General features: G+C 65.3%; 103 protein-coding genes and 2 tRNA genes (1 of these 105 only partly in view). 50 read left to right on the top strand and 55 right to left on the bottom strand.

The genetic code is table 11. The features are described 5' to 3' along the window. Both ACY3GB_RS11025 and ACY3GB_RS11020 read left to right on the top strand, forming a co-directional pair. Positions 1-82, top strand: the end of a protein-coding gene (locus ACY3GB_RS11025; protein WP_463088778.1) for an NAD-dependent epimerase/dehydratase family protein. The gene continues 890 nt to the left of window position 1, outside the view; only the last 82 of its 972 coding nucleotides appear in the window; the start codon falls outside the window, past its left edge; the stop codon is at positions 80-82. Further along, on the top strand, positions 72-1,361 hold the full coding sequence (locus tag ACY3GB_RS11020; protein ID WP_463088777.1) for an O-antigen ligase family protein: 1,290 nt from the start codon (positions 72-74) through the stop codon (positions 1,359-1,361). The genes ACY3GB_RS11025 and ACY3GB_RS11020 overlap by 11 nt, the downstream gene beginning before the upstream one ends. Before the next feature lies 1 nt (position 1,362). Here the strand turns inward: ACY3GB_RS11020 and ACY3GB_RS11015 are convergent, their stop codons facing one another. Together ACY3GB_RS11015 and rfaQ are read right to left on the bottom strand one after the other, a co-directional pair. Further along, a complete protein-coding gene (locus ACY3GB_RS11015) occupies positions 1,363-2,454 on the bottom strand; it encodes a glycosyltransferase (RefSeq protein ID WP_463088776.1) in 1,092 nt (363 codons plus the stop codon). Between the two features lie 2 nt (positions 2,455-2,456). After that, a complete protein-coding gene (rfaQ, locus tag ACY3GB_RS11010) occupies positions 2,457-3,530 on the bottom strand; it encodes a putative lipopolysaccharide heptosyltransferase III (protein ID WP_463088775.1) in 1,074 nt (357 codons plus the stop codon). Between the two features lie 242 nt (positions 3,531-3,772). Here rfaQ and ACY3GB_RS11005 point away from each other — a divergent pair, with 242 nt between their 5' ends. The 3 genes from ACY3GB_RS11005 to msbA are packed head-to-tail and all read left to right on the top strand — an operon-like array spanning position 3,773 to position 7,544. Beyond that, complete coding sequence (locus ACY3GB_RS11005; RefSeq protein ID WP_463088774.1) at positions 3,773-4,663, top strand: hypothetical protein; 891 nt, start codon at positions 3,773-3,775, stop codon at positions 4,661-4,663. Beyond that, positions 4,663-5,778 carry a glycosyltransferase family 4 protein gene (locus tag ACY3GB_RS11000; protein WP_463088773.1) on the top strand — a complete coding sequence of 372 codons (1,116 nt, stop codon included), beginning with the start codon at positions 4,663-4,665 and terminating at the stop codon, positions 5,776-5,778. Before ACY3GB_RS11005 ends, ACY3GB_RS11000 begins: the two co-directional genes overlap by 1 nt. Positions 5,779-5,789: 11 nt before the next feature. Continuing rightward, on the top strand, positions 5,790-7,544 hold the full coding sequence (msbA, locus tag ACY3GB_RS10995) for a lipid A export permease/ATP-binding protein MsbA (RefSeq protein ID WP_463088772.1): 1,755 nt from the start codon (positions 5,790-5,792) through the stop codon (positions 7,542-7,544). A 78-nt stretch (positions 7,545-7,622) separates the two neighbouring features. Here msbA and ACY3GB_RS10990 read toward each other — a convergent pair whose 3' ends face one another. The 8 genes from ACY3GB_RS10990 to ACY3GB_RS10955 all read right to left on the bottom strand — a co-directional run bounded on the left by ACY3GB_RS10990 (position 7,623) and on the right by ACY3GB_RS10955 (position 14,672). Next, positions 7,623-8,003 (bottom strand): type IV pilus assembly protein FimV, encoded by a 381-nt coding sequence (locus tag ACY3GB_RS10990; RefSeq protein ID WP_463088771.1) that lies wholly within the window; start codon positions 8,001-8,003, stop codon positions 7,623-7,625. A 115-nt stretch (positions 8,004-8,118) separates the two neighbouring features. Further along, positions 8,119-9,198, bottom strand: a complete 1,080-nt coding sequence (aroB, locus tag ACY3GB_RS10985; protein ID WP_463088770.1) for a 3-dehydroquinate synthase — start codon at positions 9,196-9,198, stop codon at positions 8,119-8,121. Further along, a complete protein-coding gene (aroK, locus tag ACY3GB_RS10980) occupies positions 9,198-9,752 on the bottom strand; it encodes a shikimate kinase AroK (protein ID WP_021478276.1) in 555 nt (184 codons plus the stop codon). The genes aroB and aroK overlap by 1 nt, the downstream gene beginning before the upstream one ends. 34 nt (positions 9,753-9,786) lie before the next feature. Then, entirely contained in the window at positions 9,787-11,883 is a 2,097-nt protein-coding gene (gene pilQ, locus ACY3GB_RS10975; RefSeq protein WP_463088769.1) for a type IV pilus secretin PilQ, read from the bottom strand. Beyond that, positions 11,880-12,401: a pilus assembly protein PilP gene (locus ACY3GB_RS10970; protein ID WP_463088768.1), complete on the bottom strand. Its 522-nt coding sequence runs from the start codon at positions 12,399-12,401 to the stop codon at positions 11,880-11,882. Before ACY3GB_RS10970 ends, pilQ begins: the two co-directional genes overlap by 4 nt. Positions 12,402-12,408: 7 nt before the next feature. Then, on the bottom strand, positions 12,409-13,020 hold the full coding sequence (locus tag ACY3GB_RS10965; protein WP_463088767.1) for a type IV pilus inner membrane component PilO: 612 nt from the start codon (positions 13,018-13,020) through the stop codon (positions 12,409-12,411). After that, positions 13,017-13,592 carry a PilN domain-containing protein gene (locus ACY3GB_RS10960; protein ID WP_463088766.1) on the bottom strand — a complete coding sequence of 192 codons (576 nt, stop codon included), beginning with the start codon at positions 13,590-13,592 and terminating at the stop codon, positions 13,017-13,019. Before ACY3GB_RS10960 ends, ACY3GB_RS10965 begins: the two co-directional genes overlap by 4 nt. Beyond that, positions 13,593-14,672 carry a pilus assembly protein PilM gene (locus ACY3GB_RS10955; protein WP_463088765.1) on the bottom strand — a complete coding sequence of 360 codons (1,080 nt, stop codon included), beginning with the start codon at positions 14,670-14,672 and terminating at the stop codon, positions 13,593-13,595. Between the two features lie 199 nt (positions 14,673-14,871). On the opposite strand from ACY3GB_RS10955, the gene ACY3GB_RS10950 reads away from it, so the two are divergent. The 3 genes from ACY3GB_RS10950 (at position 14,872) to lpxO (ending at position 19,076) form a co-directional block, all read left to right on the top strand. Beyond that, positions 14,872-17,184 (top strand): penicillin-binding protein 1A, encoded by a 2,313-nt coding sequence (locus ACY3GB_RS10950; protein WP_463088764.1) that lies wholly within the window; start codon positions 14,872-14,874, stop codon positions 17,182-17,184. 115 nt (positions 17,185-17,299) lie between these two features. Next, on the top strand, positions 17,300-18,034 hold the full coding sequence (locus ACY3GB_RS10945) for a metallophosphoesterase (protein WP_463088763.1): 735 nt from the start codon (positions 17,300-17,302) through the stop codon (positions 18,032-18,034). Between the two features lie 121 nt (positions 18,035-18,155). Beyond that, positions 18,156-19,076 carry a lipid A hydroxylase LpxO gene (gene lpxO, locus ACY3GB_RS10940; protein ID WP_070979775.1) on the top strand — a complete coding sequence of 307 codons (921 nt, stop codon included), beginning with the start codon at positions 18,156-18,158 and terminating at the stop codon, positions 19,074-19,076. 91 nt (positions 19,077-19,167) lie between these two features. On the opposite strand, the gene ACY3GB_RS10935 is transcribed toward lpxO, so the two are convergent. The 8 genes from ACY3GB_RS10935 to ispB all read right to left on the bottom strand — a co-directional run bounded on the left by ACY3GB_RS10935 (position 19,168) and on the right by ispB (position 24,744). Further along, complete coding sequence (locus ACY3GB_RS10935) at positions 19,168-19,290, bottom strand: hypothetical protein (protein WP_463088762.1); 123 nt, start codon at positions 19,288-19,290, stop codon at positions 19,168-19,170. Positions 19,291-19,357: 67 nt separating this feature from the next. Continuing rightward, positions 19,358-19,828: a hypothetical protein gene (locus ACY3GB_RS10930; protein ID WP_463088761.1), complete on the bottom strand. Its 471-nt coding sequence runs from the start codon at positions 19,826-19,828 to the stop codon at positions 19,358-19,360. A 57-nt stretch (positions 19,829-19,885) separates the two neighbouring features. Continuing rightward, on the bottom strand, positions 19,886-20,020 hold the full coding sequence (locus ACY3GB_RS10925) for a hypothetical protein (protein ID WP_463088760.1): 135 nt from the start codon (positions 20,018-20,020) through the stop codon (positions 19,886-19,888). A 29-nt stretch (positions 20,021-20,049) separates the two neighbouring features. Then, the gene (locus ACY3GB_RS10920) at positions 20,050-20,268 is read right to left on the bottom strand and encodes a helix-turn-helix transcriptional regulator (RefSeq protein ID WP_463088759.1); all 219 of its coding nucleotides are present in this window, start codon (positions 20,266-20,268) and stop codon (positions 20,050-20,052) included. 542 nt (positions 20,269-20,810) lie between these two features. After that, the gene (locus ACY3GB_RS10915; RefSeq protein ID WP_463088758.1) at positions 20,811-22,235 is read right to left on the bottom strand and encodes a DUF2971 domain-containing protein; all 1,425 of its coding nucleotides are present in this window, start codon (positions 22,233-22,235) and stop codon (positions 20,811-20,813) included. 40 nt (positions 22,236-22,275) lie between these two features. Then, positions 22,276-23,487 (bottom strand): tyrosine-type recombinase/integrase, encoded by a 1,212-nt coding sequence (locus ACY3GB_RS10910; RefSeq protein WP_463088757.1) that lies wholly within the window; start codon positions 23,485-23,487, stop codon positions 22,276-22,278. A 181-nt stretch (positions 23,488-23,668) separates the two neighbouring features. Next, a tRNA-Arg gene (locus ACY3GB_RS10905) sits at positions 23,669-23,743 on the bottom strand. A gap of 20 nt (positions 23,744-23,763) precedes the next feature. Continuing rightward, entirely contained in the window at positions 23,764-24,744 is a 981-nt protein-coding gene (gene ispB / locus ACY3GB_RS10900; protein ID WP_463090934.1) for an octaprenyl diphosphate synthase, read from the bottom strand. Positions 24,745-24,925: 181 nt separating this feature from the next. Between ispB and rplU the strand changes: the two genes are divergently transcribed. The 7 genes from rplU to ACY3GB_RS10865 all read left to right on the top strand — a co-directional run bounded on the left by rplU (position 24,926) and on the right by ACY3GB_RS10865 (position 30,476). Next, complete coding sequence (gene rplU, locus ACY3GB_RS10895; RefSeq protein WP_463088756.1) at positions 24,926-25,237, top strand: 50S ribosomal protein L21; 312 nt, start codon at positions 24,926-24,928, stop codon at positions 25,235-25,237. A 12-nt stretch (positions 25,238-25,249) separates the two neighbouring features. After that, entirely contained in the window at positions 25,250-25,525 is a 276-nt protein-coding gene (gene rpmA, locus ACY3GB_RS10890; RefSeq protein WP_021476841.1) for a 50S ribosomal protein L27, read from the top strand. A 123-nt stretch (positions 25,526-25,648) separates the two neighbouring features. Then, positions 25,649-26,809, top strand: coding sequence for a GTPase ObgE (obgE, locus tag ACY3GB_RS10885; RefSeq protein WP_463088755.1), 1,161 nt, complete (start codon positions 25,649-25,651; stop codon positions 26,807-26,809). A 562-nt stretch (positions 26,810-27,371) separates the two neighbouring features. Beyond that, entirely contained in the window at positions 27,372-28,151 is a 780-nt protein-coding gene (locus tag ACY3GB_RS10880) for an ABC transporter substrate-binding protein (RefSeq protein WP_463088754.1), read from the top strand. Positions 28,152-28,287: 136 nt separating this feature from the next. After that, positions 28,288-28,977, top strand: coding sequence for an ABC transporter permease (locus ACY3GB_RS10875; RefSeq protein ID WP_463088753.1), 690 nt, complete (start codon positions 28,288-28,290; stop codon positions 28,975-28,977). Beyond that, positions 28,974-29,687 (top strand): ABC transporter permease, encoded by a 714-nt coding sequence (locus tag ACY3GB_RS10870; RefSeq protein ID WP_463088752.1) that lies wholly within the window; start codon positions 28,974-28,976, stop codon positions 29,685-29,687. Before ACY3GB_RS10875 ends, ACY3GB_RS10870 begins: the two co-directional genes overlap by 4 nt. A gap of 21 nt (positions 29,688-29,708) precedes the next feature. Beyond that, on the top strand, positions 29,709-30,476 hold the full coding sequence (locus ACY3GB_RS10865; RefSeq protein WP_463088751.1) for an ABC transporter ATP-binding protein: 768 nt from the start codon (positions 29,709-29,711) through the stop codon (positions 30,474-30,476). A gap of 124 nt (positions 30,477-30,600) precedes the next feature. Here ACY3GB_RS10865 and ACY3GB_RS10860 read toward each other — a convergent pair whose 3' ends face one another. Genes ACY3GB_RS10860 through ACY3GB_RS10850 form a run of 3 tightly spaced genes read right to left on the bottom strand, consistent with a single transcriptional unit; the run spans position 30,601 to position 32,515 of the window. Beyond that, positions 30,601-30,858, bottom strand: coding sequence for a putative hemolysin (locus ACY3GB_RS10860; protein ID WP_463088750.1), 258 nt, complete (start codon positions 30,856-30,858; stop codon positions 30,601-30,603). Then, complete coding sequence (locus ACY3GB_RS10855) at positions 30,855-31,328, bottom strand: inhibitor of vertebrate lysozyme family protein (protein WP_463088749.1); 474 nt, start codon at positions 31,326-31,328, stop codon at positions 30,855-30,857. The genes ACY3GB_RS10860 and ACY3GB_RS10855 overlap by 4 nt, the downstream gene beginning before the upstream one ends. A 59-nt stretch (positions 31,329-31,387) precedes the next feature. Next, on the bottom strand, positions 31,388-32,515 hold the full coding sequence (locus ACY3GB_RS10850; protein WP_463088748.1) for a succinylglutamate desuccinylase/aspartoacylase family protein: 1,128 nt from the start codon (positions 32,513-32,515) through the stop codon (positions 31,388-31,390). Between the two features lie 121 nt (positions 32,516-32,636). On the opposite strand from ACY3GB_RS10850, the gene ACY3GB_RS10845 reads away from it, so the two are divergent. Genes ACY3GB_RS10845 through ACY3GB_RS10830 form a run of 4 tightly spaced genes read left to right on the top strand, consistent with a single transcriptional unit; the run spans position 32,637 to position 37,690 of the window. Further along, positions 32,637-33,911 (top strand): hypothetical protein, encoded by a 1,275-nt coding sequence (locus tag ACY3GB_RS10845; protein ID WP_463088747.1) that lies wholly within the window; start codon positions 32,637-32,639, stop codon positions 33,909-33,911. After that, on the top strand, positions 33,911-34,120 hold the full coding sequence (locus tag ACY3GB_RS10840; protein ID WP_463088746.1) for a hypothetical protein: 210 nt from the start codon (positions 33,911-33,913) through the stop codon (positions 34,118-34,120). Before ACY3GB_RS10845 ends, ACY3GB_RS10840 begins: the two co-directional genes overlap by 1 nt. A 1-nt stretch (position 34,121) precedes the next feature. Next, positions 34,122-34,880 carry a hypothetical protein gene (locus tag ACY3GB_RS10835; RefSeq protein WP_463088745.1) on the top strand — a complete coding sequence of 253 codons (759 nt, stop codon included), beginning with the start codon at positions 34,122-34,124 and terminating at the stop codon, positions 34,878-34,880. Further along, a complete protein-coding gene (locus ACY3GB_RS10830) occupies positions 34,880-37,690 on the top strand; it encodes an ATP-binding protein (RefSeq protein ID WP_463088744.1) in 2,811 nt (936 codons plus the stop codon). Before ACY3GB_RS10835 ends, ACY3GB_RS10830 begins: the two co-directional genes overlap by 1 nt. Positions 37,691-37,740: 50 nt before the next feature. Here the strand turns inward: ACY3GB_RS10830 and ACY3GB_RS10825 are convergent, their stop codons facing one another. The 4 genes from ACY3GB_RS10825 to ACY3GB_RS10810 all read right to left on the bottom strand — a co-directional run bounded on the left by ACY3GB_RS10825 (position 37,741) and on the right by ACY3GB_RS10810 (position 42,042). Next, complete coding sequence (locus ACY3GB_RS10825; protein WP_463088743.1) at positions 37,741-38,739, bottom strand: hypothetical protein; 999 nt, start codon at positions 38,737-38,739, stop codon at positions 37,741-37,743. A gap of 52 nt (positions 38,740-38,791) precedes the next feature. Continuing rightward, complete coding sequence (locus ACY3GB_RS10820) at positions 38,792-39,826, bottom strand: ankyrin repeat domain-containing protein (protein ID WP_463088742.1); 1,035 nt, start codon at positions 39,824-39,826, stop codon at positions 38,792-38,794. Between the two features lie 141 nt (positions 39,827-39,967). Continuing rightward, positions 39,968-40,687, bottom strand: a complete 720-nt coding sequence (locus ACY3GB_RS10815) for a haloacid dehalogenase type II (protein WP_463088741.1) — start codon at positions 40,685-40,687, stop codon at positions 39,968-39,970. A gap of 104 nt (positions 40,688-40,791) precedes the next feature. Beyond that, positions 40,792-42,042 carry an alpha/beta hydrolase gene (locus tag ACY3GB_RS10810; protein ID WP_463088740.1) on the bottom strand — a complete coding sequence of 417 codons (1,251 nt, stop codon included), beginning with the start codon at positions 42,040-42,042 and terminating at the stop codon, positions 40,792-40,794. 75 nt (positions 42,043-42,117) lie between these two features. Here ACY3GB_RS10810 and ACY3GB_RS10805 point away from each other — a divergent pair, with 75 nt between their 5' ends. Then, on the top strand, positions 42,118-42,600 hold the full coding sequence (locus tag ACY3GB_RS10805; protein WP_463088739.1) for a MarR family winged helix-turn-helix transcriptional regulator: 483 nt from the start codon (positions 42,118-42,120) through the stop codon (positions 42,598-42,600). A gap of 12 nt (positions 42,601-42,612) precedes the next feature. Here the strand turns inward: ACY3GB_RS10805 and ACY3GB_RS10800 are convergent, their stop codons facing one another. Next, positions 42,613-43,317 (bottom strand): superoxide dismutase, encoded by a 705-nt coding sequence (locus ACY3GB_RS10800; RefSeq protein WP_463088738.1) that lies wholly within the window; start codon positions 43,315-43,317, stop codon positions 42,613-42,615. A gap of 162 nt (positions 43,318-43,479) precedes the next feature. Then, positions 43,480-43,950, bottom strand: a complete 471-nt coding sequence (locus tag ACY3GB_RS10795) for a DUF1842 domain-containing protein (protein WP_463088737.1) — start codon at positions 43,948-43,950, stop codon at positions 43,480-43,482. Positions 43,951-44,228: 278 nt separating this feature from the next. Between ACY3GB_RS10795 and tpx the strand changes: the two genes are divergently transcribed. The 7 genes from tpx (at position 44,229) to ACY3GB_RS10760 (ending at position 52,272) form a co-directional block, all read left to right on the top strand. Next, positions 44,229-44,726, top strand: a complete 498-nt coding sequence (tpx, locus tag ACY3GB_RS10790; protein ID WP_463088736.1) for a thiol peroxidase — start codon at positions 44,229-44,231, stop codon at positions 44,724-44,726. A gap of 140 nt (positions 44,727-44,866) precedes the next feature. Beyond that, a complete protein-coding gene (locus tag ACY3GB_RS10785) occupies positions 44,867-45,709 on the top strand; it encodes a ChaN family lipoprotein (protein ID WP_463088735.1) in 843 nt (280 codons plus the stop codon). An 89-nt stretch (positions 45,710-45,798) separates the two neighbouring features. Continuing rightward, on the top strand, positions 45,799-46,572 hold the full coding sequence (gene exbB, locus ACY3GB_RS10780) for a tonB-system energizer ExbB (protein WP_463088734.1): 774 nt from the start codon (positions 45,799-45,801) through the stop codon (positions 46,570-46,572). 3 nt (positions 46,573-46,575) lie between these two features. Then, a complete protein-coding gene (gene exbD, locus ACY3GB_RS10775; RefSeq protein WP_463088733.1) occupies positions 46,576-46,992 on the top strand; it encodes a TonB system transport protein ExbD in 417 nt (138 codons plus the stop codon). Then, positions 46,992-47,741, top strand: a complete 750-nt coding sequence (locus ACY3GB_RS10770; protein ID WP_463088732.1) for an energy transducer TonB — start codon at positions 46,992-46,994, stop codon at positions 47,739-47,741. Before exbD ends, ACY3GB_RS10770 begins: the two co-directional genes overlap by 1 nt. 19 nt (positions 47,742-47,760) lie before the next feature. Further along, the gene (locus ACY3GB_RS10765) at positions 47,761-49,857 is read left to right on the top strand and encodes a S9 family peptidase (protein ID WP_463088731.1); all 2,097 of its coding nucleotides are present in this window, start codon (positions 47,761-47,763) and stop codon (positions 49,855-49,857) included. A 141-nt stretch (positions 49,858-49,998) separates the two neighbouring features. Continuing rightward, the gene (locus ACY3GB_RS10760; protein ID WP_463088730.1) at positions 49,999-52,272 is read left to right on the top strand and encodes a TonB-dependent receptor domain-containing protein; all 2,274 of its coding nucleotides are present in this window, start codon (positions 49,999-50,001) and stop codon (positions 52,270-52,272) included. A 72-nt stretch (positions 52,273-52,344) separates the two neighbouring features. Here ACY3GB_RS10760 and ACY3GB_RS10755 read toward each other — a convergent pair whose 3' ends face one another. Then, the gene (locus ACY3GB_RS10755) at positions 52,345-53,979 is read right to left on the bottom strand and encodes an APC family permease (RefSeq protein WP_463088729.1); all 1,635 of its coding nucleotides are present in this window, start codon (positions 53,977-53,979) and stop codon (positions 52,345-52,347) included. Positions 53,980-54,367: 388 nt separating this feature from the next. On the opposite strand from ACY3GB_RS10755, the gene ACY3GB_RS10750 reads away from it, so the two are divergent. Continuing rightward, entirely contained in the window at positions 54,368-56,014 is a 1,647-nt protein-coding gene (locus tag ACY3GB_RS10750) for a methyl-accepting chemotaxis protein (RefSeq protein ID WP_463088728.1), read from the top strand. On the opposite strand, the gene ACY3GB_RS10745 is transcribed toward ACY3GB_RS10750, so the two are convergent. Further along, positions 56,011-56,511 carry an RDD family protein gene (locus tag ACY3GB_RS10745; protein ID WP_463088727.1) on the bottom strand — a complete coding sequence of 167 codons (501 nt, stop codon included), beginning with the start codon at positions 56,509-56,511 and terminating at the stop codon, positions 56,011-56,013. The two genes, ACY3GB_RS10750 and ACY3GB_RS10745, sit on opposite strands and share 4 nt — an antisense overlap. A 3-nt stretch (positions 56,512-56,514) precedes the next feature. After that, a complete protein-coding gene (locus ACY3GB_RS10740; protein WP_463088726.1) occupies positions 56,515-57,060 on the bottom strand; it encodes a gamma carbonic anhydrase family protein in 546 nt (181 codons plus the stop codon). Positions 57,061-57,162: 102 nt separating this feature from the next. On the opposite strand from ACY3GB_RS10740, the gene ACY3GB_RS10735 reads away from it, so the two are divergent. The 4 genes from ACY3GB_RS10735 to ACY3GB_RS10720 all read left to right on the top strand — a co-directional run bounded on the left by ACY3GB_RS10735 (position 57,163) and on the right by ACY3GB_RS10720 (position 62,019). Then, entirely contained in the window at positions 57,163-59,202 is a 2,040-nt protein-coding gene (locus tag ACY3GB_RS10735; RefSeq protein ID WP_463088725.1) for a M3 family metallopeptidase, read from the top strand. A gap of 252 nt (positions 59,203-59,454) precedes the next feature. Continuing rightward, complete coding sequence (gene xth / locus ACY3GB_RS10730) at positions 59,455-60,228, top strand: exodeoxyribonuclease III (protein WP_463088724.1); 774 nt, start codon at positions 59,455-59,457, stop codon at positions 60,226-60,228. 207 nt (positions 60,229-60,435) lie between these two features. After that, positions 60,436-61,143 (top strand): rhodoquinone biosynthesis methyltransferase RquA, encoded by a 708-nt coding sequence (gene rquA, locus ACY3GB_RS10725; protein WP_463088723.1) that lies wholly within the window; start codon positions 60,436-60,438, stop codon positions 61,141-61,143. A gap of 282 nt (positions 61,144-61,425) precedes the next feature. Further along, positions 61,426-62,019, top strand: coding sequence for a hypothetical protein (locus ACY3GB_RS10720; RefSeq protein WP_463088722.1), 594 nt, complete (start codon positions 61,426-61,428; stop codon positions 62,017-62,019). A gap of 176 nt (positions 62,020-62,195) precedes the next feature. Here the strand turns inward: ACY3GB_RS10720 and ACY3GB_RS10715 are convergent, their stop codons facing one another. From ACY3GB_RS10715 to ACY3GB_RS10705, 3 genes are all read right to left on the bottom strand, one after another. Next, positions 62,196-62,978, bottom strand: coding sequence for a ferredoxin--NADP reductase (locus ACY3GB_RS10715; protein WP_021477531.1), 783 nt, complete (start codon positions 62,976-62,978; stop codon positions 62,196-62,198). A gap of 805 nt (positions 62,979-63,783) precedes the next feature. Next, entirely contained in the window at positions 63,784-64,818 is a 1,035-nt protein-coding gene (locus tag ACY3GB_RS10710; protein ID WP_463088721.1) for a glycosyltransferase family 4 protein, read from the bottom strand. Continuing rightward, entirely contained in the window at positions 64,806-65,633 is an 828-nt protein-coding gene (locus ACY3GB_RS10705) for a UDP-2,3-diacylglucosamine diphosphatase (protein WP_463088720.1), read from the bottom strand. Before ACY3GB_RS10705 ends, ACY3GB_RS10710 begins: the two co-directional genes overlap by 13 nt. Before the next feature lie 190 nt (positions 65,634-65,823). Here ACY3GB_RS10705 and ACY3GB_RS10700 point away from each other — a divergent pair, with 190 nt between their 5' ends. Beyond that, positions 65,824-66,486 (top strand): response regulator, encoded by a 663-nt coding sequence (locus ACY3GB_RS10700; RefSeq protein WP_463088719.1) that lies wholly within the window; start codon positions 65,824-65,826, stop codon positions 66,484-66,486. After that, on the top strand, positions 66,483-67,829 hold the full coding sequence (locus ACY3GB_RS10695) for an ATP-binding protein (protein ID WP_463088718.1): 1,347 nt from the start codon (positions 66,483-66,485) through the stop codon (positions 67,827-67,829). The genes ACY3GB_RS10700 and ACY3GB_RS10695 overlap by 4 nt, the downstream gene beginning before the upstream one ends. Before the next feature lie 149 nt (positions 67,830-67,978). On the opposite strand, the gene ACY3GB_RS10690 is transcribed toward ACY3GB_RS10695, so the two are convergent. The 3 genes from ACY3GB_RS10690 to ACY3GB_RS10680 form a co-directional block, all read right to left on the bottom strand. Further along, the gene (locus ACY3GB_RS10690) at positions 67,979-68,335 is read right to left on the bottom strand and encodes a 5-carboxymethyl-2-hydroxymuconate Delta-isomerase (RefSeq protein ID WP_463088717.1); all 357 of its coding nucleotides are present in this window, start codon (positions 68,333-68,335) and stop codon (positions 67,979-67,981) included. 10 nt (positions 68,336-68,345) lie between these two features. Continuing rightward, complete coding sequence (locus ACY3GB_RS10685; protein ID WP_463088716.1) at positions 68,346-68,753, bottom strand: hypothetical protein; 408 nt, start codon at positions 68,751-68,753, stop codon at positions 68,346-68,348. Between the two features lie 72 nt (positions 68,754-68,825). Continuing rightward, a complete protein-coding gene (locus tag ACY3GB_RS10680; protein WP_463088715.1) occupies positions 68,826-70,751 on the bottom strand; it encodes a TonB-dependent copper receptor in 1,926 nt (641 codons plus the stop codon). 119 nt (positions 70,752-70,870) lie between these two features. On the opposite strand from ACY3GB_RS10680, the gene ACY3GB_RS10675 reads away from it, so the two are divergent. From ACY3GB_RS10675 to ACY3GB_RS10655, 5 genes are all read left to right on the top strand, one after another. Further along, positions 70,871-72,127, top strand: coding sequence for an ATP-binding protein (locus ACY3GB_RS10675; protein WP_463088714.1), 1,257 nt, complete (start codon positions 70,871-70,873; stop codon positions 72,125-72,127). Beyond that, on the top strand, positions 72,124-72,648 hold the full coding sequence (locus tag ACY3GB_RS10670) for a response regulator transcription factor (protein ID WP_221663865.1): 525 nt from the start codon (positions 72,124-72,126) through the stop codon (positions 72,646-72,648). The genes ACY3GB_RS10675 and ACY3GB_RS10670 overlap by 4 nt, the downstream gene beginning before the upstream one ends. A 121-nt stretch (positions 72,649-72,769) precedes the next feature. After that, positions 72,770-74,398, top strand: coding sequence for a 3-(methylthio)propionyl-CoA ligase (locus ACY3GB_RS10665; RefSeq protein WP_463088713.1), 1,629 nt, complete (start codon positions 72,770-72,772; stop codon positions 74,396-74,398). A gap of 387 nt (positions 74,399-74,785) precedes the next feature. Further along, entirely contained in the window at positions 74,786-76,663 is a 1,878-nt protein-coding gene (locus tag ACY3GB_RS10660) for a methyl-accepting chemotaxis protein (protein ID WP_463088712.1), read from the top strand. 89 nt (positions 76,664-76,752) lie between these two features. After that, positions 76,753-78,579, top strand: a complete 1,827-nt coding sequence (locus tag ACY3GB_RS10655) for a tetratricopeptide repeat protein (RefSeq protein WP_463088711.1) — start codon at positions 76,753-76,755, stop codon at positions 78,577-78,579. A 31-nt stretch (positions 78,580-78,610) separates the two neighbouring features. On the opposite strand, the gene ACY3GB_RS10650 is transcribed toward ACY3GB_RS10655, so the two are convergent. The 7 genes from ACY3GB_RS10650 to ACY3GB_RS10620 all read right to left on the bottom strand — a co-directional run bounded on the left by ACY3GB_RS10650 (position 78,611) and on the right by ACY3GB_RS10620 (position 84,083). Continuing rightward, complete coding sequence (locus tag ACY3GB_RS10650) at positions 78,611-79,993, bottom strand: FAD-binding oxidoreductase (RefSeq protein WP_463088710.1); 1,383 nt, start codon at positions 79,991-79,993, stop codon at positions 78,611-78,613. Continuing rightward, a complete protein-coding gene (locus ACY3GB_RS10645) occupies positions 79,990-80,667 on the bottom strand; it encodes a M15 family metallopeptidase (protein ID WP_463088709.1) in 678 nt (225 codons plus the stop codon). Before ACY3GB_RS10645 ends, ACY3GB_RS10650 begins: the two co-directional genes overlap by 4 nt. A 5-nt stretch (positions 80,668-80,672) precedes the next feature. Further along, positions 80,673-81,185: a cupin domain-containing protein gene (locus tag ACY3GB_RS10640; RefSeq protein WP_463088708.1), complete on the bottom strand. Its 513-nt coding sequence runs from the start codon at positions 81,183-81,185 to the stop codon at positions 80,673-80,675. Positions 81,186-81,283: 98 nt separating this feature from the next. Then, positions 81,284-81,907, bottom strand: coding sequence for a glutathione S-transferase family protein (locus ACY3GB_RS10635; RefSeq protein WP_463088707.1), 624 nt, complete (start codon positions 81,905-81,907; stop codon positions 81,284-81,286). A 26-nt stretch (positions 81,908-81,933) separates the two neighbouring features. Then, positions 81,934-83,397 carry a sodium:solute symporter family transporter gene (locus tag ACY3GB_RS10630; protein ID WP_463088706.1) on the bottom strand — a complete coding sequence of 488 codons (1,464 nt, stop codon included), beginning with the start codon at positions 83,395-83,397 and terminating at the stop codon, positions 81,934-81,936. Beyond that, the gene (locus tag ACY3GB_RS10625; RefSeq protein ID WP_021477974.1) at positions 83,394-83,603 is read right to left on the bottom strand and encodes a DUF485 domain-containing protein; all 210 of its coding nucleotides are present in this window, start codon (positions 83,601-83,603) and stop codon (positions 83,394-83,396) included. Before ACY3GB_RS10625 ends, ACY3GB_RS10630 begins: the two co-directional genes overlap by 4 nt. A 39-nt stretch (positions 83,604-83,642) precedes the next feature. Then, positions 83,643-84,083 carry a GNAT family N-acetyltransferase gene (locus ACY3GB_RS10620; RefSeq protein ID WP_463088705.1) on the bottom strand — a complete coding sequence of 147 codons (441 nt, stop codon included), beginning with the start codon at positions 84,081-84,083 and terminating at the stop codon, positions 83,643-83,645. A 233-nt stretch (positions 84,084-84,316) separates the two neighbouring features. On the opposite strand from ACY3GB_RS10620, the gene ACY3GB_RS10615 reads away from it, so the two are divergent. After that, positions 84,317-86,287 carry a phosphocholine-specific phospholipase C gene (locus ACY3GB_RS10615; protein ID WP_463088704.1) on the top strand — a complete coding sequence of 657 codons (1,971 nt, stop codon included), beginning with the start codon at positions 84,317-84,319 and terminating at the stop codon, positions 86,285-86,287. A gap of 384 nt (positions 86,288-86,671) precedes the next feature. Here the strand turns inward: ACY3GB_RS10615 and dnaE are convergent, their stop codons facing one another. Continuing rightward, the gene (gene dnaE / locus ACY3GB_RS10610; protein ID WP_463088703.1) at positions 86,672-90,106 is read right to left on the bottom strand and encodes a DNA polymerase III subunit alpha; all 3,435 of its coding nucleotides are present in this window, start codon (positions 90,104-90,106) and stop codon (positions 86,672-86,674) included. A 138-nt stretch (positions 90,107-90,244) separates the two neighbouring features. Here dnaE and ACY3GB_RS10605 point away from each other — a divergent pair, with 138 nt between their 5' ends. Then, positions 90,245-90,838 (top strand): flavin reductase family protein, encoded by a 594-nt coding sequence (locus ACY3GB_RS10605; RefSeq protein ID WP_463088702.1) that lies wholly within the window; start codon positions 90,245-90,247, stop codon positions 90,836-90,838. Positions 90,839-90,845: 7 nt separating this feature from the next. Here ACY3GB_RS10605 and ACY3GB_RS10600 read toward each other — a convergent pair whose 3' ends face one another. The 7 genes from ACY3GB_RS10600 to ACY3GB_RS10570 all read right to left on the bottom strand — a co-directional run bounded on the left by ACY3GB_RS10600 (position 90,846) and on the right by ACY3GB_RS10570 (position 99,249). Then, on the bottom strand, positions 90,846-91,754 hold the full coding sequence (locus ACY3GB_RS10600; RefSeq protein WP_463088701.1) for a VirK/YbjX family protein: 909 nt from the start codon (positions 91,752-91,754) through the stop codon (positions 90,846-90,848). A 124-nt stretch (positions 91,755-91,878) separates the two neighbouring features. Then, on the bottom strand, positions 91,879-93,510 hold the full coding sequence (locus ACY3GB_RS10595) for an ArnT family glycosyltransferase (protein ID WP_463088700.1): 1,632 nt from the start codon (positions 93,508-93,510) through the stop codon (positions 91,879-91,881). Further along, a complete protein-coding gene (locus tag ACY3GB_RS10590) occupies positions 93,503-93,754 on the bottom strand; it encodes a PhaM family polyhydroxyalkanoate granule multifunctional regulatory protein (RefSeq protein WP_463088699.1) in 252 nt (83 codons plus the stop codon). The genes ACY3GB_RS10595 and ACY3GB_RS10590 overlap by 8 nt, the downstream gene beginning before the upstream one ends. Before the next feature lie 72 nt (positions 93,755-93,826). Continuing rightward, entirely contained in the window at positions 93,827-96,112 is a 2,286-nt protein-coding gene (locus tag ACY3GB_RS10585; RefSeq protein WP_463088698.1) for an NADP-dependent malic enzyme, read from the bottom strand. A gap of 155 nt (positions 96,113-96,267) precedes the next feature. Beyond that, positions 96,268-97,596: a TRAP transporter large permease gene (locus ACY3GB_RS10580; protein ID WP_463088697.1), complete on the bottom strand. Its 1,329-nt coding sequence runs from the start codon at positions 97,594-97,596 to the stop codon at positions 96,268-96,270. Further along, on the bottom strand, positions 97,593-98,183 hold the full coding sequence (locus tag ACY3GB_RS10575; RefSeq protein WP_463088696.1) for a TRAP transporter small permease: 591 nt from the start codon (positions 98,181-98,183) through the stop codon (positions 97,593-97,595). The genes ACY3GB_RS10580 and ACY3GB_RS10575 overlap by 4 nt, the downstream gene beginning before the upstream one ends. A gap of 61 nt (positions 98,184-98,244) precedes the next feature. Further along, positions 98,245-99,249, bottom strand: a complete 1,005-nt coding sequence (locus tag ACY3GB_RS10570) for a TRAP transporter substrate-binding protein (RefSeq protein ID WP_463088695.1) — start codon at positions 99,247-99,249, stop codon at positions 98,245-98,247. A 182-nt stretch (positions 99,250-99,431) separates the two neighbouring features. Between ACY3GB_RS10570 and ACY3GB_RS10565 the strand changes: the two genes are divergently transcribed. From ACY3GB_RS10565 to ACY3GB_RS10555, 3 genes are all read left to right on the top strand, one after another. Beyond that, on the top strand, positions 99,432-101,726 hold the full coding sequence (locus ACY3GB_RS10565) for a PAS domain S-box protein (RefSeq protein WP_463088694.1): 2,295 nt from the start codon (positions 99,432-99,434) through the stop codon (positions 101,724-101,726). 49 nt (positions 101,727-101,775) lie between these two features. After that, a tRNA-Ala gene (locus ACY3GB_RS10560) sits at positions 101,776-101,851 on the top strand. A 785-nt stretch (positions 101,852-102,636) separates the two neighbouring features. Beyond that, entirely contained in the window at positions 102,637-102,840 is a 204-nt protein-coding gene (locus ACY3GB_RS10555) for a cold-shock protein (protein ID WP_463088693.1), read from the top strand. Positions 102,841-103,081: 241 nt separating this feature from the next. On the opposite strand, the gene ACY3GB_RS10550 is transcribed toward ACY3GB_RS10555, so the two are convergent. Next, the gene (locus ACY3GB_RS10550) at positions 103,082-103,969 is read right to left on the bottom strand and encodes a LysR family transcriptional regulator (protein ID WP_463088692.1); all 888 of its coding nucleotides are present in this window, start codon (positions 103,967-103,969) and stop codon (positions 103,082-103,084) included. 144 nt (positions 103,970-104,113) lie between these two features. Here ACY3GB_RS10550 and ACY3GB_RS10545 point away from each other — a divergent pair, with 144 nt between their 5' ends. Together ACY3GB_RS10545 and ACY3GB_RS10540 are read left to right on the top strand one after the other, a co-directional pair. Further along, the gene (locus ACY3GB_RS10545; RefSeq protein WP_463088691.1) at positions 104,114-104,524 is read left to right on the top strand and encodes a (R)-mandelonitrile lyase; all 411 of its coding nucleotides are present in this window, start codon (positions 104,114-104,116) and stop codon (positions 104,522-104,524) included. Continuing rightward, positions 104,521-104,724: a hypothetical protein gene (locus ACY3GB_RS10540; RefSeq protein ID WP_463088690.1), complete on the top strand. Its 204-nt coding sequence runs from the start codon at positions 104,521-104,523 to the stop codon at positions 104,722-104,724. Before ACY3GB_RS10545 ends, ACY3GB_RS10540 begins: the two co-directional genes overlap by 4 nt. A 114-nt stretch (positions 104,725-104,838) precedes the next feature. Here ACY3GB_RS10540 and ACY3GB_RS10535 read toward each other — a convergent pair whose 3' ends face one another. After that, positions 104,839-105,771 (bottom strand): LysR family transcriptional regulator, encoded by a 933-nt coding sequence (locus ACY3GB_RS10535; RefSeq protein ID WP_463088689.1) that lies wholly within the window; start codon positions 105,769-105,771, stop codon positions 104,839-104,841. A 172-nt stretch (positions 105,772-105,943) separates the two neighbouring features. On the opposite strand from ACY3GB_RS10535, the gene ACY3GB_RS10530 reads away from it, so the two are divergent. From ACY3GB_RS10530 to ACY3GB_RS10515, 4 genes are all read left to right on the top strand, one after another. Further along, on the top strand, positions 105,944-106,858 hold the full coding sequence (locus ACY3GB_RS10530) for an alpha/beta hydrolase (protein ID WP_463088688.1): 915 nt from the start codon (positions 105,944-105,946) through the stop codon (positions 106,856-106,858). Between the two features lie 77 nt (positions 106,859-106,935). Next, positions 106,936-107,871 carry an alpha/beta hydrolase gene (locus tag ACY3GB_RS10525; RefSeq protein WP_463088687.1) on the top strand — a complete coding sequence of 312 codons (936 nt, stop codon included), beginning with the start codon at positions 106,936-106,938 and terminating at the stop codon, positions 107,869-107,871. Between the two features lie 68 nt (positions 107,872-107,939). After that, entirely contained in the window at positions 107,940-108,584 is a 645-nt protein-coding gene (locus tag ACY3GB_RS10520; protein ID WP_463088686.1) for an SDR family oxidoreductase, read from the top strand. Between the two features lie 32 nt (positions 108,585-108,616). Next, positions 108,617-109,300, top strand: a complete 684-nt coding sequence (locus ACY3GB_RS10515) for a Rossmann-fold NAD(P)-binding domain-containing protein (RefSeq protein ID WP_463088685.1) — start codon at positions 108,617-108,619, stop codon at positions 109,298-109,300. A 116-nt stretch (positions 109,301-109,416) separates the two neighbouring features. Here the strand turns inward: ACY3GB_RS10515 and ACY3GB_RS10510 are convergent, their stop codons facing one another. After that, complete coding sequence (locus ACY3GB_RS10510; RefSeq protein WP_463088684.1) at positions 109,417-110,745, bottom strand: TniQ family protein; 1,329 nt, start codon at positions 110,743-110,745, stop codon at positions 109,417-109,419. Positions 110,746-110,759: 14 nt separating this feature from the next. Beyond that, a complete protein-coding gene (locus tag ACY3GB_RS10505; protein WP_463088683.1) occupies positions 110,760-111,911 on the bottom strand; it encodes a TniB family NTP-binding protein in 1,152 nt (383 codons plus the stop codon). Between the last annotated feature and the right edge of the window lie 85 nt (positions 111,912-111,996).

Here is a 111,996-nt window from a genome sequence, read left to right as displayed (position 1 = left end):
GGTGGGTTTTACGCCGTCGACCTCGCTTGAGGTTGGCATGGCGCGGTTTGTCGAATGGTTCCGGAGCTACCATGCGGTTTAATGGCATGGCGGCGCCGGCGTGGAAGGTGCCAATGTTGGATCGAGCGAATCAAGCTGCTCCATTGGTCTTGCTGTTGGGATGTTGTCTGACCCTGGTTTTTCCCGCATCCGGGCGCACGCTGTTTTACATTCTGTGCTCGCTATCGCTGCTGGCTCTGCCGCTGGTCATATTCCAACGTCGTGATGCCGGATCGAAGGCGCTGAATCTGTTATTGTCGCTTGCGCTGCTGATTTTCATTGCGTTTCGCGCAGCCTGGCTCAGTTATTTTCCTGCGCCGTTCGACCCTAGCCTTTTTTCTGTAGCATTTGCCTATCAGCTCTCAAATCAAATCTGGCTGAGCGCCTTGCCATTGCTTTTGCTGCCATTGTGGGGGACATTCGGACGGCGTTTGTCCCCTGCATGCGCGACGCTCGCTTTGGTATCCGCGTCGGCATTGCTGTCCCTCATTACATTGAAAGCTTGGCATGATGCGCATGGAGCCAGAGTCGGTTTGGGGAGCTTGTATGCTACCGGCGCCGCCTATCTTCTTTGCGCGATCCATTTTTTCGCATTGCTGCTGTTTTACCCTTTTCGTCTTAAAAAATGGCAATGGCTGGGCTTGTGCTTGTTGATTGCATTGCAGTTCATGTCCATTGTGGCGACAGGCACGCGCGCGGCGCTTCTGGTTTACCTGTTTGTGCTGGGCTGTGCAGTTCTATCGCGCTTTGGCTTGCATCAGAGCTGGCGTACCTATGTGATCGCCATGCTGCTGGCCGGGCTTGCGCTATGGTCCAGTTGGGCGGTGCTGAGCAGCAGAATCAATGAAGCGCAAACCGATTTGATTGCCTATAGCCAAGGCAATGCCACTACCTCTTTGGGCATCCGCTTTTCTCTTTGGGATGCCGGGGCGCAGGCGGTGCGGGAGCGACCGTGGGGGCAGAGCATGCAGGCGCGGGATGCGTTGTTTCAGCAGTTGGTCAATGAGGGCGCGCTCAATAAGGCAGCCTTGATTATGCGGGATGTTCATTTGCATAATGAATGGCTTGAGATTCTGTCTCTGCAGGGGATTCCGGGCGCACTATCCTGGCTGATTTTTTTATCGGGATTTGCCATTTATGGCTGGAAGCGCGGAGGTTTCTCCAGGCGTTTCATGACGCTTTATGTCGGGTTCTGGCTGGTATTCGGACTCAGCGATGTGTTGCTGCTGAGCCCGCAGATTGCGATGTGCGGTGCGATGCTTGCGGCTCTCGGCCTGTACCTGGCACCGATATTCGATGCCAGGGACGGGGCTGCGCGCTAGCTTATTGATTGGCCAGCGTTAGATAGCGATCGACTGCGACATCGAGCGAGAAAGGCGCCAGTTGTTCTGGCCGCAGCAGCGTCGGAGAGCGCAGAACGCGCGCGATGGCATCTGCCAGCGACTGGCTATCCATCTTGCTCAGGCCGATGGCCAGATCGTCGGTCAGGATTTCCGCCGGGCCTTCAGGACAGTCGGTGCTGGCCACCGGGGTGCCGCAGGCCAGCGCTTCGACCAGCACGTTGCCGAATCCCTCGTAGTCGGAGCTGAGCACCAGCGCGCGGGCGGCGCGCATGTAGGCGTACGGGTTGTCCGTGAACCCGGCGATGACCAGCCGGTCAGCGATGCCCAGTCGCTCGGCCTGGGCCTGCACCGCGGACAGTTCGGCTTGGCCGCCTTGGCCGAGCAGTACCAGCTTGCCGGAGTAGCCGCTCAGCTTGAACGCCTCCAGCAGCCGGTCGTGCCGTTTCTGGTGGTTGAAACGGCCGACATGGAGAATGAAGTCCTCGCCGTCCATCGGGCAGGGCTGGGCCGCGCGCTGGCGGATCGCGTCGAGGTCGAAGGGATTGTAGATGGCCTCCATCCGCGCCGGCCGTATGCCGCAATCCAGCACGTCCCGCTGCAGCGCTTGGCATACCGTGATCAGTTTGCGGCCCGAATAGGTGCGGATGAGTTGGCGTTTTTTCAGCCAATGGCGGATTCCGCTTCGCTCCGCCAATTGCCCGGCCTGGATGGCGCAGTGCAGGCACAGCCAGGCTTGTTCCAGGTAGGGGCAGGCCGCCACGATCCTGTCGGTTTTCGGCAGGTTGGAGACGGCCAGGTCGACGGTGCGTCCTGCGAAGTGCCGGCGAAGCGCGTTATCTAGCTGGCGTGCCCGGCGCAGGATCTCGGTCTGGCGGCGAAACGGTCCGCGGTAGCGGTCCTCCACCAGAAGGTAGTCGACGCCGGCGGGTATCGGATAGTCGAGACAGGCTTGCAACGAGGCGATCGTGACTTGATGGCCGCGGGCGGCCATCTCGCCGGCCAGGGTGATGACCACGCGCTCGGCGCCGCCTCCGGGCAGGCCGTCGATGATGAACAGAATGGTTTGGCGCATGTTTATTCCTGGACTGGAGCGGACAGCAGTTCGCGGCTGGCGTTCAGCGCCGCCTCCAGCGGGATGTTTGCCAGATAGCGCTGGCGCGTCGAGGTGTCCACCTGGTCCGGATCGATCAGCTCGCCGTAGTCGGCGGCGTTCAGCAGGCGATGGCGGGTCATCCAGGGATGCCACTCGTGGATTTTGCTGGGGCCGAAGAGGGCGACGGTATCCTTGCCCAGCGCCGCGGCCATGTGCATGGGGACGGAGTCCACGCCGATGAACAGCCGGGCGCCGTCTATGATGGCCGCCAGCTGGTTCAGGGTCAGCCGGCCGGCGACGGAGACGACTCGGTCGGAGCGGATTTGCGCCAGTATGGCGGCGACCATGTCCATTTCGGCCGGATCGGGCGCGGCGGTGAGAACGATGGACCAGCCGTCGGACGCCAGGGTTTGCGCGAGTCCGGCGAATCTATCGTCCTCCCAGCATTTGAAGAACCAGCGGGAGGAGGGATGAATGACGATGTAAGGCCCGTCGACGCCGGTTTCTCTGAGCAGGGCCGCCACCGTTTCCCGGTCGGCGTTCTGGATCGGCAGCACGCAGCGTTGCTCGTCGGCGGTCGGCGTGATGCCGAGCGGCGTCAGCGCGAGCAGGTTCTGGCTGACGGTGTGCAGGGTATCGCTCGGCGCTAGCGGGGCGAGGGCGGTGAAGAAGCGATGCCAGGGGCTGTTGCGGCGTTTCGGGTAATCGAAGCCGATCGCGTGGCGGCGGGCCAGCAGCTTGGCGAAAAAGGCACCTTGCATCTGGTCGCTCAGGTGTATCACTGTCTGGTAGCGTTGGCGGCGCAGCGCCAGCAGCAGGCGGAGCTGAGACGCGAGTTTGCGCCAGCCGCGCAATGAGCGGTCAAGCGTCCACACGCGTGAGATATCGGGATTGTGCTGCAGCAGCGGGATGGTTTCCCGGTAGACCAGCATGTCGATCTCGCACTGCGGGTAGCGCGACTTCAGCGTCCTGGCCACCGGAGTGGTGAGCAGGATGTCGCCATGATGGCGCAGTTTGATCAGAAGGATGCGGTCGGGGGCTTCGGTCTGGGGCATAAGAGGATGCGGATGTTCGTCCCGGGCGATGCCTGGGAAGGCTCGGCGGGTGCGCTGGTGCGATTAGTAGAGGCCACGGCGGCATCATGATCGGGTGATTATATACGACATGGGAGCCTTCTTGAGGAAGCTTGCTGCCCATGGTTATTGCTGCGATGATTGCGCCTCCCCAAGCGTTTGGCCGAGGTGCGCCGGAAGCGGGGCGGATGTATGAAGAATAATATCTGGAGTGTGTGTGCGTAATGCGTGATCTGTCCGATTTTGGCTTGGCCGAGTGGTTGAGGCTGTCGCCGTGCCATGATGCGCTCAAGCAGTGGCGGAACGATGCATGGCAATCCATGTATCTGGCCAAGCGCGCCGTGGGGCAGGAGCGCTTTGTCGAGAGCCTGCGCGACCCGGATGCCAACCTGGGCCTGGTTGTGGCATTCGAGCAACCCTGGGCGCTGAACTGGCAGCTGGAGCGCGCGCGCGTGAATATTCCGGGCACCCGGATGGTGGTGTTCGATAATTCCCGGCGTCCGGAAATGAGGCGCCAGATCGAGCAGGTTTGCCGCGATAACCAAGTGCCTTATCTGGCCTTGCCCGCCAATCCGACTCGACATGTCAACCGTTCCCATGGTTTCGCGATGAGCTGGATATACCAGAACATCGTGCTTCCGGTCGAACCCCGCAGTTTCGCTTTCATCGATCACGACATGATTCCGGTGGCGCCCAGCCGGTTGCTGGTCGATCTCGACGACCAGCCGGTATACGGCCTGCCTAACCACAGCGAGTGGGGCTGGCATTTGTGGGCGGGATATTGCGCGTTTCGCTTCGACCACATGAAGCGACGCCGGCTCAATTTTCTGTATGACTTCTCCAATGGCCTGGATACCGGGGGGCGCAATTGGCGTTCCCTGTATCGGGAGTTGGACGCTTCCAGCCTGAGAATGGCGAAGCATCGCATGCGCGAGATCATCGACCCGGTCAGCGGTCATCCTTTCCGCATCCAGGTGATCGATGATTGCTGGTATCACATCGGCAGCATCAGCTATAACAATGGTTTCGAATCGCAGTTCGAGCTGTGCCAGCACCTCAAGGCCGCGTTGGCGGCCGGCCGGCCCTGGGCTGAGCTGTGTCCGCCCGAAGGTTGATGGGCATCCGCATGTCTGAGTTCATATTATTCTCCGAGTCTTCGCCCAATGTGGGAGGACAGGAGTTTCAACTGATGCAGCAGATGGCCAAGCTGAGCGAGGCGGGCTATCGGCCGGTGCTGGCGTGCCGTCCCGGCACGGCGGTGGCGGATGTCGCCCGCGACAAGGGCCTGGCTATCTTGCCCTTGCGCTTTCGAAACAGCGCGCACCTGCCCACCATCGCGGGCCTATGGCGATGGATGCGCGAGCACCGGCCAAGGCTGGCGGTCTGCCATAGCGGGCATGACAGCAACAATGTGGCCCTTGCCGCCAGAATGTTGCGGGACAGGCCGTTTCTGCTGCGATCCCGCACTTACCAGGCCGGCTACCCATCGACCTTGACTTACAACCACCTGGTTGATGCGACGATGCTGCCGAGCGAATGCTTGAGGCAAACCCTGCTGGCGAATCCTGCGATCCGGGCGGAGCGCTTGCATGTCGTGTACCCGGGGATCGACTTCGAGCGGCTGGATCAGGCCGCCGGGCAGTCTTTGCCGCCGCGGGTCGCCGATTGGCTTTCTGGCGGGACCGGCCCGGTGCTGGCGCATGCGGCGATGCTGCGCGGCGAGAAGGGGCATCTGACTTTGCTCGGCGCGCTGGCCGAATTGAAAGACGCGTGGCCCGGCTTGCGTTACGTCATCGCCGGAGACGGCGGGGAGAGGGCCCGCATCGAAGCGGAAGTCTCTCGCTTGGGATTGCAGGATCGCGTTTTGCTGGCCGGCATCGTCAACCCGGTTGCGGCTTTGCTTGCCCGCGCAGACATCGTCGTCATGCCTTCCACTTATGAGCCGCTGGGCATGTCGCAGATCGAGGCGCTGGGCTTGGGCGTTCCCGTCATCGCCAGCGATACCGGCGGCATTCCTGAGACGGTATCTCATGGCGTGACCGGCTTACTGGCGGCCCCTGGCTGCGTGTCCGGCTGGGCCCGAGCGCTGGCGGAGGCCTTGGCCGACTTGCCCAGGATGCGCGCGATGGCCGAGATGGGGCGCGAGGATGTCCGTCAGCGTTTCTCGGTCGAACGCAATTTGGAAAGCATTCTTCAATTAGCAGGGCTGCCGCGCTGGCCGCGCCGATAACAGGGTTTCGGATGAAAGATTCGTTTAGGAATAGTTGGGCTATTTACCGACGCTTGCTGGGCTATTTGCTGGGTTATTGGAAAGTGCTGCTGCTGTCGGTGTTGTCGATGTCGGTGGCGGCGCTGACCGAACCTGCCGTCGCCAAGCTGCTCAAGCCGCTGATCGACGGCGGTTTTGTCAATAAAGACCCGCAGGTGATCATGTGGGTGCCGCTGGCCATCATCGGCATTTACCTGATACGCGGCGTGGCCGGCTTCATCAATGAATACACCGCCAGCTGGCTGACCGGGCAGCTGGTGCAGGCTTTGCGGCAGCAGATGTTCGCCAAGCTGGTGCGCTTGCCGGCGCATTACTACGACGAGCACCAGTCCGGCAGGCTGATGTCGCGGATCACCAACGATGTCAACCAGGTGACCGAGGCGGGCTTCAACGTGATCACCGTCACGGTGCGCGACGGCTTGACCGCGCTCGGCATGCTGGGTCTGATGCTGATGACCGACTGGCAGCTGACGCTGATCTGCCTGGTGGTGATGCCGGGCGTTACCTATTGCATGCGGCTGGTGGGCAAGCGTCTGCGCGGTTTGGCGCGGCAGAACCAGCAGCATATGGCGCAGATGACCCAGGTGTTGGCGGAGAGCATCCAGTGCCAGCGCGCGATCAAGGTATACGGCGGCCAAGAGCGCGAGATGGCGCGATTCGACGATACGGCGACGTCGGTGCGGCGCAACCAGGTCAAGCAAAGCGCGGCCAGCGCGGCCAATACCGGTGTCACCCAGCTGATGATCGCGTGCGCGCTGGCGGCGATCTTGTATTTTGCCGGCCTGCGCGCCCAGCACGGCGCGCTGACCGCCGGCGATTTCATGGTGTTTCTGACGGCGATGCTCGGCCTGTTCGCGCCGGTCAAGCGCATTTCCAGCGTATCGCAGGCGATGCAGCGCGGCCTGGCGGCGGCGGAGTCGGTATTTGCCTTCATCGACGAGCCTGGCGAGGCCGACAGCGGCGACCGCGCCCTGCCCGCGCCGAGCGGGCAGCTGCGCTTTGACGGCGTCAGCTTCGCCTATCCCAATGTGGACAATCCCGCGCTGTCCGGCATTGACTTGACGATCCAGCCCGGCGAGACCGTGGCGCTGGTGGGCTCCTCCGGCAGCGGCAAGACGACGCTGGCCAGCCTGGTGCCGCGTTTTTACGAGCCGTCTTCGGGGCGGTTGCTGCTGGATGGCGTGGCCTTGTCCGACATTCCGTTGAGCCAGCTGCGCGAGCATATCGCGCTGGTCAGCCAGCAGGTGGAGCTGTTCAACGATACCGTGGCGGCCAATATCGCTTACGGCCGGGAGAGTGCGTCGCGCGAAGCGATCATCGAGGCCGCCCGCGCGGCCAATGCGCTGGAGTTCATCGAGGGCTTGCCTGAAGGGCTGGATACCATCATCGGCGAAAACGGTTCTCGTTTGTCGGGCGGCCAGCGGCAACGGCTGGCGATCGCGCGCGCGCTGCTGAAGAACGCGCCGCTGCTGATCCTGGACGAGGCGACGTCGGCGCTGGACACCCAGTCGGAGCGCCTGGTGCAGGCCGCGCTGGAAAACCTGATGAAGAACCGCACGACCATCGTGATCGCGCACCGGCTGTCCACCATCGAGAACGCCGACCGCATCGTGGTGATGCACCAGGGACAGGTAGTCGAACAGGGACGCCATCAGGCATTGCTGGGGCAGGGCGGCTTGTACGCCAGACTGCACAGCCTGCAGTTCAGCGAGCCGAAGGCGGACTGAGCCGCTGCTGGCGAAAACGACAAGGCTGCTCTGGGGCAGCCTTGTTTCGTTGGGCATTGCGCTTAAGCGCTCAGGAACTCAACGTTTGGAAAACAGCGGTTCCTGCGGGGCCAGCGCGCGGCCGTTTTCCCGTATCGTGTGCCAGACCGGCTGGCCTTGCACTTGAGGGTGGACGTCGCGCGCGAGCGACACGTAGGCCTTGCTGTCGCGGGCGCTGGAATACGCGCGCAGTAGGGCGACTTTGGCGTGGAGATTGTCGGGATCGTCCTTCAGGGAATCCTTCAGGACTCGGACGGCTTCGCGGGTGCGGCCATAAGCCAGGAAGACTTCGGCTTCTCCTACAGGGTCGATGCCGCGTTGAACGGGCTTGATGTAACGTAGATGGCGCCAGAACTGGCGCAGCGAATAATAGACGAGCATCAGGGCCAGACTGCTGGCCAGTGCCGTAAAGACATCCATTCTATTTCTCCCCCCTCGTGTGACAACATCTTATTTAGTCTGTTGATTATTCTGACGAGGCGGGCGACTTGGCAATTCGTATAAATCCGTAGCCAGGCCGCCCGGACAGCCGGGATCAGCTGTTTTCGCGCAGAATCCGGTCCAGCAAGGCGGTGTCCAGTCCCGACTCTATCACGGCCTGGCCCAGCGAGCGCAACAGCACGAAGCGCACGGTGCCGGCCTCGACCTTCTTGTCGTGGCTCATCAGGCTCAGCCACTGTTCGGTCGGCATGGCGGGCGCCTTGGCCGGCAGGCCGGCGGCGGCGATCAGCCGGCGCACGCGCTCCACGTCGTCCCGGCTGATCCAGCCGAGCTCGGCGGAGGCCGCGGCGGCCAAGACCATGCCGGCGGCCACCGCCTCGCCGTGCAGCCATGCGCCGTAGCCCAGGCCGGCCTCGATGGCGTGGCCGAAGGTGTGGCCCAGGTTCAACAGCGCGCGCACGCCGTTTTCCTTTTCGTCCTCGGAAACGATGGCGGCCTTCATTTCGCAGCTGCGCTTCACCGCGTATTGCAGCGCTTCGCCGTCGCGCGCGCGCAGTTTGGCCATATTGGCTTCCAGCCAGGCGAGGAAGCCGGCGTCGCCGAGCAGGCCGTACTTGATCACTTCGGCCAGGCCGGCGGACAGCTCGCGGTCGGGCAGGGTGGCCAGCAGATCCATGTCGGCGATGACGGCCTTCGGCTGGTAGAAGGCGCCGATCATGTTCTTGCCGAGCGGGTGGTTGATCGCGGTTTTGCCGCCGACCGAGGAGTCCACCTGCGCGAGCAGAGTGGTGGGAATCTGGATGAAGGGCGCGCCGCGCTGGTAGCAGGCGGCGGCGAAGCCGGTCATGTCGCCTATCACGCCGCCGCCCAGCGCGATCAGCGTGGTCTTGCGCTCGGCGTTGCCGGACAGCAGCGCGTCGAAGATCAGATTCAGCGTCTGCCAGTCCTTGTGCCGTTCGCCGTCGGGTAGCACCACGCTGGAGCAGGCCACGCCGCGGGTCTCAAGCGCTTGCTGCAGCCGGGACAGGTAGAGCGGCGCGACAGTGGCGTTGCTGACGATGGCCACCTTGGGCAGCGGCAGGTGGGGCAGCAGCAGATCGACCTGTTCCAGGAGTCCGTGGCCAATGTGTATCGGGTATCGGGTGTCGGGAAGGATCAGGTCGAGGGTGATCACTAGTCGGTTTCCTTGGGATGGTGCGGTGAAGCCAACAGCTGGTCGAACAGGCGGGCGACCAGCAGATTGACGTTCTGCTGGGTGGTGTCGATGATGATGTCGGCGATCTCGCGGTACAGCGGATCGCGCTCGTTGAACAGGCTTTCCAGCTTGGCCCGCGGATCGGCTATCTGCAGCAGGGGACGGTTCTTGTCATGCTGGGTGCGGGCGAGAAGGTCGTCTATCGCGGCGCGCAGGTAGATCACGGTGCCGTGGCTGGCCAGAACCTTGCGGTTTTCCTCGCGCATCACGGCGCCGCCGCCGGTGGCGAGCACGATGTCCCGCTGCTGGGCCAGGTCGCGTATCACGCAGGCTTCGCGATTGCGGAAGCGGAGCTCGCCTTCGATGTCGAAGATGGTGGCCACGCGCACGCCGGTGCGCGCCTCGATCTCCTGGTCGGAATCGTAGAACGTCTTGCCGGTGCGGCGCGCCAGCGCCCTGCCCACCGTGGTCTTGCCCGCGCCCATCAGACCGACCAGAAAAAAGTTGCCTGCCAGTTTCTCCATGGCAGGCATTGTAGCTGATCGTTAATGAATCTGTCTTGGCCCTTCAGCGCGACGCGGCCACCAGGTCGTTGATCACTTTCGGGGTGATGAAAATCAGCAGCTCGCTGCGCTTGTCTATCTTCTGAGAGCTGCGGAACAGCGCGCCCAGCAAGGGGATGTCGCCGAGGAAGGGCACCTTGTTGACCACGTTGTCCAGCTGCTGTTGATAGATGCCGCCCAGCACCACGGTGCCGCCGTTGTCCACCAGCACCTGGGTGGTGATCTTCTCGGTCGACAGCGACGGCGTGCCGTTCACGGTCTGCTGGAAGTTGGCCGAATCCTTGTTGACGGTGATGTCCATCATCACGTGGTTGTCGGGCGTGATCTGCGGCTTCACCTTGAGGCTGAGCACGGCCTTCTTGAACGACACCGACGTGGCGCCGCTGGAGCTGGCTTCCTGATAGGGGATTTCGGTGCCCTGCTCGATGGTGGCTTCCTGGCGGTCGGCGGTCATCACCCGCGGACTGGAAATGATGCGGCCTTTGTCCTCGGCCTGCATCGCCTGCAGCTCCAGGCCCAGGATCACCGAGTGGCCGACGTTGTACAGCGCGGACAACGTGCCGGACGGATTGGCGATCGGCAGGTTGACGCCGGCGGGCGTGGTTTGGATCACATAGGGCTGGTTGGTGTTCAGGTTGGTGACGTTGTTGACGTTGGTGCCCAGCGGGTTGCCGGAGATGATGCCCTTGGGATCGGCGCGGTCATAGGTGAGCTTGATGCCCAGGTCGCGCTCCCAGTTGTCGGTGGCTTCGACGATGCGGGCCTCGATCAGCACCTGCTTCACCGGGATGTCGGTCTTGGCGATCACGTCGCGGATCTTGTCGATCGCCGTGCCGATATCGTTGACGATCAGGGTGTTGGTCTTGGGGTCGATCAGCACGCTGCCGCGTTCCGACAGCAGGCTTTCCTTTTTGCCGGAGTTGTTGTCGCCGTCCAGCACTTTCTTGAAGTCCTCTGCCGAGCGGTAGCGCAGCACGAAGGTTTCGGAGCGCAGCGGCTCCAGCGTGGCCAGTTGTTGCCGCGCCTCCTGCACCTGCTTGTCGCGCGCCAACAGCTCGTCCCGCGGCGCGATCTGGATGATGTTGCCGTTGCGGCGCTGGTCCAGGCCTTTGCTTTGCAGGATCAGGTCCAGCGCCTGGTCCCAGGGCACGTCCTTCAGCCGGAGCGTGATGTTGCCGGTGACCGAGTCGCTGGTGACGACGTTGAGGCCGGTGAACTCGGCGATCACCTGCAGCACGGTGCGGATCTCGATGTTCTGGAAGTTGAGCGACAGCTTGTCGCCCTTGTACAGCGGTTTGCCGGCGTCGCCGCCAGCCATTGTCAGCGCGGGGCGCCGCACCTCGATCACCAGCTTGCCGTCGGTCTGGTAGGACGAGTATTCCCAGTCGCCTTGCGGCAGCACGGTGACGCGGATGTTGCGGCCCAGGTTGGCGGCGTCCACCTTGGCCACCGGGGTGCCGAAGTCGGTGACGTCGATGCGGCGCACCAACTGGGGCGGCAACGAGGCGCTGGCGATGTCGACCATCAGGTTGGCGCCGTCGCGGCGGATGTCCACCGGCGTGTTGGCGCTGGGCAGCGCCAGCTCCACCCGGCCCTCGCCGTTGCGGCCGCGGCGGAAATCCAGGCCGGCCGCGCCGCCCGCGGCGGCCTGCGCCTGGGTGTCGGCGCGGGCGGTCGGCGCGATCTCCTGCGGCGTGGCGGACGCTTGCTCGGCAGAGGTGGAGCTGTCCAGCGTCAGCAGCAGGCGGTTGCCGCTGATCTCGCTGCGGTAGCTGGCGTTGCGGGCCAGGTTGAGCACCAGCCGCGAGCGGCCGCTGGCCTCCACCGCGACGGCGGAGCGCAGCAGCGGACTGTCGACGCTGAGCGAGGGTTTGGACATCTTGACGCCGGTATTGGCGAAGTCCAGCGCGATGCGGGGCGGGTTGGACAGGGAGAAGCTGTTGGGCTTGACTGCCGGGCCGTCGAAGGTGATTTGCAGCGTCTGCCGGTTGCCGTCCACCTTGCCCGCGTCCAGCGCGGTGATGGCCGGCGCGGCGACGGCGAATCCCCCCGCCAGGCACAAGGCCAGGCCTGTCCACAATGCGATGCCGAGTCTTTTCATTTGTTCTGCCCTTGTTCTGCAAGATGCAGGCTGCTGCCGCGCTGCACCCACTCTCCATTCAGATCTTCGACGGTTTCGGCAAGCTGCACTTCCGCATCGCTGATCGAGGTGACCTTGCCAAAGTTCAGCCCCATGTAGTTGCCGGGCTGCACGCGGTAGACGGATCCCTCCGGCGTGCGGATCAGCGCGTAGATGGCGGCGCTCCGCCGTATCGTGCCCACCATTTCCAGTTTGTCCAGATCGTAATTTTCCAACGCCTCCCTCGGGCGGCTCAGGTCCGGCGCGTTGGCCGAATTCTGGCGCTTGCCCGCTTGCAGCTTCTGCGGATTGAACGGATCGGTCAGGTCATAGGCTTGATAGTTGAACGGCTTATAGGCCTGCACTTGAGGCAACGGTTCGATCTGGCCGCGCAGGCCCAGGCTGCTGTTGGCCATCCATTGCCTCAGGTCGTCGTTGCTGTTGTCGCCGCAGGCGCTCAGCAGCAGCGGGAGCAGGCAGATCGCTATTCTTCTCATCATCGCATCGTCACTTCTGCGCCAGCGCGCCAAGGCGTTCGCCGGGCTCCAGCGCCCGGTAGGTGCGGGCCGTCGCGTCCATGACCAGCCGGTTGTCTTTGTTACCGCTAGGCGTGAGGCTGATTTCGCCGATGGTGACGATACGGGACAGCTGGGCGATGTCGTTGACGAAGGCCGCCAGATCGTTATACGAGCCGGTCAGGCGGATGGTGATCGGCACTTCGGCCATTTCCGCGGTGCGGGTTTCGGCGCCGGGTTTGAACAGGTCGAATTGCAGCCCGCGGCCGATGCCCGCCTGGTTGATTTCGGTGAGCAAGGTATCCATGTCGGACTTGGTCGGCAGTTGCTTGAGCAGGGCGCCGAAGGAGGCGTCGATTTCCTTCAATTGTTGTTCCAGCGCGTCCAGGTTCACCGCTTGGCGTTTCTTGTCGATGAAGGTCTGCTTCAGCGTGGCTTCCTGCTGGCGGGACAGGCCCAGCTTGTCCAGCTGCTCGCCCAGCACGAAGAAATAGCCCAGCCCCACGACCAGCAGCAAGAGCAGGAACAACATCAGCATCTGGGCCTGCAGCGGCCAGTTGGGCATGTCCTTGGGGTCGAGCGCGCGCAGTTCGTCCAGCGTCATGGCGTGGCTCCGGCGGGTTTGTTGGAGGGCAGGCTTTGCTTCATCGTGGCATTGAGCGTAAACGCGCTGACGCGCTGATTGTTGACGATGATCGAACTGACTTCGACCAGCACCGGCGCGTCGAAGGTTTCCGACTGGCCGAGCTGGCGCATGTAGCTGGAAACCCGGGCGCCGGATTGGGCGTAGCCGGTCAGCGTCGCCTGGTTGCCGGTCTGCTTGAAGCTTTTCAGATACACGCCGTCAGGGGTCTGGCGCACCAGCTGGTCGAACAGGTGCACCGCGGAGTTCCGTCCCTCCTGCAGCCGCTCCACCAGCTGTTTGCGCGCCAGCAGGTCATCGCGCTGTTTCTTCAGCTTGCCGATGTCCTTGATCTGCCGGTCCAGCTTGCCGATCTCCGCCTGCAGGACGTGGTTGCGCGCCTCCTGCTCCGAAATCTGGTGTTGCAACACCATATAGCCTATGGTCAGCAGCATCAGCGAAACGAGGACGGCGGCGCCCAGCAGCAGCTGGAAGCGCAGCCGGTGCGCGGCTTTCTTCTGTTCGCGGTGGGGAAGGAGGTTGACCCGGATCATTCAGTCGAACCTCCTGAGCGCCAGCCCGCAGGCGATCAGCAGCGAGGGCGCGTCCATCAGCAGCTCTTTCAGCCGGATGCCGGGCGCCTGGACCAGCGTGGTGAACGGGTTGGCGATCATGGTGCTGATCTGGGTGCGGCCGGCCACCGCGTCGTCGAGCCCGGGCAGCATGCTGCAGCCGCCGGCCAGCAGGATGTAGTCGACGCGCAGATATTGCGACACGCTGACGGTGGTGTAGAAGAATTGCAGCGCGCGCTGGATTTCCTGCGCCAGCGAATCGATGAACGGATGCATCAGCTCCGATTCGTAGCCGTCGGGCAGGGCCATGCTGCGCTTGCCGCTTTCGGCTTCCTCGAAGCTGATGTTGTAGCGGCGCTGGACGTCGCGGGTCAGCTGGTGTCCGCCGAACATCTGCTCGCGATAGTAGATCTGCTGGTTGTTGCGGATGATGTTGCAGTGGATGCGGGTGGCGCCGATGTCGAACAGCGCGAAGGTCTGGTTCATGCCTTCGTCCGGCAGCTGCTGCTGGATCTGCTCGAAGGCCGTCATCATCGCGAACGATTCCACGTCCACCACTTGGGCGCGCAGGCCGGCCATCTCCACCACCGCCACGCGCTCTTCCACTTTTTCCTTGCGGGCGGCGCACAGCAGCACTTCCAGATCGTCCAGGCTGGACGGCGACGGGCCCAGCACCTGGTGGTCGAGGTTCACCTCGTCGAGCGGAAAGGGGATGATCTGGTTGGCCTCGGACTCGATCAGATCGTCCATGTCTTCGGTCTGGCTGGCCGGCACCAGCAGCTTCTTGTAGATGGCCATCGGCGTGGGGATGGCGATGGCGACGCTGCGTATCGGGCTGCCCAGGCGTTTCCAGCCATGGCGCAGCGTTTCGGAGATGCCGTCGATGTCGACCAGGTTGCCGTCGTTGACCGCGTCCTTGGGCAGCGGTTCGGTCACGTACCGCTCCACCTGGATGTTGCGGCCGTTGCGCGAGAGTTCGACCAGCTTGATCGCGGTGCTGCTGATGTCCAGCCCAAGCAGCGGCGAATTGTGGGATTTCCCCAGCCCCAGTTGTTCGAGCAAGGAGCGCCCGAGCCTGAATTTATCGATTAGCATCCGCGCCTCGATCCGGTCTCATGCAACAGAAAATCGAACTGTTGCCGCCATTGTTTGTCTTGTTGGCTTTCACAAGACGTTATAATCCGGTTTCCAGTGAAAGCCCATCGTAAATATGCTCAGACGATTTCTTGCTATTTTGGCAGGCGTATTCCTAGGTGGCGTGGTGTTGCTCGCGGGTGCCGCCGCGATTGCAATCATCATAACCTACCCGCGCCTGCAAAGCCTTGATGTAATCACGGACTACCGTCCGAAAATTCCGCTCCGCGTCTATTCCGCCGACAACCAGCTGTTGGGCGAATTCGGCGAAGAGCGGCGTTCGTTCTCCCGCATCCACGAAGTGCCGCAGCTGATGAAGCAGGCGGTGCTGGCCGCCGAGGACGAGCGTTTCTATCAGCATAGCGGCATCGACTACCTCGGCATCATGCGCGCCGCCGTCGGCAACCTGGTGTCCGGCCATGCCCGTTCAGGCGCCAGCACCATCACCATGCAGGTGGCGAAGAACTTCTTCCTGTCCAGCGAGAAAACCTTCACCCGGAAATTCAATGAAGCGCTGCTGGCGTTCAAGATCGAGCACACGCTGAGCAAGGACCAGATTCTGGAACTGTACTTCAACCAGATCTACCTTGGGCAGCGGGCTTACGGCTTCGCCGCCGCGGCGCAGACCTATTACGGCAAGTCGCTGAACGACCTGAGCCCCGCCCAGATGGCGATGCTGGCCGGCCTGCCCAAGGCGCCGTCGGCGTACAACCCCATCGTGAATCCCGATCGCGCCAAGTTGCGCCAGCAATATGTGCTGCGCCGCATGCGCGAGCTGAATTTCATCACCCAGGACCAGTACGACCAGGCGCTGGCCGAGCCGCTGCATCTGGCCGGCCAGGTGGCGGAAACCAGCCAGCCCGGCCAGTATGTTGCGGAAATGGTACGGCAGGCGATGTACGAGCGTTACAAGGAAGCGGCGTATACCGAAGGCTTCAAGGTCTACACCACCGTGGACAGCCGCCACCAGAAATGGGCGTACGACGCGCTGCGCGCCGGCCTGATCGACTACGACCGCAAGACCGGCTACCGCGGTCCGGAAAGCTTCCTCGACCTGCCGGCCGGCGACGGCGAAGACGTTACCGAGGCATTGGACGAGGCGATGGGCGATCTGCGCGACAGCGGCGACATGCTGCCGGCCATCGTGCTGTCGGCCAGCCCGTCCGAGGTGAGAGCCTACATGCGCGGCGGCAAGATCGCGTCGATCAAGGGCGCGGGCCTCGATTTCGCCCGCCGCGCGTTGAGCAGCAAGGCGTCGGCCCAGCTGCAGATCCGCCGCGGCGCGGTGATCCGCGTGCAGGCCAACGCCAAGGGCTATTGGGAGATCGTGGAGATGCCGGAAGTGGAAGGCGCCTTCGTGTCGCTCGACACTCGCACCGGCGCGATCAAGTCGCTGATCGGCGGCTTCGACTTCAACCGCCGCAGCTTCAATCACGTGACCCAGGCCTGGCGCCAGCCGGGCTCCTCGTTCAAGCCCTTCATCTACTCGTCGGGCATCGAGCGCGGCATCACGCCGTCGACGCTGATCAACGACGCGCCGTTGTCGGTGCCCGGGGTAAATGGCCAGATGTGGACGCCCAAGAACGACGACGGCAAGTTCTCTGGCATGATCACCTTGCGCCAGGGCCTGACCCGGTCCAAGAACCTGGTGTCGGTGCGCGTGCTGATGGCGGTGGGCACCGACTACGCCCAGCAATACCTGCAGCGCTTCGGCTTCTCCGCCAAGCAGCACCCGGCGTACCTGCCGATGGCGCTGGGCGCGGGCTCGGTGACGCCGCTGCAGATGGTGGAGGGCTACTCGGTGTTCGCCAACGGCGGCTACCGCACCAAGGCCTTCTTCATCGACCGCATCGAAGACCAGTCCGGCCGCGTGCTGGCCAAGACCGTTCCCACCGTGGCCGGTCAGAACGCCCAGCAGGCGATCGATCCGCGCAACGCCTTCATCATGCGTTCGATGATGGGCGACGTGGTCCGCTATGGCACCGGCTTCCGCGCGATGAGCCTGGGCCGCACCGATCTGGCGGGCAAGACCGGCACCACCTCCGACTGGAAGGACGCCTGGTTCGTCGGCTTCAATCCCAATCTGGCGGCCGCCACCTGGGTGGGCTTCGACCAGCCGCGCTCGCTGGGCCGCTACGGCTACGGCGGCACTGCCGCGCTGCCGATCTGGATCAACTACATGGGCAACGCCTTGAAGGGGCAGCCGGAAGTGGAGCTGCCGGTGCCGCAGGGCATCGTGGTGAAACCGGGCGCCGGCCAGCGCGGCGGCGACGAGTACTACTACGAAGAGTTCCAGAAGACCAATCCGGAGCTGCATATCGACAACCAGGGCTCGGTGCCGGGCGGCGAGGGCGACGCCAGCGCGCCGCAGACGGACACCGACAGCGGCAAGCCCGCCGCCCAGGACGCGGTGGAGAACGTCAAGGATCAGCTGTTCTGATCCCCTTTTCCGGGCGCAAACAACCGGCGGGACATCCCGCCGGTTTTTTTATGGCTGTGCCGGCGCGCCGCCTGGGCGATAATCGATGCCTTCGACATGAAAGCGAGGGATGGCGATGAGAATCGCGCAACTGACCGATCTGCACCTGTTCGCCGACCGGCGGGGCCGCCTGCTGGGACGCGACACCCATGCCGCGCTGGATCGGGTGCTGGCGGCGCTGCTGACGGAGGAGAGCGTTGAGGCGGTCTTGCTGACCGGGGACGTGTCGCAGGACGAATCGGAGGCGTCGTACCACTTGGCGGCGGAGGCGCTGGCCGCGCTGGGCGTGCCGGTGCACTGGATCGCCGGCAACCACGACGACCGCGCGGCGATGGCGCGGGTGTTCGCCGGCTATGCTTTCCTGCGGCCGCTGGAGACGCTGGCGCTGGGCGGCTGGACCTTCATCGGCGTCGACAGCTGCGTGGCCGGGCAGGACGGCGGCCGGATCGGCGACGCCGAGCTGGAGCGGCTGCGCCAGCGCCTCGACGCGGCGGGAGAGGGCCCGGCGGCCGTGGTGCTGCACCATCATCCGCTGGCGGTGGGCACGCCGCTGCTGGACGACTGCATGCTGGAGCAGGCCTCGCCGTTCTGGCAGGCCGCGACGGCGGCGGCGGCGCTGAAACTGGTGATCTGCGGCCATGTGCACGGCGAGCACAGCATCGCCTATCGCGGCAAGACGCTGGAAGTGGGGCCGGCAACCTGTTTCCAGTGGACGCGGGGCGCATGCGACATCGAGATCGACGACCGGCGCGGCTACCGGCTGTTCGACCTTGCCGCAGACGGCTATTCGGTACGAACGGTATTTGTCTGAAAGGGTCCAAATTGCTGAAGATGCGGCCATTTTTTGTATCTTGCGGCCAGTTTTGCCCGAATAAGCCTGCGCTGATGGTCCCGTCGTTTTACAATGTCGCTCTGATTGTCTGGAGTTGCCGATGCCTTATTTCAAGATTCTGGTGGTGGCGGTTTTCGTGCTGTCCACCCTTTACGTGCATTTCCGCGGCCGCGTGCGGCTGGGATTCTGGCGCCAGTTGAGCGACCACTCCACCATCATGGCGCCGATCAACTGCTTCATGTATCTGTTTTCCAAGGTGCCGCCCAAGCCCTATCTGCCGGTGGCGCGCTTCCCCGAGCTGCAGGCGCTGACCGCCAACTGGGAGAAGATCCGCGAAGAGGCGGTGGCGCTGTACGACCGCGGCAATATCAAGGCCTCGGACAAGTACGACGACCTGGGCTTCAATAGCTTCTTCAAAACCGGCTGGAAGCGCTTCTACCTGAAATGGTACGGCCAGGATCACGCGTCCGCCCAGGCGCTGTGCCCGTACACCACCGAATTGTTGAGGCAGTTTCCCAACATCAAGGCGGCGATGTTCGCCGCGCTGCCGCCGGGCAGCCGCCTGGTGCGCCACCGCGACCCGTTCGCCGGCTCGGTGCGCTACCACCTGGGCCTGATCACGCCCAACGACGACGGCTGCTTCATCGACGTGGACGGCGAAAAATACAGCTGGCGCGACGGCGAGGCGGTGATCTTCGACGAAACCTATCTGCACTACGCGGAAAACACCACCGACCAGAACCGCATCATCCTGTTCTGCGACGTGGAGCGGCCGATGTGGTTCTGGCCGGCGCGGGTGATCAACCGCATCGTCAGCCGGGTGCTGGTGGGCGCGGCCAATTCGCCGAACGAGGCGGGCGACCGCGTCGGCGGCCTCAACCGCGCCTTCCGCTACATCCAGCAGGTGCGCCTGCTGGGCAAGAAGATCAAGGCGCAGAGCCGCTTCACCTACTATCTGCTGAAGTGGCTGATCCTGGGCGGCCCCATCGTGCTGTGGCTGTTCTGGGGCGCGTGGCGCTAAGAGTACTCGTTGGGAAATGAAAAACCGCGCCGATGAGCGCGGTTTTTCATTGCGCGGCGCGCCCGGTGGGGGGCGTCTGTGTTGCCGGAAATCAATGGTCGATCAAGCCGCCGCCCAGCGCCTTGTACAGCGCCACCGCGTTGCCGAACTCGCCGCGCCGCAGGTCGAGCAGCGCCTGTTTGGCGGCATAGAGCTGGCGCTGGGCGTCCAGCAATTCCAGTGAAATGATCCAGCGCTTGGCGGGTAGCGTTTTGCATGTCGGGTTCTCGCTTAGCGGTTGATCAGGGCTTGGTATTGCTCGTCGCGTTGGGCCAGCGGCGGTAGTGGCTGGTTGAGCAGGGCTGCAAGTCATCCGGCTCCGCCTGAGGCGCGGTGTGCAGCGCCTGTTGCAGCTCGCCGGGCTGCTGCGCGGCATAGAACTCCTCTTGATTTCTGCGCAGCTCGGCGCGGCCGAACAGCCGCTCGATGCACGCCTTGGGCGCTTCAGCCAACAGCAGCGCCAGCACCGGCAGCTGTTGCCCCCATTGCGCGATTTGATCGTCCAGCACCGCGTCCCAATACTGGCGGCGCAGCGCGTGGCGCTCCTGCACCAGGGCTTCGCGCTGCTCGAACAGCGCTTCCTGTTGCTTTTCGGCCAGAATCTTTTCTTCTTGGGCGATCTTCAGCGTTTCTTCGGCCAATTCCAGATTGGCCATTTCCTTGCTCTTCAGCTCGCGCACCGCCTTGGTGGGAATGCCCAGGGTTGCGCGCATCGCCTGGCGGCAGTCCTTGCGCGTCTGCTCGGCTTCATTGCGCAGCGCTTCGGCCGTCTAGACGCGGCGGGCGGCATTGTCCGCCAGGGCCTGCCAGGCGTTGAGGTCTTGCTCGAAGGCGGCCAGGCGTTCGGTCAGGCCGGCGACGGCGAAAGCCACGGTTTCTTGGGTATTGGGGTTCTGGATATGCATGTTCTGAGTCCGGGTGCGTTTATTGGCGGTTAGGCGTGGCGGGCGGCGATGCGTCCAGCCATCCAGACATCGATTTCAGACGACAGCCAGGCCACGCTCTTGCCGCCCAGCGGCACCGGGGCCGGAAAGCTGCCGCGCTTGATGGCGTCGTGTACCGACGAGCGGGACAGGCCGCACGTAGAGATGACTTCCGGCAAGCGCAGAAAGCGCAGCGGCTGGGCGGTGAGCGAAGGGGCAATAGCGGTCATTTAATTTGTCCTTATCGTTTTGTCTGAATATCAGTGGATGCAATCGGATACGCCGATCAGCGAACGCAGTATTTCAGAAATTTCAAATTGAGTTTGGCGGGCTTGTTGTGTGGAATCGCCACACAACAACGAAACTTGAAAAGCCGAAAAAACACAGATTGGGCTATTGACGACAGGGCAAGAAACAGAAATAGGTGGGCTGATTTCTGAATATCAGGACCATATCGGATGAATACGGACCGTACCGGACAAACTCGGCGGAAGATTTCAGCGGGAAGAGAAAGGGAAAGGCGGAATTGTCAGTCAGCCAAAACGGCGACTGCATGCATAGAGTGCATGAAAGCGCATGAATCTTGGCAGGAGAAAAACAGCGCGCCAGGCCATACGGTGCGGGCCTGGCGCGGGTTCATGCAGGTGCATGATTAGCGGCATATGAAGCGTGGGGGCGAGGCGGGGCTTCGATGGCGCGCGCTGGGTGGAACTGGAAGTGGTCACCTTACCTTTGGGTGATCACTTTCGATGCCTATTATTATTTTGCATGTCTAAAATTGTATTTTTAATATCTCGCCGTGTTCAATTTTGCCACTTTGGGGGGCGTAAAATGCTTGATAAAAAATAAAACTCTTTCGTCCTTCAGTAATGCATTTGCTCTTTATAATTTCAATAATTTTCAATTTATCTTGGATGTTTGTTTTGATTCCAAATATTATTCCATCCAAAGAGGATAAGTCATATGTTGCTAGCCTATACTGCTTATCTGACAAATCGCTTGCCATACTGTTTAATATTAATCTCTGCTCTTTTTCGAAGCTCCAGTCCTTTGTTTTTACTGTGATTGTTTTGTAATAATTATCCCAGTATTCTAATCTTTGTTCTTCCGAAGAAAAATTAGATTCAGCGCACGAGCTTCTTTCTCCGGCTTCATCAAGGAACCAGTGCGCTTGCTCTTGATACGTAATGTTCCCAAGGGTTCTAAAGAAGTCTATCGATATATGTTTTGCATTGTAATTTATAGGGTGGAAAGTTAGTTTTTCAATCCTGGGTAATTTCTCATGCGGATGGTTAATTTTTAATTTTATGGATAGTTTTCGACCCTTTTCTTTCTCTGCTTTAAATTTTAAACAAACACCAGTATGGTTATCGCCATAACTCCCCCATACTGAAGAGTTACTGCAGTCTCGCATGAAGCAGGCAGTGTACCAATCTGGGTATATTAATTTTTCTATTTCATGTAAATACTCTTCAGGGAAGTGCGTCTTTATAAATTCTAAATTCTCCTGATATTTTTCTCTTTTGTTATTATGTATTGTTGCAATTTTCAATCCGTCATAAAACAATTTTTGAGTTAGGCTTAATTTTTCAATTAAAGCTTCAAATTTTCCATCTTTTTCAGTGGCGGAATGTATTTCTTGACATCTATTTATTTCAGCAATTATTTGCTTGTTTATACCTTCTTTTGCAACTGGGTCTATTGTGACTGGCTCTCTGAGGCCTCGAATTGAATGTTCCTCTATAATTGTTATTGCTGCTAAGTGGTGTATTGTATTTATGTGGCGTAAAACTTGCTGAGTTCTTGGTTTGAAGTTTGGCTTAGAGATTACTTTGATGTATTCTTGTACGTGTTGGTTTGAATGGAATTTGCCCCATATTGAATTTTGTAGCTCTTGTAGTTTTAATTCTTTATTTGAGAAGAATGGATTTTTAATTGAAATATATTTCCATTTTTGAAAATGGTCCTCTCCGCTTATGGCATAATGCATATATGCATTGCTTAAGCATGCAACATAATGCCGGAAAAAATTCTTCCATGCGATGGCATCCCCTTGCCAAAATATGTCTTTCAGCCCCTCCATTGGATCATTTAGTTGGTGTGGGGCTGCAAAATATATTTCTTGCTTATTTAACTCTTCATTTTCTCCGAGAAGACTTTTAATACTTCTGAATCTATATATGTGTTCCGTGCTCATTTTATATTCCATATTTTGTAAGTGTAAGTGGTTTGATTTTCTATTTGAAATTTCTCTGTAGCGATGTCAAGAAATTCGCCCACCACTGCATCATCTTCTTCCGTTCCTCCATGTATTCGGCCCGGTTATAAGCAGCCCGCACTTTGTTGGTTTCAATATGAGATAGCTGGCGCTCAATCGCATCAGGATTGAAGCCTTCTTCGTTCAGGATGGTCGATGCTGTGGAGCGGAAGCCGTGGACGTCGGCTTTTCCTCGAAAGCCCATGCTGTGAAGGGCGCGGCGCAAGGTTTCCGGCGACATCGGCCGGCGTGGACTGTTGCGGTTGGGGAAGATGTGTTCCCGGCCGCCGCTGATGGTGTGGAGCTGGTGCAGCACTTCCAAGGCTTGCCTGGATAGCGGGACCAGATGCGGCGGCGCTGTTCTCTTGGATTTCTCTGGCAGCTTGCGATGCTCCGGCGGGATGGTCCACAGCGCTTTGTCGAAGTTGATCTCTTCCCATCTTGCCATGGCCATTTCTCCGACGCGGGTGAAGGTCAGAAGCATTAGCTTCATCATTAGCTTAGTTTGCACGCTACCGTCATATTTCTCCAGCGCTTCCAGAAAGACGGGGATATCCTCGCGCATCAGGGCCTTGCGCGGGGTGGATTGCTGGCTTTTGAGGGCGTCGGTCAGCGGCGCGGCTGGGTCGCTGTCGCAACGGCCGGTCAGGATGGCCAAGCGGAAGACGGCTGAGCAGCGTTGCCTTAGGCGCTTGGTGGTGTCGATGTTGCCGGCGCTCTCCACCTTGCGCAGCACTTCCAGCAGCTCCAGCGGGCGAATCTCGTGGATTGGCCTGTCCCCGACGTAGGGGAAGATGTGGGTCTGCATGGCTGATAGGACGCGCTCGCTGTGGGCGGCGGACCATTCGTGGCTTTCCCTTGCATGCCACTCCAGTGCGATGGCTTCAAAGGTATTGGCGGCCGCTGCCAGCTTGATCACCTTGTCCATCTTGCGCATCGCGGCTGGGTCTTCACCATCGGCAATCTGCTTGCGGGCATCGTCGCGCTTTAGCCTGGCTTCCTTCAGGCTCACTTCCGGGTATACGCCCAGCGCCAGCAGTTTTTCTTTGCCATTGATCCGATACTTCAGCCGCCAATACTTCGCGCCGGTGGGCATGACCCATAGCGACAGCCCTTGTCCATCCGTGAGCTTGAGGTGTTTGCCATCCTCGCGGGGCTTGGCGCTTTTGATCGCGGCGTCGGTAAGGGGCATGGGGGTACTCCTTATCGTGGGGGTATCGAAATGTGGGGGTACACAAGATACCACCAATCATACCCCCACGTACCCCCGGCTTTGCCTGGATGGTTTTGGACGAGTTTGGACGTAAAAAAACCCGCAAAGCCTTATTTGGCGCGGGTTTTTGGACTTTCTCGGACTGCTTTGGAAGTGTGGGTGGCGCCCCCGACAGGAATCGAACCTGTAACTGCCCCTTAGGAGGGGGCCGTTATATCCATTTAACTACGGAGACGCTACGGAAAACTGGTGCGGTCAGGCGCTGCGCTCCACCGATAGGCGGGCCAATTCGATCAGGGCCTGGCGGACTTCCGAATCGGGAATGTTCTGCAAGGAGGCGATGGCCTGTTCGGCCATTTTCACGGCTTCATTCTTGGCGTATTCCAGCGCGCCGCAGGATTGTACCGCATTCAATACATCGTGGAAACGGTCGCGGTTGGCGTTTTCCAGCGCGTCGCGCACCAGCGCGGACGCTTCCGGGCTGCCGTTGCGCATGGTGTAGATCAGCGGCAGGGTCGGCTTGCCTTCGGCCAGGTCGTCGCCCAGGCTCTTGCCTATGGTGTCGGCGTCGCCGCTGTAGTCCAGCACGTCGTCGATGATCTGGAAGGCGGTGCCCAGGTACATGCCGTAGTCGGCCATCGCCTGCACCTGTTCGGCGGAGGCGTCGGCGATCAGCGCGCCGACGCGGGCGGCGGCTTCGAACAGCTTGGCGGTCTTGTACTGGATGACTTTCAGGTATTCGTCTTCGCTGACGTCGGTGTTGCCGATGTTCAACAGTTGCAGCACCTCGCCTTCGGCGATGATGTTGGTCGCCTCGGCCATCACTTCCAGGATGGTCATGTTGCGGGTGGTGACCATCATCTGGAAGGCGCGGGTGTAGAGGAAGTCGCCCACCAGCACGCTGGCGGCGTTGCCGAACAGCGCGTTGGCGGTCTTGCGGCCGCGGCGCAGGTCGGACTCGTCCACCACGTCGTCGTGCAGCAGGGTGGCGGTATGAATGAACTCTATCATGGCGGCGAGTTCGAACAGGTGCTCCCCGCGGTAGCCCAGCGCGCGGCCCGACAGCAGGGTCAGGATTGGGCGCAGGCGCTTGCCCCCGGCGGAGATGATGTATTCCGCCACCTGGCGGATCAGGACGACGTCGGAGTGCAGGCGGGCGCGGATCACGCTGTCTACCGTCTGCATGTCGTCGGCTATCAGGGTTCGGAAAAGCGGGGTGGACACGTTTTCAACCAGTTATTGTTCGAGGGCTACGCCAAAGTTCTGGATGTTACCAGAAAAGCCCCCGCAGCCGCCATGCCGCCGTGCTCGCCGCTTAAGTCGATGAAATCATTGACAAGTTGGCGATAGGCCCGTATAGTCTCGCGTTCCCTGCGCATCAGGCGTGGGGAGATTCATTTATCAGGAGCTCATGCGAATGTATGCGGTCATAAAAACCGGCGGCAAGCAGTACAAAGTTGCCATCGGTGAAAAACTCAAAGTAGAACAGATACCTGCAGACGTCGACAGCCAGATCGTACTTGAAGAAGTGCTGATGATTGCTGACGGTGAACAGGTTGTTGTAGGCGCCCCGCTGGTTTCCGGCGCCTCCGTGAAGGCCACCGTTGTTTCCCATGGTCGTGGCGACAAGATCCGCATCTTCAAGATGCGTCGTCGTAAGCACTACCAGAAACACCAGGGTCATCGTCAGAACTACACCGAAATCCGCATCGACGCGATTTCGAAGTAAGGATAAACAGTCATGGCACACAAAAAAGCAGGCGGTAGCTCCCGCAACGGTCGTGACTCCGAAGCCAAACGCCTGGGCGTTAAGGTTTACGGCAGCGAACTGATTCCGGCTGGTTCCATCATCGTGCGTCAGCGCGGCACCCGCTTCCACGCTGGTGAAAACGTTGGTCAGGGCAAGGATCACACCCTGTTCGCCAAGGTTGATGGCTACGTTGAATTCACCGTTAAGGGCGCGCAACAGCGCAAGACCGTTAACGTGATTCCGTACACCGGTGTTGACGGCGAATAATTCGCTTTCCAGCATCCGAGAAAGCCCTATCCTTCGATAGGGCTTTTTTCATACCGAGGGGCAAGGCGTGAGGGCTGGAGCCAGTCCTGACCCCTGACTCCTCGCAGAACAGAGGTTGTAGACATGAAGTTTATCGATGAAGCCCGCATTGAAGTGATGGCCGGCCGGGGCGGCAATGGCGTGGCCAGCTTCCGCCGTGAAAAATACATTCCGTTCGGCGGCCCGGACGGCGGCGATGGCGGCAAGGGTGGCAGCGTGTTCGCGGTGGCCGACGAAAACGTCAACACCCTGGTGGAGTTCCGCTTCGTCAAGAAATACCTGGCGGAGCATGGCGAACGCGGCCGCGGCGCCGATTGCTACGGCAAGGGCGGCGACGATATCGAGCTGAAAATGCCGGTGGGCACGGTGATCACCGACCACGACACCGGCGAGCTGGTGGCCGACCTGACCCACCACGGCCAGCGCGTCATGATCGCCAAGGGCGGCAAGGGCGGCCTCGGCAACATCCATTTCAAGTCGTCCACCAACCGTTCGCCGCGCCAATGCACGCCGGGCGAGCAGGGCGAGCAGCGCACCCTCAAGCTGGAGTTGAAGGTATTGGCCGACGTCGGCCTGCTCGGCATGCCCAATGCCGGCAAGTCCACCTTCATCCGTTCGGTGTCCGCCGCGCGCCCCAAGGTGGCGGATTATCCGTTCACCACGCTGCATCCCAACCTGGGCGTGGTGCGGATGGACGATACCCGCAGCTTCGTGATCGCCGACATTCCGGGCCTGATCGAAGGCGCGGCGGAAGGCGCGGGCCTGGGCCACCGCTTCCTGAAGCACCTGCAGCGCACCGGCCTGCTGCTGCACGTGGTGGACATCGCCCCGTTCGATCCGGACGTCGATCCGGTGCGCGAGGCGCGCGCCATTGTGGAAGAGCTGAAGAAGTACGATGAAGAGCTGCACGACAAGCCGCGCTGGCTGGTGCTGAACAAGGTGGACATGCTGCCGCCGGACGAGCGCGAGCTGACGGTGTCGGCCTTCCTCAACGCCTACGGCTGGCCAGCCGAGAAGCCGGACGACAGCCTGGGCTTCGACATCAAGGCGCCGCGCGTGTTCTCCATTTCCGCGCTGAACCACGAAGGCACCCGCGAGCTGACTTTCGCCATCATGGCCTACCTGGACGTGGTGCGCGCCGCGGCGCGCAAGGAAGCCGATGAGCAGAAGCAGCAGGCCGCGGCAGCCAAGCAGAAGGTGATTACCCCGGAGGCACCGGCGGTAAGCGAAGGTGACGACGCGTAACGAAATCGCAGTATTTAACTGCTATGGGAAGCGGGCTGGATGCATATCCAGCCCGCTTTTTTATTCCACCTGGGCAAAATGCGGGGTTTTGGCCGATTTTCGGCAATTTACGTCGCTTTGCTGTACACCGATCTTTTCACGCGCCGTTACTTCCCAAGTCGATTGGATGTTGTATTTTGTCCTCAGGCGATTGCGCGGGAGGCGATCGCCTCCGGATGGCCGTGGCATGAATTCTGCTTGTCGAAGCCGAAGCCGGGAAGAGCCGCCGACAAAGCCCCGGCGCCGTGCCGCGCCTTCCTGTCCAGCCGTTTTGACGGCGCGGGCGGGAGGAGCCGGTCTGGGACCAGGCGCCAGGTTTTGTCATCCGCCAGCCGGGGGCCCGGCCGGCGGAGCGGCGAAATCCGGCTTGCTAGACGAAATACTCTAACTATATAACTGGTGCAGCCGCCGCCTCGGACCGGGGCCGCACCGGGCGGCGCGGGCCAGGCGGAATCGGCCCTGAGAGAAAGTCCGGCTGGGTCCGGATACCAACAAGGCAGTAACGATTGATGAGGAGAAGGAAATGAAGAAAGCACTTGCTGCGCTGGCCGTTGGCCTGATGGCCGCGTCCCTGGGGGCTTACGCCAAAGACTGGAAGGAAATCCGCTTCGGCGTCGACGCCAGCTACGCGCCGTTCGAGTACAAGGTGCCGAACGGCCAGGTGGTGGGCTTCGACGTCGACCTGGGCAACGAAATCTGCAAACGCATGAAAGCCAAGTGCGTGTGGGTGGAAAACGATTTCGACGGCATGATTCCCGCGCTGAAGGCCAAGAAGTTCGACGGCGTGCTGTCGTCGATGTCGATGACCGAAGCCCGGATGAAGGAAATCGCCTTCTCCGCCAAGCTGTTCAACACCCCGACCCGCATGATCGCCAAGTCCGGCTCCGGCCTGATGCCGACCCCGGCCTCGCTGAAGGGCAAGCGCGTGGGCGTGGAGCAGGGCACCATCCAGGAAGCCTACGCCAAGAAGCACTGGGCGCCGGCCGGCGTGGAAGTGGTTCCCTACCAGAACCAGACCCTGGTGCTGGCCGACCTGGCCGCGGGCCGTCTGGACGCGTCCTTGCAGGACGCGGTGCAGGCCGACATCGGCTTCCTGAAGAAGCCTGAAGGCAAGGGCTTCGCCTTCGCCGGCAAGGACCTGGTCGATCCGCAGACCCTGGGCGAAGGCGCCGGCATCGGCCTGCGCAAGGAAGACAAGGACCTGAAGGCCGGCATCGACAAGGCGATCGCCGACATGCTGAAGGACGGCACCTACAAGAAGATCGAGAAGAAGTACTTCTCCTTCGACGTGTACGGCGGCTGATGCCGTTCCGGGCGCGCGGCCCGACCGCCCGCCCGCGCTGTGATGCGCCCCGCTTTGCGGGGCGTATTGATCTGGAGCGTCCGTCGCCATTCGGCAATATAAGCTGAAAGCGGCGGCCACTCGACAAGGGGAACATATGTTTCTGGATGGATTCGGTCCCATTATCTGGCAGGGGACGCTGGTGACGCTGGAGCTGTCGGTGCTGTCGCTGCTGCTGGCCTTCGCCATCGGCCTGGTCGGCGCCGGCGCCAAGCTGTCGCACAACCCGCTGCTGGGCGGCGTGTCCACGCTGTACACCACCCTGGTGCGCGGCGTGCCCGACCTGGTGCTGATGCTGCTGATCTTCTACAGCCTGCAGATCGGCATGAACAAGATCACCGAGGCGATGCACATCGACCAGATCGACCTCGATCCCTTCGTGTCCGGCATCGTCACGCTGGGCTTCATTTACGGCGCCTATTTCACCGAGACGCTGCGCGGCGCCTTCCTGTCCGTGCCCAGGGGGCAGATCGAGGCCGGCATCGCCTACGGCATGAGCGGCTGGCAGGTGTTCCACCGCGTGCAGTTCCCGCAGATGATGCGCTTCGCGCTGCCCGGCATCTCCAATAACTGGCAGGTGATGCTGAAAGCCACCGCGCTGGTCTCCATCATCGGCCTGGCCGATGTGGTCAAGGCGTCGGTGGACGCCGGCAAGAGCACCTACCGCGTGTTCTTCTTCACGCTAGTGGCGGGCGCCATCTATCTGGCGCTGACCACGCTGTCCAATTTCGTGTTGGCCAAGCTGGAGCGCCGCTATTCCACCGGTGTGCGGGAGGCCGACCTATGATAGACATCATCCAGCAATACTGGCGGGCCTTCCTGTGGAGCGACGGCTACCACCTGTCCGGCCTGGCGGTCACCATGTGGCTGTTGGCGCTGTCCATCGCCTTCGGCTTCGTCGTCTCCATTCCGCTGGCGGTGGCGCGCGTGTCCAAGGTGAAGTGGCTGGCGCGTTCGGTGTGGCTGTACACCTACGTGTTCCGCGGCACGCCGCTCTACGTGCAGCTGATCTTCTTCTACAGCGGCATGTACAGCCTGGACGTGGTGCGCGAGGTGGGTTTCCTCAACCACTTCTTCCGCGAAGGCTACAACTGCACCATCCTGGCGTTCGCGCTGAACACCTGCGCCTACACCACCGAAATCTTCGCCGGCGCGATCAAGGCCACGTCCTACGGCGAGATCGAGGCCGGGCGCGCTTACGGCATGAGCCCGTTCACGCTGTACCGCAGGGTGATCATCCCGTCGGCGCTGCGCCGGGCGCTGCCGGCGTACAGCAACGAAGTGATCCTGATGCTGCACGCCACCACCGTGGCCTTCACCGCCACCGTGCCGGATATCCTGAAGGTCGCGCGCGACGCCAACGCCGCCACGTACGATTCCTTCAACGCCTTCGGCCTGGCGGCCTTGCTGTATCTGAGCATCACCTTTATTCTGGTCGGCCTGTTCCGCAAGGCTGAAGCCCGCTGGCTCGCTTACCTGCATCCGACCAAGAGCTGAGAAATACTGGGGATTTATTAGATGGACAAGCTGAACATCAGCAACATTCACAAGAGCTACGGCGACCACGAAGTTCTGAAAGGCATCTCGCTGAAGGCCAAGGCCGGCGACGTGATCAGCATCATCGGCTCGTCGGGCTCGGGCAAGAGCACCTTCCTGCGCTGCATCAACTTCCTGGAAAAGCCGAACGATGGCTCCATCGCGCTGAACGGCGAGGAAATCCGCCTGGCGCGCAACAAGCAGGGCGAGCTGGTGCCGGCCGACCAGAAACAGCTGCAGACCATGCGCACCAAGCTGGCCATGGTGTTCCAGCACTTCAACCTGTGGGGCCACATGACGGTGCTGGAAAACGTCATCGAGGCGCCGGTGCATGTGCTGGGCCTGCCGCGCGAGGAAGCGGTCGCCCGCGCCAAGAAGTACCTGGCCAAGGTGGGGCTGGACGAGCGCGCCCAGGCCAAATACCCGGCCCACCTGTCCGGCGGCCAGCAGCAACGCGTGGCCATCGCCCGCGCGCTGACGATGGAGCCGGAAGTGATGTTGTTCGACGAGCCGACCTCGGCGCTGGACCCGGAGCTGGTGGGCGAGGTGCTGAAGGTGATGCAGGCGCTGGCCGAAGAGGGCCGCACCATGATCGTCGTCACCCATGAAATGGGCTTCGCCCGCAACGTGTCCAACCACGTGATGTTCCTGCACCAGGGCCGCGTGGAGGAAGAGGGCCATCCCGACGAAGTGTTCGGCAACACCAAGAGCGAAAGGCTGAAGGCTTTCCTGTCCGGTAGTCTAAAGTAAGACTATCCCTGCCAAAGGGGGTAGGAAACCCGCCGGAGCGGTCAGCCGGCGGGTTTGTTTTTTGGCGCGCCATCCCATCCTGTGGATAAATCAGGATTCGAACGATGGCTGTGGATAACTTGGTTTACGGCGCCGGCGCGGCCGGCTGCTGCGAGCGGAACAGCGTCCATTCCTCCACCGCCCGCCCGTCGGGCAGCTGGCACAGCGCGTATTCGTTGCCGGCGGCATCCTTTTGCGGCAGCAGCTTGCCACCCTGTTTCACGCAATGGACCGAGGCCGGGTTGGCCATGCCGACAGCTTGCGGCTGCGGCGCCGGGTTTTGCGCGCAGGCGGCCAGGAGCAGCGCCGGCAGCGCGGCGAGAGCGGGTTTCAGCGTTTTCATTTCCAGTTCGGGTCCTGTTTCAGTTGTTGCATCAGATAGGCGCGCTGGTTCTTGTCCGGCTTGCCCAGCCAGCGGTAGCTGGCGTGCTTGGCCGGATGGTCCACCGCCTCGGGCACGTCGGCCACGGTCACCAGCAGGCCCATCGCGCGGCGCTTGTCGGCGCTGAGCAGGCCAAAGAAGCGGTTGCCGGCGCAGTCGTGCGGCTTGCACATCTCGCCGGCCAGGTAGCGTTTGCCGGCGATGGTGGCCGCATGGTAGGGCGCGCTGGTGGCGCGGGCTTCGCGCAGCCACTCCGGCGCGTCTTTGGCGCCCGCCGTCATGCTCATCCAGGCCGCCTGGTAGGCGGGCTGGCGCGCCAGTTCGGCGAACACCGCCTCGGCGGCCGGCGCGGAAGACGCGGGCGCGGCGACGGCCGCCGCGGCCGACAGCAGGATGGACAGGGACAATAGCAGGGGAGAGAGCGTTTTCATGGGCGGAATCCGGCGGCGAGGCAAAACAGCTTGGATCGCCGCCGGCGGCGAAAATTCCGTCAGGCGGTCAACAGCTTGCCGCTCTTGAACGCGGTGTCGCCGGCCACGCGGGCGAGGCCGAGGCCGGTGGTGGCGTAGGGCCGGTCGCTGGTGGCGTACAGCACGCCGCCGCGCTGGGTGCACACCTGGGTGACGGTATCGGTCAGCGGATCGATGACGTCGGCCACTAGGTCGCCGGGCGCGAGCTTGCTGCCGGGCTCGGCGCGGTAGGTCACGACGCCTGCGTGCGGCGCCAGCAAGTCCTCAGAGCCGGCCAGCGGGGTCGCCGGATGGCGCAGCGGCGGCAGCGGCGGCGCGTCGCCGGCGATCACGCCGCGGCGCTGCAGGAAATGGATGATGGCCTCGGCATCCTTGGCCGCGTATTCGTGGTTGACGTCGCACTCGCCGCGCAGCTCTATCGTCACCGCCAGGCAGGCCATTTCGATCGGCGCGGACAGCCCGGCCCGGACGGCCAGGTCGCGCAGCTGCCACCACGGCTGGCTGCAGGACTCGTCGAACGGATAATCGCCGGAGTCCTCGGCCAGCAGGCTGGCGCAGACGCCCAGGTAGCGGGCCAGCGGCTCGCATTGGTCCCACAGCGGCGTGCCGGTGTACAGGTGGATGTCGGCGCGGCTGTCGCAGTGCAGGTCCAGCATGATGTCGGCGTCGAAGGCCATCGATTGCAGCGCGTGGCGCAGCGATTGCAGCTCGGTCTGCGGTTGCTGGCGAGCCAGCTCGGCCCGCATCGCGGCGCGGATCAGCCGGGTGTTGGCCTTGGCGTCCGCGCCCAGCTGCTGGCGCACGGCGGCGAATACCGGTTCGGCCAGCGGCAGATAATGGCGATTGAAGTTCTGGCCGCTCATCAGCTCGAAGCGGCCCAGCAGGCGGTTGCTATGGTTCTGGTTCAGGCCGATGGGGTTGGCCATCGGCAGCACCGTGATCTCGCCCAGGATGGCGCCTTCGTCTTCCAGCTGGCGCAGCCGCTGCTTCAGGTGCCAGGCCGCCAGCATGCCGGGCAGTTCGTCGGCGTGCAGGCTGGCCTGGATGTGGACCTTCTCGCCGCGGCCTTCCTGGCCGAAGTGGAAGCTGGTCAGCGCGCGCTGGCAGCCCAGGCTGGGCGACAGCAGCGGATGGTGGCGGGTGAGCATGATATCTCCTCTGATGATTTGTTATGGCTCGCGGCCAGGATAAAACGCATCGCCGCGTTGACGAAGCGGCGGGCCGCCGGGACAATCTCCGCTTTGATTCACCCCAGCTTGTGGAGCGCGCTTGGATTCATTGTCCGATTTCTTCCAGCCCGGCATCGAGCCCGGCTCGCTGCAGGCCGTGTCGCGCCTGCAGGGCGCATGGGGCTATCTGTCCGTTTTCGTCACGCTGTTCCGCGGCGGCGACGAGGAAGTGCTGATGCGCCTCCTGGTGCTGCGAGAGCTGGGCGGCCGCGCCGAGGCGCCGCTGTGGACGCCGCAGGAAATCGCCCAGCGCTTCTCCTACCTTAACGATACCAAACTGGCCACCATTCTGGGGCGGCTGCGCGAAGGCGATCTGCTGGTCTACGACAGCGACGGCGGCGTCTACCAGCTGTCCGAGGGCGCGCGCGTCGCGCTGGCGGCCCTGGCGACGCTGGTCGATTTCTCCGGCGACGACGTCGAGCTGGGCTATCTGGCCAGCCAGGTGGCGGCCGGCCAGGCGGTCGGCCAGGTGTCGGACGAAGCGCTGAAGCACCTGTTGGCGCGGCTGAACGAGCTGTACGCCGAATTCGAGGAAGCGCTGGAGTCGCAGTCCGAATTCCGCATCCGCGCCGCCCAGCATCGGCTGGAGGCGGTATGGCGCTGGGTGGCCAAGTCTACCGAGGTGGTGCGTAGCCTGACCCGGGACGACACGCTGAGCCTGACCGTGCTGAACCAGGCCCAGGCCATCGCGCTGGCGCAGAGCCGAATGCTGGCGCTGGCCGGCACCTTCGAGCGCCGGCTGGCGCAGCTGGCCGCGCAGCGCGTGCACCTGGGCAATTCCGGCCTCACCTCCACCGACATCGCCGACTGGCTGCGCCGCCAGGGCGCGGCCATGCTGGCCGGCAAGCTGGCGGGCGGCTGGTCCATCAGTCCGGAGCCGGCTTTCCTGTCCACGCCGGAGCTGGCCGACGTGGCCGAGTTCGAGCTGTTGGCGCGCGAGCGCGCCAAGGCCGGCGCGCACGTGCTGCCGGGCGGCGAGGCCGCGCCGCTGGCCGACGCGCCCGAGATGGAGCGGCTGCTGGAGGCCGAAGAAATGTACGACCTGCTGCTGGAACTGGGCATGAGCGGCAAGGCCGACGCCCACATCAGCCAGGCGGTGCTGGCCGACAGCTACAACGAAACCGCCTACCGGCTGTCGCTGCTGTCCCTGATCGGCGACCCGGAAACCAGCAACGACCAGAGCATCGTCGCCGCGCTGGCCAAGCTGCCGTTCAGCCTGCAGGGCGGAGACGGCGTGATCGCGCCGGACCACCCGGAGGTGGCGACCTTGTCCGATGCCAGGCTGGTGGCCAATGGCGGCCAGGACGCGCGCTGATGGTTACGTTCGAAGAGTTGAGCGCCGTCATTGCCCGGATGGAAGCCCGCCTTGACGCGCATGGCGACGAGGAAGTGCGGGCCTTGCTTGCCCACTATCGGCAGTTATTGCCCCGGTTCAACCAGGATCTGGCCGACCCGCGCGATGCCGCGCTGGCGGCCTCCGCCGCGCTGATGCTGATCCAGAGCGTCGCGCAAGCCAAGAAATAATATGGAACACGAAATCAAAACCCTCACCGCCCGCCTGCTGGCGCACCGGGTGGTGCCGCGAGCCGACGCGCTGGCGCGCAAGGCGCTGCTGGACGACATCTTCCGCGCTGAGCTGGACAAGAGCCTGGCCGCCGTCGGCCTGCGCCTGGTGGAGAACCCGTACGCCGAGCACATCGCGGCGGCCTTGCTGCCGGAGATGACCGAGCCGGTATTCGGCTCCGGCGACGCCTGGCTCAACAACAATCTGGGCCTGCCGCGCGACGGCGTGGCGCTGTTGGTCATCCTGTGGGCGCTGATCATCCTGCCCAAGCGCGAGCGCCAGATCGCTCGCGTCGAGGCCGGCAAGGAGAGCCAGAGCGACATGTTCGGCGCGCAGAAGCCGCTGGAAACCGGCGAGGCCGTGTCCACCGGCATTTCCGAGGACGCGCTGTACGCCGACTTCGGCAAGGCGCTGGGCGGCCGCACCCGCTTTGCCGCCAATCTGGGCCGCCTGGTCAACCTGGGCTTCATCGTCCGCCGCAACCGCTGGCTGGACGAAGGACCGATGCTGGACCTGATGATCGACTACGCGCAGCTGGCGCCGCGCATCATCGAGGGCGCGCTGGCCGACGTGCTGCTGCGCCGCGAGGGCCGCGACATGCTGGTGGACAAGCGGGTGGACGACGAGATCGAAGAAGAGGGCGCGGACGACGGCATGGCGTCGGCCGGCCCGCTGTTTGACCTGCCGCCGGACGACGCGGCCGACGGGGAGGCTCGCTGATGTTCCAGATGAAATCGGTGGAGATGGTGCACTGGGACTTCTGGCAGCGGCTGAGCGTGCCGCTGGACGCCCAGATCGTCACCATCATCGGGCCTAATGGCTCCGGGAAGACCACCTTGCTGGACGCGATGCGCACGCTGCTGGCGATCAAGTGCTCCGGCAAGCGCGACTACAAGCGCTACGTGCGCAACAACAAGGAAGCTTTCGCCTATCTGCGCGGCGTGGTCGACAATCCGCGCCGCCCGTCCGGCGGCCTGTATCCGACGCCGTTCTTCCCCATCGTGTCCGAGTCGGTGACGCTGCTGTGCCGGATCAAGAAGCAGGGCGGCGACTGGGTGCGCCACTACGCGATCCTGGACGGCGACATCGCGCTGGAGCACGCCGAGGGCCAGGCGCAGTGGCTGGGCGTGCATGAATATCGCCGCCGTCTGGAAGCCGCCGGCCTCACCCCGGCGGTGGCTGAGGTGCTGGCGCTGGAGCAGGGCGACACCGACAAGCTGACCGAATACAGCCCGCGCCAGCTGCTGGACCTTGTGTTCCAGGTGTTCGGCGACAAGGACGTGCTGGACAACTACCAGCGCGCCCGCGACGAGCAGCGCGCCACCGAGCTGGAGCTGGAGGCGCTGGGCCGCCAGGAGGAGGCGCTGCAGGTGCGGGTGGAGGCGATGAAGAACCGCGCCAACCGCTACCTGGAATGGCGGCAGCTGCAGACCGGCATCGCCCGGCTGCGCGACGAGGCGCTGCCGGTGCTGGCCTATCTGGACGCCAAAACCGCCTTCGGCAAGCAATGGGGCGACTACCGCGCCGGCTACCACGTGCTGAACCAGGCGCGCGCCGAGCATGCCGACACGCTGGATCTGGTGGCCAAGCTGAAAGCCGCCGAAGTGAGCGCCGCCGAGGCGCGCGCCGCGGCCGAGACGGTGCGGCTGGCGGCGCAGGACGCCTTCATGAAGGCCAAGGGCGAGCACGCCGGCGTGGCCGGCCAACTGAAGGAGCGCGACCGGCTGCAAGCGCTGGCCGGCAAGGAGTACGGCGCCGACGCCGCCCAGCTGGCCGACAAGCTGACCGCGCTGCGCGCCGAGGCGGATCAACTGAAGGACGGCCTGCGCGAGCTGAAAAAGCAGCGCCAGGACAGCTCGGAGCACCTGCAGGCGCTGGAAATCGGCCGCGGCCGCTCGCCGGAGGACGTGCGCCAGTTCAAGGCGGCGCTGGACGAGGCCGGCATCCCGCACGCGATGCTGTCCGACATCGTCGAGGTGATGGATTCCAACTGGCAGGGCGCGGTGGAGGCCTTGTTGCGCGGCTACCGCCACGTGGTGCTGCTGGACCGGGAGTCCGACCGCCGCGAGGCCTGGAAGATAGGCGAGAAGCTGCGCTACCGCCATTTCGTGGTGCCGGAGCGCGCCGCGCCGCCGCGCGCCAACAAGGGCAGCCTGCTGGAAGTGGTGCGCTTCTCCGCCGACGCGCCGGAATGGCTGTACCGGCAGATGAACAGCGTGGCGCGGGTGGAGAACGCACTGGAAGGCGCTAGCGCTGAAGGAGACTGGATCACCCGCGACGGCTATTTCCGCGAGCGCCGCGGCGCGCGCCACATCGGCGTGCCGGCGCACGAGTACGCATTCGGCGAAGCGGCGCGGCAGTCGCGGCTGCTGGCGGTGCGCGACGAGCTGAAACAGCTCAATGTGCGCATCCTGGCCGGCGAGGAGCGGCTGGTGGCCGCCACCCGCGAGGCGGCGGGCCTGGCCGAGTACCTGGGCGGCATGGACGCGATACGCCAGCTGGACAGCCGCGCCGACGAATTCGCGGCGCTGGAATCGCGCAAGGCCGAGCTGGAGGCCGAGATCGCCCGCCAGGGCGCGGCGCTGGCCGCCGCCGGAGCGGAGAAGGACGCCGCCGACCAGCGCCACGGCGACGCGCGGCTGGCGCACGACCGCGTCTGCCAGCGCGAGATGGAGAGCCTGTCCAAGTACAATCAGAAGCTGCAGGAAGTGGAGCTGGCGCGCCGCCAGCTGCGCCGGCTCAGCGGCGAGCTGCGCGAATGGGCGGAGCGCCTGTCGGCCGACGCGCTGGCGCCCGAGCATGTGGCGGCGCTGGAGGACGAGTTCGACACCGCAGCCGACGCCAAGCACCAGCTGAACTACCTGGAAGAGAAGCTGCAGAGCGGCGACTGGGAGCAGGACGACTCGGTGCTGGCCCTGAAGGACAAGCTGGTGGAGGATTTGACCCAGCTCGACCGCGAGCGCCAGCGCCGCCAGGGCGAGGTGGACCGCTCGCGCGAGCTGACCGACGAGGCGCGCGCCGCCTACATCGGCAAGCTGCGCGCCACCGTGCGCGCCTACGGCCAGAACGTCAAGCGGCTGGGCGAGCTGGCCGGCATCCAGGTGGAAGTGGAGCTGCCGCAGTTGTCCAACGACGACGCGGTGCTGGCCCAGGCCGGCCTGGTGCTGAAGTTCAACTTCGACCAGAAGGGCATGATGGGCATGAACGACGGCGAGGCCTCCGGCGGCCAGCAGGTGATGAAGTCGCTGATCCTGCTGATCGGCCTGATGATGGACGAGTCCAATCCGTCCGGCTTCGTCTTCATCGACGAGCCGTTCGCCCACCTCGACATCTTCAACATCGACCGCGTCGCCGGCTTCCTCAAGGCCACCGAGGCGCAGTACCTGATCACCACGCCCAACACCCACAACATCAATATCTTCGCCCCGTCGGAGCTGACGCTGGCCACCCGCAAGAAGCGGCCCGGCGAAACCTGGGCGCCGCCGATTCTGCAGACGCGGCGCCGGGTGGACGGCGGCGAGCAGGCGTAAACCAAAACGGGACGGCATCGCCGTCCCGTTTGTCTTCGCGGATGCCGGGCCTAGCGGCGGAACAGCGCCGCCATCCCGCCATCCAGTTCTTCGGCGCGGTTCTGCACGTATTGGCGGATGCTGGGGTTGTCCAGGCTTTCCGCCTCGGCTTTCTCCGCCGTCAGATGGGCGAATACCGGCAGCTCGGCATCGGCGCCTTCGGCCAGCATCGCCTTGACGCAGTCGCGGTTGCCGCTTTCCACCGCGGCGGCCAGCGGCATCACGATGTAGTCGCCGTTGGCGGCCGGCGGCTGCTGGTTCAGGCTCAGGCCGGCGGCCTTGAACAGGCGGATGCGTTCGCCGGCTTGGGGGTCGGCTTGCTCCTGCTCGGCCTCGGGCCGCGCGCAGACCTGATGCAGCGCGGTTTCGCCGCTGTCGCTGCGGTTGTCCAGCTTTGCGCCGGCCGTTTGCAGCAGACGGATGGCGTCCAGATTGCCCGCGGCCATGGTGTTGATCGCGCTGGCGTTGTCCATATTGGGACGGTTGGCATCGGCGCCGGCTTGCAGCAAGCGTTGCAGCAGCAGCGGCCTTAGATCGCCGCCGTAGCCGGCCGCCAGCATCACCGGCGTGACCAGCCGGTTGGGACCGGGATTGTTGATGTCGGCGCCGGCGGCCAGCAACAGCGAGATGACTTGCAGCATGTCTTCCGACTCGGCTTCGTCGTCGGCCACCGCCAATTGCAGCGGCGTCAGCGGATTCTCGCGGATGACCGGAATTTCCAGGTCCGGCTTGCGGGCCAGGAACAGTTTGACCAGTTCCGGGCTGGGCGCGGCGATGGCGAAGGGCAGAGCGGCGAGGCCTGCGTCACCGGTGCCGGTCTGGGCGTGGTGCGGGCGCGCGCCCTTGCCCAGCAGGGTCTGGATGCGCTGCATTTTCTTGGCGGAAGGCTTCTCCAGGTAAGCAGAGGTGGCCTGGGTCAGCTGGTCATCCAGCGAGGCGGGCTTGGCGGCGGCTTGGCCGGCCAGCGCCAGCGCGCAAGCCAGGGCGGCGGTTTTGACGATGCGATGCATATTGTTTTCCTGAGCGGGGAGGCGCGGCCCCGAAAGGCCGCGAAAGGCGGGGTTAGCGGCGCAGCAATTTGACGAGTTCGGCCGGGTACATGCCTATCGTGTCGGACAGCACTTCCTCACGCACGGTCAGCGGCGCTTTGTCGTGCTTCCATTCCACCGAGTGGGCCGGATTGGCGTAGGCCTGGCCATCCGGATCTGCGCCCAGTTTCAGCAGCGCTTTCACGCAGTCGGGGTTTTTGCTGTTCATCGCGGCCATCAGCGGCGGGCCTAGCGGGATGTCGGCATCCGGGCTCGCCATGCCGTTGATATCGGCGCCGGCCTTTTTCAGCTGGCGGATGCGGGCTTCCGCGTCAGGGTCGGGTTTGCTCGTCAGCGCGGAGTCGCGCTCGCACACATAGTGCATCGCGGTGGCGCCGTTGCGGTTTTTCAGCTTGGCGTCGACGCCGGCGTTCAGCAGCAATTGCAGGGCTTGCAAATTGCCGGCCGAGGTCGACATCAGCGCGGTGTTGCCCTCATTGTTCTGCTGGTTGGGCTGGGCGCCCGCTTTCAGCAGCGCTTCTTGCCAATCGACGCGAACCGGAAAGGGCTGCATATTGCCGGAGGCGAAGAGCAGCGGGCTGAGCGCGCCGTCGTGGTCGAAGGTGTTGACATTGGGGCCGGCGGCCAGCAGCGCGGCGACGATCTTGTTGTCATCGGCGCTGGGCTTGTCCGGGTCGGCATGCTTCATCGCATACAGCAGCGGTTGTTCCAGCACTTCGTCGTAGACCGGGATGCTCAGGTCGGGCTTTTGTTCCAGGAAGGTCTGCACCAACGCGTAGTTGCGGGCAAACAGCGCCAGGTTCAGCGGGGAGATGTTTTGCGTTTTCTTGGTGGGCGACAGCGCGAAATGGACTTTGGCGCCTTTGCCGATCAGCGCCTTCACCTTGTCGAGTTTCTGGGCGCTGGGTTTGGCGTCGTAGGCGATCGCGGCGGCAAGCAGCTGGTCTTCCAGCGTCTTGGCTTTGGCGGCGGCGGCGTGGGGCAGCAGCAGGGCGCCGCAGGCGATGACGGCGGCGGCGAGCGTTTTCAGGCGGAGTTGCGGTTTCAAGAGCGGATCCATTTTGATTTGAGCGAAGTTGCGGGCCGATGGCGAAAGCCATGGTTGGCAAGGTGGGGAATTTTAGACGCTCAAGCCCAGGGGGCGCAGGTATGAGTAACTGTCAAAAAGGACAGGTTGGGTGGTGGCGGCTCAGGCTTGGAGCAGCGCCGCCAGCTGGATCAAGTCATTAGCCACCCAATCCCAATCCTGTTCCGCCGCCAGATCCGTCCGCTGTTCCGGGCCGAATTCGCGCGGCCGCGGCACGAAGGCGGTTTTCAGCCCGCACTGGCGCGCGGCGGCCAGATCGCCGTTGTGCGCCGCCACCAGGCAGATGCGCTCTGGCGGCAGGTCCAGCAGTTCCGCGGTGCGCAGATAGGCCTGCGGCATCGGCTTGTAGGCCTGGGCCGTTTCGGCGCCGAGTATCGCGTCCCAGGGGAGGCCGGCGTATTTGGCCATATTGAGCAGCAGGCTGGTGTTGCCGTTGCTGAGCGTGGCGATGATGTAGCGCGCCTTCAGCCGGGTCAGGCCGGCCACGCTGTCCGGCCACGGGGCCAGTCGGTGCCAGGCGCGGTTCAGCCATTGCAGCTGGTCCTCCGGCGCCGAGGCCGGATCGATGCCGAAGGCCGGCAGCGTGGCCTCCAGGTTTTCGCGGTGCAGCTGGTCCAGCCGGGTGAACGGCCGGCGGCCGGCGCGCACCACCTCCATCGCCGGCGAGTAGCGGCTGCGCCAGGCGTCGGCGAAGGCGTAAGCGTCCTGTCTGGCGCCGGGATGGCATCGCAGGAAGGCGGCGGCGTCGCGGGCCACGCCCTCGCGCCAATCCACCACCGTGCCGAACACGTCGAACAGCAGGGCCTGAACAGGCTGACTCATGGCCGCCTCCATGTCTTTGGCATGATGGCAGTCTGGCGATGGAGCCGGACGGCGTCAATCGTTCAAATGCGTATCGCCGCCGGCCCGCCGCGAACGCCGCCGGGTCAGGGCTGGCGCCTGTCCACCGGGTCTGTTCCCTGCCACCAGTCCGGCGCGGCGCTGCCGTCGCCGATATGGCCGTCGCGGCGCAGGTAGTGGCGCACATCCCGGCCCGGCTCGCGCAGCGCGGGATCGCCGGACAGCGCCCGCTCCAGCCATTCCGCGCCGTAGCGGAAGACTTCCGCCGCCACGCCGCCCAGCGGGTGGAATTCGTTCTCGTAGACGCGCATCTCCTTGGGCGCGCGGATGCGCTGGTAACACGCCAGCGCTTGCTCCAGCGGCGTCAGCTCGTCGAACTCGCCGATGCCCAGCAGCACCGGGATGCGGATGTCGGCGGCCAGCGCGTCCAGCGGCATGCGGTCGCGCATTTCGCGGTCGAAAAGGGCTTCGTCGCGGTAGCCGCTCATATACATGTAGTTTTTCTTGAAGCTGGGCTGGGCGCGCTCGAAGATGGTGAGGAAGTCGCCGCAAACCGCCTCGTAAGCGGCCAGCGCGGCCAGCCGGGTATTGCCGGCGGCGGCGCGCATGCCCCAGTAGCCGCTCATGCTGATGCCGAACATGCCGATGCGGCCGGCGTCCACCTCGGGCAGACCGGCAAGATAGTCGGCGTAGGCTTCCAGCGCCCGTTCATAGTTATCCAGCGTGACCGTCAGGCCGCCGGCGCGGCTTTCGCCCTGGCCGGGGCCCTCTATCGATAGCGCCACCATGCCGCGCGAGGCGTAGTAGCGCTCGGCGGCGTACAGGTAGTCTTCCTTGATCATGTCCATGCCGGGACCGAGGATCACCGCCGGCGCCTGGCGGACGTCGCCGTCCGGCAGGTGCAGCAGCGCGTGGATGGCGCCGTCCTCGAACGGAATCTCCACCCGCCGCACCCGGCCGCCGCGCAGCTCGCCGATGCGCGCCACGCAGTGGTTGCAGCGCGCGCGCAAGGAGGCCTTGCGCGGATCGGCGGTGTCGAAGATCGAGTACTGCGCGCGGCCCCACATCACCGCGGCGCGCAGGTAGAGGTCGGCGGCGGTGCGGCGGTAGCCGTCGCGCTCGTAGTGCGCGGCGCGCCGTTCGGCCCGCGCGGCCACTTCCGCCCAGGCCTTGGGCAACATCGCGCCGCTTTTCACCTGCTCGAACACGGCGTCGAAATCGGCCGGGTCATGGCCCAGCTGCAGCAGGGTGTTTTTGCCTTCCGGGTGCAGGGCGTCGAAACCGCCCTGGGCCAGCGCGATGTCCAGCGACCAGCTTTGCGCTTCTGAACGTGACATAATTTTCACCTCGTTAGATTGATCGTACCTGAAATTAACTAAGTACTTAGTTATATTATTGTGGAGCCGGAACGCATGTCAACCAAGCCCCAGGGGGATGCCTTGTCCAGCGAGGCGGGAGAAGCGCGCCAGCAGGCGCTGGCGCGGCTCTCCCGCGCCGCCTACAGCCTGAGCGCCGCCGACGCGCGGCTGCGCGGCCGCGCCACGCGCCAGGCCGGCGCGCTGTCGCTGTCGCACGCGAGAGTGCTGCGGATACTGGCCGAGGAGGGCGCGCTGCCGGTGGCGCGGCTGGCGGAGCTGACCGAGACCACCGGCGCCGGCGTCACCCAATTGGTGAATGGCCTCAGCGAGCAGGGCTATGTGGAGAAAGCGAAGTCGCTGGCGGACAAGCGCTCGGTGCTGGTCGGACTGACCGAATTGGGCCTTGCGCGCCACCGAGAGCGCGAATGCCTGCTGGCCGAGGTGCTGGAGCGCGCGCTGCGGGGCATGGACGACCAGGCGCTCGACGCCGCCGCCGAGGTGCTGCGCGCCCTGGGCGGCGTCTACGATCAGCTTTGAGCCGGACGGATGTCAGGCCTTCAGGTTGCGCTGCGCGAATTCCCAGTCGATCAGCTTGTCCAGCACCGCGTTGACGTAGTCGGCGCGGCGGTTCTGGTAATCCAGATAATAGGCGTGTTCCCACACGTCGATATTCAGCAGCGGCGTCAAGCCTGAGGTGATCGGGTTGTCGGCGTTGCCGGTTTTCACCACCCTCAGCTTGTCGCCGTCCTGCACCAGCCAGGCCCAGCCGCTGCCGAACTGGGAGAGCGCGGCGCCGGCCAGCTGCTGCCTACAGGCGTCCACGCTGCCGAACGAGGCTTCTATCCTCTCCCTCAGCCCTTGCGGCGGGATGCCGCCGCCTTTTGGCCGCATGCTGCGCCAATAGAAGGTGTGGTTCCACAGCTGGGCGGCGTTGTTGAACACGGCGGCGTCGCCGGCGGGGCCGAAGGAGCGGGTGACGATGTCTTCCAGCGGCAGGGAGGCGTAGTCGCGGCCCGCGATCAGCTTGTTCAGATTGTCGAGATAAGCCTTGTGGTGCTTGCCGTAATGGAAGCCGATGGTGCGGGCCGAGATCACCGGCTCCAGCGCGTTGTCGGCGTAGGGCAGCGGCGGCAGCGTGTGCGCCGGCGAGGCGTGGGCAAGGCCGGGGAGCGCGGGCAGGGCGAGCGCGGCAGCGGCGCCGGCCGCGGCGAGCAGGAAGCCGCGGCGGTTCAGTTCGGCGGGCAGGTCGGACATGGCGATCTCCAGTAAAGAGGACGCAAGCGGGGCGCATGCGATTCAATCCCGCATCCAAGCACGATAGTCGCCGCTTGCGCGATCGCCATGGCCGTATGGACAGGCTGAAGACGAACAAACCGCCGGGCCTGGGGCGCCGGCGGTTTGCGCGGACGCGGGCGCTTAGCGCAGGTTCAGCGCTTTGGCGGCGTGGCGCACTTCATCGGACAGCTGGACGTCCTGGCCGATCACTTCGGTCCAGTGGCCGTGCTGCAGGAAGGCGTAGCGGGCGCGGGAACCGGTTTCAGCCTGCCAGCCGCCTTTCAGGTGGCCGTCGAAGTGGAAATCTTCGCCTAGCAGCGAGTGCGACGGTTGCTGGCCATGCTGGGCTTGCGCCTGCAGCAGGTTGTGGCCGGCCAGGAACAGCTCGATGCCGCCGCTGATCTCCTCGTAGTTGCCTTGCACCGCGGTCTTGAACACCAGCGGCTGCTGGGTGGCGTGGGTGATCACGGCTTCGCCGCTGACCCGGCGCGCCGGCGGATAGACCGACAGCCGCAGTTGCAGGTTGTAGCCGCCGGCGACGCCCGGCTTGAAGACGTTGTAGCTGACGATGAACAGTCCGGACTTCTGATCGCGATCCAATTGGTTGGCCATGTTAGGACTCCTTGATGAAATCGGATGACAGTCGACGGCGCCGGTAAGCGCGCGTCCCGAATTGCCTTCTTGCGGCGCCACGGTAGCGGCGCCACCTGCACTTTATATAACTAAATAAAATAAAAATCGCCGTCATTTAGATCAGTTTGGAATTTGGTGCGCATCGGGACGGTAGCCTGGCGGTCGATCCCGATGACAACCATGCGCGGGGCGGGGTTGCATTCCACCGGCTTTGCTCCACACTATCTCGATCTCCAACCCTGACGAGGATTCAAGACATGGCAACCGTAACCCTGCGCGGCAATCCGGTGGAAGTGGCGGGCAAGCTGCCGTCCAAAGGCGAGCAAGCTCCGGCGCTGCAACTGACCGGCGGCGATCTGGCCGAGGTGTCGCTGGCCAACTACGCCGGCAAGCGCAAGATCCTCAACATTTTCCCCAGCGTGGACACCCCGACCTGCGCGATGTCGGTGCGCAAGTTCAACGAGAAGGCCGCCGCGCTGAGCGACACTGTGGTGTTGTGCGTGTCCGCCGACCTGCCGTTCGCGCAGAAGCGTTTCTGCGGCGCCGAGGGCATCGAGAACGTGGCCACGCTGTCCACCTTCCGCAATCCGGCTTTCGCCGAAGCCTATGGCGTCAAGCTGGCCTCCGGCCCGCTGGCCGGCCTGACCGCGCGCGCCGTGGTGGTGCTGGACGCCGACGACAAGGTGCTGCACAGCCAGCTGGTGGGCGAGATCGCCGACGAGCCGGACTACGCCGCCGCCCTGGCCGCGCTGTAAGCCTTCCGCTGGTTTCGAGACCCGACCGGCTGCGTTTGCAGCCGGTTTTGTTTTGGCCGAACGAAATGGTTCATGCTTGTTATTGATAATCATTATCATTTAATATGCCGGCTTGGCAAAGAAAGCAAGGCGGGAAAGAGATGAAGCGATGGATGGCGGCGGCGGCCTTATTGGCCGGGCTGGCCGGTTGCGCGGCGCAGCCGGCGGCGAAGCTGGAAGGACCGCCGGCGGGCCGGATCGTGGAGACGGCCAGCGGCAAGACGTTGAGCCCGGATCAGCTGCTGGACAAGTTGGCGCCGGCGGAGATGCTGTTGGTGGGCGAGAAGCACGACAACCGCCATCACCACCGGATAGAAACCTGGCTGGCGCAGCGCTTGGCCGCGAGCCGGCCGCAGGGCAGCGCGCTGCTGGAAATGCTGACACCCGGCCAGCAGCCCAAGGTGGACGAGGTGAAAGCCTGGCTGCAGGGCGATCCCAGCGTGCGTCCGTCGCGGGTGCGGGAACTGGTGGCCTGGCAGAGCGGCTGGCCGTGGGAGCTTTACGGCGAACTGGCGATGACGCTGCTGCGCGCGCCGTATCCGCTGCTGGCGGCCAATCTGGACCGCGAGCAGATGCGCGCCTACTACGCCAGCAAGGAGCGGCCGCAGGGGCGGGCGTCGCGGGATCCGCGGGCGGCGAGCCGGCTGGAGGAGGTGATCCGCGGCGAGCATGGCGGCAAGATGGATGAAGGCATGATGGCCTCCATGCTGGCGGTGCAGCAGCAGCGCGACCGGCGGATGGCGGAACGGCTGCTGGCCGCGCCCAAGCCGGCGATGCTGATCGCCGGCGCCTACCATGTGCTGCGCGATGTCGGCGCGCCGCTGCATCTGGCCGATCTGGCGCCGGGGCGGACGGCGACGGTGCTGGTGCTGGCCGAGGAGGGCGTGGAGCTGGGCCGCGGGCAGGCGGACTATGTCTGGCGCACCGCCAAAGCCAGTGACTGAACGACGTGCGATTGTTTCTATTCTGCTAATTGATAATGATAATCATTAGTGATAGAGTGGGGCATCTCCACCCAAACTCTTAGTCACTGATGAAGACCAGCATTCCCATCAGGCCGTTGCCCGGCATCGCAGGCAGCGGCCTTTCGCTTTATTCCGTCCAGGCATTGGCGGCCCTGCCGGCTGCCGACGCCGGCTTGTCGCCGCTGGCGATGTTCGTCGCCGCCGATCCGGTGGTGAAGGGCGTGATGCTGGCCTTGCTGGCCGCCGCCTTCGCCTGCTGGCTGGTGTTGCTGGTCAAAGGCGCGGCGCTGTGGCTGGCCGCCGGCGAAGGCCGCCGCGGCCATGCGGCGCTGGCCGAAGCCGTGACCTTGGCCGATGCCGGCGAGCGCGTGCGGCCGCTGCCGGCCCACGGCCTGGCGCGCGGCCTGTTGCGGGAGGTGGATGCCGAGATCGCGCTGTCGGCCGCCGACGCGCCGCGCGACGCCTTGCAGGCGCGCGCCGCGTTCCGGCTGGAGCAGGCGCAGAGCGCGCACGCCCGTTCGCTGGCGCGCGGCGTCGGCTTGCTGGCCACCATCGGCGCGGTGGCGCCCTTCGTCGGCCTGTTCGGCACCGTGTGGGGCATCATGCGCAGCTTCGCCGGCATCGCCGCCAGCGGCAACACCAGCCTGGCCAGCGTCGCGCCCGGCATCGCCGAGGCGCTGCTGGCCACCGCGGTCGGCCTGGTGGCCGCGATTCCGGCGGTGGTGATCTACAACCTGTTCAGCCGCTGGCTGCAAGGCCACAAGGGCCTGCAGCAGCAGGTGGCCGGCCAGCTGCTGCTGCTGCTCAGCCGCGAGCTGGACGCGCGCGCGGCGAGGCGCTGAGCGATGGGCGGTTTTCCTTCCGGCGGCGGCGACGAACTGGCCGAGCTGTCCGAAATCAACGTCACGCCCTTCATCGACGTGATGCTGGTGCTGCTGATCATCTTCATGGTGGCCGCGCCCTTGTCCAGCGTCGATCAGCGCATCGAGCTGCCGGCCTCCCGCGCCAAGCCGGCGCCGCGGCCGGACAAGCCGTTGATCATCACCTTGCAGCCGGACCGCAGCCTGCTGCTGGGCGACAAGCCGGCGCCGCTGGGGCGTTTGGGCGAAGCTCTCGATGCCGCCACCGGCGGCCGCCGCGACACCCCGCTGTTTTTCCAGGCCGACCGCGCCGCCGCGTATGAGGACGTGATGGCGGTGATGGACGCCCTGCGCGCCGCCGGCTACCTGCAAGTGGGCCTGGTGGGCCGGGAGGCCGGCTGATGGCCGCCACCGAGCGCAGGCCGAGGCCCGTCGTCGGCTGGGGCGGCGGCGCCTTGCTGTTGGCTCTCGCGCCGCTGCTGTGGGTGTGGATCTGCTTGCCCGCCGCGGGCGAGGCCGAGCCGCCGAGCGCCCAGCCCGCGGTGGTGCAGCTGGTGGCCTTGCAGGCGCGCGCGCCGACGCCGAAGGCGGACCAGCCGGTGGCGCAACAGCGGCAGATGGCCAGCGCCGCGTCCCGGGCGCGCGCCGGCGAGCGCGCGCTGGTGAAGTTGGCGCGCAATGACGAAGCCAGGCAGAGCGTGGCCTTGCAGGCGCGGCGCGGCGGCGCGCCCGGCGAAGCCGACGCCGATGGCGCCAGCCCGCCGGCCAGGAGCGCCGAATCGGCGTCGTCGGCCAAGGCGCCGCAGCGCGCCGACGACACCGCCGCCGCGCAGAACAGCGACGGCAGCGCCCGCAACGCCGATTGGGAGGGGCGGGTGCTGGGCCACCTGGCTAGCCACAAGCGCTATCCGGAAGACGCGCTCAGCCGCCGCCGCGGCGGCATCGCCAAAGTGGAGGTGACGCTGGACGCCGGCGGGCGGGTCAAGAGCGCCAGCCTGGCGGCCGGCAGCGGCACCCTGTCGCTGGACCGCGAGGCGCTGGCGGTGCTGCGCCGCGCGCAACCGCTGCCCGCGCCGCCGCCGGAGCGCTTGGTCGACGGCCAGATCCGCATCGTACTGCCCATCCATTTTGACCTGAACCAGGCCGGATGACCGGCCGCCGCGAGCGACGATGAACCCTATTCTTTCCCTTGCCGCATTGGCGGGCCTCTGCCTGTGCGCCGCGCTGGCGCGCGCCGACGCGCCGCCCCGGGCTCCCGCCCGGCCGCAGACCTTGAGCGCCCACGGCGACGCGCGCGTCGATTCCTACGCCTGGCTGCGCGACGACAGCCGCAGCCGGCCGGAGGTGCTGGCCCATTTGCAGGCGGAGAACCGCTACGCCGAGGCGCTGCTGGCCGGCCAGCAGCCGCTGCGCGACAAGCTGCTGGCGGAGATGCAGGCACGCGGCGCCGGCGGCGAGGCTTCGCTTCCTTATACAGAAAATGGCTGGGAATACCGCGAACGCTACCCTGAGGGCGCGCAGCAGCCGGTGTACGAGCGCCGGCCGGCTGCCGGCGGCGCATGGCGGACGGTGCTGGACGCCGCCGAACGGGCCAAGGGCAAGCGCTACTACCGGCTGGGCGGCTGGCAGCTGTCGCCGGACGGGCGCTATCTGGCGGTGGCCGAGGACGTTCGGGGCGACGGCGCGCAACAGCTGGCGCTGCGCGATCTGGCCAGCGGCGAGTGGCTGCCGCTTGGCGACCGCAAGGCCGGCGCCGAGATGGTCTGGTCCGCCGACGGCCGCGCGCTGTGGTATGTCGCCGTGGCCCCGGACACCTACCGCCCCAGCCGCATCTACCGCCACACTGTCGGCGGCAAGGCAGACGCGCTGGTGTTCGAGGAGAAGGACGAGGCCTATACCGTCAGCCTGTCTTCCAGCGCCTCGCGCCGCTACGCGCTGATCGCCGTCGCCGGCAGCGACAGCAGCGAGGCCTGGCTGCTGGACGCGCAGGACGCCGGCGCCCCGGCCAAGCGGTTCGCCGCGCGCCGGCCGGGCCGCGAATACTATCTGGATCATTACCGCGGCGCGTTTTATCTGCGCGCCAATCCGGACCCGGCCGGCTTCGGCCTCTACCGCAGCGCCGCGCCCGGCGCGGCGTGGCGCGCGCTGATCGCGCCCGGCGCCGACCGCGAGGTGGAAAGCTTTCTGCTGTTGAAGCGCCATCTGATCGTCAAGGAGCGGCATGACGGCCTGAGCCGGGTGCGCGCGATCGCCTGGCGGGACGGCGCGAGCCGGACGCTGCCGCTGCCGGACCCGGCTTACCGCGTCTGGTTCGACCGCAATCCGGACCCGGACAGCGGGCGGCTGCGCTACCGCTACTCGTCGCTGACCACGCCGACCTCCACCTGGGAGTGGAACCTTGCCAACGGCAAGACCCGCGCCTTGTGGCAACCCAGGCTGGCCGGCTATCGCGCCGCCGATTATCGCAGCGAGCGGCTGTGGATACGCGCCCGCGACGGCGAGCGGGTGCCGGTGTCGCTGGTCTACCGCCGGGGCCTGCTGGCCAAGGGCGGCAATCCGCTGTTGCTGTACGGCTACGGCGCTTACGGCATGAGCATGGACGCCGCCTTCAGCGCGCCGCGCGTCAGCCTGCTGGACCGGGGCTTCGTGTTCGCCATCGCCCACGTGCGCGGCGGCGGCGAGCTGGGCCGGCGCTGGCACGAGGCCGGCCGCCTGGCCAACAAGCAGAACAGCTTCAATGATTTCGTCGACGCCGCCCGCGAACTGGCGCGGCGGGGCTACGGCCGGCCGGATCAGTTGTACGCGATGGGCGGCAGCGCCGGCGGCCTGCTGATCGGCGCGGCCTTGAACCAGGCGCCGGACCTGTTCCGCGGCGCGGTGGCCCAGGTGCCCTTCGTCGACGCGCTGTCCAGCATGCAGGACCCGTCCTTGCCGCTGACGGTGGGCGAGTACGGAGAATGGGGCAATCCGGCCGATGCCGACGCCTATCGCCGACTGCGCGACTACAGTCCGGTAGACAACGTCGGCGCGGGGCCGTACCCGCATTTGTTGGTGACCGCCGGCCTGCATGATCGCCAGGTGCCGTACTGGGAGCCGGCCAAGTGGGTGGCGCGGCTGCGCGAGCGGCAATGGCCGGGCCAGCAGTTGGCGCTGATCACCGAGATGGAGGCCGGCCACCGCGGCCAGTCCGGCCGCGTGTCCCGGCTGGCGGCCAACGCCCGCGAATACGCGTTTTTACTGACTCTGTCGGGCTGGCGCGAACCGTGAGCCTGGTTTTATTCCGCCGCCGGCGGGGCGATCAGCCCCGCGCGGCCCTGATCTCCACGTCGCTCTCCTGTTTCCTGCTGTCCGAACGTACGCGCCCCTGGCAGGGCGGTTCGGACAGCGATCACTTTGGAGAGTCAGACAGTGAACAAAAAAATGATGGCGCATTGGGTGAGCGCCGCGATGGCGGTATGCGGGCAATCGGCGCTGGCGGCCGACGCGACGCAGGCCGACGGCAAGGTGGCGTTCCGGCCGCTGGTGGTCAGCGGCAGCGCGGCGGGCGGCGCGGAGGCTGACGGCGACCGCGCCGAGAAGCGCGCGCTGGAGAAGCCGGGCGGGCTCAGCAGCCGCGGCGAGAACACCCGTTCCGAGTTTTTGGACGCCGTGCTGCGCGGCATGCCCGGCGTGTACACCCAGATCGACCCCAACCAGGGCGCAGTCAGCGTCAATATCCGCGGCATGAGCGGCCTGGGCCGGGTCAACACCATGATAGACGGCGTCAGCCAGAACTACTTCGGCAGCGCGCCGTCGGAGCTGGCCCATGGCGGGGTGCCGACCAGCTCCTTCGGCGCGCTGATCGACCCCAACTTCATCGTCGGCGTGGATGTGGAGCGCGGCGGCTCGGCCGGCGGCAACGGCATCAACGCGCTGGCCGGCAGCGCCAACTTCCGCACGTTGGGCGTGGACGACGTGCTGCGCGAGGGCAAGCGCTACGGCGCGCGCGCCAAGTACATGACCGGCAACAACGGCCTGGGCCGCAGCGGCATGGTGGCCGGCGCGACGCGCCAGCAACTGGGCGACTGGGGCGAATTCGGCCTGGTCGGCGCGATCAGCAGCAGCTCCAGCAGCGGCACCTACCGCAACGGCTCCGGCGTCGACAGCACCGAGTTCGGCTTCGGCGGCGACCAGAGCTTCAGCCAGAACCCGCAATCGCAGCTGTTCAAGGCCGAATGGCGGCCCAATGCCCGCCACTTCGCCGAGCTGTCGGCGCGGCGCTACCGCAACCACTTCACCAAGCGCGACATCCAGAGCGACGACTACGCGCTGAAGTACCGCTACACGCCGCTGTCGGAATGGGTGGACCTGACGGCGCTGGCCAGCCACGGCAAGGGCAAGCAGGGCTATATGCCGGGCGCGCTGATCAACTTCACCCATACCAGCACCGAGAACGTCAACGACAGCCTGAGCCTGGACAACGCCAGCCGCTTCGACCTGTGGGGCGGCGACGCCACGCTGCGGACCGGCGCCAAATGGCAGCGCAACCGTTTCGTGCGCAATGTGTTCAGCGACATCGACGATCCGGAAACCGCGCAACAGGCGATAGAGAACAACCCGTTCGCGCCGGCCGGCAAGCAGGAGATGCGCTCGCTGTTCGCCAGCCTGGACTACCGCTACGGCATCTTCAACGTGGTCGGCGGCTTCAACTACACCCGCTTCGAGCTGGGCGGCCACAAGCCCGCCTGCCGCGACGACCTGCGCTGCTTCCCGCAGGGCGCGGCCGGCATCAGCCTGAAGGAACGCTATTTCGATCCGTCGCTGCTGGTCTCGGCCGAGGTGGCGCCGTGGTTCCAGCCCTTCGCCAGCGCGGCGCGCACCTCGCGCGGGCCGAATCCGCAAGAGGTGTTCTTCGCCAACTCCGGCGCCGACTCGATGAACCCCTTCCTCAAGGGCGAGCGCGCCGACACCGTGCAACTGGGCTTCAACTCGATGTTCCGCGGCCTGCTGGGGCGCGACGACACGCTGCGGCTGAAGCTGCTGGGCTACCGTTCCAGGATCGACAACTACATCAGCAGCACGGCGTTCCGCATCTGCAAGGAAGGCGCGCGCTGCAGCTTCGCCGACGTCAACACCGGCAGGGCGGAGGAGGCCGAGATCAGCGACACCATGTACGTCTACACCAACACGGTGTCGCCGGTGCGCACCCGCGGCTGGGAGCTGGAGGCCAATTACGACGCCGGCTTCGTCTACGCGCGCCTGTCGTACAGCCGCGAGCGCACCAGCCAGCCGCCGTCCATCGCCGCCGCCAACTTCAACTTCGGCGACATCACCGAGCTGCCTTCCAGCTATTACTCGCTGGACGTCGGCGCGCGGCTGCTGGAGCGCAAGCTGGAGCTGGGGGCGATCTTCCGCAAGGATGGCGAGAGCTACCGCATCAACGTCGATCGCAATACGGACGCCATCACCGGCGACGTGGAGAAGGAACAGCAGAACCCGACGCCGACGCTGATCGACCTGTACGCCAACTACAAGCTGAACAAGCAGCTGACCTTGCGCGCCGGCGTCAGCAATCTGACCAACCGCAGCTACTCGGCGCCGCTGAACGTGATGAACGCGATGCCGCTGCAATCCACCGACTGGACGCCCAACGCCACCGGCCGCGGCCGCGCGTATTCGGCCACCGTGGAATGGCGCTACTGAGCGTTTTCAGATAGCCCGGACGTAAAAAAGCCGACTGCTAGGCAGTCGGCTTTGTCTTGCTCGGGCCGGGAATCAGCCGCGCTGGACGGCGGGCTTGCCGGACGGCGCGTTGTCGCGCTGCATCTCTTCGACCAGCTTCGGATCGTGCTCGTCGCGCAGGTAGCGGGTGTACCAGCCGCTGTTGACGCCCCAGAAGTAGAAGCCCAGCGCGGCGGCGGCCACCACGGCCATGTCCGCGCCGTACGGCAGGATGCCGAGGCCGCCGAAATCGGTGCTGCCGATCCAGGACAGCAGCGCCATCGTCGGCAGGTAGAGCACCATCCACATCGCGCCCTTCAGCTCGCGGGAGAATTCCGGCCAGCCAGCCTTGGCCTGGTACCAGATGTAGACCGGCAGCGCGGCCACGATCAGGAACAGGATCTGGCCGGTCAGCGGCCAGCGCGCCCAGTACAGCACCAGCGAGGCGCAGACGAAGGCGAACGGCGCGACGATGTTCAGGCCGGCCAGGCGCAGCGGGCGCGGCAGCTCCGGCGCGCAGCGGCGCAGCGCGGCGGCGCTGATCGGGCCGGTCAGGTAGGAGATCACGGTCGCCACCGAGATCACCGCCGCCAGCGTGCCCCAGCCGCGGAAGAAGAACAGGAACACGAAGGACACCGCCAGGTTGAACCACATCGCCGGACGCGGGATGCGGTACAGCGGGTGGATGCGGCCGAAGATCTCCGGCATGGTGCCGTTGCGCTGCATGCCGTAGATCATGCGCGAAGTGGACGCCATATAGGTGGCGCCGGTGCCGCTGGGGCTGACGAAGGCGTCGAAATACAGGGTCATCATCAGCCAGTTCAGGCCCAGCGCCATCGCCAGCTGGGCGAACGGCGAGCTGAAGTCCAGGCCTTTCCAGCCGTGCGCCAGCTCGGACGGCGACAGCGCGCCGAGGAAGGCCACTTGCAGCGCGACGTAGATCACCGCGGCCAGGAGGATGGAGCCGACCACGCCGAAAGGCACGCTCTTGCCCGGATTGCGGGCTTCGCCGGCCAGGTTGATCGGGCTCTGGAAGCCGTTGAAGCTGAACACGATGCCGCTGGTGGCCACCGCGGTCATCACGCTGGCCCAGCCGAACGGCGCGAAGCCGCCCAGCGCCGGGTTGTTCAGGTTTTCCGAGTGGAAGCCGCTGTAAACCAGCGCGCCCACCGTCACCGCCGGCACGATCACCTTGAAGATGGTGATGGCGCTGTTGGCCTTGGCGAACAGCTTCACGCCCCAGTAGTTGAGCAGGAAGTAGGCGATCACCAGCACGGCGGCGAAGGACAGGCCGACGGTGCTCAATTCGCCGTTGCGGTACAGGTTATGGGCCCATTCGTAGGGCCAGGTGCTCATGTATTGCACCGAGGCTTCGGCCTCGATCGGAATCACCGACACGATGGCGATCCAGTTGGCCCAGGCGGCGATGAAGCCGAGCAGCGAGCCGTGCGAGTAGCGGGCGTAGCGCACCATGCCGCCCGATTCCGGGAACATGGCGCCCAGTTCGGCGTAGCTCAGCGCGATGGAAAGAATGATCACCATGCCGACGAGCCAGGCGACGATGGCGGCCGGGCCGGCGATCTGCGCGGCGTGAGCGGCGCCGAACAGCCAGCCGGAACCAATGATGGAGCCAAGACCGGTGAGCATCAGCGCGATCGGGCCGATATGGCGGGAATGTTGTTGTTGCAAGGGCGAATCTCCTGTCATTTGAACGATGACGGGCAACAGCCGCCCCGGAAGCGGCGCGCGCGCGCCGGACGTGTCCGGGGGAGGTTGCCCACATAGCCGGGTGGGCCCGGTCTTATGTAAATCGCGCCTGCCGGGCAGGCGGACCGCGTCGGCGCGGACGGCGAAGCGGCCGGCGGATGTCGAAGCCGGCGTGACGGAGCAAATCATGATGCTGCGCCCGGATGCGGGCGCAAGGCCGAATTTTGTCCGACATGCCGACCCGAAATTTCGGGTGCGCGGATTGTAACGTAATGTGAACAATTTTTGTTACTTACTTATATGTCTTGAAATCTTTACGTCATGTTACTTGGCTAAGATGAGGGCCCCGAAGTCTCGCGCAGCACCCGCCATGTCCCTGATCAAACGCCTGTGGCTGACCATAGCCTTCACCCTGGCCAGCCTGGCGCTGGCGATGGCGCTGACCGGCCAGCAGCTGTATTCCTTCACCCGCCATGTCGACAACTACAACCGCCTGCAACAGCTGGCGGCAAATCTGCAACAGTTGAAGGCCGTGTCGCTGTCGTTTTCCCGCGCCGATCCCTTGCTGCCGGAAACCGCCGAGCGGTTGAAGCAGGCCGAGCGGCAGGTGGCCGGCCTTCGGCGCGACATCCATGACGCCTTGCTTGCGGCAGGCTCCGGCGCCTTCGACGGCGCGCTGCGCGATCGCTGGCAGGCTTACGCCGCCAATCTGGGCAGCGCGATCTGCATCGCCGAGACCGCGCCGCAGGACGCGCTGTCGATTCCGGAGCAGGCCTACCAGAACGATCTGGCGCCGCTGGTCGCGCAGATCGACGCCCAATTGAAGCTGCGCGACGGCGAGCTGGCGCAGGAAAAAGCCGGCCTGGCCGCGGCGCTGTCGCGTCTGGCGCCGCTGATCCTGGGGCCGCTGGCCTTGGCCAGCGCGCTGGTGGTGCTGATCCAGCTGACGCTGGCGCGCCGGCTGCGCCGCCAGCTGGCGGCGATGGCCCAGGCCGCCGACGCGCTGGGCGAAGGCAATCTGGCCGTGCGCCTGCCCGACAGCGGCGGCGACGAGCTGGCGCACGCGGCGTCGCGGATCAACCGATTCCTCGACCACTTGGCGGGGCTGCTGGACGAGGTGCGCCGCCACGCCGGGGCCAACCAGGACGACAGCCGCCGGCTGCAGCTGCTGACACGGCAGAGCGCCGACGCCAGCCGGCAGCAGACGCAGAAAAGCCAGCTCAGCAACGAGGCGGCGGCGGAGATCGCCGGCCACGCGGAGCGGGTGGGGCAGCATATCGAGGCGGCGCTGGACTGCTCGCGCGGGGCGGCGGTGGCCACCGCCCAGGCGCGCCGCCAGGGCGAGCACAATGCGGCGACGATGGGCCTGCTGGCCGAACGCATCGCCACCGCCAACCAGGAAATGCAGACGCTGGGCCAGGCGCTGTCGGCGATCGGACAGATCAGCGCGCTGATCCGCGACGTGGCCGAGCAGACCAATCTGCTGGCCCTGAACGCGGCGATCGAGGCGGCGCGCGCCGGCGAGGCCGGACGCGGTTTCGCGGTGGTGGCCGGAGAGGTGAGGAAGCTGTCCGAGCGCACCGCCTCCGCCACCAGCGGCATCTTCGACAGCCTGCGGCAGATGGAGCAGGCCAAGGGCGCGCTGGGCGAGGCGGTGGCCGCGGCCGGCAGGGCCGGACGGGATGGCCAGGACGCCCAGCAGGCGCTGGACGGCGCCCTGGCCACGGTGGACCGGGCCTTGGCCGGGCTGGGCGGCTTGATGGCCGACATCGGCGCGGCGGGCGAGCGGCAGACCCAGGCCGGCGGCAATATTCGCCAGCACGGCCATGAGCTGGCCAGCCTGGCGCTGCATATCGAGCAGCAGATGCGCGAGGCCGAGCCGCTGATGGAGCAACTGGCGGAATCCGCCGGCGGACTCAACCAGGCGCTGGCCTGGTTCAGGCTGGAGGCGCCGGCCGGCCGCGCGGCTGAGCGGACGATGATCCCGCGCGGGCGGGCGCGGCTGTCGCCGGCTTAGCGGCGGTCCGGGAAGACCGCGGGCCGGGGCTTGCGGCGCACCACCACAGTGCGCGCCAGCTTGTCGTGCCAGCCCTGCTTGCGGGCGTCTATGCCGACCCACACTAGGCCCAGGCCGCAGGGGATGATGGAGACGAAGTAGCCGAGGTAGCGCAGCGCGGCCTGACCCGGCGTCAGCGGCGCGCCGGTGTCGGCGTCCACCACCCGCGCGCCCAGCATCATCTTGCCCGGCGTCGCGCTCTTGTAGATCCAGAACAGGATGACGGCGACGGCCGGCAGCAGGTAGTTGACCAGAAATTCCGCCAGCGAGCCGGCACCGCTCAGTTCGGCCAGGTCCGGCAGCCCGCCGCCGGATGCCGCCTCGCGTCCGGCCAGCAGCCACAGCAGCGGCACCGACACGATCAGCAGCAGGATGGTGTCGGCCAGGCAGGCCAGCACCCTGGCCCAGAAACCGACGTATTCCAGTTCTTCTTCAGGGACTTGCGGCGAATCCGCCATCGCTCACTCCTCCAGATTGACCTTGTGCTTGTCGGCCACGCGCAAGTAATGTTCGGCCGAATACTTGAAGTAGGCCAGTTCCTTGTCGGTCAGCGGCCGCGCCTGCTTCACCGGGTTGCCCAGGTACAGGTAGCCGGATTCCAGCCGCTTGCCCGGCGGCACCAGGCTGCCGGCGCCGACCAGCACCCGGTCCTCGATCACCGCGCGGTCCAGCACGATGCTGCCGATGCCGATCAGTACCTCGTCGCCTATGGTGCAGCCGTGCAGCGTCACGTGGTGGCCGATGGTGACGCGCTTGCCGATGATCAGCGGCGCGCCCTCCGGATCGGCGGCGCTTCGGTGGCTGACGTGCAGCATCGCGAAGTCCTGCACATTGCTGTTTTCGCCGATGTGGATGCGGTTGACGTCGCCGCGGATCACCGCGCACGGCCAGACCGAGGCGCCGGCCTCCAGCGTCACCTCGCCGATGACGACGGCCGCCGGATCGATGTAACAGCCGTCGGCGATCTCAGGATGATGGCCGTCGTACTGGCGGATATTGCTTTTCATCGTTTCGTCCTTATCTCTGTGACCATGCATTGTGCCGGCCGCGGGCGCCCGCGCGCAAATTCCCTTATCATAATCAGCCCGCCCCGACAGGATGTTGAAGCCATGAGCCAGAACCCCTTACTTGATTTCTCCGACCTGCCGCGCTTCGACGCCATCAAGCCGGAGCACATCACCCCGGCCCTCGACGTATTGCTGGCCGACGCCCGCGCCGCGATAGACGCCGTGGTCGCCGCCGGCGGCGACAGCTGGGACGCGGTGGTGGAGCCGCTGACCGACGCCACCGAGAAGCTCGGCCGCGCCTGGGGCGTGGTCGGCCATCTGAACGGCGTGGTGGGCAACACCGAGGGCCTGCGCGAGGCGTACAACGCCGAAATCCCGCGCATTTCCGCCTTCTTCACCGAGCTGGGACAAAACCTGGACCTGTTCGCCCGCTTCAAGGCGGTGGCGGCCAATCCTGAATTCGCCGCCGCCAGCGCCGCGCAGAAGAAAGTGATCGAAAACGACCTGCGCGACTTCCGCCTGGCCGGCGCCGAGCTGCCGGACGCGCAGAAGGCGCGCTTCGCCGAGCTGTCCAGCCGGCTGGCCGAGCTGTCCAACCAGTTCTCGCAGCATGTGATGGACGCCACCGACGGCTTCAGCCTGTACATCGACGACGTTGCCGAGCTGGCCGGCATCCCCGAGGACACCCTGGCCATGTACGCCGCGATGGCCGAGGCCGACGGCCAGCCGGGCAAGTACAAGCTGGGCCTGCAGTTCCCGCTGCTGTTCCCGGTGCTGCAGTACGCCGACAACCGCGCCCTGCGCGAGAAGCTGTATGAGGCCAACGCCAAGCGCGCGTCGGAATTCGGCCCGGCCGAGCAGGACAACGGCCCGCTGATCCGCGAGAAGCTGAAGCTGGCCGCCGAAGAGGCGCAGCTGCTGGGCTTCGCCGACTACGCCGAGCTGTCGCTGTACACCAAGATGGCGGAAAGCCCGCAGCAGGTGATCGACTTCCTGCGCGACCTGGCCCGCCGCGCCAAGCCCTACGCCGAGCAGGACCGCGCCGAGCTAGAAGCCTTCGCCCGCGACGAGCTGGGCCTGGACGCGCTGCAGGCCTGGGACATCAGCTACGCCAGCGAGAAGCTGCGCGTCGCCCGCTACGCCTTCTCCGAGCATGAAGTGAAGCAGTATTTCCCCGAGCCCAAGGTGCTGCAAGGCCTGTTCGGCGTGGTCGGCACCCTGTACGGCGTGCGCTTCGCCGAGCGCCAGGTCGCCGCCTGGCACCCGGACGTGCGCTACTTCGAGATCTTCCAGGGCGACACCCTGCTGGGCGGTTTCTACCTCGATCTCTACGCCCGCGACGGCAAGCGCCCGGGCGCGTGGATGGACGATGTGCGCGGCCGCCGCCGCAAGGGCGGAGAGGTGCAGACCCCGGTGGCTTACCTGGTGTGCAATTTCAGCCGCCCGGTGGGCGACAAGCCGGCCTATTTCACCCACGACGAGGTGATCACCCTGTTCCACGAGTGCGGCCATGGCCTGCACCACCTGCTGACCCGCATCGAGGTGGCCGGCGTGGCCGGCATCAGCGGCGTGGAGTGGGACGCGGTCGAGCTGCCCAGCCAGTTCATGGAAAACTTCTGCTGGGAATGGGACGTGCTGCAGGGCATGACCGCGCACAGCGAAAGCGGCCAGCCGCTGCCGCGCGAGCTGTACGACAAGATGATCGCCGCCAAGAACTTCCAGTCCGGCATGCAGATGGTGCGCCAGCTGGAGTTTTCCTTGTTCGACATGCTGCTGTACACCGCCGGCAATCCGGATAGCGTGGACTGGCTGGCGCTGCTGGAGCAGGTGCGCGACGAGGTGGCGGTCAACCGCCCGCCGGCCTACAACCGCTTCCCCAACAGCTTCAGCCATATCTTCGGCGGCGGCTACGCGGCCGGCTACTACAGCTACAAGTGGGCCGAGGTGCTGTCGGCCGACGCCTACGCCGCGTTCGAGGAAGCCGGCGGCGCCAATCCGCAGGTGGGCCGCCAGTTCTGGGACGAGATCCTGGCCGTCGGCGGCAGCCGCCCGGCGCTGGAATCCTTCCGCGCCTTCCGCGGCCGCGACCCGGAAATCGACGCCTTGCTGCGTCATTCCGGCATGGCGCCGGAGGCGGCGTAAAAAAAAATCAAACTTTAGGAACTCGCCTGGAATAGTCCGGCTCTAATCTTTTGCTCAGGGTTGTCTTCCGGAGCAGCAAGCGAGCCAGACGCGTATCAGGGGTAGTGATATAGTGTCTATTGACGCCTCCGCCGACTGCGGAGGCGCTTTTTTTTGCCTTGCCGGCGGCGAGGCGCGAAAATCCCTCAACAGTCGGGCCGGCTGCTGCTATCGTGTCGGCTTTCATCCTTTCCCATTCTGGAGTTCTCGCCGATGCGTTTTGCCACCTGGAACGTCAATTCCCTGAAAGTCCGCCTGCCGCAGGTGCTGCAGTGGCTGGCCGACACCGGCGTCGAAGTGCTGTGCCTGCAGGAGCTGAAGATGGACCAGGACGCTTTCCCGCTGGCGGAGATCGAGGCGGCCGGCTACCGCGCGGTCTGGTTCGGCCAGAAGACCTACAACGGCGTCGCCATCCTGGCGCGGGCGCCGCTGGAGATGACGGACGTGGTCGCCGGCATTCCCGGCTACGGCGACGAGCAGCGCCGGGTGATCGCCGCCACCGTGGACGGCGTGCGGGTGATCTGCGGCTACTTCGTCAACGGCGAGGCGGTGGATTCGCCCAAGTACCCGTACAAGCTGGAATGGCTGTCCAAGCTGGAAGGCTACGTCGCCGCCGAGCTGGCCAGGCATCCGAACCTGCTTTTGCTGGGCGATTACAACATCGCGCCGGAAGACCGCGACGTCTACGATCCGGAAGGCTGGCACGAGCAGGTGCTGTGCAGCACGCCGGAGCGCGACGCTTTCCGCCGCCTGATCGCGCTGGGCCTGTCCGACAGCTTCCGCCTGTTCAACCAGGAGGAAAAGCAGTACAGCTGGTGGGATTACCGCCAGATGATGTTCCGCCGCAACAAGGGCGTGCGCATCGACCACATTCTGGTCAGCGACGCGCTCAAGCCCCGCGCGCAGGCCTGCGAGATCGACAAGGCGCCGCGCAAGTGGGAGCGCCCGTCCGACCACACCCCAGTGGTGTTGACGCTGGCCGATTGAGCGGCCCGTTTCGCCAGCCAGACGGCCCGGCCTTGCGCCGGGCCGTTCGCTTTGGCGCGCCGCGCGGTTGCCGCGGGACGGAATCGGCGCTTATAACGACGTTGGAATATGCCTTGCGCGTGGCCGGACCAAGGTTTGGCCTGGCTCAAGCCGAGGGGAGAAGACGCTTGTTAAGCTGGTTCCATCACTGATAACCGGTAACCCACCATGACCACACTGAACACGCGCGCGCGCGCAGGCGACCCCTACTACCAGGATGTTCCGGACTACATGACCGAGGTCTACGACTGGGCCTACGTCAACCCGCGCAAGGCCAGGCTGCTGGACCACAAGCTGGTGGTGCGCACGCTGCTGTTCGGCAACGACCAGCGGCTGATGCGCGCCTATCTCGATGAAATCCGCTCCGGAGAGCGGGTGTGGCAGGTCGCCCACGTCTACGGCGACCTGGTGCAGCGCGCGGCGGCGCGGGTGGGCGCGCGCGGCCGCTTCACGCTGACCGACGTCACCCCCATCCAGGTGGAACTGGCCGAGGGCAAGCTGGCCGGCGTGTCGCAGGCCAAAGTGGTGCGCGCCGACGCGGCCCGCTTCCAGGCGGAACAGCGGCCGGACCTGGCATGCAGCTTCTTCCTGCTGCACGAGGTGCCGGAAGGGATGAAGTCGGCCATCGTCGACAATATGCTGGCCCAGGTGGCGCCGGGCGGCCGGGCGATGTTTGTCGATTACCACCGCCCCCGCCCATGGCAGCCGATAGGCTGGCTGCTCAAATGGGTGAACCGCGCGCTGGAGCCGTTCGCCGAGGCATTGTGGAACAAGGAGATCGCCGCCTACGCGCGCGAGGCGGAGCGGTTCGACTGGCGCAAGCGCACCGTGTTCGGCGGCGTGTACCAGATCGTGGTCGCGCAACGGCGCGATTAAGCGCGGCGCGGCAAGCCGCGCCGACAGTGCGCAATGTCGAGCGGGGGCCAACGTTCGGCATAGTGGGCAAAACCGCTGAGCCAAGACGCGCCGACGCAGATAGTACGGCAAGGAGGCGGAACGCAGGATCAGCGGTTTTGTCCCTTGTACGTCGCGTTACATGGCCTTACAAGGCGCTAACAGACGGGGGGGAGGGGCAGGACTAGGATACGTCTCAAGGAAACACCAAACACGGTGCCTTGCGGAGGTGGAAGCCTCCGTTACCGACCTGGAGATGAAATCATGAAAAAGCTGACCCTTCTTGCCCTGTCCGCCGTATTCGGCCTGAGCTCCGCCGCAGGTTTCGCCGCACAGGTCGTTCCGGCTTCCGCTCCCGCCGCCAAGGCAGCCCCGGCCGCCAAAAAGGCCGAGAAAAAGACCCCGGCCAAGATCCACCACGCCAAGAAAGGCGAAAAGGTAGGCGCTTCCGCGCCGCAGAAGGCTCAAGCCGCCAAGGCCGAAGCTTCCGCTCCGGCGAAGAAGGCCGCTCACAAGCACGCCAAGAAGCACGCCGCCAAGAAGGAAGCTTCCGCGCAGAAGGCTCAGGCCGCCAAGTCCGACGCTTCGGCCCCGGCCAAGAAGGCCCACAAGACCCACGCCAAGAAGCACGCCGCCAAGAAGGAAGCTTCCGCGCAGAAGGCGCAGGCCGCGAAGTCCGACGCTTCGGCGCCGGCCAAGAAGGCTCACAAGACCCACGCCAAGAAGCACGCCGTGAAGAAGGAAGCTTCCGCGCAGAAGGCCCAGGCCGCCAAGTCCGACGCTTCGGCGCCGGCCAAGAAGGCTGGCAAGCCGCACGCCAAGAAGGCTCATAAGGCTGCCGCTTCGGCCGCCAAGTAAAAACCAGATCGCAGTCTGGCTCGCATAAAAACTGGGGAGGCTCGCGCCTCCCCTTGTTTTTTGCCGATATCCGCTCTGTTCATCGTCCGTCCGGAAGGGCCGGGACGGGCAAAAAAACGCCCCGCAAGTTTTAGTTTGCGGGGCGTTTTCGCGTCTGCGCGCGGCGGACGGACGGATTACTTCTCGACGAAGGCGCGCTCGATCGCGTAATCGGCCGGCTCGCCCATGCGCGGGGATTCCTTGAAACCCATGCCGTTCAGGATTTCGCACAGATCGTGCAGCATGCTCGGGCTGCCGCAGATCAGCACGCGGTCGTGCTCCGGATTCAGCTGCGGCAGGCCGATGTCGGCGCACAGCTTGCCGTTGGTGATCAGGTCGGTCAGGCGGCCCTGGTTGCGGAACGGCTCGCGGGTGACGGTCGGGTAGTAGATCAGCTTTTCACGCACCATCTCGCCGAAGAATTCGTTTTCCGGCAGTTCCTTGGTGATGTAGTCGTGATAGCCGAGTTCGCTGACCCAGCGCACGCCGTGGGTCAGGATCACCTTGTCGTAGCGCTCGTACACGTCCGGGTCCTTGATGATGGACATGAACGGGGCGAGGCCGGTGCCGGTGGACAGCAGGTACAGGTTCTTGCCCGGCAGCAGGTTGTCCTGCACCAGGGTGCCGGTGGGCTTCTTGCTGATCATGACGGTGTCGCCGACCTGCAGGTGCTGCAGGCGGGAAGTCAGCGGGCCGTCCTGCACCTTGATGCTGTAGAACTCCATGTGCTCTTCGTAGTTGGAGCTGACGATGGAATAAGCGCGCATCAGCGGCTTGCCGTTCACCTCCAGGCCTATCATCACGAATTGGCCGTTGATGAACCGCAGGCCCGCGTCGCGGGTGCAGGTGAAGCTGAACAGCGTGTCGTTCCAGTGATGGACGGACAGGACCTTTTCAGCGGTCAGATTAGGAGAGGACATAAGCTCGTGCGACTCACAAAATTTAAAGATCGGACAATATTGTGCTGCAAAGATTCTAACCCGTTTGCCCGCCCCCTGCTTGTTCGCGCGGCTTCGGGTGTTGTATGGCGGCATGCTTGCCTGTGCTTGGGACGGCGCCGCGCCGGCGTGGAGCCGGGGTGGACGCGATCGTGAATGGCGCCTGGCGGATTGTCCAGGCCGTGGCGCGCGGTTGCAGCATGGTAACTGACAGCGCATAGCGTGCGGAAGATTGTTTGCTGATTTTTTTATCGTTTTCCGTTATTTGGACGTGCTATAGCGGGCAGCGCTTGATCTGAAGCAAAGAGGGCGTCCCGGTGTCGGGACGCCCTCTTGAGTGAATTAAGGGGGATTTTACATCGCGGCCGCGCCGCCTGAACCGTTCATGGCGCGGGCCTGTCTGCGACAAGGCGTGCGTTGAAGCCTGCACGCCACCCTGAAGCAGGGCGCTGCGAACACACCGCTCTGGCCGGCGCATCGATGATGCGCCCGCGACGGGCGCTTGGACGGAAATATCGCTTCCGGGTACTGCCGGTACTGCCCATGCGCCGGGCCGTCAATCGCGATGAAGGCAGGCTTGCCTGGGGCCGCGGAGAGATGCATCCGTCCTGGATGCTGGTTGGGCATTGCTGACACCTCCGGTGCCGACCGCCGCTCCGTAGCGTGGGCGCGGTCGCAATGCCAATTCATGCGCGGTTCCGCCGGACAAGCTCGCCAAGACATCCGAGCTTTCCGCGTGCTTCAATTTTTGAAATATAGCGCTTACAGCTGATGAAGCAAGGCGCATTTAATCGGCGATGGGGCTCAGGCCGGCGGATGCGGCGGCATTGGGGCGCAGGTGGGATTCGAACTGGCGGCTGGCGGCCTGCCAGGAATAGCTTTCAGCCACCCGGCGCACATGGCCGCGGTCCAGTTCCAGCGCCTTCAGGCAGGCGGCGCGCAGGTCCCAGTCCAGCACGCCGGCGCCGGAGTCGCCGACCACGTCCAGCGGGCCGGCCACCGGGAAAGCGGCCACCGGCGCGCCGCAGGCCATCGCCTCCAGCAGCACCAGGCCGAAGGTGTCGGTGAGGCTGGGGAAGACGAACACGTCGGCGGCGCGGTAGAAGCGGGCCAGCTCCTGCTGCGGGAACACGCCGGCGAAGTACACGTCCGGGTACTGCTGTTTCAGCCGGGGCAGCAGCGGGCCGTCGCCGACCACCCATTTGCTGCCGGGCAGGTCCAGCTTCAGGAAGGCTTCGATATTCTTCTCCACCGCCACCCGGCCGATGTAGACGAAGCGCGGCGGGTTGGATTCGTCCAGCCTCTGGCGCTCGCCGGGGCTGAACATCGCGGTGTCCACGCCGCGGCCCCACAGCTTGACGTTGCCGAAGCCGCGCGCCTCCAGGTCGGTGGCGATGGAGCGGGTGGGCACCATCACCGCCTGCGAGGCGTTGTGGAAACGCCGCATCCAGGCGTAGCTGGCGGCGAGCGGCAGCCGGCAGCGGGCGTGGATGTATTCCGGGAAGCGGGTGTGGTAGGCGCTGGTGAAGGCCAGGCCCTCGCGCAGGCAGAAGCGGCGCGCGGCCAGGCCCAGCGGGCCCTCGGTGGCGATGTGGATCGCGTCCGGCGCGAAGCCGGCGATGCGCTGCGCCACCTGGCGGTAGGGCAGCAGCGACAGCCGAATGTCGGGATACGTGGGGCAGGGGACGGTGCGGAATTCCAGCGGCGTGATCATGTTGACCTGGTGGCCGAAGCCATCCAGCTCGCGGACGGTTTCGGTCAGCGAGCGGACCACGCCGTTGACCTGGGGCTTCCAGGCGTCGGTGACGATCATGATGCGCATGTGGACTCCTCCGAAGGGATGGGCTCTGGCGATTCCTCGATGGATGCGCCTAGGGTCAGCGCCGTCCAGTGCAGCACTTCCAGCCGGCCGTCGGGATGTTCGACCAGCGCCGACAGGCTTTCCACCCAGTCGCCGCTGTTGCCGTACAGGATGCCGTCTATCATCCGCACTTCCGGCTTGTGGATGTGGCCGCACACCACGCCGTCGAAGCCGCGCCGCCGCGCCTCGCCGGCGAGTATGGTTTCGAACTGGCTGATGAAGTTCACCGCGTTCTTCACCTTGTGCTTCAGGTATTGCGACAGCGACCAGTAGGGCAGGCCCAGCCGGTGCCGCACCCAGTTGAAGCCGCGGTTCAGCTGCAGGATCAGCGTGTACAGATTGTCGCCGACGTAGGCCAGCCACTTGGCGTACTGGATCACGCCGTCGAACTCGTCGCCGTGCAGCACCAAGAGGCGCTTGCCGTCGGCGGTGAAGTGCTCGGCCTCGTGGCGGATGGCGACGCCGCCGAAGTTCAGCCCGCAGTACTGGCGCGCCGCCTCGTCGTGGTTGCCGGGGATGTAGATCACCTGGCAGCCCTTGCGCGCTTTGCGCAGCAGCTTTTGCACCACGTCGTTGTGGCTCTGCTTCCAGTACCAGGATTTTCTCAACTGCCAGCCGTCGACGATGTCGCCGACCAGATACAGGTATTCGGATTCGTGCTCGCGCAGGAAGTCGAGCAGGTGTTCGGCGCGGCAGCCGGCGGTGCCGAGGTGGACATCGGAAATCCAGATGCTGCGCAGTCGGCGGGAGGCGTCGGAAGCGGTATCTGGCTGCATGGCAGGTCCGTGGGCCGGGATGACGTCCCATGCTGCTATGGCGAGGTGACAGGGAAATGAGGTTTTGTTGACGGGAAGGTGAATAGTCCTATGCCGTTCAATGACAATATGGGCGGATCGGGACGGCGCTTAAGCATGGTTTAAGCTGTCAGTGGGATAAAGGACGCGGCGGCGGATAGCGGGAGGACGGATGCGGATACTGGTGGTGGAAGACGACGCGCAGATCGGCGATGGCCTGCAGATGGGCCTGCGGCAGCTGGGGTTCGCGGTGGATTGGCTGCGCGACGGCCGGCAGGCGCTGGCCGCATTGCCCGCCGCGCCTTACGACGCGGTGCTGCTGGACCTGGGGCTGCCGGGCATGGACGGCATGGACATCCTCGCCGCCTGGCGTCGCGCCGGCCGCGACGAGCCGGTGCTGGTGCTGACCGCGCGCGACGCGCTGGCCGACCGCGTCGGCGGGCTGGACGCCGGCGCCGACGACTACCTGGCCAAGCCTTTCGCGCTGGCCGAGGTGGCGGCGCGGCTGCGCGCCTTGACCCGCCGCCGCCACGGCCAGTGCGGTCCGCTGCTCAGCCACGGCAGGCTCAGCCTGGATCCGGTGGCGCGGACGGCGACGCTGGACGGCGCGCCGCTGGAGCTGACCGCGCGCGAACTGGCCTTGCTGGAGTTGCTGCTCAGCAGCAAGGGCCGGGTGCTGCCGCGCGAGTTGATCGAGGAAAAACTGTATGGCTGGGGGCAGGAATTGGAGAGCAACGCGCTGGAAGTGTATGTCCACCATTTGCGCAAGAAGCTGGGCGCGGGCTTCATCCGCACCTTGCGCGGCATAGGCTACACGCTGGGAGAGCCGGCTTGAGGCGGCCGCGCAGCCTGCAGGCCCGGCTGATGCTGGTGCTGCTGCTGATCGTGCCCGCCACCTGGCTGGCGGCGTCGGCGGCCGCGGTGTGGCTGGCCCAGCGCGAGGTGGACGAGCTGTTCGACACCCAGATGGCGCAGTTCGCCCGCCAGCTGCTGGCGATAGACGTGCATGGCATGCGGCCGGACGATCCGCCCAAGCTCAAGCACCTGCTGGCCGGCGCCGACAAGGGGCGGATGGACAACGACGACATGGGGCTGGCGATCTGGGACGCGCAGGGGCGGCAGGTGCTGTGCGACGGCCGCGGCCGCCGTTTCGACTACGAGCCGGCGCGGCGCGGTTTTCACGATTTCATCGGCCATGACCATCATCACGACTGGCGCCTGCTCTATCTGCCGGCGCCGGACGGCTCGCGCATGGTGGCGGTGGGGCAGAAGCTGGGGCTGCGGCAGGAGATGGTGTGGAGCGTGGTCAAGGCCCAGCTGCTGCCCTGGATGGTAGGGCTGCCGCTGATGCTGCTGGCCATCCTGTTCGCGCTGCGCCGCGAGCTGGCGCCGTTCCGGCGGCTGGCCGACGCGATCGCCGCGCGCGCGCCGGACGACAACAGCCCGGCGCCGGACGAAGTCCCGCTGGAGGTGCGGCCGCTGGTGCGGGCGCTGAACGCGCTGTTCGTCCGCATCGGACGGATGCTGGAGCACGAGCGGCGCTTCACCGCCGACGCCGCCCACGAGCTGCGCACCCCGCTGGCGGCGCTGCGGGTGCAGGCCGAAGTGCTGGCGCTGACGCCGGACGAGGGCGGCCGCCGCCACGCGCTGTCGCAGCTGCAGCTCGGCATCGAACGCGCTGGCCGGCTGGTGGAGCAGCTGCTGGCGCTGTCGCGGCTGGACCCGCTGCAAAACCCGCGACAGCGCGAGCCGGTGGATTGGGGACGGCTGGCCAAGGGCCTGATGGCGGAGCTGGCGGCCTCGGCCGACGGCGTGGAGTGGCGGCTGGACTGGCGCTGCGCGCCGGAGAAGGCGCTGCCGCTGGCCGGCGACGCGACCCTAATGGGGCTGATGCTGCGCAATCTGCTGGAAAACGCCTGCCGCTATGGCTCGGCCGACGGCGCGGTGGAGCTGAGGCTGGAGGCGGACGCGGTCAGCGTGCTGGACCGGGGGCAGGGCATCGCGCCGGAATGGCTGGAGCGGGTGCGCGAGCGCTTTTTCCGCCCGCCCGGCCAGGAGCAGCCGGGCAGCGGCCTGGGCCTGTCCATCGTCGAGCGCATCGCGGAATTGCATGGCCTGCGGCTGGTGTTGAGGAACCGGCCCGAAGGCGGGCTGGAGGCGAGGCTGGAGCGGGCCTGACTGCGACAATCCGCCGCAGGCGGGCCGATGCGCGCCGGGGTATGCTGTGAAGGCTGGGCGCGACAAGCGTCCGGCAGACAAAGGTTGCGAGCCCGCCATGACCCGGCGGGCTTTTTTTTATCGGCGCAACAACGGAATGAGGCGCAGGTTCAGCCGCGGGCCTGCAGCTTGTCGCGCCGGCGGTAGGCCGCCGGCGCCATGTCGCGCACCTCGCAGCTGATGGACTGCACACCCGGCAGCCGCTCGCAGACCGCGCCGACCAGCCGTTCCGCCAGCTGTCCCTTCTGATCGTCGCTGCGGCCGGCCAGGATGTGGCAGGTGATGTGGACGAAGTCCTGGTCGCGGCCGCCTACCAGGAAATCGTCGTAGGATTGAAGCCTGACCTTGATGTCGGCGCTTTGGAACAGGCCGCTGGCGTCGGTCGCCTCATGGACGGCATGCAGCAGACGGTCGATATCCGGGTGGCCGGCGATTTCGGCCGAGCATTCGATCACGCAGTGGGGCATGGGATTCTCTCTATTCTCGGTTTGGCTGGGCGGGCGCATTGAAGCGCATGCGCCAGAACAGCGCGTTGCACACGCCGCCGGCCATCGCGCCCAGATACATCGTCATCCAGTCGTTGTACAGCAGGGGTTCGGCGATGCGGGCGTACAGCAGGGTGACCATGCTGCCGCTGACCGCGCCGGGGGCGAAGGCGGCGACGGCGAGCAGCCAGGCCGGCCATTGCCGCTGCCAGCGCTCCACCGCGCCGGCCATCGCGATGCGCAGCAGGCACAGCAGCAGGCCGAAGACCAGCGCCGGCACCGCGCCCATCAGGTAGGCCATCATCGGCACCACGCCGCTGGCCAGGAGCGCCACCAGCGGCCCCAGCAGGATGAACAGCGTCAGGCCGCAGGCCAGGATCTTGAAATAGGGAATCTTCATGCCGCCGCCATCGTGAAAAAGGCTTCCAGCCTAGCAGACTGGAAGCCCCGAGACGAGAGGACGGCTGGATATTTACAGCTCGACCTGCAGCTTGGTCCACAGCGTGCGGCCGGGCTCGTTGACGCGGGTGGTCTGGGCGTAGCCGGCCACCATGCCGCCGCCCTTGCTGACGCTTTCGGCGTAAGTGCGGTTGAACACATTGTCGATGCCGGCCAGCAGCTTGAAGCGCTTGCTGATCTTCCAGCCCGCGTCCAGCGACAGCGTGGCGAAGCCGGGCGCCGCGCCGATGTCCTGCCCCACGATATTGCCCTGGCCGGGCGCGACGCGGTCCTGGCGCTGCACCGCGCGCCAGGCGGCGCCGGCGCCGTAGCGGCCGTTGTCCCATTTCAGGCCCAGCTTGCCTTCCAGCGGCGGGGTTTGCGCCAGCGGCCGGCCGTCGTCCAGATTGGCCGCCCATACCCAGGCCACGCTGCCGGACAGCGTCCATTGCGGCGCGAAGCGCCAGCGCGCCTCGCTCTCCAGGCCGTAGCGGCGGGCGTCGACGTTGCGCGCCTTCTGCGGGCTGTTGTTGTCGACCAGGATGAAGTCGCCGACGCGGCTCAGGTAGGCGGACAGCGAGCCTTGCAGCTTGTCGTCCTGGTACAGCAGGCCGGCGTCCAATTGCAGATTGCTTTCCTTGCCGAGCCCGTCGTTGCGGTTCAGCTCCCAGTAGTCGGGCGCGCGCTGCGCCTGGCCCAGGCCGACGTAATGGGTCCAGCCGCCGGTCTTGAGTTCGTAGCGGACGAAGCCGGCGTCCATATGGTAGCGGTTCTCCGCGCGAATGCCGCCATTGGACGCGGCTTCCTGCACCGCCCGGGTGGCGTCGCGGCGCAGGCCGGCGATCAGCCTGCCCTGCGCGCCAAGGGGGGTGGACGCTTCGGCGTACAGGCCCTGGTTGTCGAAGCTCATATCCGGCAGGCGCGGCTGCAACTGGTAGTCGACGCCGCCGCGGCTGCGGTGGCGGTCGCGCAGCCAGTCGACGCCGGCGGTGACTTCCCAGTCGCCGAAGGCCAGGTCGGCGCTCAGGCGGCCGGTATCGGCTTCGCGGTCGGGATTGCCCAGCATTTTCATCTTGGGCGCCGGGCGCAGTGAGAAGTTGTCCATCACGTGGTCGACATAGCTGTGGTTCAGCTGCAGGCGCACCGCGTCCAACCAGTTGGTCAGCCGGCGTTGCTCCAGCTTGACGCCCCAGGCGTCGCGGTCGAACTGGCTGCCGTCCATCATCCGGTCGGCGTAGGCGGCCTGGCCGCGGCTACGGTCGGCCGAGACTTCCAGCGTGGTGTCGCGGCCCGGCGTCAGGCCGACGATGGCGGTCTGGCTGTCGCGGTCGAACGCCGAGTGGACCGGACGGCCGTCGCCGTCGTGGTAGTCGCCGCCGTGGTTGCGGCTGGCCAGGATGCGCGCGTAGCCGTATCGCGAGCCGGCGGCGAAGTCGGCGTAGGCGTCGTTGCGGTCGCCGCTGCCGCCCAGCAGGCTGCCGTTGAAGCGGACGCCCGGCTGGTCGAAGCGCGGCGTCTTGCGTTCGAAGTTGACGCCGCCGGCCACCAGGCCGGGGCCGAGCTTCACGCTCTGCGGCCCCTTGACCACGTCCACCGCGTCGTAGGCGTCAGGGAACAGGTAGGCGGTGGGCGGGTCCATGCGGCCGCCGCAGCCGCCGAACACGAAGCCGCCGTCGGCCAGGATGGCCAGCCGCGAGCCGCCCAGGCCGCGCAGCAGCGGATCGCCGGAGCTGCCGCCCTTGCGGGCGACGTTGAAGCCGGGAATGTTCTTCAGCAGCGCGGCCTCGGCGGCCGGCACCGGCTGGCGCGGCGCGCGCGGGTCCAGCGACAGTTGCAGGGGCTGGTCGAGGCGGGTGGCGGTCACCAGCACTTCTTCGCCGACGAAGGCGGGCGTTTCCGCCGCGCAGGCGTGGGCGATGGCCAGCGCGAGCGGCAGGGGGAGCAGATGGCGGATTGTCATCACGGAGCCAATTTGTGTTGGAATTATTGACCGGCGATGGTAGTGGAAGCCGCCGAGCCGACCAATGCGGCAAAGTGTCGCAGCCGCCGCGCCGCCGGCTTGATGGTAAAGTTCAGGCCATGGATAGGAATGCGATGTTCGCGCCGGCGCTGGCGGGGGATGCCCCGCAGGCCGGCGCGCGGGTGCGGCGCTTGCGCTGGCTGATGCTGTGGCTGGCGGCGGCGATGCTGGCCGGCTGCGCGCTGGAGCGGGTGGCGCTGCCGTGGCTGCTGGTCGGCCAGGCGCTGGGCACGCTGGCGCTGGTCAATCTGCTGCTGCCGCGCCTGCCGGCCTGGGGGCTGCCGGCCGAGCTGGCGCTGCGGCTGGGCCTGCTGTTCGATGTGCTGGTGCTGACCGAGCTGCTGGCCTTCAGCGGCGGCGCGGCCAATCCGCTGGCCTCGCTGTACCTGCCGCCGGTGCTGTTCGCCGCGCTGCTGTCGCCGGGCTGGTTCGCCTGGCTGCTGGCGGCGCTCAGCGTGGCGGCTTACGGCTTGCTGTTCGAGTGGCATCTGGATTGGCCGCTGAACGGCGGCAACGCCGCCTACGCCTTCAATCTGCACCTGTCCGGCATGTGGATCTCCTTCGCGCTGTCGGCGCTGCTGATCGCCGGCTTCGTGTCCTGGCTGGCCCGCCAGCTGCGCCATCAGGGCGACGCGCTGGCGCAGGCGCGCGAAACCCAGCTGCGCGACGAGCAACTGCTGGCGGTGGGCATGCAGGCGGCCGGCGCCGCCCACTCGCTGTCCACGCCGCTGAACACGATGACGCTATTGGTGGACGAGCTGCTCAGCGAGCGGGCCGGCGACGCCGCGCTGTCCCAGGACCTGCAGCTGATGCGGGCGCAACTGGCCAGCTGCCGCGCGACGCTGTCCCGGCTCAAGCACGGCTCCGAGCCCAGCGCCGGGCCGCAACCCTTGTTCGCGTCGCTGGCCGAGCGGCTGGAAGGCTGGCGCAGCCTGCGGCCGGACGTGAGGCTGGAGTGGCGGACGCCGGACGGCGACGATCCGCAGGTGAGGCTGGACGCCGCGTTCTGGCCGGCGCTGTTCAATCTGATCAACAACGCGGCCGAGGCCGGCGGCGGCGAGGTGGCGGTGTCGGCCGGCCTGAGCGGCGGCCGGCTGCGGCTGGACATCGTCAACCGCCAGGGCTGCCTGAGCGAGGCGCAGCTGGCGCGCGCCGGGCTGGCGCCGCTGGACTCGTCCAAGCCGGCCGGCCTGGGGCTGGGCATGATGCTCAGCCACGCCACGCTGGCGCGGCTGGGCGGCACGCTGCGGCTGGACAACCGCGCCGAGGGCGGCGTGCACGCCCGCATCGAACTGCCGCTGGAGGAGGGGGCGTGAGCGATTTCCTGCTGATAGACGACGACGAGGCGTTCGCCATGGTGCTGACCCGCTCGCTGGCGCGGCGCGGCCACGCTGCCGCCTGGGCGCGCGACGCGGCCGAGGCGCTGGCGCGGGCGGCCGAGCGGCCGGCGCGCATCCTGCTGGATCTGAACCTGGACGGCGACAGCGGCCTCAGGCTGCTGCCGGCGCTGCGCGCGGCCAGCCCGGACAGCGCCATCGTGGTGCTGACCGGCTATGCCAGCATCGCCACCGCGGTGGAGGCCACCAAGCTGGGCGCGGTGCAATACCTGGCCAAGCCGGCCGGCGTAGACGAGATCCTGGCCGCCTTCGCCCAGCAGACGGCCAATCCGGAATTGCCGGTGGCGCCGCAGCCGATGTCCTTGCGCCGCGTCACCTGGGAGCATTTGCAGCGCGTGCTGGCCGAGCACGACGGCAACATCTCCGCCACCGCGCGCGCGCTCAACATGCACCGCCGCACCCTGCAGCGGATGCTGGCGAAACGGCCGGTCAAGAGCTGAGTCAAAGCTGATGACGAATATATAAATCGGACAATGGCCGACCATCAGAAAAAATTATTGGAGTGAAAACTCCAACGCGGCGTAACGTGCGGATTCCATACCGATAAAGGGGAGATGCGCGATGCTGCGTGGACAGATGATGGACCAGCCTTTGCTGATTGCGGATTTGCTCGCGCATGCCGAGCGCTTCCACGGCGACACCGAGATCGTGTCGCGCACGGTGGAAGGTCCGATGCACCGCTACACCTACCGCGACGCCGCCCGCCGCGCCCGCCAGCTGGCCAACGCGCTGCCGTCGCTGGGCGTGGTGCCGGGCGACCGGGTGGGCACGCTGGCCTGGAACGGCTACCGCCATTTCGAGATCTACTTCGCGGTGTCCGGCAGCGGCGCCGTCTGCCACACCGTCAATCCTCGGCTGTTCCCGGAGCAGATCGCCTGGATCGTCAACCACGCCGAAGACAAGGTGCTGATGTTCGACGCCACCTTCCTGCCGCTGGTCGCGCAGCTGGCCGACCAGCTGAAGAGCGTCGAGCATTTCGTGCTGCTGGCGGCGCGCGCCGATCTGCCGGCCGACAGCGGCATCCCCGATCTGCTCTGTTACGAAGACCTGGTGAACAGCCACAGCGACGTCTACGACTGGCCGCGGCTGGACGAGAACGCCGCCTCCAGCCTGTGCTACACCTCCGGCACCACCGGCAATCCCAAGGGCGTGCTGTATTCGCACCGCTCCACCGTGCTGCACGCCTTCGGCAGCTCGCTGCCGGACAGTTTCGACCTCTCGGCGCGCGCGGTGGTGATGCCGGTGGTGCCGATGTTCCACGCCAACGCCTGGGGCCTGCCATACAGCTGCGCGATGAACGGCAGCAAGCTGGTGCTGCCGGGCCCGAAGCTGGACGGCGCCAGCCTGCAGCAGTTGATCGCCGGGGAGGGCGTCACCGCCACCGTCGGCGTGCCCACGGTCTGGCTGCAGCTGTTGCAATATTGCCAGCGCGAAAACCTGTCGCTCGCGCCCTTGAAGCGGGTGATCGCCGGCGGCTCGGCGGTGCCGGAAAGCATGATCGAGCAATTGGCCGACCGCGGCATCGAGCTGCGCCAGTTGTGGGGCATGACCGAGCTGTCGCCGTTCGGCACCACCAGCACGCCCAAGCTCAAGCACGAAGGCCTGCGAGGACGGGAATTGAACGCGCTGCTGACCAAGCAGGGCCGGCCGGCGTTCGGCGTGGACATCCGCATCGTCGACGACGCCGGCCTGCCGCTGCCGCACGACGGCGTGTCCTTCGGCAATCTGCAGGCGAGGGGGCCGTGGGTGCTGTCGCAGTACTTCAAGCGCGAGCTGGACGCCAACCACAGCGCCGATGGCTGGTTCCACACCGGCGACGTGGTGACCATCGACCCGGACGGCTACATGCGCATCACCGACCGCACCAAGGACGTGATCAAGTCCGGCGGCGAATGGATCAGCTCGATCGATCTGGAGAACATCCTGGTCGGCCATCCCGCGGTGGCCGAGGCGGCGGCGATCGCCGTGCCGCATCCCAAGTGGGACGAGCGGCCGCTGATGGTGGTGACGCTGAAGCCCGGCGCGCGGGCGACGCGGGAGGCGCTGCTGGCCTACTTCGACGGCAAGATCGCAAAATGGTGGACGCCGAACGACGTCGTCTTCGTCGACGAGCTGCCGCACACCGCCACCGGCAAGTTGCTGAAGATGAAGCTGCGCGAGCAGTTCCGCGATTACCGTTGGCCGGAATAATGAAGATTGGATGAATTGCTCTAAAGTGCTGGATTTTCGTAGAGCAATTACGCTAGAATTCCGGCTGCACTGAGAACCGCAAGGTTTTGAGGTGTTAGCCCCTCGAAATATCGCGCTGGCCGAGGCCGGTCCGATGTTTCTTCCTCGTGTTGACCCCTGCCGCATTGCCGCAGGGGTGTTTTTTTGCCTGCTCCTTCCCCTTATTCACATCGACTGACATCGTCATTGCACCTATCATATTGTGAAAACGGCATGAGCTTGATCAAGCGCCGGCGCGCCGGCTTGGTTTAGCGTATCCATCCGGCTTTCCAATAAATTACAACCAGTCTGCCGAGGAAATGACCGGCTTTCGCCCAGGCTATACAGCGTAGAAATGAAGGGAATGCGATGAAATCACTTCGTAGTCGATTGATAGCGTTCAATGCCCTGTTGATGGCGTTGTTCGGCCTGGTCCTGGTGACCATAGTTTTCACGCAGATGCGATCCGAAATCCTGGAGGGGCTGGACAATGAATTCGCCGCCAGCCTGAAGGGGCAAAGCTCGGTGGTGACCACCTGGCTGGGCGAGAAGAAGCAGCAGATCGTGGCCCAGACCGCGGTGGCGGGCGAGGCCGACGCGATGCGCTTCCTCAAGGTGGGCACCAAGGCCGGCGGCTTCAACGTCAACTACGCCGGCTACGCCGACGGCCGCACGCTGTTTTCCGACGACTGGGTGGCCCCCGCCGACTACAAGGTGGCCGACCGCGATTGGTACAAGCAGGCCCAGGCTTCTGGCCAGCCGGTCGTCACCGATCCCTATGTCGACGAGGCCACCAAGAAGCTGACAGTCACCATCTCCGCGCCGTTCAACCACAACGGCGCTTTCGCCGGCGTGGTCGGCGGCGACGTGATGGTGGACACGCTGGTGAAGTCGGTGCTGTCGCTGAAGGTGCGCGGCAACGGCTACGCCTTCATCATCGACAAGAAGGGCACCGTCATCGCCCACCCGCAGGCTGACCTGACGCTGAAGCCCATCACCAGCGTGGTGCCGGCGCTGACGCCCGACCGCCTCGCGCAACTGGTGCAGAACGACAAGGCGTCCGATGTCGATATCGGCGGCAGGAGCATGCTGATCGCCGCGCAGGCCATTCCCGGCACCAACTGGATTCTGGCGCTGGTGTCCGACCGCGACGAGATCCTGGCCCCGCTGCACACCTTGCTGTACACGATAGGCGGGCTGACGCTGCTGGTGTTCGCGCTGATGATCCCGTTCGCCAGCCTGGTGATCGGCAAGATGCTGGCCGGCCTCACGCGGCTGAAGGCGGCGATGGAGGACATCGCCCGCGGCCAGGGCGACCTGACGCTGCGGCTGAAGGACGACGGCCAGGACGAGATCGCCGCCACCGCGCGCGCGTTCAACACCTTCGTCGGCCAGCTGGGCCACCTGTTCCGCGGCCTGAAGGGCGATGCCGCCGGCGTGGTCGGCGGGGTGAAGGACGCCAGCCAGCTGGTGGCCGACGTCGCGCAGAGCTCGCGCCACATCTCCGACGTGTCCTCGTCCAACGCCGCCACGCTGGAGCAGATCACCGTCTCCATCTCCCATATCGCCGACAGCGCGCGCCAGGCCGACGATCTGGCCAGCGCCACCGGGCAGAACCTGGCCGCCAGCGCCGACAATATGCAGCGCCTGTCGTCGGGCATGGAAAACACCGTGCAGTCGGTGCGCGGGCTGGAGGAAATGCTGTCCTCGCTGGACAAGCGCTCGCAGGAGATTTCCGGCATCACCAACGTGATCCGCGACATCGCCGACCAGACCAATCTGCTGGCGCTGAACGCGGCGATCGAGGCTGCCCGCGCCGGCGAGCAGGGCCGCGGCTTCGCGGTGGTGGCCGACGAGGTGCGCAAGCTCGCCGAGCGCACCGCGCAGGCGACGCTGGAGATCTCCAATATGGTGGGCGCGATCCGCGAGGAAACCGGCCGCGCGGTCGGCGACGTCAACAACACGGTGCAGGCGGTGGACGAGGGCGTCGGCCTGACCCGCGAGGCGGTGGAGAATATCGCCGCCATCCGCGCGTCGATGCTGGAGGTGGTGGCCAAAATGAGCGAAATCTCCAACTCCACCCAGGAGCAGCACAAGGCCACCACGCTGATCGCGCAGAGCTCCGAGGCGATCAACGGCCACGTGCTGGAAAACGACGACGTGCTGCAGAACGTCAGCAGCACCTTGCAGGGCCTGGCCGGCAACGCCGGCAAGATGGACGCCGAGTTCAACAAGTTCCGGCTGTAACAACCGCTTCCGCCCTCCCGAACGCCGCCTTGCCAGGCGGCGTTTTTGCGTCGATGATCCGAAGCAACTTTCCGATTGGCGGACGCAAGATGACCCCGCTTTCTCCCGACACCCTGCTCGCCGCCCGGCTGCTGGCCGAAGGCGACCTGGCCGGCGCGCTACGCGCGGCGCAGGCAGGCCTGCAGGCCGAGTCCGGCAACGCGCCGTTATGGAATCTGCTGGGCGTCTGCGCGGCCCGGCTGGCGCAGCTTCCTTTGGCCGAGCAATGCTGGCGCCAGGCGCTGGCGTTGGACCCGGCCGCGCCGGACGCGCATTACAACCTGGGCTGCCTGCGGGCGGAGCAGGGCGACGCGGCGCAGGCCGAGGCCCATTACCGCGCCGAACTGGCGCGCGACCCCGGTCATCCATCCAGCCTGGGCAATCTGGGCAATCTGCTGCAGGACGCCGGCCGGCTGGCCGAGGCCGAGGTTTGCTTCCGTCTCCGGCTATCCTCGCAGCCCGGCGCGGCCGCCCATTACCAATTGGGCCGGTTGCTGGCCGAGCAGGGCCGGAACGGCGAGGCCGAAGGGCATCTGTACGCCTGCCTGGACGAGGCACCTGACGATGCCGAGGCGCTGCAACTGCTGGGACGGCTGCTGGAGGAGAGGGGCGAGGCCGGGGAGGCCGAAGCCATGCTGCGGCGCGCGCTGGAGTCGGCGCCAGGCCATGCCGCCGCCGGCAACAATCTGGGTTTGCTGCTGATGGCCCGGCGGCGCTGGGACGAGGCCGAGCAACATTTGCGCGCCGCCCACGCGACAGCGCCCGGCGCGGCGCTGCCCAATCTGGCCTCGCTGCTGCTCGCCACCGGGCGCGCGGCGGAAGCGGAGACCCTGGCGCGGCAGGCGCTGGCGGCGGAGCCCGGCCGCGCCGACTGGCTGAACCTGCTGGGGCTGGCCCTGCGGGAGCGGGGCCGGGACGAGGAGGCCGGGCAAGCCTGGGAGCAGGGCCTGGCGTCGCAGCCGGCGCACCGCCGGTTGCGGCAGAACCTGGGCTATCTGCAACTGGCGCGCGGCGACTGGGCGGCTGGCTGGGCCCATCACGAGGCCAGGCTGGAAGCGGCCGCCTATCCCGCGATGCCGTCGCCGAGCTGGCAGGGCGAGAGCCTGGCGGGACGACGGCTGCTGGTCTTGTTCGAGCAGGGCTATGGCGACGCCATTCAGTTCAGCCGCTATCTGAATCCGCTGCTCGCACAGGGCGCGGCGCGCGTCGCCGCGCTGTGCCGCGAGCCGCTGCTGCCGCTGTTACGCTGGCAATGGCCGCCGGTGGAATGGCAGGCGATGGGCGGCGGCTATCCGGCCGACTTTCCGCCGCACGATTGCCATGTGTTTTCCATGAGCCTGCCCTGGGCCTTGCGCGATTTCGAGCCGCGCGCGGAAAGCTATCTGCAGGCCGATCCGGCGCTGCGGCAGGCCTGGCGCGCGCGTTTGCCGGCCGGCCGCAACATCGGCCTGGTCTGGCGCGGCCGCGCCGAGCATCCGTTCGATCATTGCCGCTCGCTGCCGGGGCCGGAGGCCTTGCTGCCGCTATTGGCGGATCGCGGCGTCAACTGGATTTCGCTGCAGCCGGAGCCGAGCGATGTCGAACGGCAATGGTTGCTCGAACATGGCGCGGCTGAGTGGGGCTCCCAATTGGGGGATTTCGCCGACAGCGCGGCCTTGCTGGCGGAGCTGGATGGTTTGATCGCGGTGGACACTGCGATGGCGCACCTGGCTGGCGCGCTGGGCACGCCTTGCCGGCTGCTGCTGGCGGATGCGCACACCGACTGGAGATGGGGCATAGACGGCGATGCCACGCCTTGGTATGCGTCGCTGACATTGGCGCGGCGGCGGCGCGGGGAGGGATGGGGCGAGACGATTGCCCGGCTGTCTGGCGGCTAGGGCGGAATGCCAGGCGAGCCGGGGCTTCGTCCTACAGCCACTTGCCCGGATTCATCAGCCCGTCCGGGTCCAGCGCGGTCTTGATGGTCCGCATCAGCTCCAGCGCCAGCGGGTCCTTGTAGCGGACCAGCCAATCCTTTTTCAGCTGACCGACGCCGTGCTCGGCCGCCAGCGTGCCGCCCAGCCGGTAGACATGGCCGTAGACGATGGCGTTGACCGCGTCCTCGTCGTCGAACAGGTCGGCATTGCCGGGTCGGGTGTAGCTGACGTTGTAATGCAGATTGCCGTCGCCGGCGTGGCCGAAGGCGACGATGCGCACGCCGGGGAAAGCTGTCTCCAGGTCCGCCGCGCAGTCGCGGACCAGCCGCGGCAGCGCCGAGGTGGGCACCGCGATGTCGTGCTTGATGCTGGGGCCGTCCTTGCGCTGGCTTTCCGATATCTCCTCGCGCAGCGTCCATAGCTTGCGCCGCTCGGTCTCGTTCTGCGCCACTACGCCGTCGGCCATCGTCTGGGCGGACAGCCATTCCACCAGCGCGTCGTTGAGCGGCACCGGATCGCCGCCGTCGGACAGCTCGATCAAAATCAGCCACGGCGCGGTGAACGGCATCAGCGACGGGTGGTGGCGCTGCAGCACCTGCTGGCAGTTGGCGTCCATCACCTCGAAGGCGGTCAGGCGGTCGCCGAAGCGATCGCGCAGCCGGTTCAGCCAGTCTATCGCCGTCTCGATGTCGTCGACGCCGGCCATCGCGGTGGCGTGGGCGCTGGGCAGCGGGTACAGCTTCAGCGTGGCGGCGGTGATCAGGCCCAGCTGGCCTTCCGCGCCGATGAACAACTGCTTCAGGTCCAGGCCGGTGGTGTCCTTGCGCAGGCCCTGCAACTGGCTCAGCACCCGGCCGTCCGGCAGCACCGCCTCCAGCCCCAGCGTCAGCTCGCGCATGGTGCCGTAGCGCAGCACCGCCACGCCGCCGGCGTTGGTGGATAGGTTGCCGCCGATCTGGCAGCTGCCCTGCGAGGCCAGCGCCAGCGGAAACAGGCGGCCGGCGGCTTCGGCCGCCTGCTGCGCCTCCTGCAGCGTGACGCCGGCCTCGACGGTCAGCGCGTTGTTGTCGGTGTCGACATGGTGGATCGCGTTCAGCCGGCGCAGCGCCAGCACCAGCTGGCGGCCGCTGCCGTCCGGCGTCGCCGCGCCGCAGGTGGAGGTGTTGCCGCCCTGCGGCACGATGGCCACCTTGTGCGCGCGGCACAGCTTGACCACTTCGGCCACTTCGGCGGTGCAGCCCGGCCGCGCCACGGCCAGCGCCGCGCCCTGGTAGCGGCGGCGCCAGTCCAGCGTGTACGGCGCGGTGTCGATGTCGTCGGTCAGCAGGTGTGGCGGGCCGACGATGGCGGCCAGGGCGGGCAGAAAATCGTTCATGCGGATTCCAGAAAGCTTTCGTCGACGGCGGCGTACAGCGCGGCCGGCGCGCCGCTCAGCGCCGCCCAGTAGCGGTCGCCGTACGACCAGTGCCACCACTCGGACGGGTAGTTGACGAAGCCGGCGGCCTGCATCGCCAGGACCAGGATGCGCTGGTTGGCGCGGGCGGATTCGGAGAGGCCGGGACTATCGGTGTAGCAGGCGCCGGCGGACGCCTCGCTGTCGGCATTGAACGGACAGCCCATGTCCAGTTCCGCTCCTGCGGCGTCGATCAGCGTCACGTCCAGCGCCGCGCCGGTGGGATGGGGCGCGACCGCCGGCGGCGCGATGTAGAGGCTGGCTTCGCGCAGCAGCGCGGCCTCATCCCATTCCGGCCTCAGGCTACGCAGACGAGCCAGGTGCTCGTCGTAGGAGCGCTGCTGGCGCGCCAGCGGGCGGTAGGCTTCCTTGACATAAAAGCGCAGGCCGTCCGGCAGCCGGCGGGCGGCGTCGCGCAGCCGCTCGGCCACCGCGCGGCGGGCCTTCAGAAAATGCGGGCTGCGGCTGGAGATCTGGCTGCGGCTGAGATCCACCGCCCAGTCCGGATAAGCGGCGAGGTCGACGAAGGGCTCGGCATGGCCGGCCACGGGAATGTCCAGCAGGGACGGATCGGCTAGCGTCAGCATCTTGTTCATCGGCTTTAGAATGGTCCGTTGTTGTCGCGCAGCTTGTCCGGCAGGCCGTCGTGGCCGCCAAGCTCGCGCTCCGGCGCGTCGTGCCAGTGCAGCGGGCCCAGGAAGCGGTTGCGTTCGGGATGCACGGCGTAATGGATGCGGTTGTCCGCTCGGTAGGTGTCGCCGACGCAGAGCAGGCGGACGATCTGTTCGGTGTTGTTGATGAAGGTGTGGGCCAGGCCGTCTCCGGCCTTGAAGCCCACCGAGTCGCCCGGCTGCAGCCGGTAAAGGCTGCCATCCAGCCAGACGTCGGGCGTGCCTTCCAGCACGTGGACGAACTCGTCTTCGGTTTTTTCGGCATGCGGCCAACTGGTGCGGCATCCCGGCTCCAGCAGCTCATGATGGATGCCGAGCCGGGCGAAGCCGTAGTGCTTGCCCAGCGGGCTGCCGCGCGACAGCGGCTCCTGGCTGCCCGAGTAATAGCGGGGCCTGTCGCTTTGCAGCTCGTTCCAGTGCTTGATGCAGTCGGGTCGGTTCATCAGTTCCCCTCAGTCTTTTTTGCGGCGGCCCGCGCGGCGCGAACAGGGCGCGTCAGCCTTCAACCATACCACTTGCCGGCTCGCCGCGGCCGTTGGGTTTATTCCGGGATATCCGGCGACATCAGCTCGTCCGGATGCTGCCAGCCCGGCTGGGCGGCGATGCGGGCGAGCCAGGCCTGGATATTGGGCCAGTCGGCGATGGCGAGGCCCGTGTCGGCCAGCCACCACAGGTAGCCGCTGAGCGACACGTCGGCGATGCTGACTTGGTCGCCGGCCAAGTAGCGGCGCTCGGCCAGCTCGGTTTCCAGCACCGCCAGGTCGGCGCGCAGCCGCGCTTCCAGCCAGGCTTCCACCGCCGGTTCGTAGTGGGCGATCAGGCGCGAGTAGCGCAGATTGGGCAGCGACAGCCCGAGGCGGTTGGTTTCCCAGTTCAGCCATTCGCGCACGCGCTGGCGCTCGCCCAAGGCACCGCCCAGCGCGCCGTAGCTGTCGGCCAGCCATTGCAGGATGGCGTTGGATTGGCACAGCGGCACGCCGTCGGCCACCAGCACCGGCACTTCGCCGAAGCGGCTGGCGGCGCGGAAATCTTCCGGGCGCTCGCCGCGCGGCAGCGAGATGTCGATGTGCACGTAATCATGCGAGATGTCGGCCAGCATCAGCGCCAGCCTCACCTTGTAGCTGTGGCCGGAGTAGCGGTTGCCGTACAGGGTCAGCTTGTTCATTGCGTTCGCTTTCTTGAATTCATTGATTAGTTCGGCCGGCGCGATCCCAGCCAGGCCGCGGCGAAGGCCAGCGGCAGCGAGAACAGTGCCGGGTTGGTGTAGGGAAACAGCGGCTCGGCGTGGCCCAATGCGGCCACCCATACCGCCGGGCCGCAGACGATCAGCGCCAGCGACGAAGCGATGCCGGCGACGCCGCCCCACACCACGCCGCGGGCGCTTAGGCCGCGCCAGTTCAGCGCCAGCAGCAACAGCGGGAAATTGGCGGAGGCGGCGATGGCGAAGGCCAGGCCCATCATCACCGCGATGTTCAGCTGCTGGAAGGCGGTGGACAGCAGCATGGCCGCCAGGCCCAGCCCCAGCGTGGCCAGCCGCGACACCTTGAGCTCGCGGCGGGGATCGGCTTGGCCGCGTTTCAGCCAGCTGGCGTATAGATCGTGGCTGACCGCGCTGGCGCCGGCCAGCATCAGTCCGGCCACCACCGCCAGGATGGTGGCGAAGGCCACCGCGGCCACCAGCGCGCGGGCGAAGTCGCCGCCCAGCAGCTCGGCCAGGTGCAGCGCCGCCATATTGCCGCCGCCCAGCAGTTTGCCGTCGGCGCCGTGGAATCGCGGATCGGGGCCGATCAGCGTCATCGCGCCGTAGCCGATGATCAGGTTGAGCAGGAAGAAAGCCGCCACCAGCCAGGTGGCGATGCCCACCGAGCGGCGCGCGGCGCGGGCGTCGGCCACGGTGAAGAAGCGCATCAGCACGTGCGGCAGGCCCAGCAGGCCCAGGCTCAGGCCCAGGGCCAGCGACAGCGCCTCCACCGGATCGGCCAGCGCCTGGCTGGGCAGGAAGGCGGCCGCGCCGCGCAGCTGCTGCGCGGCGGCGAACAGCGCGGCGGGGCTGCCGCCGTAACGCCCCAGCACGCCGGCGGCCAGCAGCAGCGCGCAGGCGAACAGCAGGCTGGCCTTGCTGATCTGCACCCAAGTGGCGGCCAGCATGCCGCCCAGCGCCACGTAGGCCATCATCAGCGCGCCCACCAGGCCGACGGCGGCGAGATAAGGCAGGCCGAACAGCAGCTCGATCAGCTTGCCGGCGCCCACCAGCTGCACGATCAGATAGCACAGCGTCACCGTCAGCGAGCTGGCGATGCTGACCAGGCGCACGCCGGCATGGTCGAAGCGCTGGCTGAGCACGCCGGCGACGGTGTAGCGGCCGCGCTTGCGCAGCGGTCCGGCCAGCAGCAGCAGGAGCAGCGGCCAGCCGGCCAGCGTGCCCACCGCGTAGGCCAGCGAATCGTAGCCCTGGCCCAGGTACATGCCGGCGGCGCCGAGGAAGGCGGCGGCGGACAGGTAATCGCCGGCCAGCGCCAGGCCGTTCTGCCAGGCCGGCAGGCGGCCGCCGGCGGTGTAGAAGTCATTGAGGGAGGCGGTGCGGCGGCGGGCGGCGGCGGTCAGGCCCAGGGTCAGCAGCGTCAGCGCCAGGAACAGCAGCTGGGACGCACTCATGCGTCCTCCCCGTCGCCCACGCGGCTGTACAGCGTGGACACCAGGCACAGCAGCAGGATCACCGCCAGCGCCAGCAGGATGGACAGCGGCAGGCCGGCGACGCAGCCGGACAGCCAGTCCGGGCGCAGCGCCAGGACCAGGAAATAGCCGAGGCAGGCGGCCAGGGTGAGGGCGGCCAGCAGGCGCTGGAGCAATGCGGACTTCATCGGCGCTTCAATCGGGCAAAAGCGCCAGTGTAGCGCATGTCAGCCGGGTTGCCACTCCAGCAGCAAGCGGGCCTCGCCGGGGCCGAAGTAGTCGGCCTCGGCGACGATCTCGGCGAAACCCAGCTTGCGGTACAGCGCCGCCGCCGGATTGGCCGGGGCCACGGTCAGGCGGATGCTGCGCGCGCGCGGCTTCATCGCCTGCAGCGCCGCCTGCATCAGCGCCTTGCCGGCGCCGCGGCCGCGGCAGGACGGCAGCAGCGCCAGCGACAGCAGCCACAGCTCGTCTGGCCGCTGGGACGGCGCGCCCAGCGCGTAGCCTGCCGGCGCGCCGGTTTCGTCCTCGGCCAGCCAGAACCAGTCCGGCCACAGGTCCAGCGCCTGGCGGAAGAAAAAGTCGGGGTAGACGTGGCTGCCGAACACCGCCTGCTCAATGGCGAACACGGCGGGAAGGTCGGACAGTCGGGCCTGGCGTAGCTGCATGGGCGGTCATCCTGCTTGGGTGTGGCGAGCGGGCAAGGTTAATCGATGCGCGTCCGATGGAAAAGGGGGCGCAACGGATGACGCGCGGCGTGTCCAGCTGTCCCGTCTGCCAGCGGCGCCTCGCCGCTCGCCGCCGGCTGTCCTTTAATCAAGCCATCACATTGCATGAGCACACTGCGCGCTTGGCCTGGCTTGCCAGGGTCATGAATCCTGAAAATTTACGGAGCGTTGTCATGAGCGAGATGTCACGTCGTGAGTTTCTCAAGTTGTCGGCCGCCGGCATGGCCGCCGGCGCGCTGCCGCCGGGGCTGGCCGCCGCGATGGCGATACGTCCCGCCGGGCGCAGCCTATCGGCGGTCAAGCATGTGGTGGTGTTCATGCAGGAAAACCGGTCCTTCGACCATTATTTCGGCGCGCTGGGCGGCGCGCGCGGCTTCGGCGACCGCAGCGCGCTGCAGTTGCGCAACGGCGGCAGCGTGTTCCGCCAGCCCAATCTGTCCAACGGCGAGTATCCGTTCCGGCTGGACACCAGCCGCACCAACGCCCAGTACCTGACCGATCTGGACCATTCCTGGACCGGCACCCACGCGGCGTGGAACCAGGGCAAGTACGACAGCTGGATCGCGGCCAAGAGCAGCCTGACCATGGGCTATTTCACCCGCGCCGACATTCCCTACCACTACGCGCTGGCCGACGCCTTCACGCTGTGCGACCACTATTTCTGTTCGGTGCAGGGCCCGACCAATCCCAACCGCCTGTACCTGTGGAGCGGCATGGTGGACCCGGCCGGCAAGAACGGCGGGCCGGTGACGGACAACAGCGAGAAGGGCTACAGCTGGACCACCTATCCGGAGCGGCTGCAGGCGGCCGGCGTCAGCTGGAAGGTATACCAGGTGCTGGGCGACAACTACGACGACAACGCGCTGGCCTGGTTCAACCAGTACCGCAGCGCCAAGCCGGGCAATCCGCTGTGCGACCGCGGCATGAGCTCGGTGCCCAAGGTCAGCGGCAACTCGGTGCAGGACCTGGTAGCGGCCATCCGCAACGACGCGATCAACGGCACGCTGCCGCAGGTGTCGTGGATCGTCGCGCCGGAGGCGTATTCCGAACATCCGAGCGCGCCGCCGGCCGCCGGCGCCTACCTGCTGGACCGCGTGTTGCAGGCGCTAACCGCCAACCCGGACGTGTGGGCGTCCACGGTGCTGCTGCTCAACTACGACGAGAACGACGGCCTGTTCGACCACATGCCGCCGCCGGTGCCGCCGGCCGGCACCGCCGCCGAGTTCATCGGCGGCAAGCCCATCGGCCTGGGGCCGCGGGTGCCGATGCTGGTGCTGTCGCCGTGGAGCCGCGGCGGCCATGTCTGCTCGCAAGTGTTCGACCACACCTCGGTGATCCGCTTCCTGGAAACCTGGACCGGCGTGCAGGAGCCGAACATCTCGGCCTGGCGCCGGCAGATCTGCGGCGATCTCTCCAGCGCGCTGGATTTCTCCAACCGCAATCCCAGCGTGCCGGCCTTCCCCGACACCGCCGCGTTGCTGACCCAGGCACAGCAGAGCAAGGGCTGGCCGGCGCCGACCGCGCCGGTGCCGGGCCAGATGCCGCTGCCGGAAGGCGGCCGCCGCCCGGCGCGGGCGCTGCCTTACCAGTGCAACGGTTACGGCAGCACCGATGTTGCCGGCGGCATCTTCTGGACGCACATGCAGAACGGCGGCAGCCAGGCCGTCCACTATTCGATCTACGCCAACCAGTACCGCAGTGACGGCCCGTGGCAGTACGACGTGCCGGCCGGCGGCGAGATCAAGGACTATTTCCACGCCCAGACTTATGGCGGCGGGTTCTACGACCTGACGATGTATGGCCCCAACGGCTTCCTGCGCCGCTTCGTCGGCAACCTCCGCAGCGCGACCGGCGTGCTGGAGGCGGTGGGCGCGGCATCGGTGGTGGCGGGCGTGCCGCAGCTGACGCTGCAATTGAGCAACGGCGGCAAGTCGCCGGTGACTTTCCAGATCAGCGCCAACGGCTATGGCGGCTCCGCGCCGCAGCAGGTCAGCGTGGCCAACGGCGGCAGCCAGATACTGAGCTGGAACCTGTCCGGCGTTTACGGCTGGTACGATTTCACCGTCAGCTGCACCAACGACGCCAATTTCCTGCGCCGCCTGGTCGGCCATGTGGAAACCGGCGCTCCCAGCGTCACCGGCTGAGAGAGGCCCCGCTTCGGGGGCGGGGCGCTGGCCTCCGCCGCTCGGAGCGACAGCTTGCGGCCCAGCCGCTTCTGCACCAGCCGTCTCCCCCCGCTCGGGCCCAGGATGGGCAGCAGCTGGAAAGTGTTGACCGCCGGCAGCAGCAGGCCTATGCCCCAGCGCCGGCGAGGCTATCCACAGCTGCTGCGGCGAAGCCAGCAGGTTGGCCGCGGCCAGCAGCGCCAGCGCGCATGGCGCCTGGTGCCGGTGAAAGCGCTTGAGGCGGTCCCATGTCGCGGCGCCGGCATTTCTTCCCATTCGCGGGAGGCGGCGCCGGCGCGCCGGAATGAAAAACGCCGCGGTTCAAGCGAACGGCGGCGCGGATTGCGCATCAGAGGGGCGGGGTCACCACAGCACCTTGACCTTGCCTTCTCCCAGCCACTCGGTCAACGCCAGCAGCAGGCCGTCGTCGAGGCGCACGCCCCACTCCTGCGGCAGCATCAGTTCGCCCTTGGCCTTGCCGTTGTTGTAGGCCAGCCGCACCAGGCTGCCGGCGTCCTGGCTCTTGAACGGGTGCAACTCCGCCTTCAGGCGGGCGATGTCGGGCTTGGCCGGCAGCTGCAGCGCCAGGCCGCGGGCGTAGCGGCTGCGCGCCTCGCCCAGGCTGTACAGCTTGTCGACGACGATGCGCAGGCCGCCGGAGAAGCTGTCCTCGCTGACCTTGCCTTCCACCACCAGCACCACGTCCTCCTTCAGCTTGTCGCGGTTCAGCTCGAAGCTCTCGGCGAACAGGCTGACTTCCAGCTTGGCGGTGCCGTCGTCCAGCTGCACGAAGGCCATCTTGCCGCGGTTGCCCACCTTGACGCGGATGCCGGTGACGAAGCCGGCCAAGAGCTGCGGCTCCTTGCGCGGGCTGAGGCGGGACAGCGTGGTCTTGATGAAGCCGCGCACCTCTTTCTCGTAGGCGGAGAACGGGTGGTCGGACAGGTAGAAGCCGATCGCCAGCTTTTCCTCGGCCAGCTTGACCGCGTCGCTCCACGGCCGGGTGGCCACCATCTCCACCGCCGGCGCGACGTCGTCGCCGAACATGTCGAACAGGCCGCCCTGGTTGGCGTTGGCGTGTTCCTGTTCGGCGGCCTCCATCGCCAGGCCGACGTTGGCGAACAACAGCGCGCGGTTGGGCTCGATGGCGTCGAAGGCGCCGGCGCGGATCAGCGCCTCGATCACCCGCTTGTTGACCAGCTTCTTGTCGGTTCGCTTGCAGAAGTCGAACAGGTCGGTGAACGGTCCGCCGGCTTCCCGCGCCTCGACGATGTGGTTGACCGCCGACTCGCCGGTGCCCTTGATCGCGCCCAGCGCGTAGCGGATCTGCTTGCGGTTGACCGGCACGAAACGGTAGAAGCCGTGGTTGACGTCGGGCGGCAGGAAATCGATGCCGTTCTTGCTGTCCTGGCAGTCGTCGTAGAACACCTTCAGCTGGTCGGTGTTGTCCAATTCGGTGGACATCGTCGCCGCCATGTAGGCCGCGCAGTGGTGGGCCTTCAGCCAGGCGGTGTGGTAGGCCACCAGCGCGTAGGCGGCGGCGTGCGACTTGTTGAAGCCGTAGCCGGCGAACTTCTCCATGTAGTCGAAGATCTCGTTGGCCTTGGACTCGGGAATGTCCTGCTTGGCCGCGCCCTGCACGAACATCGCGCGCTGGGCCACCATCTCTTCGACCTTCTTCTTGCCCATCGCGCGGCGCAGCAAGTCGGCGCCGCCCAGGCTGTAGCCGCCGATCACCTGGGCCGACTGCATCACCTGCTCCTGGTACACCATGATGCCGTAGGTCGGCGCCAGCACCGGCTCCAACAGCGGGTGCAGGTACTCGAACTTGGCGCCGTGCATCCGCTGGATGAAGTCCGGAATCAGGTCCATCGGGCCCGGGCGGTACAAGGCCACGAAGGCGATAATTTCCTCGAACTTGCTGGGCTTGGCCTCCACCAGCATCTTCTTCATGCCGGTGGACTCGAACTGGAACACGGCGGTGGTGTTGGCGGTGGCGAACACCTTGTACGCGGGCTTGTCGTCCAGCGGCAGGTGGGCGACGTCCACGTCTTCGCCGGTGGTGTCCTTGATGTATTTCTGCGCCAGTTCGATGATGGTCAGGTTGCGCAGGCCCAGGAAGTCGAACTTCACCAGGCCGATCTGCTCGACGTCGTCCTTGTCGAACTGCGAGACGGGGGAGGCGCCGTCGCCGCTGGCGATGTACAGCGGGCAGAAGTCGGTCAGCTTGCCCGGCGCGATCAGCACGCCGCCGGCGTGCATGCCGATGCCGCGGGTCAGGTCTTCCAGCTTCATCGCCAGCTCGATCAGCTCGCCCGCGCCCTCGCTCTCGATGATCTCGCCGATCTGCGGCTCCACTTCCATCGCCTTGGTCAGGCTCAGCGGCTTGTTGGCTTCCAGCGGAATCAGCTTGGACAGGCGGTCGCACAGGCCGAAGGGCAGGTCCAGCACCCGGCCGACGTCGCGGATCACCGACTTGGACGACATGGTGCCGAAGGTGGCGATCTGGCTCACCGCCTCCTCGCCGTACTTGCGGCGGGTGTATTCGATCACCCGCCAGCGGTTTTCCTGGCAGAAGTCCACGTCGAAGTCGGGCATGGACACCCGTTCCGGATTCAGGAAACGCTCGAACAGCAGCGCGTACTTCAGCGGGTCGAGGTCGGTGATGGACAGGCTGTACGCCACCAGGGAGCCGGCGCCGGAACCCCGGCCCGGGCCCACCGGGCAGCCGTTGGCCTTGCCCCACTGGATGAAGTCCGCCACGATCAGGAAGTAGCCGGGGAAACCCATCTGGATGATGGTGTCGCACTCGAACTTCAGCCGCGCGTCGTAATCGGGCCGCTTGGCTTCGCGTTCCGCCTCGTCCGGGTACAGTTGCTTCAGCCGGTCTTCCAGCCCGCGCTGGGCTTCGTGGACCAGGAAGTCGTCCAGCGACATGCCGTCCGGCGTCGGGAACAGCGGCAGGTAGTTCTTGCCCAGCACCACCGAGATATTGCAGCGCTTGGCGATTTCCACGGTGTTGGCCAGCGCCTCGGGGATGTCGGCGAAGCGCTCCACCATCTCGTCGGCGCTGAGGAAGTATTGGCATTCGCTGAAGGCGCGCGGCCGGCGCTTGTCGCCCAGCGTGTAGCCTTCGGCGATGCATACCCGCGCCTCGTGCGCCTTGAAGTCTTCCTTCTCCATGAATTGGATCGGATGGGTGGCCACCACCGGCAGCGCCAGCTCGCCGGCCAGCCACAGCGTGGCCTGCACCACGTTTTCCACCTGAGCGCTGTCCACGCGCTGGATTTCCAGATAGAACGCGCCCGGAAACAGTTTTTCCCAGTATTCGGCGCGGCGCCGCGCTTCGTCGCGCTGGCCCATGGACAGCGCGACGCCGACGTCGCCCAGGTGGGCGCCGGACAGGCACAGCAGATTGCTGTTGTCGCCGGATTCCAGCCATTCGCGCTTGATCTCGGCGCGGCCGCGGTACTGGTTGTGGCTGAACGCCTCGGTCAGCAGCTCGCACAGCCGGCGGTAGCCCTCGCGGTTCTTCGCCGTCAGCAGCAGACGGTAAGGTTTGTCGCGGTCTTCCTCGTTCTCCAGCCAGATGTCGGCCGACACGATGGGCTTGATGCCCTTGTTGCGGCAGCTCTTGTAGAACTTGACCATGCCGAACAGATTCATCAGGTCGGATGCGCCGAGCGCGGGCATCTGTTCCTTGACGGCGCGCTTGACCGCGTCGTCGAGGCGGACGATGCCGTCGGTGATGGAAAACTCCGAGTGGAGGCGAAGATGGACAAAGCGGGGTGCGTTCATCCCGGCATTTTAACGGCTGGCGCTGTGGCAAACCAGTTGAATCGCCGACAAAAAGCGGCTGGTGCGGCGGCGGCCATGCACATTAGAATGTTGGCATTGGATGTCTGGCGCAGGTGAAAGAACGAGATGGAGTTCAATGTGCAGCAATTGGAACGGACGAATCTGTATCAGCTGCTGGTGGGTTGCGTGTTGCCGCGGCCCATCGCCTGGGTCAGCACTCAGGATTTGAAGGGGGTGTGCAATCTGGCGCCGTTTTCCTTCTTCAACGTGATGAGCGTCAATCCGCCGCTCTTGGGCATCAGCATCCTGAAGCAGGCGCCGGAGCGCGACAAGGACACGCTGGCCAATATCCGTCTGACCGGCGAGCTGGTGGTCAACATCGTCAGCCAGCCGCTGGCGGCGGCGATGAACGCCAGTTGCGGCGCCTATCCGGCCGACATCGACGAGTTCGAGCTGGCCGGGGTGGCCAAGACCGACAGCGTGACGGTGAAGCCTCCGGGCGTGGCCGAAGCGCCGGTGCGGCTGGAGTGCGCGCTGCACCAGTGCCTGACCTTCGGCCACGGCAGCGGCGCCGGCAATCTGGTGCTGGCCGAGGTGAAGCACATCCATGTCGCCGACGGGCTGTGGCGCGACGGCGCGATAGACGAGCAGGCGCTGCAGGCGGTGGGCAAGCTGGGCGGCAACCGCTACAGCCTGGCCGAGGAGGCGTTCACGCTGGAACGCCCGGCCTGAGCGGATTTCAAACGGCGGCCAGGGCCTGGGCGGAGAGATCGTCCAGCAGGTTGTAGCGGCGCTGGTATTCCGAACGCTTTTTGCTGGCGATGTCGGCCATCGCCTTGCGCGGCAGCGTCAGCGGGATGCGGTAGAAACGCTGCTTGTCGTCCGCGGCCTCGGCTTCCATGGTTTGCCAGAAGCTGTCGTAGTCGGCGAAGAAATGCCGGCGATAGCGCCAGGAGCTGTAGATGTGCTCGTGGTTGCCGACGGCCAGAATCTCGTCCGCGCCGATCTTGCGCGCCAGCGCGGTCAGCGCTTCCATGGCCAGCCGTTTCGGGAACAGGCCATGGGCGGCCTTGGTCGCCTGCTGCACCTGTTCCGCGCCATAGGGTTTACGGGGGCCTTGCAGGCCGCCGATCACTACCGCCATGTTGTCGCCGCGGCGGGTCAACGTGAAGGTCAGCGTCGCCAGCGGCACTTGCTCCGCGTCGCAAACCTGCAGCGACATCTCACCTTCCTTGTCGAAACTGTGCTGGTGCGTGAGCAGCAGCAGCAGGCGACAGTCGCCCTTGCCGGCGATGTCGGCCAGGCGCAAAGGCGCGTTGGACAGCAATTGGGCGCGGGTGGCGGCGGAGAAGCGCTGCTCCAGCAGCTGGTAGTGGGCGCAGAGCGCCTCCAGCTTGCCGCGGCATCCCAGCGAGCGGTACAGGTAGGGACGATGGAGCTTGCTGGCCAGCCGTGGATTGCGGCGCAGATAAGTCAATAGCGACTGCGACTGGCGGAAGGTATCCAGCCAGCGCAGCGTCCACGGCAGCGTGAGCATGCCGCGGAAGACGAATTTGAAGCGGTTCTTGCCTTGATCGAAACCGTCGCGCCGGGAGAACTCACCGGTTGCCAGCGACCAGAACAAATCCACGGAGTTTGTGACAGTCATGCAATACCTCATCCTTGGGAATGTCAGGATAAGATAAATTTGCACAAGAATTTGTTAATAGTTATGTGGGACAGTGTGACGGAATGTGACGCGGGATAGCGCTGTCATGATGAAAAATGCCAATTTACCTGAGAGCGTACAGTCGGAAGCGTTCCTTGTGATCGCCCGGCCGCTGGAAGGTGTAGGCGGGATGCAATTTGTCGTAGGGCGGAGGGACCTGGTCGTGGAGCGTCTGCAGCAGCAGCCAGCGGCAGCGGCCGGCGCTGCCCGAAGCTTCCAGGCGCTGCGTGCGCAGGCCGGCGTAGTATTCCAGCAAGGCGCGTTGCGGCTCGCCCAAGCCCAGGCTGGCGACGCAGTCGCCGGGCCGGATCAGGGCCGCCGGTCCGGGCTTCAGCGCGGCGAAGGCTTCGCGGTAACGCATGCCGTGGTCCAGCGCCGGCAGCCATAGCATGGCCATGCCGCACCAGAGCAGGGTCAGGCCCACGCTCCAGCGCCAGATCAGGCGATAGCCGTTGGCCAATGGCTGCCGCCAGCACCAGGCGAGCAGCGCCGCGGCGGCGGCGAACAGCAGCCAGCGCCCAGGCTGGAACTGGGGCGTCCAGCCATGGAAGCGTCTGCCCAGCCATTGCCGCGCGGGATGGATGTCCAAGGGGAAGTTCAGCGCGGCGGCGCAGAGCAGCACGTAGACGGTCAGCGCGCACAGCAGCAGCGCCAGGCCGATGTTCAGCCAGCGCGGCGGGCGGCCCAGGCCCCGCAGCCCCGCCATGGCCAGCAGCGCCAGCGGCGGCAGCAGCGGCAGCGCGTACAACTCTCGGGCGTCGGCCGCGGAGGCCAGCACCGCCAGCGTGCAGCCGGACAACGCCAGCGGCGGCAGAATGGCGGGCCAATCCTGCCGCGCGCGCGCGGCGCGCCATAGCGCCAACAGCGCCAGCGGCCAGGTCGGCAGCGCGTACCAGGGCAGGGTCAGTCCGTAGAAGCCGCGCGCGGCGCGCGGCCCCAGGTGGACGGTGCCGCGGAAGCGGCCGAAATTATTGGCGTCCAGCCAGAGATGAAACAGCTCGGGGCTGCGCTGGTACAGACTGTGCATCCACCACAGCGGCAGCGGCAGCGCGGCGGCCAGCGCGATGGCGAGGGTTTTCAGATAGGCGGGCCGGCGGTAGTCGCGATGCGCGAGAAGCGCCAGCGCGGCGACGCCCAGGCAGCCCGGGCCGAGCAGGCCCTTGCTGAGAAAGGCGATGGCGGCGCCTGCGCCCAGCATCAGCCCGGAGGCCAGCGGACGGAGCAGCGCCTGGCTCAGCCCGGCTAGTCCCCAGCAGAAGCCGGCCAGCAGCGCGGTGTCGGTGATCAGCTGGTGGGCGCGCAGCGGCAGGCCCACGGTGCCGATCAACAGCACCAGCGCCCAGCGGCCATGCCCGGGGCCGAACAGGCCGCGCGCGGCGGTGGCCAGCCCCAGCCAGGCGATCAGGTTCCAGAAGCCGGCCGCCAGGCGGGCGGCGTCGGGCGCGCCCAGCCAGCCTTCGAACAGCCGCATGGTCCAGGCGGCGCTGATGAAGAACAGCGGCGGCTTTTCCATGAAGGGTTCGCCGGCGAGGGTGGGCACTACCCAGTCGCCGCTGGCGGCGATATGGCGCACCAAGCCGAAGGTGTAGGCTTCGTCGGGTTTCCAGGGCTCGTGGCCGACCAGGCCCGGCAGCAGCCACAGCAGGCATAGCGCCAAAAGCGGCTCCCAGCGCAGCGGAGCCGGGCGCTCAGCCAATGGGAGGATCTTTCGGCCGCATCGAGTGCAAAGCGGTTTTTTGCATTTCCAGCGTCTTGATCTGCATCGCCAGCACGCCCATGTTCATGGTCAGCCAGCCTTCCACCACTTTCAGCTCGGCCAGCTTGCGGTCGATCTCCTCTTCCGACATCGGCGGCAGGAAGGCCTGCATGCCGGGCGGGGTGGCTTGTTGCCAGAACTGGCGGAACAGGGCGAACGGGTCGTTGTGGTTGTCTTGGCTCATCGACATTTTCCTGCAATGAAAAACGGGCAAGCGATGCTTGCCCGTTCAGTATAAGACGCTTGAGACGCCGGATCAGCCCTGTTGTGCGGCAACCTGGGCGTCGACCGAGGCCAGCGCCACCATGTTGACGATGCGGCGCACCGACGAGATCGGGGTCAGGATGTGCGCCGGCTTGGCCATGCCCATCAGGATCGGGCCGATGGTCACGCCGTCGGACGCCGACACGCGCAGCAGGTTGTAGCTGATGTTGGCGGCCTCCACGTTCGGCATGATCAACAGGTTGGCCGAGCCCTTCAGCGTCGAGTCCGGCAGCGCCTGCTGGCGGATGCTTTCCACCAGCGCGGCGTCGCCCTGCATCTCGCCGTCGATTTCCAGTTCCGGCTGCGCTTCGCGGATCAGGTCGAAGGCGGCGCGCATCTTCTGCGACGACGCGGTGTTCAGCGCGCCGAAGCTGGAGTTGGACAGCAGCGCGGCCTTCGGCTGGATGCCGAAGCGCTGGATCGCCTCCGACGCCATCCGGGTGATGGACGACAGCTGCTCGGCGCTCGGCTCGGCGTTGACGTAGGTGTCGGTGATGAAGATGTTGCCGGTCGGCAGGATCAGCGCGTTCATCGCGCCGGCCACCTTATCCTTGTTGGCGTAGCCCAGCACGTTCTCCAGGATGTCGAAGTGCTGGCGGTACGGGCCGTAGGTGCCGCAGATCAGCGCGTCGGCGTCGCCGCGGCGCACCATCATCGCGCCGATCAGCGTGGTGTTGCCGATCACGCGGCGGCGGGCCTGCTCCTGCGACACGCCCTTGCGCTTCATCAGCTGGTAGTAGTCCTGCCAGTAGGTGTTGAAGCGCGGGTCGGATTCGTTGTTGACCAGTTCGAAGTCCACGCCCGGGCGCAGTTTCAGGCCCAGCTTCTCGATGCGCTTCTCGATCACGCTGGGGCGGCCCACCAGGATCGGCTTGGCCAGGCCCTGGGTGACGATTTCCTGGGTGGCGTGCAGCACGCGCTCGTCTTCGCCCTCGGTCAGCACCACGCGCTTCGGATCCTTCTTGGCCTGGGAAAACACCGGCTTCATGAACAAGTTGGTCTTGTACACGAACTGGGCCAGTTGGTCGGCGTAGGCGTCGAAGTCTTCGATCGGACGGGTGGCGACGCCGGAATCCATCGCGGCCTTGGCCACGGCCGGAGCGATCTTGACGATCAGGCGCGGATCGAACGGCTTCGGAATCACGTATTCCGGGCCGAAGGACAGTTCCTGATCGCCGTAGGCGGTGGCCACCACGTCGTTCTGCTCGGCCATCGCCAGGTCGGCGATCGCGCGCACGGTGGCCAGCTTCATCTCTTCATTGATGGTGGTGGCGCCCACGTCCAGCGCGCCGCGGAAGATGAAGGGGAAGCACAGCACGTTGTTGACCTGGTTCGGGAAGTCCGAGCGGCCGGTGCCGATGATGGCGTCCGGGCGCACTTCCTTGACCAGCGGCGGCAGGATTTCCGGTTCCGGGTTGGCCATGGCCAGGATCAGCGGATCGCGAGCCATGGACTTGACCATGTCTTGCGATACCAGGCGCGGGCCGGACAGGCCCATGAAGATGTCGGAGCCGGCCATCGCGTCGGCCAGCTTGCGCCAGCCGTTGTCCTTGATGGCGTAACGCAGCTTGGACTCGTCCAGCTTCTCGTCGCGGCCGATGAAGACCACGCCCTTGGAGTCGCAGATGGTGATGTTTTCGCGCTTCACGCCCAGCGCCACCAAGAGGTCCAGGCAGGCGATGGCGGCGGCGCCGGCGCCGGAGGCCACCACGCGCACTTCGCCGATTTCCTTCTTCACCAGGCGCAGGCCGTTCAGCACCGCGGCGGCGGCCACGATGGCGGTGCCGTGCTGGTCGTCGTGGAACACCGGGATGCCCATGCGCTCGCGGCACTTCTTCTCGATGTAGAAGCACTCCGGCGCCTTGATGTCTTCCAGGTTGATGCCGCCGAAGGTCGGCTCCAGCGAGCAGATGATGTCCACCAGCTTGTCAGGATCCAGCTCGTTGACTTCGATGTCGAACACGTCGATGCCGGCGAATTTTTTGAACAATACGCCCTTGCCTTCCATCACCGGCTTGCTGGCCAGCGCGCCGATGTTGCCCAGGCCCAGCACCGCGGTGCCGTTGGAGATCACGGCCACCAGGTTGCCGCGGGCGGTGTATTTGTAGGCGTTGAGCGGGTCTTCGACGATGGCGTCGCACGGGGCGGCCACGCCGGGGGAGTAGGCCAGTGCCAGATCGCGCTGGGTGGTCAGCGGCTTGGTCGGGGCAACCTGAATCTTGCCCGGGGTCGGGAACTGGTGAAACTCCAGTGCGCTTTGGCGCAATTGCTCGTCCATTCGCAGGCTCCTGATTGAGAGATGTTTTTTTATGTCGGTAAGGGAGAATCAGCCTCGCATTATAAGGCTTATGCCAGGTCCGGGCTATGCCGTGTCTGACAAAAGCCGCGACGGGCAAAACCCATCGCGGCGGCATGCCGTCTGGCGCGGGAAACTCAATTCATCATGCCGAGCATCCGAGGCAGCCATAGCGAGATTTCCGGGATGAAGGTGACCGCCAGCAGGAAGCCCAGCATGGTCAGCAGCCACGGCCACACCGCCACCGTCAGCTCGGTGATCCCCATCTTGGTGATCCCCGAGGCGACGTAGAGGTTCAATCCCACCGGCGGGTGGCACATGCCCACTTCCATGTTGACCGCGATCAGGATGCCGAAGTGCACCGGGTTGACGCCCAGCTTCACCGCCACCGGGTACAGGATGGGCGCCATGATCAGCACGATGGCCGACGGGTCCATGAAGTTGCCGGCCGCCAGCAGCAGGACGTTGGTCAGCAGCAGGAAGGCGACGATGCCGAAGCCCTGGCTGGCCATCCAGGCCGCCATGGTCTGCGGGATCTGCTCGGACGCCATCAGGAAGGAGAACAGCACCGCGTTGGTGATGATGTAGAGCAGCATCGCGCTCATCGACGCGGCGTTGATCAGCACCTTGGGCACGTCCTTCAGCTGCATGTCCTTGTAGACGAACACCGCGATCACGAAGGCGTACACCGCGGCCATCGCCGCCGCCTCGGTGGGGGTGAAGATGCCGGTATAGATGCCGCCTATCACCAGCACGATCAGCAGCAGGCCCCACACGCAGCCGCGGAACGCGCTCCAGCGCTCGCTCCAGCTGGCCTTGGGCAGGCGCGGATAGTCGAACTTCTTGGCGCGGAACCAGGTGGTCATGCCCAACAGAAAGGACAGGCACAGGCCCGGCAGCACGCCGGCAATGAACAGCTGGCCGACCGAGGCGGTGGAGACCGCGTTGCCGTCCGGGCCGGTGACGCTCATGCCGGCGGTGGCGATGCTGAACATCACCAGGTTGATCGACGGCGGGAACAGGATGCCCAGCGCGCCGGAAGTGGTGATCACGCCGGCGCCGAAGCGCGCCGGATAGCCTTGCTTCAGCATCGCCGGCAGGATGATGGAGCCGACGGCGACGACGGTGGCGACCGAGGAGCCGGTGATCGCCGCGAACAGCGCGCAGGACACCACCCCGGCGAGGCCGAGGCCGCCGTACCAGTGGCCGACCAGGGTGGTGGCGAAGCGTATCATCCGCCGCGCCACGCCGCCGTGCATCAGGAAGTTGCCGGCCAGGATGAAGAAGGGGATCGCCATGATCTCGAACTTCTCGATGCCGGTGAACAGCTTGAGCGCGACGGAGGTGATCGGCACCTCGGTCATGGTGAACAGGAAGGTGAGGACGGTCAGGCCCAGCGAGATGGAGATCGGCATGCCGGTCAGCATCAGCGCCAGCAGCAGGCCGAAGATGATCAGGGCGCTCATGGACGGCCTCCGTGATGCATGTCGTGCGGGTGCAGGTTGTCCAGCGTGTCGTCGCCTTCGATGCCGTCGACGTGGCCGTGATCATGCTTGGGCAGACTGCCGGTCTTGACGAAGTTCCAGGCCACCTGCAGGAAGCGGAAGCACATCAGCGTGGAGCCGGCCGGGATGGCCAGATAGACCAGCCACATCGGCGCCTCCAGGTCGGGCGAGGTCTGGTCGGTGTGGGCGATGTTCCAGACGAAATCGCCGCCCATCACGGCGACGGCGCCGGTGAACAGCGCGCCGGCCAGCAGGCCGAACACGATGAAGCGGCCGCGGATTCTGTCGGGCAGCCGATTGATCAGCACGTCGACGCCGACGTGGATGCCGGTGCGCACGCCGTAAGCGGCGCCGAACTTGGCCATCCAGACGAAGAGATAGACGGTGAGTTCCTGCGCCCACGCCAGATTGATGTGGGCGAGATACGGTTGAAGAGCGGAAATGCCGGAACCGTAGCGGTGCAGCACGGCTACGAAAGTGATCAGGGTGGCGGCACCCATCAGACAGGCAATCATCCACTCCTCGAGGTGGTCGAGGAATTTCAGCATGGCGGGGTTTCCTATGCGCGCAGCGCAGCCGCGCATCGGGCGATGCGCGGCCGTCGGCCTGTTACTTGCCGGGGTTGAAACCGGTTTCTTTATAAATCTGCTTTAGCAGATCGGGACCGATGCGGGAAGCCATTTTCTGGTGCACCGGCAGCAGCGATTTCTTGAACGCGTCGCGCTCCTGCGGCGTGGGGACGTAGACCTTGGTCTTGCCGGACGCCTTGATCGCCGCCACGGCCTTGTCGTTCTCTTCCTTGGCGATCTTGTTGGCGTAGACGGTGGCGTCCTGCACCGCGCTGTCCAGCTGGGTGCGGATGTCGGCCGGCAGGCCGTCCCAGAACTTCTTGTTGACGATCAGCGCGTAGCCGAGGAAGCCGTGCTGGGTCAGCGTCAGGTTCTTCTGCACTTCGTAGGCCTTGCTGGTGTACAGGTTGGACGCTTCCAGCTCGGTGCCGTCCACCACCCCGGTCTGCAGCGCCTGGTAGACTTCGGAGAAGGCCATCACCTGCGGCAGCGCGCCCAGGGTGCGCATTTCCTCTTCCAGCACCTTGGACGACTGGATGCGGATCTTCATGCCCTTGAGGTCGGCCGGGGACTTGATCGGCTTGTTGGCCGAGAAGTTCTTGAAGCCGTTGTCCCAGTAGGCCAGGCCCTTGATGCCCTTGCCCTCCAGCTTGCCCAGCAGCTGCTTGCCGATCGGGCCGTGCATCACCTTGTTGACCTGGTCGTAGTTGTCGAACACATAGGGCAGATCGAAGACTTCGAACTCCTTCACGCCCAGCGGGCCGAACTTGGCCAGGCTGGGGGCCAGCATCTGCACCGCGCCCAGCTGCAGCGCTTCCAGCTCTTCCTTGTCTTTGTACAGTTGGCTGTTGGGGTAGACCTGGACCTTCACCTTGCCGTGGGTGCGCTGCTCGGCCAGCTTCTTGAAGTATTCGGCGGCTTTGCCCTTGGGGGTGTCCGGGGACACCACGTGGCTGAATTTGATCACGATCTCGCCGGCCGCCTGGGCGAATCCGGAGAGGGCGAGGCTGGCGCAGACGGCCAGCGCGGCATGCTTCAGTTTCATGTAGGGATCTCCATCCATTTGTCGCGTTGTAGTGTCAGGCCCGGCTTATGCCGGTTGTTGTTGCCGATAAAGTAGAAGCTCTAGGGCGGTTTGGCCATTAGGGAATTCCAGAACATGGGCATGTCCCCCGCTGTGCTTTGGTCGCGGTATCATCGAAGGCGTGTCATTGTCCGGTTTCCGCCATGTCCCCCTCCCATTCCCGCATCCGCCGCATTCCCCACCGCTTGTGGCTGGGCGCCAGCCTGGCCCTGGTCGCGCTGCTGCTGGCCCTGTGCAGCCTCAGCTATCTGGTGTACCGCGATTGGCGCGACGAGCAGCAGGACAATCTGATCCAGGAGGTGCTGTGGCTGGAACAGTCGCTGCGCATGCACTTGGAAGCCCATCAGGAATGGGGCGACACGCTGGCGCGCGACATCGCCGCCGGCAAGGTGGACAGCCGGCGCTTCGCCCAGCTGGCGGCGTTCTATCTGCGCGAGAATCCCGAGCTGGTGACGCTGGAGCGGATCGACGCAGACCGCCAGGTGCAGTGGGACCCGCATGGCCTGCGGCGCGACCAGCGGCAGCTGGGGCTGCCGGAGTACGACGCGATGTGGCGCGCGGGACGCCTGCTGCGAAACAGTTACGGCGCGCCCTACCAGGGGCAGGACGGCAAGTACCGCTTCGACCTGGCGATTCCCATCGTTCACGACGGCCGGCTGCTGGGCGGCTTGCGCCTGTCCTATCAGCTGGACGCGCTGCTGTACCACCAGGTGCCGTGGTGGATCGCTTCCAAGAACTACATCAGCATCATCGATCTGGGCGGCAAGACGCTGGCCCAGAAGTTCGACGCGGCCGAGCAGCCGGGCTCCATCTCGCACCAGACCAGCTTCGATCCGCCCGGCTACGGCCTCTACCTGCGCGCGGTCAGCTACCGCAGCGGCCTGGGCCTGACGCTGCCGGTGCTGACGGTGGTGATCGCGCTGCTGCTGCTGACCCTGCTGTACGCGGTGTGGCGCATCCGCCGCCACATGCGCGAGCGCCTGCTGGCCGAGCAGAGGCTGGCCAAGGAGGTGTCGCTCAGGCAGGCGATAGAGGACTCGATGAAAAGCGGCCTGGTGGCGATCGGGCTGGAGGGCGAGATCGTCCGCGTCAACCGCGCCTTCTGCGACATGCTGGGTTTTTCGCCGGAGGAACTGGTGGGCAGCCATCCGCCGCATCCGTTCTGGCCGGCCGACCAGCACGGCGTGCTGGCCGAGGCGATGGACGCGGTGCGCGACAACCGCCAGCCGGAGCTGGGCTTCGACCTCACGCTGATGCGCAAGCGCGGCGACACGCTGGTGGTGCGGTTGTTCGCCACCCCTCTGATGGAAGAGGACGGCAGCCAGCGCGGCTGGATCGCGTCCTTGTTCGACATCACCGAGCGCCAGCGCCAGCGCGTGGCGCTGGGCGCCGCCCATCGCCGCTTCCTCACCGTGCTCAACGGCCTGGCCGCCGGCGTGTGCGTGGTGGACGAGGGCAGCGCCCAGCTGTTGTACGCCAACCCCGGCTTCGCCGAGCTGTGGCAAGTCGGCGACGCCGACGCGCCGTGCTGCGTGCTGCTGCCGGGCTTGAAGGCCGGCGAGGGCGAAGAGATCGGCCAGGAGTTCATCTTCACCGGCGACCAGCGCTGCCTGCTGATCCATCGCCGCCGCATCGAATGGGTGAACGGCGAAGCGGCCTGGCTGGCGATACTCAGCGACGTCACCGCCGACCGCCGGCGCGAAGAGCGCGAACAGGCGCAGCAGGAGCGTTTCCAGAATACCGCGCGGCTGATCGCGATGGGCGAGATGGCGTCCACGCTGGCGCACGAGCTGAACCAGCCGCTGACCGCGATCCACACCTACGCCGCCGGCGTCAGCCGCCGTCTGCCGGAACAGCTGGCGTTGCCGGCCGGCGTGCGCGACGCCATCCAGGCCATCGCCGAGCAATCCCGGCGCGCGGCCCAGATCGTCAGCAGCATCCGCGCCTTCGTCAAGAAGCACGAGCCGCAGCTGGAGCGGGTGGACCCGGCGCGGGTGGTGCAGCGCGCGCTGGGCCTGGCCGAGCCGCTGGCCGCCAAGAACGCCGTCGGCCTGCAACTGGCCGCCGACCGCCGCCCCTGCCGGGTGGACATGGACCCGGTGCTGATCGAGCAGGTGCTGCTCAACCTGATGAAAAACGCGATAGAGGCGCTGGTGGAGGCGGGCACGCCGCGCCCGGGGGTGGAGCTGCACACCTGCGTGGAAAACGGCAAATGGCGGGTGGAGGTGGTGGACAACGGGCCGGGGCTGGCCGCCGGCATGCAGGACAACCTGTTCACGCCGTTCTACTCCACCAAGCCGGAAGGGATGGGCATCGGCCTCAATATCTGCCGCTCCATCGTGGAATTCCACCGCGGCGAATTCGGCGCCGTCAGCAGCCGGGAAGGCGGCTGCGTATTCTGGTTCAGCCTGCCGCTGGCCGGCGCGGAAGAGGGGTGAGGCAGGGGCTGGTCAAGAAAAATGCCGTTGTGTTAGGATGCTTGGCGATGGGCCGATAGCTCAGCTGGGAGAGCGCTGCGTTCGCAATGCAGAGGTCGGGAGTTCGATCCTCCTTCGGTCCACCAGAATTCATGCGACGGGAAGCATAATGTGACGGGAAGCATAAGTTGGCCGAAACGGCCAGCTTATACTTCCCGGTTCGCACTTCTAGCCACTCCGCCGTCCAAAATTCATCCCGCTTTTCTCCATCCCTATTCCTTGAGAGTGTTGCGCAGCAAGGCTTTCCACGTTTGAAACGCCGTTCCAGCTCCTGGCCAGCTTATGGGTACAAATCATCGATTTTGGCCAGCTTATGGTTCCCAGCTAAAGAGTGCGCTGCTTGTCAGGGTGGACTGTGTGAGATGGGGCTGCTGTTCGGCCGGAGCTGACTTTCGGCCTCTAGCCAACATCGGGCGGCAGTGCGCCAATTTCCAGCCACTCAGCAGCTAGAGACGGCTAATGGCTGCATTGGCTGTCGGCCTGTGATGACAAATGACTCATTGCGGTCGCCCAGACTTCGTCTACCGATACTGGACTGCCCTGGCTCATGTCGTCATTCTACCGAACGGGCGCAAGCCCTGATTTGTGCAACAAAGCCCCTGTGCAAAAGAAGATAGATCAGTCGGTTTCAATGGATTTGAAAATTATTTATGCATTGGGCCGTGAACGCGGGGAGCCTAAATTTTCAACTACGAAATTATGTTGACAATTGAAAAGTAATCTGTGCACAATCAAAAAGCAGGATCTTCAAGCGTCATATCTATCGACACCTCGTTGCCCACCCAGTTGGTCTACATAGTTTCCTTATCTATTCCTTGATTATCATGCTTTTGGCAATTCTATTGTCCTTTATAAATACAAGGAGTGCATTATGGAAACGGGTACCGTTAAATTTTTCAACGACGCAAAAGGTTTTGGTTTTATCACCCCGGACAATGGTGGTGATGATTTGTTCGCTCATTTTTCTGAGATTCGTGCCGATGGGTTCAAATCCCTGCATGATGGCCAAAAAGTGAGCTACACCCGAGCTATGGGCCAAAAGGGTCCGGCAGCATCCGGCATTCAGCCTCTCTAATCTATTGCTGCTATCAAAAAAGCCCCTAGCGGGCTTTTTTTTTGCCTAAAATTTCTGTTCCCTTTGACCTCCACCAGTACTGATTCAGCCAAAGCTATGAGAGTGCTTATGTGTCCTGACGGTGCTGTGGGGTAAATCCGTTTGGGGAAAGGGGAAACTCACCCTGTCCGGTATTTATGCAACAGCTCCGCCGACGTTGAAGTCAACCAACTTCGCGAAACCAGTATCAAGCACTTGATGTCTAGCTACGGTACTTCAGCGCCTCAATGACGAGAGCAAGCGCCGGCGCTATTTGACGGCGATTCGTGTAGTAGAGGTGGTAGCCTGGTAGCCGCGGCCACCAGTCCTCCAGTACCGGTATCAGCTGCCCCGCGTCGATGTGGAGCCTCGCGGTATCTTCCGGCACATAGGCAAAACCCTGGCCATCAAGCGCCGCCTGCAGCATTAGAAAGGTGTTATTGAACACTGCCTGCCCCTGAACGCGCACCGTAACCGGTCTGCCGTCCTTCTCGAAGTCCCAGACGTACAAGCCCCCAAGCGTGGGCAGCCGCAGGTTAATACAGCGATGGTCGGTCAGATCGCCCGGCACTATCGGAAGTGCTTTACCCGCAAGGTACTGAGGTGACGCGACCACAGCCATGCGCAGATCGGGGCTGATGCGCACGGCGATCATGTCTTTGTCCACTACATCCCCGATGCGCACTCCAGCATCGAAGTGCTGGGCCACGATGTCGGTGAGCGCATAGTCCACGCTCAGTTCGACTTGGATATCCGGGTATCTCGTCAGGAATTCGGGCAGCCGGGGCCACAGGGCCGTGACAATGGCATGATCGTTGGCAGTGATTCGCACATTGCCGGCGGGCTTATCGCCTAGTGAACGCAGGGCGGCCAGTTCCGCATCCAATTGGCCCAACATCGGGGCCAGTGTGTTCAGTAGCCGCGAGCCAGCTTCGGATGTGGCGACGCTGCGGGTGGTGCGCATCAGCAGTTGCACACCCAGACGCGCCTCCAGCGTTGTCATCGCGTGGCTCAACGCCGAGCGCGACATACCCAGTTGCGCGGCCGCGCGCGTGAAGCTGCGCTCCCGGGCCACCACCGAAAATGCGCGCAGGTCGTTTAGGTTCTCCATGGATATTGGTGCATTTTATGCACATGCTTATTCAGATTTTTCCATCTTATCAAACAATGGGGTTGTCCCTATGCTTGATAGCATGTGCTGTCAAAGCTTCACTACAGGGGCCGCGACACTTTACTTGCCAAGGAAAACACCTCCATGATTACCGTAACCCCCGTTGGTTCGCAGCCTTCCGTACAGGGGCCTGCCGACTACTTCGCCGGCACAGTCCGCATTGATTCGATGTTCCAGGCCGATGCGCCGGCCCGCGTCGGCGGTGCCACCGTGACCTTCGAGCCAGGTGCCCGCACCACATGGCATACGCACCCGCTAGGGCAGACGCTGATAGTGACGGCTGGTTCCGGTTTCGTTCAGGAATGGGACGGACCAGTGCGTCAGATCCGTCCTGGCGACACCGTGTGGATTCCGCCAGGCACCAAGCATTGGCATGGTGCAGCACCGGCTACATCCATGACCCACATTGCCATAGCCGAGATGCTGGAGGGCAAAGTGGTGGATTGGATGGAGCCTGTAAGTGAGGGGCAATATCAGACATCGGTTCAATCATGAATGCATCACAGGAAAAGGCGCTGAGCCAGTCGCAGCAATCCATCGCAGCCTTCACCGCGTTGGGCAATCTGCCCAAGCTCGATACTGCCTTGGCGAAGAGGACGGATGCAGGACTCACGGTCAATGCTTGCCGCGAGTTGCCAGTGCAGCTCTATGCTTTCCATGTTTTTCATGTAGCCTCAATGCGTTGGGCGCACTGATGGGGGGGCTTGGTGAGCGTGGTCTGTCCGGCAGGGGATCAAGCCTCCTGATGCAAAAGCAGTAGCAAGAAGGCTGGGGGGCTCTACCAAGCATCCATGAAAAGGTCAGCGACATTACCGCTTGGTCGCTTGGGCGGCCAGAGCGCCGCGCTTTTCGACGAGAAAGTCCATCAACGCCCGCACCTTGCTCGGCATCTGCTCACGGGAGGGGACGTACAGGTAGAAGCCGGGAAACGGTCTGCACCAGGAGTGCAGGACACGGACCAGCGTCCCTTCCCTCAGTTGCTGACGTACCGCGAGTTCCATGTGCTGGGCCAGGCCGATGCCTTGGACGGTGGCACGAATCATTCCCTCATCGTCGTTGGTGGTGTAGCTGCCTTGCGGGTCGAGCACGAAGTCCTGCCCTTCCACCCCTGGCGTGGAGAACTCCCATTGGAAAATGGCACCGCTGGAGGTCTGGCGGTAGCGCAGGCAATTATGGGCGGCCAGGTCGGTTGGCGTTGCGGGTTGGCCATGGGCCTTGAAATAGGTTGGTGAGCCGACCACGGCCATCTCCAGTAGCGGCGTGATCGGCACCGCCGTCACGTGTTCGGCCAGGCTCTGTCCCAGGCGGATGCCCGCATCGCAGCCGTCGGCGATGATGTTGGCCATGCCGTCATCCATGATCAGTTCCAGACGCAGTTGCGGATAGCGCGCGAGAAACTCGGCCAGATGCGGTTCCATTAACAGCTTGGCCGCCACCCGCGAGGTGTTTACCCGCAACAGCCCGGTCGGCTCGGTCCGGTTCTCGCCCACCGTCCGCACGACGCCGTCAATCGACTGCAGCGCCCCCTGCAGCACTTCAAACAGGCGCTGGCCTTCCTCGGTCAGCGACATATCCCGCGTGGTGCGGTAGAGCAGTTTGACGTTCAGCCGCTGCTCTAGCGCCTTCAGGTTCTGCGACAGCGCAGCACGCGACACGCCCATCTCGGCGGCGGCCTTGGTGAAGCTGCGGTGTTGCGCCACATGCGTGAACCAAGCGAGAGAAGGTAGCAGGGAGGGATCCATCAAGGCTCCAATTGTCAATTTCAACTTACCACTGTGGTCAAGATTAGCATCTTTTTCAACGCCAATGATAGGCCTACTATTCACTCACGCCAACCGAACAGCGCTAGTTGGTAGCCGGGCCCAAGGACTGTACGGACTGATGGCCCGCTTGATTCAGTAAAGGAGAAATCGAATGCAAAGCATCCAGTTCAAGAACCTCAACGGCCAGGGCATCACCATGGCGGCGAACCTGTACTTTCCGGCTGGCTTCGACGAGGCCAAGCACTATCCGGCCATCGTGGTAACTCATCCGGGTGGCGGCGTGAAAGAACAAACCGCCGGTCTGTATGCGGCAAAACTCGCCGAACAGGGCTTCGTTACCATTGCCTTCGACGCGTCCTACCAGGGCGCTAGCTCCGGCGAGCCGCGCCAGTTGGAAAACCCCTACATCCGCACCGAGGACGTCAGCGCGGTAATCGACTATCTGACCACGTTGCCTTATGTGGACCCGGCCCGCATCGGTGCGATGGGCATCTGCGCCGGTGGCGGCTATGCGGCCAACGCGGCGATTAACGACCGCCGCATCAAGGCGCTGGGCACGGTCAGCGCGGTGAATATCGGCTCCATGTTCCGCAACGGTTGGGAAAACACCGTGAAGGACGCTGACGCGGTCTCCTATCTGGACTACGGCTCGCAGGCCCGCAGCGGCGATGCCGCCAAGCCCGAGCTCGCCACCATCCCGCTGGCACCGATGCGCAAGGAAGATGCGCCCAACAAGGAGCTGGAAGAAGCTTGGGAGTATTACCACACCCCGCGTTGCCAGCATCCGAACGCACCAGGCTACACCCTGGCCCGCAGCCTGACCCAGATCATCAGCTACGACGCCTACAACAAGGCCGAGGCCTTTCTGACCCAGCCGATCCTAGCCGTAGCCGGTAGCGTGGCCGGTAGCAAGTGGATGAGCGAGGATCTGCTCGCACGGGCCGCTAGCACCGACAAGCGCCTGCACATCGTCGACGGTGCCAACCATATGTCGCTGTACGACGTGCCGCAGTACGTGGAGGAGGCCGTGTCGGAACTGGTGCCGTTCTTCCAGTCTCACCTGTAGACCGGCCCTGGGCGAGCGTCGGCTCGCCCTTCACGCAAACATCGCTCGGCGCGGCAGGCACCGGACAAGGAACCCACATGACTACCCATACCATCCGCCATGTTGCCTACAAGAACCTGGCCTGGGACACGTCGGCTGACCTCTACTTGCCGCCCGGCTTCGACGAGAGCCAGCAATACTCGGCCATTGTTAGCACCCACCCGATCGGCAGCTGCAAGGAGCAGACCGCCGGCAACATCTATGCGGCGGCGCTTGCCAAGGAAGGCTTTGTCGTGGTCGCCTTCGACGCCAGCTTCCAGGGGGAGAGCGGTGGCGAGCCACGCTTTATCGAGGACCCGTCCATCCGTGTCTCCGACATCCGCTTCGCCATCGACTACCTGGTGACGCTGCCCTTCGTGGACGCGGACCGCATCGGCGCTATCGGCGTGTGCGGCGGCGGTGCCTACACCATCAACGCGGCGATGAGCGACCGGCGCATCAAGGCGTTGACCTCGATCACTGGCGTGAACTTCGGCCGCCTGATCCGCGAGGCGTTCAGCAACTTCGACCCGGTCGGCGCTCTGGACGCAATGGCCAAGCAGCGCACTGCCGAAGCCCGCGGCGGGGAACGGCACGTCATCAACTACCTACCACCGTCGGTCGAGGCAGGAAAGAGCAACGGCATCACCGATATCGACGTCCTGGAAGCCACCGACTACTACAAGTCACCACGCGGCCAGCAGCCAAACGGCGCCACCAGTGGGTTGTTCTCCTTCAACAGCGCCGCAATGACCTGGGATGCGTTCGCGCATGCAGAAGTGCTGCTCACCCAGCCGTTGATGGTGGTGATCGGCGACAAGCCGGGCGGCTTCGGCGCCTACCGCGACGGCTGCGAGATCTACGGTCGCGCGGCAGCGAAGCAGAAGGAGCTGGCGGTGATCGAGGGTTGGTCCCACTACGACCTGTACGACAGGCTCGAGCCGGTCGGCCAGGCGTTGGCCAAGGTCGTGCCATTCTTCAAAGCGTACCTGTAAGTGCGGTCGGGCATGGCGATGCCATGCCCGGTGGTTGCCCACACTAAACAAGCACAAGCGAGTACAGGATGAATCCGATCAAGAAGGTATTGATACTGGGGGCGAGCGGCCAGATTGCCCGCTGGGTGATCCGGATGCTGGCGGATCGCGAGGACATCGCGCTGACGCTGCTGTTGCGCCACGCGAAGAACCTGTCAGGCACTGAGCCCAAGAATGCGCAGGTCGTTATTGGCGATGTGCTGGACAGCAAGCTGCTACGGCAGGTGATGGCCAGCCAGGACATCGTCTATGCCAACCTGGCCGGCGAGGTTGACCTTCAGGCCGAAGCCATCGTCACCGCCATGCTCAAGGCCGGCGTCAAACGGCTGATCTTCGTCAACTCGCTGGGCATCTACGACGAGGTGCCAGGCAAGTTTGGCGAATGGAATCGTCGCGAGATCGGCCAGTATCTCGGCCCCTACCGCAAGGCGGCCGATCTTATAGAAGCGTCAGACCTGAACTACACCCTGCTGCGGGCCGCCTGGCTGAGTGATGCCGACGAGGTGGACTATGAGACCACCCAAAGGGACGAGCCCTTCAGGGGCACTGAGGTGTCGCGCAAGAGTGTGGCGGCCCTGATTGCGACCATCATCGACGCAACGGAGCGGCATGCGCGGGCGAACCTGGGTGTCAACAAACCCGGTTCGGATGGCGACAAGCCATCCTTCTTCTGACACGACACGCGACAAAACGCAGAAAGGCCTCGATGAAAGTGATTCTGTTCGGTGCCTCAGGCATGGTGGGACAGGGCGTGTTGCGCGAATGTCTGCTGGCCCATGATGTGACGGCCGTGCTGACCATTGGAAGAAGCGAATTGCCTATCCGGCACCCCAAGCTGCGGCAGTTGGTCCGCCAAGACATGTATGCCTACAGCGATATTGCTGACCAGTTAGTGGGCTACGACGCTTGCCTGTTTTGCCTGGGCGTGTCGGCCAGAGACGTCGACGAGGCCAGCTTTGTGCGCATTAATCACGACCTGCCGGTCGCAGTCGCCGAGACCCTGGTCAATGTCAATCCGGCCATGACTTTCATCTATGTATCCGGCGCGGGCACCGATACTACCGAACAGGGTTCGACGATGTGGGCTCGGGTGAAAGGCAAGACCGAAAACACCTTGCTCAAGCTCGGCTTCAAGGCCGTCTACCTGTTCCGACCCGGCCTCATCATCCCCATGAACGGGGCGGTATCAAAGACCAAAGCCTATCGACTGTTCTACCGGTGCTTTGGTTGGGGGCTGCGTGCGGTACGCCGTTTCTTCCCCTCCCGCATCATCGACACCGAGCAAGTCGGTCAGGCGATGTTACGGCTGATTCGCTACGGCGACGCCAGCCCTTACATCGATAATGCCGCCATTCATTATCTCGCTCTCAGCCGAACTCAATATGCCTGACATCAAGGACGGGTTATAAGTCATCCCATGGCCGCTTTCGGATAGAAAGAAGCCATTTCTGTTGGAGGAATGAGTGACCGTTAAGGCCGATGAGCAGCCCTATGGTTGCCATTGTTCTATGGCCTAGATAATTCGGTGTTTCTGATGCTTTCACGTAGCTTGTTGTACTCCTCCCGTAGCGGCTCGCGCTGCAGCGATAGCCGATACGGCCGCAGGGCCTGGGACATCCGACGGATGCTCGGATAGTTCCCGCCGGCGGCGATGTTCCTGAAGACTCTGCCTACCCGTTCCACATCGCCTATCCGACGCTTCGCAGTGGTCCGCTGCTGCGACTGTTGGTGCTTGTGCGTCAGCTGCGCCAACAGCTCCGGAAACCAATATTTGGCGTAGCTGCGCGTCACGCCTATGCGCTTCAGGATGCGGGAGACCGGTTCCGCGGTGCTGGGGGCATCGAGCTCCTGGCGAAGCCGTGATTCGAGAGAAGCTTTGCTCAGTTGGGCTGCAGCGTGTGGTTTGCCCCTTGCAGAGACGGGTGAGGCACTGCTGGGCGCCTGATCCGGCAGAGGCTGGGTGAATAGTTGGTGCAGCGTCAGATCCAGTTTGTCTGCGATCTGGAGCAGCTGTGGAAATGCCGGCTTCTGCTGTTTGTTGGCCCAGCCGCCGATGGCTCTGTCGCCCAGGCCCAGCATTAGCGACAGTTTCTTCTTTTCCCCTTCAGTCCAGCGTTCTGCCGCGGTTTGCAGGATGGCCATCAGCTGCAGTTGCGTGGGCATGATCCTGCCTTCAGGCGTGGCGATCATGCTTTCCAGTGAGTGGGCGCGGCGCAGGTCGGCTTCCTGGATGGTTTCTTGCGTTTGCAGGGTGGATGCCGGCGCGAGGTAACCGCAACAGTGGGTGCAGCGTGCCTGGTCCGGATAGTGCGGGACCAGTTGCTGACGCTTGCCGCACCAGGGACACAGGTGCTGTAGCGGCCGGTGGTGCCGGGTGCACACCCGGTAGGCATCCAAGGACCAGACCAACGGGAAGTGGCTGTCAACGCGCTGGTTCCGTTGTTCAGCCAGGCAGGCGGGGCACCAGCGTACCTCCTTGGCCAGAAAGCCGGCGCCGATTTCCGGGATCACGCCTTTCCAGGCCTGGAAGGTAAGACCTTCCAGGCCCTGTACCGAGGTGAGCTGCTCCAAGGCCTGGGTAAAAGCGTTGGCATAGCGGCCGATGCCGTTTACCGTTCTGGCGTCCTCCCGGTAAAACGAGATGGCTAGGCCGGTGCCGTCTAGCGGCAGCACCGGCCATACCGTGTAGCGAACTAGCCGCCGTGTGTCGATCTGATGCGCTCGCGCCAGTCGCACCAGATACGACAGCAGGCTCTCGGTTGTGCGGCCGCCGCCCTGCATGGGAGGCAAGGCGAACAGCGCGCTTGGGTCGGAGGCGTTGTGATTCCTGTCCATGGCCCGGTCTCCTCTCAAGGCCTCCAGCCGGTTTGATCGCGAGTGGGGTTGCGTTCTCCCGGTCTGCGTTTCTGTTTTGGTTTGCCATAGCGGTGGTTGTCGTCATCGCGGTAGTGATGCGACTCTTTGTAATCCTTCTCGCCAAGCAGGCAGTGCTGGCGTAGCTCATCCATCGGGATATCCTGCAGGCGGATTTCTCCCGCCTGGGCCTCTTTCAGAATGGTCAGAATGGAGCGATTTTCTGGAGCTAACTGCTCGACCACATCCATGTCGAGTTGATCAAGTCCATGTTCGCGGCAGTACTCGTATGCGCTATCCAACCAGGGCTTCAGGATGCCGATGCAACCCGCCGATTTGAGGTAGAAATACTCAGCTTTGTGGAGCAGGTCTGGTTGGCGGGGCAGATTCATCCACGAGATCAGCGTGCTGAGCGATGAGCAGAAAGACTCCCAGTCATCCTTGTCGGTCCTGTGGTAGTGCGGCAGCTTGATGATGCGGGTACGCCGCACCAGCTGGGCGCTCTGCTCCTGGATGGATAGCAGATCGTAAGTGCCGACCAGGATGATGACGGCGTTGGTGCTGGCGGCCAGCGATTTGAGGATTTCGTACTGCCGGCTTTGCTCCTGCGCCTTGTGGCCGAGCAGGAGCTGGTTGGCCTCGTCGAGGATGATGGCGCGCACGCTGCGTTTTTTGACGGCCTTGCCGAGCGCGCTTTGCAGACTGTTCGCCGTCGGCGCCGAGCGCCCCAGCTTGATTGGCTCATCGATCAGCATCATCTCGTCCGTGTCGAACGGCAGCGTGAGTTGGGGACTGACATTGCTCAGTTGCTGCAGCATCCGGCTGTAAAGTTCTTTCCAGTTGAAGGTGCTGCTGCCGGCGGAAAGAATCGACAGGTGGAGCACGGGGACCATGTCGGCCTGGTGCCGCATGTCTGTGGCAAACCGTTCCTGGATCCGTTGCTCCAGCTTCTTGGCGAGGGTGGATTTGCCGACACCGGTTGGCCCGGTCAGTACGATGATGTCAGGATGAGACTTCTGCCATAGCGTGTCTTCCAGTTGTTTCAGCGCGTCATTCAGCTTGGGATGGTTGATCCTCCGGCTCAAAAAGTCCGCTACATGGGCTTCGCGCATATTCTGTTCCTGGTTTTGATTGAGTAGCATGTTCATGTCAGAAATCTCCAAAAACCGTCAGCGTATGGTGCGATGGGAGAATCGGCGGGGGCGGGGTGGTGGGTTCTGCAACGTGTTCCTG

This window comes from Chromobacterium sp. Ag138, from assembly GCF_055181315.1.
The sequence above is the reverse complement of the archived record's forward strand: the minus strand, read 5'-3'. Positions and strand labels throughout refer to the sequence as shown.

Coding starts and splice junctions, on each gene's coding strand:
- ACY3GB_RS11020 (WP_463088777.1), top strand. CDS start 72: ATGCGGTTTAATGGCATGGCGGCGCCGGCGTGGAAGGTGCCAATGTTG.
- ACY3GB_RS11015 (WP_463088776.1), bottom strand. CDS start 2,454: ATGCGCCAAACCATTCTGTTCATCATCGACGGCCTGCCCGGAGGCGGC.
- rfaQ (WP_463088775.1), bottom strand. CDS start 3,530: ATGCCCCAGACCGAAGCCCCCGACCGCATCCTTCTGATCAAACTGCGC.
- ACY3GB_RS11005 (WP_463088774.1), top strand. CDS start 3,773: ATGCGTGATCTGTCCGATTTTGGCTTGGCCGAGTGGTTGAGGCTGTCG.
- ACY3GB_RS11000 (WP_463088773.1), top strand. CDS start 4,663: ATGGGCATCCGCATGTCTGAGTTCATATTATTCTCCGAGTCTTCGCCC.
- msbA (WP_463088772.1), top strand. CDS start 5,790: ATGAAAGATTCGTTTAGGAATAGTTGGGCTATTTACCGACGCTTGCTG.
- ACY3GB_RS10990 (WP_463088771.1), bottom strand. CDS start 8,003: ATGGATGTCTTTACGGCACTGGCCAGCAGTCTGGCCCTGATGCTCGTC.
- aroK (WP_021478276.1), bottom strand. CDS start 9,752: ATGCCTGCCATGGAGAAACTGGCAGGCAACTTTTTTCTGGTCGGTCTG.
- pilQ (WP_463088769.1), bottom strand. CDS start 11,883: ATGAAAAGACTCGGCATCGCATTGTGGACAGGCCTGGCCTTGTGCCTG.
- ACY3GB_RS10970 (WP_463088768.1), bottom strand. CDS start 12,401: ATGATGAGAAGAATAGCGATCTGCCTGCTCCCGCTGCTGCTGAGCGCC.
- ACY3GB_RS10965 (WP_463088767.1), bottom strand. CDS start 13,020: ATGACGCTGGACGAACTGCGCGCGCTCGACCCCAAGGACATGCCCAAC.
- ACY3GB_RS10960 (WP_463088766.1), bottom strand. CDS start 13,592: ATGATCCGGGTCAACCTCCTTCCCCACCGCGAACAGAAGAAAGCCGCG.
- ACY3GB_RS10945 (WP_463088763.1), top strand. CDS start 17,300: ATGAGAATCGCGCAACTGACCGATCTGCACCTGTTCGCCGACCGGCGG.
- lpxO (WP_070979775.1), top strand. CDS start 18,156: ATGCCTTATTTCAAGATTCTGGTGGTGGCGGTTTTCGTGCTGTCCACC.
- ACY3GB_RS10930 (WP_463088761.1), bottom strand. CDS start 19,828: ATGCGCGCAACCCTGGGCATTCCCACCAAGGCGGTGCGCGAGCTGAAG.
- ACY3GB_RS10925 (WP_463088760.1), bottom strand. CDS start 20,020: ATGCATATCCAGAACCCCAATACCCAAGAAACCGTGGCTTTCGCCGTC.
- ACY3GB_RS10920 (WP_463088759.1), bottom strand. CDS start 20,268: ATGACCGCTATTGCCCCTTCGCTCACCGCCCAGCCGCTGCGCTTTCTG.
- ACY3GB_RS10915 (WP_463088758.1), bottom strand. CDS start 22,235: ATGAGCACGGAACACATATATAGATTCAGAAGTATTAAAAGTCTTCTC.
- ACY3GB_RS10910 (WP_463088757.1), bottom strand. CDS start 23,487: ATGCCCCTTACCGACGCCGCGATCAAAAGCGCCAAGCCCCGCGAGGAT.
- rplU (WP_463088756.1), top strand. CDS start 24,926: ATGTATGCGGTCATAAAAACCGGCGGCAAGCAGTACAAAGTTGCCATC.
- rpmA (WP_021476841.1), top strand. CDS start 25,250: ATGGCACACAAAAAAGCAGGCGGTAGCTCCCGCAACGGTCGTGACTCC.
- obgE (WP_463088755.1), top strand. CDS start 25,649: ATGAAGTTTATCGATGAAGCCCGCATTGAAGTGATGGCCGGCCGGGGC.
- ACY3GB_RS10880 (WP_463088754.1), top strand. CDS start 27,372: ATGAAGAAAGCACTTGCTGCGCTGGCCGTTGGCCTGATGGCCGCGTCC.
- ACY3GB_RS10875 (WP_463088753.1), top strand. CDS start 28,288: ATGTTTCTGGATGGATTCGGTCCCATTATCTGGCAGGGGACGCTGGTG.
- ACY3GB_RS10870 (WP_463088752.1), top strand. CDS start 28,974: ATGATAGACATCATCCAGCAATACTGGCGGGCCTTCCTGTGGAGCGAC.
- ACY3GB_RS10865 (WP_463088751.1), top strand. CDS start 29,709: ATGGACAAGCTGAACATCAGCAACATTCACAAGAGCTACGGCGACCAC.
- ACY3GB_RS10860 (WP_463088750.1), bottom strand. CDS start 30,858: ATGAAAACGCTGAAACCCGCTCTCGCCGCGCTGCCGGCGCTGCTCCTG.
- ACY3GB_RS10855 (WP_463088749.1), bottom strand. CDS start 31,328: ATGAAAACGCTCTCTCCCCTGCTATTGTCCCTGTCCATCCTGCTGTCG.
- ACY3GB_RS10850 (WP_463088748.1), bottom strand. CDS start 32,515: ATGCTCACCCGCCACCATCCGCTGCTGTCGCCCAGCCTGGGCTGCCAG.
- ACY3GB_RS10840 (WP_463088746.1), top strand. CDS start 33,911: ATGGTTACGTTCGAAGAGTTGAGCGCCGTCATTGCCCGGATGGAAGCC.
- ACY3GB_RS10835 (WP_463088745.1), top strand. CDS start 34,122: ATGGAACACGAAATCAAAACCCTCACCGCCCGCCTGCTGGCGCACCGG.
- ACY3GB_RS10830 (WP_463088744.1), top strand. CDS start 34,880: ATGTTCCAGATGAAATCGGTGGAGATGGTGCACTGGGACTTCTGGCAG.
- ACY3GB_RS10825 (WP_463088743.1), bottom strand. CDS start 38,739: ATGCATCGCATCGTCAAAACCGCCGCCCTGGCTTGCGCGCTGGCGCTG.
- ACY3GB_RS10815 (WP_463088741.1), bottom strand. CDS start 40,687: ATGAGTCAGCCTGTTCAGGCCCTGCTGTTCGACGTGTTCGGCACGGTG.
- ACY3GB_RS10810 (WP_463088740.1), bottom strand. CDS start 42,042: ATGTCACGTTCAGAAGCGCAAAGCTGGTCGCTGGACATCGCGCTGGCC.
- ACY3GB_RS10805 (WP_463088739.1), top strand. CDS start 42,118: ATGTCAACCAAGCCCCAGGGGGATGCCTTGTCCAGCGAGGCGGGAGAA.
- ACY3GB_RS10800 (WP_463088738.1), bottom strand. CDS start 43,317: ATGTCCGACCTGCCCGCCGAACTGAACCGCCGCGGCTTCCTGCTCGCC.
- ACY3GB_RS10795 (WP_463088737.1), bottom strand. CDS start 43,950: ATGGCCAACCAATTGGATCGCGATCAGAAGTCCGGACTGTTCATCGTC.
- tpx (WP_463088736.1), top strand. CDS start 44,229: ATGGCAACCGTAACCCTGCGCGGCAATCCGGTGGAAGTGGCGGGCAAG.
- ACY3GB_RS10785 (WP_463088735.1), top strand. CDS start 44,867: ATGAAGCGATGGATGGCGGCGGCGGCCTTATTGGCCGGGCTGGCCGGT.
- exbB (WP_463088734.1), top strand. CDS start 45,799: ATGAAGACCAGCATTCCCATCAGGCCGTTGCCCGGCATCGCAGGCAGC.
- exbD (WP_463088733.1), top strand. CDS start 46,576: ATGGGCGGTTTTCCTTCCGGCGGCGGCGACGAACTGGCCGAGCTGTCC.
- ACY3GB_RS10770 (WP_463088732.1), top strand. CDS start 46,992: ATGGCCGCCACCGAGCGCAGGCCGAGGCCCGTCGTCGGCTGGGGCGGC.
- ACY3GB_RS10765 (WP_463088731.1), top strand. CDS start 47,761: ATGAACCCTATTCTTTCCCTTGCCGCATTGGCGGGCCTCTGCCTGTGC.
- ACY3GB_RS10750 (WP_463088728.1), top strand. CDS start 54,368: ATGTCCCTGATCAAACGCCTGTGGCTGACCATAGCCTTCACCCTGGCC.
- ACY3GB_RS10745 (WP_463088727.1), bottom strand. CDS start 56,511: ATGGCGGATTCGCCGCAAGTCCCTGAAGAAGAACTGGAATACGTCGGT.
- ACY3GB_RS10740 (WP_463088726.1), bottom strand. CDS start 57,060: ATGAAAAGCAATATCCGCCAGTACGACGGCCATCATCCTGAGATCGCC.
- ACY3GB_RS10735 (WP_463088725.1), top strand. CDS start 57,163: ATGAGCCAGAACCCCTTACTTGATTTCTCCGACCTGCCGCGCTTCGAC.
- xth (WP_463088724.1), top strand. CDS start 59,455: ATGCGTTTTGCCACCTGGAACGTCAATTCCCTGAAAGTCCGCCTGCCG.
- rquA (WP_463088723.1), top strand. CDS start 60,436: ATGACCACACTGAACACGCGCGCGCGCGCAGGCGACCCCTACTACCAG.
- ACY3GB_RS10720 (WP_463088722.1), top strand. CDS start 61,426: ATGAAAAAGCTGACCCTTCTTGCCCTGTCCGCCGTATTCGGCCTGAGC.
- ACY3GB_RS10715 (WP_021477531.1), bottom strand. CDS start 62,978: ATGTCCTCTCCTAATCTGACCGCTGAAAAGGTCCTGTCCGTCCATCAC.
- ACY3GB_RS10710 (WP_463088721.1), bottom strand. CDS start 64,818: ATGCGCATCATGATCGTCACCGACGCCTGGAAGCCCCAGGTCAACGGC.
- ACY3GB_RS10705 (WP_463088720.1), bottom strand. CDS start 65,633: ATGCAGCCAGATACCGCTTCCGACGCCTCCCGCCGACTGCGCAGCATC.
- ACY3GB_RS10700 (WP_463088719.1), top strand. CDS start 65,824: ATGCGGATACTGGTGGTGGAAGACGACGCGCAGATCGGCGATGGCCTG.
- ACY3GB_RS10690 (WP_463088717.1), bottom strand. CDS start 68,335: ATGCCCCACTGCGTGATCGAATGCTCGGCCGAAATCGCCGGCCACCCG.
- ACY3GB_RS10685 (WP_463088716.1), bottom strand. CDS start 68,753: ATGAAGATTCCCTATTTCAAGATCCTGGCCTGCGGCCTGACGCTGTTC.
- ACY3GB_RS10680 (WP_463088715.1), bottom strand. CDS start 70,751: ATGACAATCCGCCATCTGCTCCCCCTGCCGCTCGCGCTGGCCATCGCC.
- ACY3GB_RS10675 (WP_463088714.1), top strand. CDS start 70,871: ATGGATAGGAATGCGATGTTCGCGCCGGCGCTGGCGGGGGATGCCCCG.
- ACY3GB_RS10665 (WP_463088713.1), top strand. CDS start 72,770: ATGCTGCGTGGACAGATGATGGACCAGCCTTTGCTGATTGCGGATTTG.
- ACY3GB_RS10660 (WP_463088712.1), top strand. CDS start 74,786: ATGAAATCACTTCGTAGTCGATTGATAGCGTTCAATGCCCTGTTGATG.
- ACY3GB_RS10655 (WP_463088711.1), top strand. CDS start 76,753: ATGACCCCGCTTTCTCCCGACACCCTGCTCGCCGCCCGGCTGCTGGCC.
- ACY3GB_RS10650 (WP_463088710.1), bottom strand. CDS start 79,993: ATGAACGATTTTCTGCCCGCCCTGGCCGCCATCGTCGGCCCGCCACAC.
- ACY3GB_RS10645 (WP_463088709.1), bottom strand. CDS start 80,667: ATGAACAAGATGCTGACGCTAGCCGATCCGTCCCTGCTGGACATTCCC.
- ACY3GB_RS10640 (WP_463088708.1), bottom strand. CDS start 81,185: ATGAACCGACCCGACTGCATCAAGCACTGGAACGAGCTGCAAAGCGAC.
- ACY3GB_RS10635 (WP_463088707.1), bottom strand. CDS start 81,907: ATGAACAAGCTGACCCTGTACGGCAACCGCTACTCCGGCCACAGCTAC.
- ACY3GB_RS10630 (WP_463088706.1), bottom strand. CDS start 83,397: ATGAGTGCGTCCCAGCTGCTGTTCCTGGCGCTGACGCTGCTGACCCTG.
- ACY3GB_RS10625 (WP_021477974.1), bottom strand. CDS start 83,603: ATGAAGTCCGCATTGCTCCAGCGCCTGCTGGCCGCCCTCACCCTGGCC.
- ACY3GB_RS10620 (WP_463088705.1), bottom strand. CDS start 84,083: ATGCAGCTACGCCAGGCCCGACTGTCCGACCTTCCCGCCGTGTTCGCC.
- ACY3GB_RS10615 (WP_463088704.1), top strand. CDS start 84,317: ATGAGCGAGATGTCACGTCGTGAGTTTCTCAAGTTGTCGGCCGCCGGC.
- dnaE (WP_463088703.1), bottom strand. CDS start 90,106: ATGAACGCACCCCGCTTTGTCCATCTTCGCCTCCACTCGGAGTTTTCC.
- ACY3GB_RS10600 (WP_463088701.1), bottom strand. CDS start 91,754: ATGACTGTCACAAACTCCGTGGATTTGTTCTGGTCGCTGGCAACCGGT.
- ACY3GB_RS10590 (WP_463088699.1), bottom strand. CDS start 93,754: ATGAGCCAAGACAACCACAACGACCCGTTCGCCCTGTTCCGCCAGTTC.
- ACY3GB_RS10585 (WP_463088698.1), bottom strand. CDS start 96,112: ATGGACGAGCAATTGCGCCAAAGCGCACTGGAGTTTCACCAGTTCCCG.
- ACY3GB_RS10580 (WP_463088697.1), bottom strand. CDS start 97,596: ATGAGCGCCCTGATCATCTTCGGCCTGCTGCTGGCGCTGATGCTGACC.
- ACY3GB_RS10575 (WP_463088696.1), bottom strand. CDS start 98,183: ATGCTGAAATTCCTCGACCACCTCGAGGAGTGGATGATTGCCTGTCTG.
- ACY3GB_RS10570 (WP_463088695.1), bottom strand. CDS start 99,249: ATGAAACTGAAGCATGCCGCGCTGGCCGTCTGCGCCAGCCTCGCCCTC.
- ACY3GB_RS10565 (WP_463088694.1), top strand. CDS start 99,432: ATGTCCCCCTCCCATTCCCGCATCCGCCGCATTCCCCACCGCTTGTGG.
- ACY3GB_RS10555 (WP_463088693.1), top strand. CDS start 102,637: ATGGAAACGGGTACCGTTAAATTTTTCAACGACGCAAAAGGTTTTGGT.
- ACY3GB_RS10550 (WP_463088692.1), bottom strand. CDS start 103,969: ATGGAGAACCTAAACGACCTGCGCGCATTTTCGGTGGTGGCCCGGGAG.
- ACY3GB_RS10545 (WP_463088691.1), top strand. CDS start 104,114: ATGATTACCGTAACCCCCGTTGGTTCGCAGCCTTCCGTACAGGGGCCT.
- ACY3GB_RS10540 (WP_463088690.1), top strand. CDS start 104,521: ATGAATGCATCACAGGAAAAGGCGCTGAGCCAGTCGCAGCAATCCATC.
- ACY3GB_RS10535 (WP_463088689.1), bottom strand. CDS start 105,771: ATGGATCCCTCCCTGCTACCTTCTCTCGCTTGGTTCACGCATGTGGCG.
- ACY3GB_RS10530 (WP_463088688.1), top strand. CDS start 105,944: ATGCAAAGCATCCAGTTCAAGAACCTCAACGGCCAGGGCATCACCATG.
- ACY3GB_RS10525 (WP_463088687.1), top strand. CDS start 106,936: ATGACTACCCATACCATCCGCCATGTTGCCTACAAGAACCTGGCCTGG.
- ACY3GB_RS10520 (WP_463088686.1), top strand. CDS start 107,940: ATGAATCCGATCAAGAAGGTATTGATACTGGGGGCGAGCGGCCAGATT.
- ACY3GB_RS10515 (WP_463088685.1), top strand. CDS start 108,617: ATGAAAGTGATTCTGTTCGGTGCCTCAGGCATGGTGGGACAGGGCGTG.
- ACY3GB_RS10510 (WP_463088684.1), bottom strand. CDS start 110,745: ATGGACAGGAATCACAACGCCTCCGACCCAAGCGCGCTGTTCGCCTTG.
- ACY3GB_RS10505 (WP_463088683.1), bottom strand. CDS start 111,911: ATGAACATGCTACTCAATCAAAACCAGGAACAGAATATGCGCGAAGCC.